General features: G+C 60.4%; 82 protein-coding genes, 1 other RNA gene and 2 pseudogenes. 38 read left to right on the top strand and 47 right to left on the bottom strand.

The window, feature by feature from the left end:
* Positions 1-80: 80 nt before the first annotated feature.
* Both C9383_RS16770 and C9383_RS16765 read right to left on the bottom strand, forming a co-directional pair.
* On the bottom strand, positions 81-719 hold the full coding sequence (locus tag C9383_RS16770; RefSeq protein WP_015886425.1) for a peroxiredoxin: 639 nt from the start codon (positions 717-719) through the stop codon (positions 81-83).
* A 273-nt stretch (positions 720-992) separates the two neighbouring features.
* Positions 993-2,351, bottom strand: a complete 1,359-nt coding sequence (locus C9383_RS16765; protein ID WP_060753548.1) for an OprD family porin — start codon at positions 2,349-2,351, stop codon at positions 993-995.
* Positions 2,352-2,721: 370 nt separating this feature from the next.
* Between C9383_RS16765 and tauA the strand changes: the two are divergent.
* Positions 2,722-2,921 (top strand): annotated as a pseudogene (gene tauA / locus C9383_RS28420) (taurine ABC transporter substrate-binding protein); the annotation flags it as partial.
* A gap of 255 nt (positions 2,922-3,176) precedes the next feature.
* Here the strand turns inward: tauA and argA are convergent.
* Positions 3,177-4,478 (bottom strand): amino-acid N-acetyltransferase, encoded by a 1,302-nt coding sequence (gene argA, locus C9383_RS16760; protein WP_060753549.1) that lies wholly within the window; start codon positions 4,476-4,478, stop codon positions 3,177-3,179.
* Positions 4,479-4,613: 135 nt separating this feature from the next.
* On the bottom strand, positions 4,614-5,762 hold the full coding sequence (gene argE, locus C9383_RS16755; protein WP_090368093.1) for an acetylornithine deacetylase: 1,149 nt from the start codon (positions 5,760-5,762) through the stop codon (positions 4,614-4,616).
* Between the two features lie 158 nt (positions 5,763-5,920).
* On the opposite strand from argE, the gene C9383_RS16750 reads away from it, so the two are divergent.
* Positions 5,921-7,288, top strand: coding sequence for a CYTH domain-containing protein (locus tag C9383_RS16750; RefSeq protein WP_090368091.1), 1,368 nt, complete (start codon positions 5,921-5,923; stop codon positions 7,286-7,288).
* 92 nt (positions 7,289-7,380) lie between these two features.
* Here C9383_RS16750 and C9383_RS16745 read toward each other — a convergent pair whose 3' ends face one another.
* Positions 7,381-7,851: an Lrp/AsnC family transcriptional regulator gene (locus C9383_RS16745; RefSeq protein WP_060753552.1), complete on the bottom strand. Its 471-nt coding sequence runs from the start codon at positions 7,849-7,851 to the stop codon at positions 7,381-7,383.
* Positions 7,852-7,978: 127 nt separating this feature from the next.
* On the opposite strand from C9383_RS16745, the gene C9383_RS16740 reads away from it, so the two are divergent.
* The 6 genes from C9383_RS16740 (at position 7,979) to C9383_RS16715 (ending at position 13,232) form a co-directional block, all read left to right on the top strand.
* Entirely contained in the window at positions 7,979-8,317 is a 339-nt protein-coding gene (locus C9383_RS16740; protein ID WP_090368089.1) for a hypothetical protein, read from the top strand.
* An 84-nt stretch (positions 8,318-8,401) separates the two neighbouring features.
* Positions 8,402-10,090 (top strand): GspE/PulE family protein, encoded by a 1,689-nt coding sequence (locus C9383_RS16735; RefSeq protein WP_090368087.1) that lies wholly within the window; start codon positions 8,402-8,404, stop codon positions 10,088-10,090.
* 77 nt (positions 10,091-10,167) lie between these two features.
* The gene (locus C9383_RS16730) at positions 10,168-11,088 is read left to right on the top strand and encodes an SPFH domain-containing protein (RefSeq protein ID WP_090368085.1); all 921 of its coding nucleotides are present in this window, start codon (positions 10,168-10,170) and stop codon (positions 11,086-11,088) included.
* A 10-nt stretch (positions 11,089-11,098) separates the two neighbouring features.
* Complete coding sequence (locus tag C9383_RS16725; protein ID WP_060753556.1) at positions 11,099-11,545, top strand: NfeD family protein; 447 nt, start codon at positions 11,099-11,101, stop codon at positions 11,543-11,545.
* Between the two features lie 69 nt (positions 11,546-11,614).
* Positions 11,615-11,929: a DUF2388 domain-containing protein gene (locus C9383_RS16720; protein WP_060753557.1), complete on the top strand. Its 315-nt coding sequence runs from the start codon at positions 11,615-11,617 to the stop codon at positions 11,927-11,929.
* A gap of 163 nt (positions 11,930-12,092) precedes the next feature.
* A complete protein-coding gene (locus C9383_RS16715) occupies positions 12,093-13,232 on the top strand; it encodes a DegT/DnrJ/EryC1/StrS family aminotransferase (RefSeq protein ID WP_090368081.1) in 1,140 nt (379 codons plus the stop codon).
* A gap of 42 nt (positions 13,233-13,274) precedes the next feature.
* Here the strand turns inward: C9383_RS16715 and gcvH are convergent, their stop codons facing one another.
* From gcvH to C9383_RS16675, 8 genes are all read right to left on the bottom strand, one after another.
* On the bottom strand, positions 13,275-13,658 hold the full coding sequence (gene gcvH, locus C9383_RS16710; RefSeq protein WP_060753559.1) for a glycine cleavage system protein GcvH: 384 nt from the start codon (positions 13,656-13,658) through the stop codon (positions 13,275-13,277).
* Between the two features lie 53 nt (positions 13,659-13,711).
* Entirely contained in the window at positions 13,712-14,794 is a 1,083-nt protein-coding gene (gcvT, locus tag C9383_RS16705; protein ID WP_090368079.1) for a glycine cleavage system aminomethyltransferase GcvT, read from the bottom strand.
* A 157-nt stretch (positions 14,795-14,951) separates the two neighbouring features.
* A complete protein-coding gene (locus C9383_RS16700; RefSeq protein ID WP_090368077.1) occupies positions 14,952-16,568 on the bottom strand; it encodes an ABC transporter permease in 1,617 nt (538 codons plus the stop codon).
* 90 nt (positions 16,569-16,658) lie between these two features.
* Positions 16,659-17,663 carry an extracellular solute-binding protein gene (locus C9383_RS16695; protein WP_090368075.1) on the bottom strand — a complete coding sequence of 335 codons (1,005 nt, stop codon included), beginning with the start codon at positions 17,661-17,663 and terminating at the stop codon, positions 16,659-16,661.
* A 95-nt stretch (positions 17,664-17,758) separates the two neighbouring features.
* Positions 17,759-18,976, bottom strand: coding sequence for a 2-octaprenyl-3-methyl-6-methoxy-1,4-benzoquinol hydroxylase (locus C9383_RS16690; RefSeq protein WP_162843548.1), 1,218 nt, complete (start codon positions 18,974-18,976; stop codon positions 17,759-17,761).
* Between the two features lie 61 nt (positions 18,977-19,037).
* Complete coding sequence (gene ubiH / locus C9383_RS16685) at positions 19,038-20,225, bottom strand: 2-octaprenyl-6-methoxyphenyl hydroxylase (protein ID WP_060753564.1); 1,188 nt, start codon at positions 20,223-20,225, stop codon at positions 19,038-19,040.
* On the bottom strand, positions 20,222-21,544 hold the full coding sequence (gene pepP / locus C9383_RS16680; protein WP_060753565.1) for a Xaa-Pro aminopeptidase: 1,323 nt from the start codon (positions 21,542-21,544) through the stop codon (positions 20,222-20,224). The genes ubiH and pepP overlap by 4 nt, the downstream gene beginning before the upstream one ends.
* A gap of 20 nt (positions 21,545-21,564) precedes the next feature.
* Complete coding sequence (locus C9383_RS16675; protein ID WP_060753566.1) at positions 21,565-22,122, bottom strand: YecA/YgfB family protein; 558 nt, start codon at positions 22,120-22,122, stop codon at positions 21,565-21,567.
* Between the two features lie 138 nt (positions 22,123-22,260).
* On the opposite strand from C9383_RS16675, the gene C9383_RS16670 reads away from it, so the two are divergent.
* The 4 genes from C9383_RS16670 (at position 22,261) to C9383_RS16655 (ending at position 23,681) form a co-directional block, all read left to right on the top strand.
* Positions 22,261-22,470, top strand: a complete 210-nt coding sequence (locus C9383_RS16670; RefSeq protein WP_003177365.1) for a TIGR02449 family protein — start codon at positions 22,261-22,263, stop codon at positions 22,468-22,470.
* Positions 22,467-22,784, top strand: coding sequence for a cell division protein ZapA (locus C9383_RS16665; protein ID WP_003176812.1), 318 nt, complete (start codon positions 22,467-22,469; stop codon positions 22,782-22,784). Before C9383_RS16670 ends, C9383_RS16665 begins: the two co-directional genes overlap by 4 nt.
* Positions 22,785-22,814: 30 nt before the next feature.
* Positions 22,815-22,993, top strand: a non-coding RNA gene (gene ssrS, locus C9383_RS16660) — 6S RNA.
* A 58-nt stretch (positions 22,994-23,051) separates the two neighbouring features.
* Entirely contained in the window at positions 23,052-23,681 is a 630-nt protein-coding gene (locus C9383_RS16655; RefSeq protein ID WP_090368072.1) for a 5-formyltetrahydrofolate cyclo-ligase, read from the top strand.
* 9 nt (positions 23,682-23,690) lie between these two features.
* Here the strand turns inward: C9383_RS16655 and C9383_RS28195 are convergent, their stop codons facing one another.
* Positions 23,691-23,834: a hypothetical protein gene (locus C9383_RS28195; RefSeq protein ID WP_090368070.1), complete on the bottom strand. Its 144-nt coding sequence runs from the start codon at positions 23,832-23,834 to the stop codon at positions 23,691-23,693.
* 195 nt (positions 23,835-24,029) lie between these two features.
* Between C9383_RS28195 and C9383_RS16650 the strand changes: the two genes are divergently transcribed.
* The 4 genes from C9383_RS16650 (at position 24,030) to C9383_RS16635 (ending at position 29,346) form a co-directional block, all read left to right on the top strand.
* Positions 24,030-24,479 (top strand): EVE domain-containing protein, encoded by a 450-nt coding sequence (locus C9383_RS16650; protein WP_090368068.1) that lies wholly within the window; start codon positions 24,030-24,032, stop codon positions 24,477-24,479.
* A gap of 69 nt (positions 24,480-24,548) precedes the next feature.
* A complete protein-coding gene (locus C9383_RS16645; protein ID WP_090368066.1) occupies positions 24,549-25,514 on the top strand; it encodes an HlyD family secretion protein in 966 nt (321 codons plus the stop codon).
* Positions 25,511-28,228: a ribosome-associated ATPase/putative transporter RbbA gene (gene rbbA, locus C9383_RS16640; protein ID WP_090368064.1), complete on the top strand. Its 2,718-nt coding sequence runs from the start codon at positions 25,511-25,513 to the stop codon at positions 28,226-28,228. The genes C9383_RS16645 and rbbA overlap by 4 nt, the downstream gene beginning before the upstream one ends.
* Positions 28,228-29,346 (top strand): ABC transporter permease, encoded by a 1,119-nt coding sequence (locus C9383_RS16635; RefSeq protein ID WP_090368062.1) that lies wholly within the window; start codon positions 28,228-28,230, stop codon positions 29,344-29,346. Before rbbA ends, C9383_RS16635 begins: the two co-directional genes overlap by 1 nt.
* Before the next feature lie 90 nt (positions 29,347-29,436).
* Here C9383_RS16635 and C9383_RS16630 read toward each other — a convergent pair whose 3' ends face one another.
* Positions 29,437-29,844: a flagellar basal body-associated protein FliL gene (locus C9383_RS16630; RefSeq protein WP_090368060.1), complete on the bottom strand. Its 408-nt coding sequence runs from the start codon at positions 29,842-29,844 to the stop codon at positions 29,437-29,439.
* 150 nt (positions 29,845-29,994) lie between these two features.
* Here C9383_RS16630 and C9383_RS16625 point away from each other — a divergent pair, with 150 nt between their 5' ends.
* Together C9383_RS16625 and glpT are read left to right on the top strand one after the other, a co-directional pair.
* Positions 29,995-30,972, top strand: a complete 978-nt coding sequence (locus tag C9383_RS16625; RefSeq protein WP_090368058.1) for an NADPH:quinone oxidoreductase family protein — start codon at positions 29,995-29,997, stop codon at positions 30,970-30,972.
* A 294-nt stretch (positions 30,973-31,266) separates the two neighbouring features.
* Positions 31,267-32,616: a glycerol-3-phosphate transporter gene (glpT, locus tag C9383_RS16620; protein ID WP_060753574.1), complete on the top strand. Its 1,350-nt coding sequence runs from the start codon at positions 31,267-31,269 to the stop codon at positions 32,614-32,616.
* On the opposite strand, the gene C9383_RS16615 is transcribed toward glpT, so the two are convergent.
* Positions 32,602-33,258: a gamma-glutamylcyclotransferase gene (locus C9383_RS16615; protein ID WP_060753575.1), complete on the bottom strand. Its 657-nt coding sequence runs from the start codon at positions 33,256-33,258 to the stop codon at positions 32,602-32,604. The two genes, glpT and C9383_RS16615, sit on opposite strands and share 15 nt — an antisense overlap.
* 27 nt (positions 33,259-33,285) lie before the next feature.
* Positions 33,286-35,670 carry a TonB-dependent receptor plug domain-containing protein gene (locus tag C9383_RS16610; protein WP_090368056.1) on the bottom strand — a complete coding sequence of 795 codons (2,385 nt, stop codon included), beginning with the start codon at positions 35,668-35,670 and terminating at the stop codon, positions 33,286-33,288.
* 284 nt (positions 35,671-35,954) lie between these two features.
* Between C9383_RS16610 and C9383_RS16605 the strand changes: the two genes are divergently transcribed.
* Entirely contained in the window at positions 35,955-36,419 is a 465-nt protein-coding gene (locus C9383_RS16605; protein ID WP_211322902.1) for a sn-glycerol-3-phosphate transporter, read from the top strand.
* Here the strand turns inward: C9383_RS16605 and C9383_RS16600 are convergent.
* The 6 genes from C9383_RS16600 to C9383_RS16575 form a co-directional block, all read right to left on the bottom strand.
* Entirely contained in the window at positions 36,416-37,384 is a 969-nt protein-coding gene (locus tag C9383_RS16600; protein ID WP_060753578.1) for a CDP-6-deoxy-delta-3,4-glucoseen reductase, read from the bottom strand. The two genes, C9383_RS16605 and C9383_RS16600, sit on opposite strands and share 4 nt — an antisense overlap.
* Entirely contained in the window at positions 37,384-38,850 is a 1,467-nt protein-coding gene (gene ubiD / locus C9383_RS16595; RefSeq protein ID WP_090368053.1) for a 4-hydroxy-3-polyprenylbenzoate decarboxylase, read from the bottom strand. Before ubiD ends, C9383_RS16600 begins: the two co-directional genes overlap by 1 nt.
* Positions 38,851-38,909: 59 nt before the next feature.
* Entirely contained in the window at positions 38,910-40,898 is a 1,989-nt protein-coding gene (locus tag C9383_RS16590) for an acyltransferase family protein (protein WP_090368052.1), read from the bottom strand.
* 154 nt (positions 40,899-41,052) lie between these two features.
* Positions 41,053-42,312, bottom strand: a complete 1,260-nt coding sequence (rho, locus tag C9383_RS16585; protein ID WP_003206716.1) for a transcription termination factor Rho — start codon at positions 42,310-42,312, stop codon at positions 41,053-41,055.
* A gap of 234 nt (positions 42,313-42,546) precedes the next feature.
* Complete coding sequence (trxA, locus tag C9383_RS16580) at positions 42,547-42,876, bottom strand: thioredoxin TrxA (RefSeq protein ID WP_060753581.1); 330 nt, start codon at positions 42,874-42,876, stop codon at positions 42,547-42,549.
* A gap of 121 nt (positions 42,877-42,997) precedes the next feature.
* A complete protein-coding gene (locus C9383_RS16575) occupies positions 42,998-43,693 on the bottom strand; it encodes a FadR/GntR family transcriptional regulator (RefSeq protein WP_090368050.1) in 696 nt (231 codons plus the stop codon).
* A gap of 254 nt (positions 43,694-43,947) precedes the next feature.
* Between C9383_RS16575 and C9383_RS16570 the strand changes: the two genes are divergently transcribed.
* The 4 genes from C9383_RS16570 to C9383_RS16555 are packed head-to-tail and all read left to right on the top strand — an operon-like array spanning position 43,948 to position 46,787.
* A complete protein-coding gene (locus C9383_RS16570; RefSeq protein WP_060753583.1) occupies positions 43,948-44,733 on the top strand; it encodes a transporter substrate-binding domain-containing protein in 786 nt (261 codons plus the stop codon).
* A gap of 14 nt (positions 44,734-44,747) precedes the next feature.
* Positions 44,748-45,416: an amino acid ABC transporter permease gene (locus C9383_RS16565; protein ID WP_058426445.1), complete on the top strand. Its 669-nt coding sequence runs from the start codon at positions 44,748-44,750 to the stop codon at positions 45,414-45,416.
* Entirely contained in the window at positions 45,413-46,063 is a 651-nt protein-coding gene (locus C9383_RS16560) for an amino acid ABC transporter permease (protein WP_060753584.1), read from the top strand. The genes C9383_RS16565 and C9383_RS16560 overlap by 4 nt, the downstream gene beginning before the upstream one ends.
* Positions 46,050-46,787: an amino acid ABC transporter ATP-binding protein gene (locus C9383_RS16555; protein ID WP_090368048.1), complete on the top strand. Its 738-nt coding sequence runs from the start codon at positions 46,050-46,052 to the stop codon at positions 46,785-46,787. Before C9383_RS16560 ends, C9383_RS16555 begins: the two co-directional genes overlap by 14 nt.
* Here C9383_RS16555 and C9383_RS16550 read toward each other — a convergent pair.
* The 4 genes from C9383_RS16550 to C9383_RS16535 all read right to left on the bottom strand — a co-directional run bounded on the left by C9383_RS16550 (position 46,759) and on the right by C9383_RS16535 (position 51,262).
* Positions 46,759-47,292 carry a DUF1120 domain-containing protein gene (locus tag C9383_RS16550; RefSeq protein WP_090368047.1) on the bottom strand — a complete coding sequence of 178 codons (534 nt, stop codon included), beginning with the start codon at positions 47,290-47,292 and terminating at the stop codon, positions 46,759-46,761. The two genes, C9383_RS16555 and C9383_RS16550, sit on opposite strands and share 29 nt — an antisense overlap.
* On the bottom strand, positions 47,282-49,777 hold the full coding sequence (locus tag C9383_RS16545; RefSeq protein ID WP_090368044.1) for a fimbria/pilus outer membrane usher protein: 2,496 nt from the start codon (positions 49,775-49,777) through the stop codon (positions 47,282-47,284). The genes C9383_RS16550 and C9383_RS16545 overlap by 11 nt, the downstream gene beginning before the upstream one ends.
* A gap of 3 nt (positions 49,778-49,780) precedes the next feature.
* Positions 49,781-50,467 carry a fimbria/pilus chaperone family protein gene (locus C9383_RS16540; RefSeq protein ID WP_268876218.1) on the bottom strand — a complete coding sequence of 229 codons (687 nt, stop codon included), beginning with the start codon at positions 50,465-50,467 and terminating at the stop codon, positions 49,781-49,783.
* Positions 50,468-50,605: 138 nt separating this feature from the next.
* Entirely contained in the window at positions 50,606-51,262 is a 657-nt protein-coding gene (locus tag C9383_RS16535; RefSeq protein WP_060753589.1) for a DUF1120 domain-containing protein, read from the bottom strand.
* A 444-nt stretch (positions 51,263-51,706) separates the two neighbouring features.
* On the opposite strand from C9383_RS16535, the gene ppx reads away from it, so the two are divergent.
* Complete coding sequence (gene ppx / locus C9383_RS16530) at positions 51,707-53,209, top strand: exopolyphosphatase (protein ID WP_090368040.1); 1,503 nt, start codon at positions 51,707-51,709, stop codon at positions 53,207-53,209.
* Positions 53,210-53,450: 241 nt separating this feature from the next.
* Here ppx and ppk1 read toward each other — a convergent pair whose 3' ends face one another.
* Positions 53,451-55,673 (bottom strand): polyphosphate kinase 1, encoded by a 2,223-nt coding sequence (ppk1, locus tag C9383_RS16525; RefSeq protein WP_090368038.1) that lies wholly within the window; start codon positions 55,671-55,673, stop codon positions 53,451-53,453.
* An 18-nt stretch (positions 55,674-55,691) separates the two neighbouring features.
* The gene (hemB, locus tag C9383_RS16520) at positions 55,692-56,705 is read right to left on the bottom strand and encodes a porphobilinogen synthase (RefSeq protein WP_090368036.1); all 1,014 of its coding nucleotides are present in this window, start codon (positions 56,703-56,705) and stop codon (positions 55,692-55,694) included.
* A gap of 209 nt (positions 56,706-56,914) precedes the next feature.
* On the opposite strand from hemB, the gene C9383_RS16515 reads away from it, so the two are divergent.
* On the top strand, positions 56,915-57,550 hold the full coding sequence (locus C9383_RS16515; RefSeq protein WP_090368034.1) for a DedA family protein: 636 nt from the start codon (positions 56,915-56,917) through the stop codon (positions 57,548-57,550).
* Here C9383_RS16515 and C9383_RS16510 read toward each other — a convergent pair.
* Positions 57,531-58,766 carry a sterol desaturase family protein gene (locus C9383_RS16510; protein WP_060753594.1) on the bottom strand — a complete coding sequence of 412 codons (1,236 nt, stop codon included), beginning with the start codon at positions 58,764-58,766 and terminating at the stop codon, positions 57,531-57,533. The genes C9383_RS16515 and C9383_RS16510 overlap by 20 nt on opposite strands.
* A 116-nt stretch (positions 58,767-58,882) precedes the next feature.
* On the opposite strand from C9383_RS16510, the gene elbB reads away from it, so the two are divergent.
* Positions 58,883-59,557, top strand: coding sequence for an isoprenoid biosynthesis glyoxalase ElbB (gene elbB, locus C9383_RS16505; RefSeq protein WP_060753595.1), 675 nt, complete (start codon positions 58,883-58,885; stop codon positions 59,555-59,557).
* 124 nt (positions 59,558-59,681) lie between these two features.
* On the opposite strand, the gene C9383_RS16500 is transcribed toward elbB, so the two are convergent.
* The 4 genes from C9383_RS16500 to C9383_RS16485 all read right to left on the bottom strand — a co-directional run bounded on the left by C9383_RS16500 (position 59,682) and on the right by C9383_RS16485 (position 64,902).
* The gene (locus tag C9383_RS16500; protein ID WP_090368032.1) at positions 59,682-61,580 is read right to left on the bottom strand and encodes an FTR1 family protein; all 1,899 of its coding nucleotides are present in this window, start codon (positions 61,578-61,580) and stop codon (positions 59,682-59,684) included.
* Between the two features lie 154 nt (positions 61,581-61,734).
* A complete protein-coding gene (locus tag C9383_RS16495; protein WP_060753597.1) occupies positions 61,735-62,367 on the bottom strand; it encodes a LysE family transporter in 633 nt (210 codons plus the stop codon).
* Between the two features lie 70 nt (positions 62,368-62,437).
* Complete coding sequence (locus C9383_RS16490; RefSeq protein WP_090368030.1) at positions 62,438-62,992, bottom strand: mechanosensitive ion channel family protein; 555 nt, start codon at positions 62,990-62,992, stop codon at positions 62,438-62,440.
* Positions 62,992-64,902 carry an ATP-binding cassette domain-containing protein gene (locus tag C9383_RS16485; protein ID WP_090368028.1) on the bottom strand — a complete coding sequence of 637 codons (1,911 nt, stop codon included), beginning with the start codon at positions 64,900-64,902 and terminating at the stop codon, positions 62,992-62,994. Before C9383_RS16485 ends, C9383_RS16490 begins: the two co-directional genes overlap by 1 nt.
* A gap of 50 nt (positions 64,903-64,952) precedes the next feature.
* Between C9383_RS16485 and C9383_RS16480 the strand changes: the two genes are divergently transcribed.
* Positions 64,953-65,417, top strand: coding sequence for a TIGR02444 family protein (locus tag C9383_RS16480; protein WP_090368026.1), 465 nt, complete (start codon positions 64,953-64,955; stop codon positions 65,415-65,417).
* Here C9383_RS16480 and C9383_RS16475 read toward each other — a convergent pair.
* Positions 65,414-66,583, bottom strand: coding sequence for an AlgP family protein (locus C9383_RS16475; RefSeq protein WP_090368024.1), 1,170 nt, complete (start codon positions 66,581-66,583; stop codon positions 65,414-65,416). The genes C9383_RS16480 and C9383_RS16475 overlap by 4 nt on opposite strands.
* A 192-nt stretch (positions 66,584-66,775) precedes the next feature.
* Here C9383_RS16475 and C9383_RS16470 point away from each other — a divergent pair, with 192 nt between their 5' ends.
* Positions 66,776-67,453, top strand: a complete 678-nt coding sequence (locus tag C9383_RS16470; RefSeq protein ID WP_090368022.1) for an FKBP-type peptidyl-prolyl cis-trans isomerase — start codon at positions 66,776-66,778, stop codon at positions 67,451-67,453.
* 53 nt (positions 67,454-67,506) lie between these two features.
* On the opposite strand, the gene C9383_RS16465 is transcribed toward C9383_RS16470, so the two are convergent.
* The 7 genes from C9383_RS16465 to C9383_RS16435 form a co-directional block, all read right to left on the bottom strand.
* Complete coding sequence (locus C9383_RS16465; protein ID WP_060753603.1) at positions 67,507-67,965, bottom strand: Rsd/AlgQ family anti-sigma factor; 459 nt, start codon at positions 67,963-67,965, stop codon at positions 67,507-67,509.
* Positions 67,966-68,173: 208 nt separating this feature from the next.
* Positions 68,174-68,695 (bottom strand): disulfide bond formation protein B, encoded by a 522-nt coding sequence (locus C9383_RS16460; RefSeq protein WP_090368020.1) that lies wholly within the window; start codon positions 68,693-68,695, stop codon positions 68,174-68,176.
* 235 nt (positions 68,696-68,930) lie between these two features.
* Entirely contained in the window at positions 68,931-70,172 is a 1,242-nt protein-coding gene (locus C9383_RS16455; protein WP_090368018.1) for a heme biosynthesis protein HemY, read from the bottom strand.
* A gap of 5 nt (positions 70,173-70,177) precedes the next feature.
* Positions 70,178-71,290, bottom strand: coding sequence for a uroporphyrinogen-III C-methyltransferase (locus C9383_RS16450; protein ID WP_090368016.1), 1,113 nt, complete (start codon positions 71,288-71,290; stop codon positions 70,178-70,180).
* A gap of 18 nt (positions 71,291-71,308) precedes the next feature.
* The gene (locus C9383_RS16445) at positions 71,309-72,067 is read right to left on the bottom strand and encodes a uroporphyrinogen-III synthase (protein WP_090368014.1); all 759 of its coding nucleotides are present in this window, start codon (positions 72,065-72,067) and stop codon (positions 71,309-71,311) included.
* On the bottom strand, positions 72,064-73,005 hold the full coding sequence (hemC, locus tag C9383_RS16440) for a hydroxymethylbilane synthase (RefSeq protein ID WP_060753608.1): 942 nt from the start codon (positions 73,003-73,005) through the stop codon (positions 72,064-72,066). The genes C9383_RS16445 and hemC overlap by 4 nt, the downstream gene beginning before the upstream one ends.
* A gap of 138 nt (positions 73,006-73,143) precedes the next feature.
* Entirely contained in the window at positions 73,144-73,890 is a 747-nt protein-coding gene (locus C9383_RS16435) for a LytR/AlgR family response regulator transcription factor (protein ID WP_060753609.1), read from the bottom strand.
* A 503-nt stretch (positions 73,891-74,393) separates the two neighbouring features.
* Between C9383_RS16435 and argH the strand changes: the two genes are divergently transcribed.
* Positions 74,394-75,788: an argininosuccinate lyase gene (gene argH, locus C9383_RS16430; RefSeq protein WP_034110688.1), complete on the top strand. Its 1,395-nt coding sequence runs from the start codon at positions 74,394-74,396 to the stop codon at positions 75,786-75,788.
* Between the two features lie 58 nt (positions 75,789-75,846).
* Here argH and C9383_RS16425 read toward each other — a convergent pair whose 3' ends face one another.
* Positions 75,847-76,506 carry a glutathione S-transferase family protein gene (locus tag C9383_RS16425; protein ID WP_090368011.1) on the bottom strand — a complete coding sequence of 220 codons (660 nt, stop codon included), beginning with the start codon at positions 76,504-76,506 and terminating at the stop codon, positions 75,847-75,849.
* A 126-nt stretch (positions 76,507-76,632) separates the two neighbouring features.
* Between C9383_RS16425 and C9383_RS16420 the strand changes: the two genes are divergently transcribed.
* From C9383_RS16420 to C9383_RS16410, 3 genes are all read left to right on the top strand, one after another.
* A complete protein-coding gene (locus C9383_RS16420; protein WP_060753611.1) occupies positions 76,633-76,917 on the top strand; it encodes a hypothetical protein in 285 nt (94 codons plus the stop codon).
* A gap of 152 nt (positions 76,918-77,069) precedes the next feature.
* Entirely contained in the window at positions 77,070-77,321 is a 252-nt protein-coding gene (locus C9383_RS16415) for a TIGR02647 family protein (RefSeq protein ID WP_060753612.1), read from the top strand.
* Positions 77,322-77,490: 169 nt separating this feature from the next.
* Entirely contained in the window at positions 77,491-80,331 is a 2,841-nt protein-coding gene (locus tag C9383_RS16410) for a class I adenylate cyclase (protein ID WP_090368009.1), read from the top strand.
* Here C9383_RS16410 and rnk read toward each other — a convergent pair.
* The 3 genes from rnk to cyaY all read right to left on the bottom strand — a co-directional run bounded on the left by rnk (position 80,328) and on the right by cyaY (position 81,425).
* Positions 80,328-80,741 carry a nucleoside diphosphate kinase regulator gene (rnk, locus tag C9383_RS16405; protein ID WP_060753614.1) on the bottom strand — a complete coding sequence of 138 codons (414 nt, stop codon included), beginning with the start codon at positions 80,739-80,741 and terminating at the stop codon, positions 80,328-80,330. The two genes, C9383_RS16410 and rnk, sit on opposite strands and share 4 nt — an antisense overlap.
* Positions 80,742-80,871: 130 nt before the next feature.
* The gene (locus tag C9383_RS16400; protein ID WP_081086974.1) at positions 80,872-81,090 is read right to left on the bottom strand and encodes a DUF1289 domain-containing protein; all 219 of its coding nucleotides are present in this window, start codon (positions 81,088-81,090) and stop codon (positions 80,872-80,874) included.
* Between the two features lie 2 nt (positions 81,091-81,092).
* Complete coding sequence (cyaY, locus tag C9383_RS16395) at positions 81,093-81,425, bottom strand: iron donor protein CyaY (protein WP_060753615.1); 333 nt, start codon at positions 81,423-81,425, stop codon at positions 81,093-81,095.
* 238 nt (positions 81,426-81,663) lie between these two features.
* Between cyaY and lptM the strand changes: the two genes are divergently transcribed.
* The 6 genes from lptM to C9383_RS16365 are packed head-to-tail and all read left to right on the top strand — an operon-like array spanning position 81,664 to position 86,249.
* Entirely contained in the window at positions 81,664-81,834 is a 171-nt protein-coding gene (lptM, locus tag C9383_RS16390; RefSeq protein WP_078739734.1) for an LPS translocon maturation chaperone LptM, read from the top strand.
* 9 nt (positions 81,835-81,843) lie between these two features.
* Positions 81,844-83,091, top strand: coding sequence for a diaminopimelate decarboxylase (lysA, locus tag C9383_RS16385; protein WP_090368007.1), 1,248 nt, complete (start codon positions 81,844-81,846; stop codon positions 83,089-83,091).
* A 3-nt stretch (positions 83,092-83,094) separates the two neighbouring features.
* A complete protein-coding gene (gene dapF / locus C9383_RS16380; protein ID WP_090368005.1) occupies positions 83,095-83,925 on the top strand; it encodes a diaminopimelate epimerase in 831 nt (276 codons plus the stop codon).
* Positions 83,926-83,938: 13 nt separating this feature from the next.
* Entirely contained in the window at positions 83,939-84,655 is a 717-nt protein-coding gene (locus tag C9383_RS16375) for a DUF484 family protein (RefSeq protein ID WP_060753618.1), read from the top strand.
* Positions 84,656-84,657: 2 nt separating this feature from the next.
* Entirely contained in the window at positions 84,658-85,557 is a 900-nt protein-coding gene (xerC, locus tag C9383_RS16370) for a tyrosine recombinase XerC (protein ID WP_060753619.1), read from the top strand.
* On the top strand, positions 85,554-86,249 hold the full coding sequence (locus C9383_RS16365; protein WP_090368003.1) for an HAD family hydrolase: 696 nt from the start codon (positions 85,554-85,556) through the stop codon (positions 86,247-86,249). Before xerC ends, C9383_RS16365 begins: the two co-directional genes overlap by 4 nt.
* A gap of 163 nt (positions 86,250-86,412) precedes the next feature.
* On the opposite strand, the pseudogene C9383_RS28685 reads toward C9383_RS16365, so the two are convergent.
* Positions 86,413-86,578 (bottom strand): annotated as a pseudogene (locus C9383_RS28685) (IS481 family transposase); the annotation flags it as partial.

Below are 86,578 nucleotides of genomic sequence, written 5' to 3'. Positions count from 1 at the left end.
CGATGGGGGTGTGTCAGTAGTGGATGTATTGACTGACACACCCCCATCGGGAGCAAGCCCCCTCCCACATAGGTCCTGTGTTAACGGTTGGGTTGCGGGGTCAACCGCAGGTATGGCTTCACCGCCCGGTAGCCTTTTGGAAAGCGCTTCTTGATTTCCTCTTCATCCTTGAGCGACGGCACGATCACCACTTCGTCACCGTCCTGCCAGTTGGCGGGGGTGGCGACCTTGTGGTTGTCGGTCAACTGCAACGAGTCGATGACCCGCAGGATTTCGTGGAAGTTGCGACCGGTGCTGGCCGGGTAGGTAATCGTCAGGCGAATCTTCTTGTTCGGGTCGATGACGAACAGGGAACGCACGGTGAGGGTGTCACTGGCATTCGGATGGATCAGGTCGTAGAGGTCCGACACCTTGCGATCGGCGTCGGCCAGGATCGGGAAGTTGACGACCGTGTTCTGGGTTTCGTTGATGTCTTCGATCCACTTGTGGTGCGAGTCCACCGGGTCGACCGACAGGGCAATCGCCTTGACGCCGCGCTGGGCAAATTCGTCCTTGAGCTTGGCGGTGAAACCCAGCTCGGTGGTGCACACCGGCGTGAAGTCCGCCGGGTGGGAAAACAGCACACCCCAGCTATCGCCCAGCCACTCATGGAAACGAATCTTGCCGGCGCTGGAATCCTGTTCGAAGTCGGGGGCGATGTCGCCCAGTCTTAGGCTCATGGTGTGGCTCCTGGTGAATGCTTATGGAGCCTACTGTGCATGGGTTGGAGATTATTTAAAAAGAATAAATATCGATTTATCTAGACGATAAAAGAATATTAAAAATCTGTTCATTGGACTTGGCGACGGGCGAGGATCAACATCGGTTTCAAGGTTCGAGAAGGCCTTGAGACGCTGTACAAAGAGGGGTTTCGGGAAGGGCTTGCGGGGGTTGAGCCCGACTTGAAAGCAAGACACCTTGCCCGGCATTGCGCCGGGCAAGGCTTTAAGCACTTACAACAGTGGAATCGAGTAGCTGACGATCAGACGGTTTTCGTCCTGGGAACGGGTGTTCGCCAGGTCGGTACGCCACATCGCGTTTTTCCAGGCAACGCCCAGGTTTTTCAGTGGGCCTTCCGGGATTACGTAGGCAACGGTGATGTCGCGTTCCCACTCGGATTGACCGGTCAGCTCGGCACGCGAGGCAGTAACGGTGTCGATATTGCTACCCTTGAGGTAGACAACACCGGCGGTCAGGCCAGGTACGCCAACCTTGGCGAAGTCGTAAGCGTAGCGAGCTTGCCAGGTACGCTCGCCGGCACGGGCGAACTTCTGGATTTGCATGTCAGTGGTGATGTAGGCCGACGAACCGTCGCCCTGGTTCAACCAAGGGAAGTCGCTGCTGCCATTGCTGACTTGGTAACCACCACCGAAGGTGTGACCGGCAACGGTGTACAGGAACAGGCCGCTGTACAGGTTGTTATCGACCTTGCCTTTACCCGAGGCAAAACCTTGGTAGTTACCGCTGGAATAGTAAGCGGCGGTATCACCGTTTTTACCATCGTCAGTGCTGTGGAAATAACGCAGGTCAGACTTCAAGACGCCCGGGCCGATTGCCCAGTTGTGGGTCAGACCCAGGAAGTGCTGCTTGTAGAAGTCTTCAAGATTGCCGTAGTAGTACTGGGCAGTCAGGTCCTTGGTCAGCTTGTAGTCGCCACCGGCGTAGTAGAACTTGTTGCTGAATCTGCCGGCATTGTAGTTGGAGCTGGCGTTGGCACCGCCGATCGACAGGTTTTCGTTGTTGCTGGAGTTACGGCCCTTGGCTTTTTCTACCTGACCGGCAACCAAGGTCAGATCCTTGATGTCGTTGGTAGTGATCTGGCCACCTTGGAAGGTTTGCGGCAGCAGACGGCCATCGTTGGTCACGATAACTGGCAGCTTAGGCTGCAGAGTGCCGAGTTTCAGTTCGGTTTGGGAGACCTTCACCTTGCCGGTCACGCCCAGGCTGGCGTAATCGTTGACAGCCTTGTTGCCGTCGCTCGGGAAGACGGTGCCGCCGGAAGCAGTGCCGGAGTAGTTGCCGTGGTTATCGCGGCTGGAATCCAGACGCACGCCGTACAGGCCAATGGCGTCAACACCGAACTGAACGGTACCTTGGGTGTAACCCGAGATGAAACGCAGGTCGAAGCCTTGGCCCCATTCAGCGTTCTTGCTGCGGCTGCTCGCTGTAGGAGCGCCATCGCGGTTGTCAGTGTTGATGTAGAAGTTACGCAGACCCAGAGTGGCCTTGCTGTCTTCGATGAAACCGGCGGAGTGTGCCTGTTGTGCAATTGCAGCCACAGCCACGGCCAACGCCAATGTTGACTTCTTCATGTACCGCTCCTCTCATTTCTAATTTTTGTATTTCTAAGGTCTCGGGTCTGACGCCCGTGATCCACAGATGCGCGATTAGCGCCAGATAGTGACTACCAAGTCAATCGTAACCTGATATGTCTACTACCTTCGTCTAATCGCAGTTAATTTGGTCCCTGCAGGGTAATGAGTTTTTCATACACCCAAAAAGAATTATTTCATTCTTTTTCATACGATTCAGGAATAAGCCTGGCCGATGAGCGAGATGGTCAGCGTAGACCAATCGCTCCAAAAGCTAATACCTGAAAAGTCTTTACCAGCCTTTCTTTAGATCGATTAGTGCGGCCGTACCTTTGCATACGTCACCCACGATCAAAAAGGCGACGCCATCATGGCCAAAGGCACATCCTCCCGTCAATTTGTTACAGTTTTTGTGTCACTAATAATTTCTTTTGCTGTCAAAGCGCCCCGCCCCATGAGCAGTTGATGGCGCCCGCCCCTCGCAGAGGCGCGGCTTCACGCAATCTATCGAATGTGATGTTTATCGTATCGGCGCAGATCAATGCTTCTGAAGTGCTAGTGATGCGCAACGACGAAAGCCGCTGGGGTGGCAAGGCATAAGGGAGGGGCAGGTCTAATGCCTGTCAGTTAAGCGATAGAGCAGACGATGGATAACCTGTGGGAGGGGCGGTGCGACGATTCGACTTGCTCCCGATAGGCCGAGCAGCGGCCTCAAAAATGGGCCTGCTACGCAGTCCATCGGGAGCAAGCCCCCTCCCACAATGACCGCGTTAAGCCTTAACTGACTGGCATTAGGGGCAGTGCCCTCCCTCCTTAATTGAGGGCCTAGAGCGCTTTCTCGAAAATCTTCGAATTACGCTGGTAGTTGTACAGCGACGCCCGCGCCGACGGCAGGCGATCCACGCTGCTCGGCACAAAGCCGCGCTCGCGGAACCAGTGAGCGGTGCGGGTGGTGAGAACAAACAGCGTCTTCAGCCCCTGCGCCCGGGCACGGGTTTGGATGCGTTCGAGCAACACGTCACCCCGCGCACCGTGACGGTACTCCGGGTTCACCGCCAGACACGCCAGTTCACCGGCATCCGAATCCGCGATCGGGTACAGCGCCGCGCAGGCGATGATCATGCCTTCACGCTCGACCACGCTGAACTGTTCGATCTCACGCTCCAGCACTTCACGCGAGCGGCGCACCAGAATGCCCTGCTCTTCCAACGGGCTGATCAGGTCGAGCAAGCCGCCGACGTCTTCAATCGCCGCCTCGCGCACCTGTTCGAATTGTTCCTGGGCCACCAGCGTACCGCCGCCGTCGCGGGTGAACAGCTCCGTGAGCAGAGCGCCGTCTTCGGCGTAACTGACGATGTGACTGCGCCCTACTCCACCGCGGCAAGCCTCGGCAGCGGCATCGAGCAATTCGGCCTGATAGTTGTTCGCGCCCAGGCGTTGCAAATGCGCCGGTACTTGCTGCGGGCGCAGTTCGCGCACCAGCCGGCCATTTTCATCGATCAGGCCCATGTCGGCGCCGAACAGCAACAGCTTGTCGGCACCCAGGTCGATGGCGGCGCGGGTGGCGACGTCTTCGCAGGCCAGGTTGAAGATCTCACCGGTGGGCGAGTAGCCCAAGGGCGACAACAGCACAATGGAGCGCTCGTCCAACAGACGGTTGATGCCCTTGCGATCGACCCGGCGCACTTCGCCGGTGTGGTGGTAATCCACGCCTTCGAGCACGCCGATAGGGCGGGCAGTCACCAGGTTGCCACTGGCGACACGCAGGCGCGAACCCTGCATCGGTGAAGAGGCCATGTCCATGGACAGGCGCGCCTCGATGGCGATACGCAGGTGGCCAACGGCGTCGATCACGCACTCCAGCGTCGCGGCATCAGTGATGCGCAAGCCTTCGTGGTAGGCCGGGGTCAGGCCGCGGGCCGCAAGGCGCGTTTCGATCTGAGGGCGCGAACCGTGTACCAGCACCAGCCGCACACCCAGGCTGTGCAGCAGCACCAGGTCATGGACGATATTGCCGAAGTTCGGATGTTCCACACCATCGCCAGGCAGCATGACCACAAAGGTGCAGTCGCGGTGGGCGTTGATGTAGGGCGAAGCGTGACGAAGCCAATTGACGTATTCGGGCATAAAACCTGGGCCTGTAATAAGTAGCAGCCAAACAAGGATGAATCGTGAAAGCGCACAGCGGGCTGATGGTTATCGTCGGAACAGGCTTGGCGACACGCTCGCTCTCCTTCTATGTACGAATGGGCAGGGGGTAAATTATGCGGGTTTCAGGCAGTAATGCTCGATCAGCTCCCGCAATAGACGCACTGTAGGCGTCAAGCGTGACATTTCGAGGTACTCGCCCGGTTGATGGGCGCAGGCGATGTCGCCAGGGCCCAGCACCAGGGTTTCACAACCAATTCGCTGAAGATAAGGCGCTTCGGTGCCGAACGCTACTGCTTCGGCACGATGGCCGGTCAATCGCTGCGCGACCCGGACCAGTTCGGCATCTTCCGGCTGCTCGAACGGGGGGACTTCGGGGAACAACGGCGCGTAGTCGATCTTGACCTGATGGCGCTCGGCCACGGGTTGCAGCTTTTGTCGGATCGCATCACGCAGCACCTGGGGGTCCATGCCCGGCAGGGGCCGCAGGTCGAACTCCAGGGAACATTGGCCGCAGATGCGATTGGGGTTGTCGCCACCATGGATACAACCGAAATTCAGGGTCGGCTGGGGCACGCTGAATTGCGGGTTGCGGTACTCACGCTGCCAGGCCAGGCGCAGGCCGCGCAGTTCGCCAATGGCGTCATGCATGGCTTCAAGGGCGCTATGGCCCAGGCTCGGGTCCGAGGAGTGGCCGCTTTGGCCAAGGATATCGATGCGTTCCATCATTACGCCTTTGTGCAGGCGGATCGGCTTGAGGCCGGTGGGCTCACCAATCACCGCCGCACGCCCCAACGGGCGGCCCGCTTCGGCCAGCGCGCGGGCGCCGGACATCGAGCTTTCTTCGTCACAGGTCGCCAGGATGAGCAACGGTTGCTTGAACGGTTGATCCAGCAGCGGCAATACGGCTTCGATTGCCAGCGCAAAAAAGCCTTTCATGTCACAGCTGCCCAGTCCTACCCAACGGCCATCGACTTCCGTCAGCTTCAACGGATCGGTCTTCCACAAGGCCGCGTCATAAGGAACGGTGTCGCTATGCCCCGCCAGCACCAGGCCACCCGGGCCGCTGCCGAAACTGGCGAGCAGGTTGAATTTACCGGGGCTGACTTGCTGGATGTCGATGGCAAAACCCAGGTCGCCCAGCCAGCCGGCGAGCAGATCGATCACCGGGCGGTTGGTCTGGTCGAGAGACGCTTGGGTGCAACTGACCGACGGTGCGGCAATCAGCGCAGCGAATTGCTCTTTCAGGGTAGGTAACGGCATACGCGGTCTCTCAACTTCCCGGATGAGCCCCACTATAGAGCCATCTGCACAACACAATAAACCGTTGCGGCGCGTTGCCGGGCGCAGTCCTGTACACTGCACGGCCTTGGCAGCCACTCTTTTCCCCGGCTGCGCTCCCGATCCTGGATGTTCCGGCCATGCAAAAAGAAACCGAAATCAAGCTCCGCGTCAGCCGCGAGACCCTCGCCGCGCTGCGTGAGCACCCGCTCCTGAAAAAACGCAACAAAAGTGGCTGGGAACGCCGTGAGTTGATGAATCAGTACTTCGACACCCCAGAGCGTGACCTGGCCCAGGCCAAAGTCGCCCTGCGCCTGCGCAAGGACGGTGACGATATCATCCAGACCCTCAAGACCCGTGGCCAGAGTGTCGCCGGCTTGTCGGAACGTAACGAATACAACTGGGACTTGCCCAAAGCCAAGCTCGACGTGAAGAAACTCGACGGCGAGTGCTGGCCCGAGCAACTGGCCGCGTTGGACAAAAAGACCCTCAAGCCGATCTTCACCACCGACTTTGTCCGCGAACGCGCTGAAATCGCCTGGGGCCGCGGTAAAGCCAAGGTGGTCATCGAGGCCGCCCTGGACCTGGGGCATGTTGTCGTCGGCAAGCAGAAAGAAGAAATCTGCGAGCTGGAACTGGAATTGCGCGAAGGCGAGCCGGCCGCCCTGCTGGAACTGGCCGCCGAACTGGCCGCAACCCTGGCGCTGATGCCCTGCGATATCAGCAAGGCCGAGCGCGGCTACCGCCTGTACGACGCCGGCAGCTATTCGCTGAGCCTGCCGGCGCCGCAGATTCACGCCGAAATGCCGTTGGACGACGCCTTCGCCGCCATCCTGTGGCATCTGCTGGGCAGCAGCCAGCGCCTGGCGGAGCAGTACCGCTTCAATGGCCACTGGCGGCTGTTGCAGGACTGGGTCGACAACCTCGGCGAATTGCGCGCCCTGGTCGGCAGCCTCGGCCAGGCTGCACCGCGTCAATCCACCAGCGAGCTGCGCAGCGCATTGGATGCATTGCTGGAAGACTGGCGCCCGCTGGTACAGGCCGGTGACGATGATGAAGACATCCGCAAAGCTGCGCCGGAACAATTCATCGAAGAATTGGAAGACGTGCGCTGGGGCCTGTTCTCGCTGAACGCTTCCCGCTGGCTGCTGGCCCGCACCTGGACCACCGACCGCAATGTGCGGGGCAACCGACAGGGCGCCGCGCAGATCACCAACTGGCTGCCACGCCTGCTGGCCGAAGATGCTGTCACCCTGCAACTGCCACGCTACCAGCAACAACCGGAAGACCTGGCCGAGCAACTGCCGCGCCTCGAACGCATCCAGGCCTGGCTGCATCATGCGCGTCAGGTGGTGGATATTCCGGAACTGGACCGCCTGTACGGCGAGCTGAACAAGTTGGTGCAACTGGCCAACCAGCCGATCACCGATGAATCCCTGGATGCGCGTATGCATCAGGCGATTGCGGTGTATCAGAATCGCGCCTGGAAAACCTTGCTGCGCCTGTAAGGGCGCTTTCGCGAGCAAGCCCGCTTCCACATTGGCATGTATTCACACATCAAAATGTGGAAAGGGGCTTGCTCCCAATGAGGTGCGCCTTGTCAGCGCAACACTGGCAGGCTGGTGGTGGATTTGATCTCCGACAACGCCACAATCGAATTGACCTCCTGAATACCCGGCACCATTGAGAGTTTCTCGAAGAAAAACCGCTCATACGCCTCGATATCCGACGTCACGATGCGCAGCAGGAAATCCACCGCCCCCATCAGCACATAACACTCCAACACTTCCGAAAACCCGCGAATCGCCTCGGTGAACTCGGTGAAGTTGGAACGACCGTGGGCGTTGAGTTTGACCTCGGCAAAGATCTGCGTGTTGAGGCCGATCTTCTTGCGATCCAGCAAGGTGACCTGACCACGAATCACCCCCTCCTCCTTGAGCCGTTGAATGCGCCGCCAGCAAGGTGACTGGGACAGGCCCACCTGTTCGGCGATCTGCGCACTGGACAACGAAGCATCCTCTTGCAGCAAGGCCAGGATACGGCGGTCGTACGCGTCCAATTCACTGTGCATAAAAATACTCATTTTGGAGAATGGATTGAATTGACCCATTCAATAAATCGTTATTTGCGCTCATTTTAGATAAGAAATCTCCGCTGACGAATGTAAAAATTTCTCCAACCTGATTTGGAGATTTCCCATGCACGCCGTCGAAGCCACCCAACCTGCCGCCCGCGTCGATGCCTGGGCCGTCAACAGCGCCCATTGCCAGGCGCATTACCGCATCATTGCCGAGGCTGAGCCCGATGTGTTGTGCCGTGTGCTCAACTATTTCGCTTTGCAATGCCTGACGCCACGGCAGGTACACCTGGACCGCGAGGACGACCTGTTGAGCCTCGATATCGTGATGGATGGTTTGAGCTGGCACCGTGCCCAAGTGATCGGCGAAAAGATTCGAAACCTGATCAGCGTGTGCTCGCTGGACCTATGGCCGGCTGATTCTGCGCAGCCTCCAGCGCGACTGGCGGCCGCTCAGTAAAGGCATGAAATACACGCGGGCAGAAGGATGTTCAGGGGCTGGCTAGCCTGGGGTTGACCTCCACTGCCCCCAGGAAAATCCACCATGCCCGTCGATCAACGATTGGAACTTCACCCGATGCTGCCGGCGTTGATCGACGCCGGGCTGATCACATCCGACGTTGCGCAGCGCTTGGCGAGGGTACCGGCCGACAACACCCAGCACCCACTTGAATGTATCGCCGCCCAGGGCCCCTGCCTGGAAACCCTGACCCAATGGCTGGCCCGCCAGGCCGGGCAGCCCTATTGGCGTATCGACCCGCTGAAGATCGACGTGGCGGCGGTCGTGCCATTGATGTCCCACGCCTTCGCACTACGCCACACCATACTCGCGGTGGCCGTCGACGCGCAGACCGTCACCGTCGCCAGCGCACAGCCCTATGTCACCGGTTGGGAGGCCGGGTTGGCGCAAGTACTCAAGCGCTCGATCAAACGCGTAGTCGCCAACCCCCAGGATATTCAGCGCTGCATCGCCGAGTTCTACCGGCTGGCCAGGTCGGTCAGCGGCGCAGATCAGAAGGCGGCGGCGCCCGGTAACTTCGAGCTGCTCAACCTGAGTGGCGGCGACGAGGAGCCGGATGCCAACGATGCGCATATCGTCAACATCGTCGACTGGCTGCTGCAGTACGCCTTCGGCCAACGGGCCAGCGATATCCATATCGAACCCTGCCGCGACCAGAGCCGCGTGCGTTTTCGCATCGACGGGTTATTGCACGACGTCTACCAGTTCCCGCCGCAGGTCACCATGGCAGTGGTCAGCCGCTTGAAAAGCCTGGGCCGGATGAATGTGGCAGAAAAACGCAAACCCCAGGACGGTCGGGTCAAAACCAAGAGCCCGACGGGCGCGGAAGTGGAACTGCGCCTCTCCACCCTGCCGACGGCCTTTGGCGAAAAGCTGGTGATGCGGATTTTCGACCCGCAGGTATTGCTCAAGGATTTTGATCAATTGGGCTTGTCGCCCGCAGATCAGCAGCGCTGGCACGCGATGACCGGCCAAGCCAACGGCATCATTCTAGTCACCGGCCCTACCGGCTCGGGCAAGACCAGCACGCTTTACGCCACGCTCAAGCAACTGGCGACCCGCGAGGTCAACCTGTGCACGGTAGAGGACCCGATCGAGATGGTCGAACCCGCCTTCAACCAGATGCAGGTGCAGCACAACATCGGCCTGACCTTCGCCAGCGGCATACGCGCACTGCTGCGTCAGGACCCGGATATCATCATGATCGGCGAAATTCGCGACCAGGAAACCGCAGAAATGGCGATCCAGGCCGCGCTCACCGGGCACCTGGTGCTGTCGACCCTGCACACCAACGATGCCCCCAGCGCCATCAGCCGCCTGCAGGAACTGGGAATTGCTCATTATTTGATCAAAGCTACGCTGATAGGAGTGATGGCGCAGCGTTTGGTGCGCCTCTTGTGCCCTCACTGCAAGCAAAGGGTAAATGCACCGGAAACTGCCCACGAGGCGGTCGGATGCGTGGAGTGTCGCGACAGCGGATATCGAGGCCGAGCCGGGCTCTACGAAATCATGCTGATGGACGAACCGCTCAAGGCATTGATCACGCCCGGTGCCGACGTGCAGGCGTTGCGCCGGGCGGCTGTCGAGCGAGGCATGTGCAGCCTGCGCATGGCCGGCCTGGAGAAAGTGAATGCCGGCCTGACCACACTGGCGGAAGTGTTACGGGTCACGCCTGGGGATTCAGAAACAAATCCTTTGATTGTGCAGCCGTGAAACCGTCCTTATCCGTGACCAGATCGTTACAATCGGTCGAACATCGTTTTACTGACACCTTCAGATAGGGAATCGCCATGCAGATCGGAACCGTACTGCTTTTGTTCGTGGGGTTGGCCGTCGCCATCCTGTTCATGGGTTTTAAAGTGGTGCCCCAGGGCTACCAGTGGACAGTCGAGCGTTTCGGCCGCTACACCAACACCCTCAAACCCGGCCTCAACATAATTATCCCGGTCATGGACCGCATCGGTCGCAAGATCAACGTGATGGAAAGCGTGCTGGATATTCCCCCTCAGGAAGTGATCACCGCCGACAACGCCACCGTGCAGATCGACGCCGTGTGCTTCTTCCAGGTGGTCAACACCGCCCAGGCGGCCTACGAGGTCAACAACCTCGAACACGCCATCCGCAACCTGCTGCAAACCAATATTCGTACCGTGCTCGGCTCCATGGAGCTGGATGCCATGTTGAGCCAGCGTGACGGCATCAACGAAAAACTGCTGCGCACCGTCGATGAAGCGACGGCACCCTGGGGCATCAAGATCACCCGCATCGAGATCAAGGACATCAGCCCACCTGCCGACCTGATGGCCGCCATGTCGGGCCAGATGAAGGCCGAGCGGATCAAGCGTGCGCAAATCCTGGAGGCTGAGGGCCTGCGGGCATCGGCGATCCTGACTGCCGAAGGCAAGAAGCAGGCGCAGATCCTTGAGGCCGAGGGTAGCCGTCAGGCGGCGTTCCTGGAGTCCGAAGCCCGTGAGCGTCAGGCCGAAGCGGAAGCCCGTGCGACCCAGGTGGTTTCGCAGGCTATCGCGTCGGGCGACGTGCAGGCGGTGAACTACTTCGTCGCGCAAAAATACATCGATGCGCTGGGCAAGCTGGCTTCGGCCAACAACAGCAAGGTGATCCTGATGCCGCTGGAGGCCAGCCAAGTGATCGGCGCCGTCGGTGGCATCGGCGAAATCGTCAAGGCCACCTTCGACAACAAGAAAGGCTGAGGCACTCGTCATGTGGGATTTCCTGCAGCATCTGTCGTTCTGGGATTGGCTGGCACTGGGTACGGTGTTGTTGATCCTCGAGGTCTTCGGCGCCGGTGGTTACCTGCTGTGGATGGGCATCGCGGCGGCGGCCGTGGGCGTGATCAAGTTCCTGATCCCGCCGCTCGGGCTGGAATGGCAACTGCTGCTGTTCGCCGTGTTGTCGATCCTGACGGCCGTGTACTGGTGGAAACGCCAGCGCAGCAGCGCCAAGGTCAGCGATCAGCCGGGGCTGAACATGCGTGGTTCGGAGTTGATCGGTCGCACATTTGTGGTGCACCAGGCCATCGTCGATGGCCGGGGCAAGATAAAAGTCGGCGATGGGGTGTGGATGGTGACCGGGCCGGACAGCGCCGTAGGCGCTCAAGTACGCGTTACCGCGCAGAACGGGGCAGTTTTGCAAGTCGAAACTGTTTAGTCAGTGATGGAACTCGGTTGGGTTAACTACAATCAAATCGTTCAGATAACCCACCCGGAGTCACCCATCATGCGTCTTAAATATGCTGTCGCAACCCTTGCCGTGCTTTCTCTTCCTGTCGGCTCAGCCATGGCCGACAGCTTCTGGCGTAACGTCATCTCATCGGGTGCTACCACCGGCTCGACCTACCTGACTTTCAAAGACCACAAGATGGTCGTTGCCGCGCAAGACGACGCCGGCAGCTTCGTTGCCAGCGATGGTGGTATTCGCGGGCCGTACCTGGAAGCCGCCATGCAGAAAGTCCGCGCCGACAACCCTGGCCTGAAGGCCACCGACATGGAACTGGCTAACGCCATCCTGGCGAAAAACGCCGTTACCGAGTAATAGCACTCGCTGAAAAAATGCCGCTTTATGAAGCGGCATTTTTTTGCCCGTACCATGACGATTCATTCACGTGTGACAGCCTATATTCAGTCAAACCGTGCAACCATGCGGTATTGATACGTCTATTATTCATCGTTTACCTGAAACGGATGCCTTCTTCGCCATGAGCCAACAGCCTTTTCTGCCGTTCTCCAAACCTACCATTGATGAAACCACCATCGCGGCAGTCGGCGATGTACTGCGCTCCGGCTGGATCACCAGCGGGCCGAAGGTGCAGGCATTCGAGGCTCAGCTATCGGAGTACTTTGGTGGCCGCCCGGTGCGCACTTTCAACTCGGGCACCTGCACCATGGAGATCGCCTTGCGCATCGCCGGTATCGGTGCCGGGGACGAAGTCATCACCACTCCGATCTCCTGGGTCGCTACAGCCAACGTGATCCTGGAAGTGGGCGCCAAGCCGGTGTTCGCCGATATCGACCCGGTCACCCGCAATATCGACCTGGCTCAGGTAGAAGCTGCAATTACCCCGCGCACCAAGGCAATCATCCCGGTGTTCCTGGCGGGCCTGCCCCTGGACATGCCAATGCTTTATGCGCTGGCCAACAAGTACAACCTGCGCATCATCGAAGACGCCGCTCAGGCGTTGGGTTCCAGCTGGGACGGCGAACGTATCGGCGCTACCGGTGACTTCGTGTCGTTCAGCTTCCAGGCCAACAAAAACATCACCTCTTCTGAAGGCGGTTGCCTGGTGTTGAACAACGCCGAGGAAGCGCGCCTGGCAGAAAAATATCGCCTGCAGGGCGTGACGCGTACAGGTTTCGATGGCCTGGACGTCGACGTGCTGGGCGGCAAGTTCAACATGACCGACATCGCCGCCGCCATTGGCCTGGGGCAGTTCGCTCATATCGAAAAGATCACCGCCCATCGCCAGAACCTGGCACGACACTACTTCAAATGCTTCGGCAGCGATTTTGAAGAGAAATACGGCGCGCAGTTGCCACCTGCGGATTTCGAAAACAGCAATTGGCATCTGTTCCAACTCGTGCTGCCTGAGCGCCAGGACGGCCTGCCGGCACGTGCGACATTCATGGAGCAGATGCAGGCCCACGGCGTCGGCATTGGCTATCACTATCCACCGATCCACCTGCTGAGCCTATATCGGGCACAGGGGTTCAAGGAAGGCATGTTCCCGGTAGCCGAGCGTGTTGGACGTTTGATCGTGTCGTTGCCGATGTTCACGGCGATGACAGAGGCGGATGTCGAGCGGTCTGTAGCTGCTGTAAAAGCGGTATTGCAGCGCTGAAAACCGTCGCTGGAGCCGGGTTGCCCGGCTCCAGCGGCAGCATCACTCGCCGATGGCGGCCTTGTAGCCGGCGGCATCCAGCAGTTTTTCCAGGTCAGCCGGGTTGCTTGGCTTGAGCTTGAAGATCCACGCGCCGTAAGGATCTGAGTTCAGCAATTCAGGGCTGGCACTCAGCTCTTCGTTGACAGCAATCACTTCGCCAGCAATCGGCGAGTAGATATCCGAAGCCGCTTTCACCGACTCAACCACCCCCGCCTGGGCCTCTGCGGCAAACACGTTGCCGACTTCCGTCAGCTCAACGAACACCACATCACCCAGCGCTTCCTGAGCATGGTCGGAGATCCCGACGGTCACCGTGCCGTCAGCTTCCAGACGGGCCCATTCGTGGCTTTCGGCAAAACGCAGTTCGGCAGGGATATCGCTCATAGTCTGTGTCCTCAAGAAGAAATGTCAGCGGCCTTCGGCCTGCCGGAAATAGGTTAGATCAAGGTTTTGCCATGGCGCACGAAGGTCGGCTTGACCACTCGAACCGGGTACCACTTGCCGCGGATTTCCACTTCGGCCCGATCGGCGGTGGCCGTCGGTACACGCGCCAAGGCAATGGATTTACTCAGCGTAGGAGAGAAACTACCACTGGTGATCTCTCCTTCGCCAACATTGGCGATACGAACCACTTGATGAGCGCGCAAAACCCCGCGTTCCTCCAGCACCAGCCCGACCAATTTGAACTGCACACCTGCGGCTTTTTCCGCCTCCAGTGCCGCGCGGCCGATGAAATTGCGCTCGACAGGCTCCCAGGCAATGCTCCACGCCATATTGGCCGCGAGCGGTGAAACGTCCTGGTGAATATCCTGGCCATACAGGTTCATACCGGCTTCCAGGCGCAACGTATCGCGGGCGCCAAGGCCGATCGGTGAAATGCCGGCGCCGACCAGGTCGTTGAAAAAGCCCGGAGCCTGATCGGCAGGCAGGACAATCTCCAGGCCGTCTTCGCCGGTATAACCCGTGCGGGCAATAAACCAGTCGCCGTCGGCCTGGCCCTCAAAGGGCTTGAGCTGGTGGATCAGGTTGCTGCGGGACTGGGTCACCAGTTCGGCGATTTTGTGCCGGGCATGCGGGCCTTGGATAGCCAGCATGGCCAACTCGGACCGCTCTTGCAGCTGCACCGAAAAATGCCCCAACTGCGCCTGCATCCACGCCATGTCCTGGTCGCGGGTGGCGGCATTGACCACCAGCCGGTAACCGGTTTCGGTGCGGTAGACGATCATGTCGTCGACCACCCCGCCCTGCTCGTTGAGCATGGCGCTGTACAACGCACGGCCGCAGCCGTGCAAACGATCCACATCATTGGCCAGTAAATACTGAAGCCACTCCTTGGCCTGACGGCCTGTGACATCGATCACGGTCATATGGGATACATCGAACACCCCGCAGTCGCGTCGCACCTGGTGGTGTTCTTCAACTTGCGAACCGTAATGCAGAGGCATATCCCAACCGCCAAAATCGACCATTTTCGCGCCGAGGGCGAGATGCAGGTCATACAGAGGCGTACGCTGTCCCATGGGTTTCTCCTTCCGGGCTTGGCGAAGGTGCGCGGAGCAGCTATTCGCGCCTGAACGCCTTGAATTACAAGGCCCGCAGCCACGTCCAGCGACCCGCTCCGAAAGACGAAGCGCACCGAATGCCGCGCATTGTAGCCGCAAGCCGGAGTACTGACACCTAACCGATTTGCCTCGCAGACCTGCGGATCAGCCCAATCACCGGCAAAAGGCCAACCAGTACCAGCGTCAGTGCCGGCAAGGAGGCCCGTGCCCATTCGCCCTCGCTGGTCATTTCAAAGATGCGCACCGCCAAGGTATCCCAGCCGAACGGGCGCATCAGCAAGGTAGCGGGCATTTCCTTGAGGACATCCACGAACACCAGCAGTGCTGCGCTCAACGCCCCGGGCAGCAATAACGGCAGATACACTTTGAAAAACAGTCGCGGGCCACCGACGCCAAGACTGCGCGACGCTTCCGGCAACGATGGGCGTATTCGCGCCAAGCTGCTTTCCAACGGCCCGTAGGCCACCGCCAGGAATCGCACCAGATACGCCAACACCAACGCCGACAAACTACCCAGCAACAGCGGCTTGCCCGCGCCACCCAACCAGCCTGACAGCGGCACCACCAGCTCGCGGTCCAGATAACTGAACGCGAGCATGATCGACACCGCCAGTACCGAGCCCGGCAAGGCATAGCCGACATTGGCCAGACTGATGCCGGAGCGAATCGTTCGTGTCGGTGCCAGACGGTTGGCGAAGGCCAGGATCAACGCCACGCTGACCGTTATCAGCGCCGCAATGCCCCCCAGGTAGAGCGTGTGAACAATCAGCCCGGCGTAGCGCTCATCCAGGTCGAACCGGCCTCGCTGCCAGAACCAGGCAATCAGTTGCAGCATCGGAATCACAAACGCGCAGGCGAACACCAGCATGCACCAGCCGCTGGCCGCCAGAGCCTTGAACCCGTGCAGCTGATACAGCGCCTTGCCCCGCGGCCGCTCGTTGCTCGGTCGACTCGCGCCACGGGCGCGCCGTTCGCCGTAGAGCACCAACATGACGACCAGCAACAACAAGCTGGCAAGCTGTGCCGCGCTGGACAGGCTGAAAAATCCGTACCAGGTCTTGTAGATCGCGGTGGTGAAGGTATCGAAATTGAACACCGATACCGCGCCAAAATCCGCCAGGGTCTCCATCAGGGCCAAGGCGACGCCGGCGCCAATCGCCGGCCTGGCCATGGGCAACGCCACGCGCCAGAACGCTTGCCACGGCGACTGCCCCAACACGCGCGCGGCCTCCATCAAGCCTTTGCCTTGGGCGAGAAACGCGGTGCGCGCCAGCAGGTAGACATACGGGTAAAACACCAGCACCAGCACGATAATCACACCACTGGTGGAACGCACCCGTGGTAGGCGCAAGCCCGCGCCGAACCACTCACGCAACAGCGTTTGCACCGGGCCTGCGAAGTCCAGCAGGCCGACAAACACAAAGGCCAGCACGTAGGCGGGAATCGCAAAGGGCAGCATCAGCGCCCAGTCGAGCCAGCGGCGTCCGGGGAATTCACACAGGCTGGTCAACCACGCCAGGCTGACACCCAGCAGCGTCACGCCAACACCCACGCCCAGCACCAAGGTCAAGGTATTGCCCAGCAGGCGTGGCATCTGGGTTTCCCAGAGGTGAGACCAGATCTGCGGGTCGATGCTTTGCCAGGACAACAGCAGCACGCTCAGCGGTAGCAGCACCAGCGCCGCTACGGTGAAGACCGGCAGGTACCAGCGGCGTTGGGCGGGGTGGGCCAAAATCAGTGCTCAGTCAATAAATTGCATGCCATCACCGCAGTCCGATGTGGGAGGGGGCACCCCCTCTCACATTTGCAACTGCGGTGCCGTTCAGTTCCAGCCGGCGCGATCCATCAACCGAATGGCCTCGGCCTGACGCTTGCCCGCCACTTCAACCGGCAGGGTGTCCGCCACGAATTTGCCCCAGGTCGCCACTTCGGCCGAAGGTGGCACCGCCGGGTTGGCTGGGAACTCCTGGTTCACATCCGCAAAGATCTGCTGAGCTTCGGGCGTGGTCATCCATTCCACCAGCGCCTTGGCCGCTTCCGGGTGAGGTGCGTGCCGGGTCAGGCCGATGCCCGACAAGTTCACATGCACGCCACGGTCGCCCTGGTTCGGCCAGAACAGTTTCACCGCCAGGTTCGGGTTCTGCTTATGCAGGCGGCCGTAGTAGTAGGTGTTGACGATACCCACGTCGCACTGCCCGGCGTTGATGGCTTCGAGCACGGCAATGTCATCGGAGAACACGTCGGTGGACAGGTTGTTGACCCAGCCCTTGACGATTTCTTCGGTCTTGGCCGCGCCATGGGTTTCGATCAACGTGGCGGTCAGCGACTGGTTATAGACCTTCTTCGCCGTGCGCAGGCACAGGCGGCCTTCCCACTGTTTGTCGGCCAGGGCTTCGTAGGTGGTGAGGTCGCCCGGTTTTACCCGGTCGGTGGAATAGGCGATGGTCCGCGCGCGCAGGCTCAAGCCGGTCCAGGTGTGCTTGGACGAGCGGTATTGCAGGGGAATGTTCTTATCGATCACCGGGGAAGTGAACGGTTGCAGGATGCCCATTTGCTCAGCCTGCCAGAGGTTGCCGGCATCGACGGTGAGCAGCAGGTCGGCGGTGGCATTTTCACCTTCGGCCTTGATGCGCTGCATCAACGGAGCTTCCTTGTCGGTGATGAACTTCACCTGCACACCGGTCTTCTGGGTGTAGGCGTCGAACACCGGCTTGATCAGTTCGTCGATGCGCGAGGAGTAGACCACGACTTCGTCGGCGGCCTGCACGGTGGTGCTGCCGATGAGGGTGAGTGCCAGGGCAGTCAGGAGGCGCTTGGGTGCCAACATGGGTGCGGTCTCTCATTTGCAAAAAGAGGGCAAATGATAAGGACTCACATTTGGTAGCGCTCAGCGGAGGCGTTACCAGATGTTGCACATCGGCCTCAGGGCCTGGCCAGCTCCGGCAGATCTCCGCTCAATCCCAAAGCCTGGCGCACAAACACCGCCTTGGCCTCAGGCATCTGATCGACCATTTTCAAGCCGGCATTACGCAGCCAGCGCAACGGCAACTGGTCGGCCTGGAACAACCGCTCAAACCCTTCCATCGCCGCCATCAGCGCGAGGTTATGCGGCATACGCCGACGCTCGTAACGACTCAGTACCTTCACGTCCGCCAGACGCTCACCACGCTCGGCGGCCGACAGCAAGACTTCGGCCAGCACCGCTGCATCGAGAAACCCCAGGTTCACGCCCTGCCCCGCCAGCGGGTGGATCACATGGGCCGCGTCGCCGATCAATGCCAGGCCTTCGGCTACGTAGCGCTTGGCATGACGCTGGCGCAACGGCACGCAGACCCGTGGGTCGGCGCTGACCACCGTGCCGAGACGCCCTTCAAAGGCACGCTCCAGCTCACGGCAGAAGCCTTCATCATCCAGCGCCATCAGGCGTTCAGACTCAGCCGGAGTAGTCGACCAGACGATCGAACACCAATCCTCCTGCCCATCACGCACCAAGGGCAGGAATGCCAGCGGCCCGGTATCGGTAAATCGCTGCCACGCCGTGCGTTGGTGCGATTGGCTGCTGCGCACGCTAGTGACGATGGCGTTATGCAGGTAATCCCATTCACGGGTCGGCGTGCCGGTCAGGCGGCGCACGGCAGAGTTGGCGCCATCGGCGGCGATCACCAGCGGCGCACGCAACGTGCGGCCGTCGGCCAGGGTCAGCAGCCAGTCATCGCCGGAGCGGCGCATCTGTTCCAGGCGCGCATTGGCCAACAGGCCCAGGTCGCAGTCATGCAGCCGGTCGAGCAAGGCATCCTGAACCACGCGGTTCTCGACGATATGCCCCAGTACGTCAGCGTGCACGCTGGCCGCCGAAAAGTGGATCTGCCCCGTACCGCTGCCATCCCACACCTGCATCTCGCCGTAGGGGCTGGCACGCCGTTCGACGATGCCTTCCCACACGCCAAGTCGCTCGAGAATGCGCTGGCTGGCGGCCGACAAGGCGCTCACGCGAGGCTCGAAGGCCGCCTCAAGGTCGAACGGCTTGACACTCAGCGGGCTGCCGTCGAGCAACAGCACCTGCAGGCCACTACCCTGCAACGCCAGCGCGAGCGCGCTTCCGACCATTCCGGCCCCGACAATCAGCACATCTGCGCGCATGTCCATGCTTTAAGCCTTGTCTCGTGTGCGGCACAGGCCGCGAATAAAGGAGTGGACTGGTTCAAACATCGGGACGCGTGCCCAGCCCCATGGCCTGGCGGGCGAACCAGCGTTTGGCCGGTGGCAGTAGATCCAGCCCCAGCAGCCCGAGGTTGCGGCCCAAGGCCACTACCGGTTGTGCGCTGCCAAACAAACGCGTGACCTGGTCGGAGAAGCCCACGGTCAGGTTCTGGTCCAGGCGCTGGCGCTCGCGATAGCGCTGCAGGGTCGCCAGGTCACCCGGTATCGCCGGCCCGGCCAACAACGCCTCGGCCAGGGCACTGGCATCGCGCAGGGACAGGTTGAACCCTTGCCCGGCGATCGGGTGCAGGCTGTGGGCGGCATTACCGAGGATGACCAGGTGCGAACGTACCTGCTCTTCGGCCTCCACCAACGTCAACGGGTACAGGTGACGGGCACCGACTTGCTTGAGGGTGCCCAGGCGATAGCCGAACACGCCCTGCAGCTCGCTCAGGAAACTGCGCTCGTCGAGGTTGGCCAAGCGCTGGGCGTCCATGCCAAGCCGCGTCCAGACCAGTGCGCAACGGTTGTCCGGCAACGGCAGCAGGGCCATCGGGCCTTCATCGGTGAAGCGTTCGAAGGCCTCGCCGTTGTGAGCTTCGCTCGGCGTGATATTGGCGATCAAGGCGCTCTGGTTGTAGGGGCGGGTTTTGACCCCGATGCCCAGTTGCTCGCGCAAACCGGAGCGACCACCGTCGGCCAGCACCGCCAGGTCGCATTCCAGCACGGTCTCATCGTTAAGCGTCAGGCGATAGCCGTCGGGCAGCGGCTCCAGGCGGGTCACTTCCGCCGGGCAGCGCCAGCTGATCACGTCTTTGTCCAGACCTTGCCACAGGCATTGGCCGAGCCAGGCGTTTTCCACCACGTAACCCAGGGCAGGCACGCCCTCCTCCAAGGCGGACAACCGCGCGGTGGAGAAACGGCCACGATCCGACACATGAATCTGCTTGATCGGCTCGGCGCGACGGGAGATTTGCTGCCACAGGCCCAGGCGCTGATAAATCTGCCGGGCACCAAACGACAGCGCCGATGAACGCGCGTCATAGCTGGGTTGGTAAGTGTCACCGGGGGCGAACGGCTCGATCAGCACGATCTTCCAGCCCCGTGCCTTGGCCCCGGCCTGCAGGGCCAGCGCCAGGCTGGCACCTACCAGGCCGCCACCGATAATCGCCAGGTTGACGCGGCTCATCGGGCAGCCGCCATCAACGCTTCGATGTCAGCGACGGTCTTGGGCACGCCGCCGGTCAGGATTTCACAGCCTTGCTTGGTCACTACCACGTCGTCCTCGATGCGTACGCCAATGCCACGCCACTTCTTTGCCACGTTCTGGTTGTCCGGCGCGATATAAATCCCCGGCTCCACGGTCAATGCCATGCCGACTTCCAGCACACGCCATTCACCGCCCACCCTGTATTCGCCCACATCGTGCACATCCATGCCCAGCCAATGGCCGGCGCGATGCATGTAGAACGCGCGGTAGGCCTCGCTGGCGATCAGTTCATCGACATCGCCCTGTAACAACCCCAGGTCCACCAGCCCCGTAGTGATGACGCGCACCGTCGCCTCATGGGCCTGGTTCCAATGCTTGTTCGGCGCGATCTCGGCAAAGGCGGCTTCCTGGGAGGCCAGCACAATTTCGTAGATCGCCTTTTGCTCGGGCGAAAACTTGCCATTGACCGGCCAGGTACGGGTGATGTCACTGGCATAGCAGTCGATTTCGCAACCGGCGTCGATCAGCACCAGGTCACCGTCCTTGAGCAGTGCGTCATTGCGCTGGTAATGCAGGATGCAGCTGTTGCGCCCGGCGGCGACGATGGAGCCATAGGCCGGCATCTTGGCACCGCCCTTGCGGAACTCGTAATCCAGCTCGGCTTCCAGGCTGAACTCATACAAGCCGGCGCGACTGGCCTGCATCGCCTTCACGTGGGCCGCACAGGAGATACGTGCAGCCTCACGCATCACCTTCACTTCTGCCGCCGATTTATACAGGCGCATGTCGTGCAGCAGATGATCCAGGGCAACAAATTCGTTCGGCGGCTGCGCGCCCAGGTGCGCTTTGGAGCGGATCACGTTGATCCACTCCATCAGGTGCCGGTCGAACTCGGCGTTGCTGCCCATGGCCGAATACACCCGGTCGCGGCCTTCGATCAGGCCGGGCAGGATGTCGTCGATATCGGTGATGGGAAAGGCGTCGTCGGCGCCAAAGTCACGCACTGCGCCTTCGGTGCCGGCGCGCAGGCCGTCCCACAATTCGCGTTCGGCATTGCGCTCGCGGCAGAACAGCACGTACTCGCCGTGCAGGCGACCGGGCATCAGCACAATCACCGCTTCAGGCTCGGGGAAGCCGCTCAGGTACTGGAAGTCGCTGTCCTGGCGGTATATGTGTTCGACATCACGGTTGCGGATCGCCACGGCGGCGGCCGGCAGGATCGCGATGCTGTTGGGTTCCATCTGCGCCATCAGCGCCTTGCGGCGCCGGGCGTATTCCGCTCTGGGGATATGAATCATGGGCAGATGGGCGTCCTTTCTTAATGCAGCGAAGGCTTGGGGGCAGCCGGCTCAGCGGACTTGCGGGTCTCGGTGAACAGTAGCAGCGGAGCGACGCGCAGGTATTCCATCACTTCCATGTAGTCGCTTTCACCGTCTTCGGACTCTTCCAGGGCGTCTTGTACCTGGGAGATGGCTGCCAGGTCCTGCAGCACTTCCTTGGCGTCGGTGCTCAACTCCAGGCCGGCGGCGTTGACGCCAAAACCGTGGAGGAAGCCCTGGCACCATTGGCCCAGCGCTGCAGCGCGCTCGGTGAGTGGCGCGTCGTCGGTCGGCAGCAGCAGCACCACGGTGACATCGTCTCCCGTCAGCTCGCCCTTGACCATTTCCTGCAGGCCGATCAGCGCGTTGCGCACGTTATCTTCTGGCTCTTTCTCCAGCAGCTCGGCCACATCGGCCAGCCAATTGTCCGCGTCAAAGCCGACACCTGTGCAGCTGCGGCCCACCAGTACACCGTGCAGTTCGGCAGGCGAGCAAGGATGACCGCTGGTGCTCAGCAGTTTGGAAAAAGCATCATACGGGGAGTTTTGAATAGGCATGGTGAGCTAGGCGCCAGACGGCGCAATGTCTAGAATGAAGCGCTGTATCCTAGCACCGGCAGACGTACCAAGACTATCGAGGGCGTCAGATCGTTTATCCTGAAGTTGCCATTCATCAGACAAATCCAGTGGAACCCAATGGAAGACACCGACCTGCAAGCGCTGATGGCCAGACTCGAACTGCTAATTGATCGGGTCGAGCAACTTAAGAGTCAAAACGGACTCCTATTAGCTCAGGAAAAGACCTGGCGCGAGGAACGCGCTCACCTCATTGAAAAAAACGAAATCGCCCGGCGTAAGGTCGAATCGATGATTTCGCGCCTGAAGGCCCTGGAGCAAGACTCATGAGTTCAAGCAATAGCGTAACCGTGCAGATCCTCGATAAAGAATATTCGATCATTTGCCCCCAGGAAGAGCGCAATAACCTGGTGAGCGCCGCCCGTTACCTGGATGGCAAGATGCGTGAGATCCGCAGCAGCGGCAAAGTGATCGGTGCCGACCGTATCGCGGTGATGGCCGCGCTGAATATTACCCACGACTTGCTGCATAAGCAGGAACGGCCTGACGTACAGGCCAGCGGGTCGACGCGTGAGCAGGTGCGTGACCTGCTGGAACGCGTTGATCTGGTGCTTTCCAGCGATTCGGACGCACCCAAGGGCTGATTGACGCCTCGGTTTAAGGTATACTCGCCCCACTCCCTGGCGTGTTTGCCAGTCGGCGATGTCCCTGAGCCGATTCGCACTACCCTGGAAGTTGCACGTTGGGCTGGTGTGCATGTCCGCTAGACGGAAAGCCTTAAAGCCTACTGCTTCTTCCACCTTGAACTTTCGGGTTCAAGGGCTAAGTCGACAGCGGCTCTGTCGGGGAGCCTGAATTCCCAAACTCAATGCCAGTCTCAGGACTGGCATTGTTTTATGAGCCGAAAAACCATGACCGAACCTGCGCCGCTTTCCCGTCCGCAACTTCGACGCATGTTGCGCAAGGCCCGCCGCGAGCTATCGCCGAGTGAGCAGCGCAAGGCCGCCCATGGCTTGTATCAGCAACTGGCACAGCATCCGCTGTTTCGCCGGGCCAGGCATATCTCCTTGTATCTACCGACAGACGGCGAAATCGATCCGCGCTTGCTCTTGCGCGCCGCTCAGCGTCGGGGCAAGGCCACCTATCTACCGGTACTCAGCGCCTGGCCACGGACCAAAATGGTGTTCCAGCGTGTGCGACCTGGGGATAAGTTGTCGCCCAATCGCTTTCGCATTCTTGAACCGCAAGTGAATGCCAACCGCCAACGCCAGGTCTGGGCGCTGGATCTGGTGCTGTTACCGCTGGTGGGGTTCGATGATGTGGGCGGGCGCCTGGGCATGGGCGGTGGGTTTTATGATCGCAGCCTGGCTTACCTGTCGCGCCGTCAGAGCTGGCGCAAGCCGACGCTATTGGGGCTGGCCCACGAATGTCAGAAAGTCGATCGCCTGGCGCAGGCAAGCTGGGATGTGCCGCTGGCGGGCACCGTCACCGATAGGCAGTGGTATGTCGCGCAAGCGCCGCTGCAAACAGCGACGCCTTGAAAGGGAGGGTTAACGCTTGAACGGTTGCTGCTGAGCCAATTCAATCGGCGCATCGGTCTTGTTCGACCACAGGCTCTGGGCATATCCCGTGGTCACGACGCCCAGACCAAACAAAATAACCAAAATCCATAGTAAATCCGGTTTACGTTGCATCGATTGCCCCCCTTCAGGCACCTCGTACACGATGACAACAACGTTCCAAAGTAGTCCGTTGCAGCTGCGTCAAGCTTTAAAAGGCGGCATTCTGCGGTAACGTGAACCAACACGCAAACCTTGACGCCAACCGACTGTCGGTTTGTCATGGAATTGCCTGACAACTTGCCCAATGCCTTTTTCAGGAGCCTAAAAATGGCCTATTGGCTGATGAAATCCGAGCCCGATGAACTCTCCATCAACGGCCTGGAAAAGCTCGGCGAAGCCCGCTGGGACGGGGTGCGCAACTATCAGGCGCGAAACTTCCTACGAGCCATGGCCGTGGGCGATGAGTTTTTCTTCTACCACTCCAGTTGCCCCGAGCCGGGCATTGCCGGCATCGGCAAAATCATCGAAGCGGCGTATCCGGACCCGACAGCACTGGAACCTGAAAGCCACTATTTCGACGCCAAGGCCAGCGCGGAAAAAAATCCGTGGAGCGCCATCAACGTCGCTCACGTGAAAACCTTTCCCAAAGTACTGAGCCTCGGCTACCTGAAACAGCAAGCGGCTCTTGCCGAACTGCCATTGGTGCAAAAAGGCAGCCGCCTTTCAGTGATGGCCGTCACGCCTGAGCAATGGGCCGCCGTGATCAATCTGCTTTAACTGACCGGCATCAAGTCCTCGCCAGGGCACACCGGTCACACTAGGACGTTAATGCCGCAGGATGCAGCCATGTCAACGAACCACACTCTGTCGCGCCTGTTTGCCAGCGCACTGATAGCCCTGCTGATCGGTGCCGGTGGCTTCGGTTACTGGCGCTCCACCCAGGACCGCTTGCCCGCCGGCTTGAGCATGGGCAACGGTCGCCTGGAATCCACCGAAGTGCAGATCGCCGCCAAGATCCCCGGACGCCTGGCCGAAGTGCGGGTGGATGAAGGCGACAAAGTGCTCAAAGGCCAACTCCTGGCGCGCATGGACACCCGCACCCTTGAAGCCCAACGCGCCCAGGCCGAAGCCGAAGTACTGCGCGCCAAGGAAAACTTCGCGGCCGCCGAGGCCAACGTGCAATTGCGCCAAAGCGAGCAACTGCTGGCCAACCAGGAACTCAAGCGTACCCAGGAGCTGTACAAGCGGGGCTTCGCCAGCAGCCAGTTGATCGACCAACAGCAGGCGCGCCAAAACACCGGCAATGCTGCCGTGATTGCCGCACAAGCCCAGGTCAACTCAGTGAAGGCCGCCATCGGCGCCGCCGAGGCCCAAGTCGCCCAGCTCACCAGCGAGATTGACGACAGCAGCCTGCGCGCGCCGATCGACGGGATTATTCAGCTCCGCCTGGCCGAACCTGGCGAAGTGCTTGGCGCGGGTGGACGCGTGTTGCTGCTGATCGATCCGAATGATCAGTACATGAACCTGTACCTGCCCGCCTCCGTCACCGGGCGCCTGACCGTCGGCAGTGACGCACGCATCGTGCTCGACGCCCTCCCTCAGCAACCGCTGCCGGCAACCATCAGCTTTGTTGCCGCCAAATCCCAGTTCACCCCCAAAGAGGTGGAAACCCGTGACGAACGCCAGAAGCTGGTGTTTCGCGTCAAATTGCGCCTGACCCAACCCAGTGCCGTGCCCCAAGCCAAACCAGGCATGCCCGGTGCCGGCTATGTGCGCACCGCTGACATCGCCTGGCCGGCCAATCTGCAATGACCGGCCTGGCGCTGCATGCCACGGGGATCAACCACCGCTACGGCAAGCAACCGGCACTGGTCAACATCGCCTTCAGCCTGCCCGCCGGCACCCGCTGCGGGTTGATCGGCCCGGATGGTGCCGGCAAATCGAGCTTGCTGGGGTTGATCGCCGGAGTCAAAAAGCTCCAGGAAGGCCAACTGGAAGTACTCGGCGGCTCCATCGAAGACCGCCGCCACCGTAACAGCCTGTACCCGCGCATCGCCTTCATGCCCCAGGGCTTGGGCGGCAACCTGTACCCCGAGCTGTCCATCAAGGAAAACATCCGCTTCTTCGCCACGCTGTTCGGCCTGTCGCAAGCCGATTGCGAACAGCGCATGCACAACCTGCTGCTGGCCACCGACCTCGCACGCTTCGCCGAGCGCCCCGCCGGTAAACTCTCCGGCGGCATGAAACAAAAGCTCGGCCTGTGTTGCGCGCTGATCCATGACCCGGACGTGTTGATCCTCGACGAGCCCACGACGGGCGTCGACCCACTGTCACGCCGACGCTTCTGGGAACTGGTTGAAACCGTGCGTAGCCAACGCCCACAGCTGACACTGCTGGTGGCCACGGCCTACATGGAGGAAGCCGAGCAGTTCGAACACTGCCTGATGCTTGATCGCGGCAAGCTGATTGCGGACGGCCTGAGCCGCGAGCTGGCCGCCGCCACGCCCAGCGGCAAACTGGACGATGCCTTCACTCACTTCCAGGGTGACAGCGCCCACGACAACCAGCCGCTGGTGATTCCATCGCGTGCAGGCGACAACGCCGCCATCGCCATCGAAGCCCACGACCTGACCCTGCGCTTCGGCGACTTCACTGCCGTCGATAAAGTCAGTTTCGCCATCGGTCGTGGCGAAATTTTTGGCTTCCTCGGCTCCAACGGCTGCGGCAAGACCACCACCATGAAAGTGCTCACCGGGCTGATGCCGGCCACCGAAGGCAGCGCGACGCTGCTGGGCAACCCGGTGAACGCCAAGGACCTGGCGACCCGCAAGCGCGTGGGGTTCATGTCGCAAAGCTTCTCGCTGTACGGCGAACTCAGCGTGCGGCAAAACCTGGTGCTTCATGCGCAATTGTTCGACTTGCCCAAGGCCGACAGCGGCCCGCGCATTGATGAACTGATCCAGCGCTTCGACCTGGGGGATGTGGCCGAGCAACCTTCCGGCGAATTACCCCTCGGCCTGCGCCAGCGTCTGTCGCTGGCCGTGGCGGTGCTGCATCGCCCTGAAGTGCTGATCCTCGATGAACCGACCTCGGGCGTCGACCCGGCCGCCCGGGATGACTTCTGGCGGCTGCTGATCGAGCTGTCCCGGGAGCAGGGCGTGACGATCTTCCTGTCCACTCACTTCATGAACGAAGCCCAGCGCTGCGACCGTATTTCCCTGATGCACGCGGGTAAAGTGCTGGCCTGTGACACACCCCAGGCACTGCAACAGCAGTTCCACGGCGACACCCTCGAAGCAGCCTTCGTCACCTGCCTGGAGCAGGCCCAAGGTGGGCCGGAACCCACGGCGCCCAGCGCCACCGTCAGCGAAGCCGGCGCGCCGCCCGTCAGCAAGCGCGGTTTCAGCCTGGCCCGGCTGTTGGCCGTGGCCAGCCGCGAAGGCAAGGAGTTGCTGCGCGACAAAGTGCGCATGGCCTTCGCCCTGCTCGGGGCGATGTTCATGATGGTGATCTTCGGCTACGGTATTTCCCTAGACGTGGAAAACCTCGCCTTCGCCGTCTATGACCAGGATCAGAGCCCACAAAGCCGCGCCTACCTGGAAGCCTTTCGCAGCTCGCGCTACTTCGCCGAACAAGCGCCGATTCACGACGCCAACGAACTGCACCGGCGCCTGCAACGCTCGCAAATCAAACTGGCCCTGGAGATCCCACCCGGTTTTGGCCGCGACCTCTATGCCGGGCGTCAGCCCACGGTGGCCGCCTGGCTCGACGGCGGCATGCCGTTTCGTGCGGAAACCAGCCGCAACTATGTAGAGGCGGTGCACCTGGGCAATCTCCAACAGTTGGCCGAACTGAGCAGCCTGCCCCGTGGCAACCAGGCCGCGGCCAAGCTGGAAACGCGCTTTCGCTATAACCAGGACGTGGTCAGCGTCAATGCCATCGGCCCGGGAGTAATGGCACTGATTCTGGCGTTTATCCCGGCCATGCTCACGGCCCTGGGCATTGTGCGCGAGAAAGAACTGGGCTCGATCACCAACTTCTATGCCACGCCCCTGACGCGCCTGGAGTTCCTGCTGGGCAAGCAGGCACCGTACCTGGCCGTCAGCCTGGTCAACCTGGCGCTGCTGGTGGCGATGAACCGCTGGCTGTTCGGCGTGCCCTTCAAGGGCAGCGGTGCGGCCCTGGCATTCGGCGGTTTGTTGTATGTGCTGGCCACCACCAGCATGGGTCTGCTGATTTCTGCGTTCACCCGCACCCAGATCGCGGCGATCCTCGGCACCATGATTATCACCAGCCTGCCGACCATCCAGTTTTCCGGGCTGATCGTGCCGCGTTCGTCCCTGGAAGGCGCGGCCGCGTTGATGGGCGCGCTGTTCCCGGCGGGACACTTCCTGGACATCGCCGTAGGCACTTTCACCAAGGCCCTGGACCTGCGCCAGTTGTGGCCGCAATGCCTGGCGCTGTTCGGGTTTTTCGTCGGGTTCACCGGGTTGAGTCTGATCATGCTCAAGAAGCAGGAGGCCTGATGCACAGGTTCGCGCATATCCTGCGCCTGGGGATCAAGGAACTGACCAGCCTGCGCCACGACAGCGTGCTGCTGTTGTTTCTGTTCTACGCCTTCACGGTGGCCATCTACATGCCCGCCGCCGGTTCGGTGATCGGTGTGCATAACGCCAGCGTGGCCATTGTCGATGAGGACCACAGCGCGCTCTCGCGGCAGATGGCCGAAGCGTTGCAGCCGCCCGAGTTTCAGCCGCCTGTGCCGTTGGCCTACGATCAGTTGGACAAGGTCATGGATAGCGGCGCGTACACCTTCGTGATCAATGTGCCGGCCAACTTCCAGTCGGACCTGTTGGCGGGTCGCCAACCGGACATCCAAGTGAACGTCGATGCCACGGCGATGAGCCAGGCATTCATGGGCGCAGGCTATATCGGCAGGATTTTCCAGCGTGAACTGCAGCGCTACAGCGACCAGGCCAATGCCGCCGGCAAGGCACCGGCGCAGTTGACCACGCGCGCATTATTCAACACCAACCTGGAGGGGGGCTGGTTCCTGGCGGTGATCCAGATCGTCAACAACATCACCATCCTCGCCATCGTATTGACCGGCACCGCGCTGCTACGTGAGCGCGAACACGGCACCCTCGACCATTTGCTGGTGCTGCCACTGACCGCTCTGGAAATCATGCTGGCGAAAATCTGGAGCAACATGCTGGTGGTGGTGCTGTGTACCTGGCTGTCCGTGGAATGGGTGGTCAAGGGCCTGCTCGGCGTGCCGCTGGCCGGTTCCCTGAGCCTGTTCCTGCTGGTCACGGCGCTGTATCTGTTTGCCAGCACCGCCCTGGGGATTTTCCTCGCCACCCTCGCCCGCTCGACGCCTCAGTTCGGCTTGCTGGCGATCCCGGTGATCATCCCGATGCTGCTGCTCTCCGGTGGCAGCACGCCGCTGGACAGCATGCCCGAATGGTTGCAGTGGGTGATGCAGGGCTCGCCGTCAACGCACTTTGTGAGCCTCAGTGCGGCGATCCTGTTCAGGGATGCCGGCGTGAGCGTGGTGTGGCCGGACCTGTTGGCACTGGCGGGAATCGGGCTGGTGTTCTTTGCGGTGGCGTTGGCCAGGTTTCGTAAAAGCCTGGCTTCCTGAGGCGCCTGTACCGCCGTCATCGCGGGCAAGCCCCCTCCCACACCCGATCAAATGTGGGAGGGGGCTTGCTCCCGATAGTCGCGCAGCGACTTACTGGATGATCAGGTTGTTGAACAACAGGTCTTCCACCATCGGCTTACCGGTTTCGTCATTCATGACTTGCTGGGTCTGCTTCAAGGCTTCCTGGCGCAGTTTCTCTTTCCCTTCGACCGTGCTCATGGCCTCAGTGGTCTGCTGGGTGAACAGCGCCACCAATTGGTTACGAATCAATGCATCGTTGGCTTTGACCGCAGCAGCGGCTTCAGGCCCGGTCACACGCAGGGCAATGTCGGCCTTGAATACCTTGAGTTTCGCCGTGCCGTCCAGGCCGTAGTTACCCACGAACGGCGGCGTCAGGCTGATATAGCTGACCTTCGGCGCCTCGCCTTCTTTGGCTTCTTCGGCCTGGGCCGCCATCGGCAAGGTCAGGGCCAGCATCAACAGAATCCACGCTTTCACAGTTCAATCCTCACATTCGGTTGCCCGGTAGCATAACGCTAGCAAGGCTGAGCACAAGCTTATGGCGGCTTATCAGGCCCGGGCATGCTCGTTGACCCATCGGCGTACCCTCCTACACTTATCGGCCACGACGCCAAAAGGAATAGTCCGATGAAAGCTGTGCTGTGCAAAGCCTTCGGCCCCGCCGAAACCCTGGTGCTGGAAGAGATCGAGAGCCCGGCGCTCAAGAAGAACGAAGTCCTGCTGGACGTGCACGCTGCCGGGGTGAACTTTCCGGACACCTTGATCATCGAGGGTAAATATCAGTTCAAGCCGCCCTTCCCATTCTCTCCGGGTGGCGAGGCGGCAGGCGTCATCAGTGCGGTCGGTGAAAACGTCAGCCACTTGAAAGTCGGTGACCGGGTCATGGCGCTGACGGGCTGGGGCAGCTTTGCCGAGCAGGTCGCTGTGCCGGGCTATAACGTGCTGCCGATTCCACCGAGTATGGATTTCAACACCGCCGCCGCATTCAGTATGACCTACGGCACCTCGATGCACGCCCTGAAACAACGCGCCCACCTGCAACCCGGTGAAACCCTGCTGGTGCTCGGTGCCTCCGGTGGCGTGGGCCTGGCGGCCGTGGAGATCGGCAAGGCCATGGGCGCCCGCGTGATCGCCGCCGCCAGCAGCGCCGATAAACTGGCCGTGGCCAAGGCCGCCGGCGCCGATGAGCTGATCAACTACAGCGAGGCGAGCCTCAAGGAAGAAATCAAACGCCTGACCAACGGTAACGGCGTCGATGTGATTTACGACCCGGTGGGCGGCGATCTGTTTGATCAGGCCATTCGCTCGATTGCCTGGAACGGCCGCCTGCTGGTGGTGGGTTTTGCCAGTGGGCGCATTCCCGAACTGCCGGTGAACCTGGCCCTGCTCAAGGGCGCGGCCGTGGTCGGGGTGTTCTGGGGCTCGTTCGCCCAGCGCCAGCCACAGGACAATGCGGCGAACTTCCAGCAATTGTTCACCTGGTATGGCGAGGGCAAGTTGAAGCCGTTGGTGTCGCAGGTGTACCCACTTGAGCAGGCAGCTCAGGCGATCAATGATCTAGGGCAGCGCAAGGCAGTGGGCAAAGTGGTCGTCCAAACCCGCTAATCAACTTGAAATGCGGGCAAATGTGGGAGGGGCTTGCTTCCGATAGCAGGGTGTCAGTCACTGTATTTATTGACTGACCCACCGTTATCGGGGGCAAGCCCCCTCCCACATTCTGATCTGCATTATTTCTAAGAAGCAGATTACGACCCACGCTTGTCTATTTGCGACATGTTCGTAAGAGAACATGCAATCGCTCCGTTTTCCTGTGTTTGCAGATCAGAGGCGATGCTATTTTCGGTAACGAAACTGTAACATTCGCATCCGCAGTCAAAACAAGAAATTTGGAGCTCTTGAATGTTTGCTTTCTTTCGTCCTGCCGCACACCAGGCACCCCTGCCTGAAGAAAAAATAGACAGTACCTACCGACGGCTGCGCTGGCAGATCTTCGCCGGTATTTTCTTCGGTTACGCCGGGTACTACCTGCTGCGTAAAAACTTCTCGCTGGCCATGCCCTACCTGATCGACGAGGGTTACACCCGTGGCGAACTGGGCCTGGCGATGTCGGCGATCGCGATTGCCTACGGTCTGTCCAAGTTCCTGATGGGCCTGGTGTCCGACCGCTCCAACCCCCGCTACTTCCTGACCTTCGGCCTGCTGGTCTCAGCGGGGGTGATGTTCATTTTCGGTTTCGCACCTTGGGCAACGTCCAGCGTGACCATGATGTTCATCTTGTTGTTCATCAACGGCTGGGCCCAGGGCATGGGCTGGCCACCCAGTGGGCGGACCATGGTGCACTGGTGGTCGCAGAAAGAACGCGGCGGCGTGGTGTCGGTATGGAACGTGGCGCACAACGTCGGCGGCGGCCTGATCGGCCCGCTGTTCCTGCTGGGCATGGCCTGGTTCAATGACTGGCACGCGGCGTTCTACGTCCCGGCCACCGTGGCATTGCTGGTGGCGGCCTTTGCCTTCATTACCATGCGCGACACGCCGCAATCGGTGGGCCTGCCACCGATCGAGCAATACAAGAACGATTACCCGGAAGGCTACAGCGCCAGCCACGAAGAAGAGTTCAGCGCCAAGGAAATCTTCGTCAAATACGTGCTGCGCAACAAAATGCTGTGGTACATCGCCTTCGCCAACGTGTTTGTCTACCTGCTGCGCTACGGCGTATTGGACTGGGCACCGACGTACCTCAAGGAAGCCAAGCACTTCGACGTGGACAAAACCTCGTGGGCATACTTCTTCTACGAGTGGGCCGGTATTCCCGGTACGCTGCTGTGCGGCTGGATGTCGGACAAGATCTTCCGTGGCAATCGTGGCCTGACCGGCGTGGTGTTCATGGCACTGGTGACCGTGGCGACCCTGGTTTACTGGCTCAACCCAGCGGGCAATCCGACCATCGACATGATCGCGCTGTTTTCCATCGGTTTCCTGATCTACGGCCCGGTCATGCTGATCGGCCTGCAGGCGCTCGAACTGGCGCCGAAGAAAGCCGCGGGAACCGCTGCGGGTTTCACCGGGCTGTTCGGTTACCTGGGGGGCTCGGTGGCGGCGAGCGCGGCCATGGGCTACACCGTCGACCATTTCGGCTGGAACGGTGGGTTTGTGTTGTTGGTAGGCGCGTGCCTGCTGGCCATTGCGTTCCTGGTTCCTACGCTGTGGCATACCAACAGCGTCAGCGAAGCGCGATCAGCTACCGCTTGAGCAATCCTTGGTACAACGCTTGAGCCGCGCCTCCAGATTCTTATCTGGCATGGCGTGGCTACGCAGGGCGTTCACGGTCTGCTCGACATAATCGCGAGTGGTGCCGTAACGCCCGCAAGCGCTTTGCAGCACATGATTGAGTACGATATCCGGCAAGTTTCCGGCATAGCTGGGCAAATGCCGCTCCAACACAAACCCCAGCGCCTGCACCTGATTGCCATCTTCCAGGCGGCAACTGAGCCAGTGCGGCCGGTACGAGGGGTAAGGCATTTCGCGCTGCCATAAGGCGTACAACGACGCTTCCAATTGGTCTTCCGGCAAACGGTAGGCAAACCCGCTGCAGGAACCCCCGCGATCCAGACCAAACACCAACCCCGGCAATTCCGGCGTGCCACGGTGCTCGTGAGACCACAGGTACAGGCCGCGGTGATAACCGTGGACCCGCGCCCGCACTCGCTCGGTCGACGAACATTCAGGACGCCAGATCAGCGAACCATAAGCAAATAGCCAGACCGGCCCTCCCTTATGCCGAGCCATAGTGGCCTGCATGGAGCTCATCAATTGTTCGTGAGTCAGTTGCGGCCCCAGATCGAGCCGCGGAGGGTAAGCCAATTGCAAAAGATCGGTTTCAATGGCGGTCATGGCGAAAAACAGTGCGCCCCCTGTGTATTACCAGTTGTAAGCAACTTTACCGTAATAAAACGCGCCGCTGTAACCGTACGGCGAAAAAGTGCTGTAGGCGAGATTGCCGCCGCTGCTGGCGTACGCGTTGACCTTCTCCGGGTATTTGTCGGTGATGTTGTCGCCGCCCAGGGTGAAGGTCCAGTTCTTCAACTTGTAGTCCGCCGAAAGGTCGAGCACCCAGGCGGCCTTGAAGGTCTGGTCGTTGACCTTGTCCGCCTGGTAACTGGTGAACTCGCCATAGCGCACCAGGTTGCTGTGCAGTGCCCAGTTGCCATAGGTGAAATCGTTACCCAGGCTCAACTTGTGCTGCGGTGTGGTATCGCCGAGCAAACCGATGCGCTCACGACGATCGACCCGCACCAGGTTGGCTCCCAGGCTGTCCAGGATCGCCGGGTTGGCTTTCACATCAGTAACCTGGGTGTGGTTGTAGTTGTAGCCGACGGTGCTGTTCCAACGGATGCCGTTATCGAACAGGTAGCGATAGTTGGCCACCAGGTCGACGCCGTCGGTGCTGGTGTCAGTGGCATTGGTGAAGTAACGGGCGCTGGTGTAGTTGATGTTACCGACACCGTTGGCTTGCAGGTACGCGATGGTCGCCGGGTTCAGGTTGAGGTTGGAGGACAGACTGATGCGGTCGCGGATATCGATGCGGTAGACGTCGAGCGTCACGGTCAGGTCATCGGTCGGCTCCAGCACCAGGCCGAGACTGTAGTTGCGCGATTTCTCGGGCTTCAGGTCTTCAGCACCGAGCAAGCGGGCGACTTGACTGCTGGCCGGAAAGGTGCCGGCCTCCTGGACAGTGCTGCCGATCAGTTGCGACGAGGTGTAGGCAAAGTTCTGTTGGGCCAGGGACGGCGCGCGGAAACCGTTGGAAACGCTGCCGCGCAAGGCCACTTGCGGGGTGAAGTCATAGCGGGCCGACAGCGAACCGCTGACGTTGGAGCCGAAATCGCTGTAATCCTCATGCCGCACGGCGGCCGAGGCGCTGAGTTTTTCGGTGAAATTGGTTTCCAGGTCCAGGTATTGCGCCCAGTTATGACGAGAGGTGCTGCCGGCGTCGGCATCGCGGAACCCACCTAAGCCCGAACTGCCGGTCTGATAGTAGGACGCCGGCTCGCCCGCTTCGATTTGATAACCCTGGCGCAGGTATTCGCCACCCAAGGCCACCGACACAGGATAGGGCAAGAACCCCACGTCGAACTCACGCGACAGGTCCAGGCTGACTTGGCGCTGGTCATTGCTCAGGGTGCCGTTGTTGAATTTGCGCGGCGTGGTCAGGCCAAGGGAGGTGTTGATGGTTTCGGTCCCCAACTCGTATTGGTTCTTGCCGTAATTGGCCGACAGGTCGTAATGCCAGTCATAGGCCAGCAAGCCGCGCAAGCCCACGACCAGTGAGGTGTCTTCCAGGTTGCCTTTGATCAACGGCAGGTAGCCATTAGGGTTGAGCGCCGCAATGTTGTTGGACGCATTGCTCGCCCGGTAAAACGCAGCCGTCTCGCCGCGCCGCTTGCTGTAGCCGCCAAAGCTATAGAGTTCGGCCGCATCGCTGAACGCATATTCGCCGTTGAACTGGAACTTGCCTTCATCCGTGGCCGGTTCGCCCTGGCGGAACACTCGTTGGCCATAGGTCGTGGAGCCTACGCTGGCGGGGCGAAAATCGTTGCCGGCGCGGTTGGTGTAATCGTTGTCGGCCCCTTCGCCCGAGAGATTGATAAAGCCGTTATCGCCCAGCGCCAGCCCGGTGTTGCCGCTGAGGTTGCGCTGGATGCCATCACCTTTTTTGTATTGGCCGAACTTGCTGGAGATCGAGCCGCCGTGGTCGGCGTGCTTGAGGATTACGTTGATCACCCCGGCAATCGCATCCGAGCCGTAACGGGCGGACGCGCCATCGCGCAGCACTTCGATATGGTCTACCGCCGACAGCGGGATCGCATTCAAATCCGCCGGCGCAGAACCACGCCCCACGGCACCGCCGAGATTGACGAAAGCGCTGGTATGCCGCCGTTTTCCGTTGACCAGCACTAGGACTTGATCCGGCGACAGGCCGCGTAACTGTGCCGGGCGCACCAGTTCGGCACCGTCCACCAGGCTCGGACGGGGGAAGTTGATCGATGGAATCAACCGTGCGAGTACCGCGCCCAACTCATCGGAGCCGGTGCTGCGCAGGGCTTCACCGGAAATCACATCGACAGGCGACAGCGATGCGCTGGCGGTGCGCTCTTGGGCGCGGGTGCCGGTGACGATCACGGTATCGAGTTTCGGTGCCTCAGCGGCGGCTTCGGCCGCGTGGACTGGATTAAATCCCACAGCGGTCAGCAAATTGGCCGACAAAAGTGCTGTGTACAACCTGTACGTCTTGTAGCTCCCCATACCGCTCCCCTTGGAATCTACTCGGAACTTCAATGCTCTGAGTTCTGACGATCGATCCGGCTGGCGGGCGGTGGCGGTCATTTATTGGTTATTGGCAGAAAGTCGGTAGTCCGTTGCTTATAGCTTAATAAGATATTTCTTACTTAAAAAATACCGAAATTGCATAAGCATAGGCGACCTGATTGTCAGCTCAGGTTCAGGCCACGCAGGACGCCAACCGTCAAACTGTAGGCGTTCAGCGACCCACCCTAGCCGCCCCTTCAAACGACTACCGAGGTCGAATCATGAAATATCTTATTACCGGTCTGCTGCTATTGGCGCCGGCTGCCACAACGCTGGCCAGCGAAGACGAAAAAGGTTTCTGGTACGCACAGACCAGCCTGTACACCCGGCATTTTTCACCGGATCCACAGCACAATAACCATCAGGATCTGATCAACCTGGAGCGTAACAAAGCGTCAGGGCGGGTGTATGGCGCAGCGACGTTTCGTAACTCGTTCAGTCAGCGCTCTTACTATGTCTACGCCGGCAAGCGCTACGATATTGCTCAATCACCGCTCTACGTGAAGGTGACAGCGGGCGCACTCCAGGGTTATCGCGGCCAATACCGCGATAAAATACCGCTCAACCGATTCGGCGTGGCCCCGGCGATCATCCCCTCAGTGGGCGTGCATGTCGGCCCGCTGGCCAGTGAGTTCGTGCTGCTGGGTTTCAATGCCGCAATGCTCACGGCCGGCGCGCGTTTTTAAGGGCGAGGTGCGTAGGCAAATACGTCGGCACGCATCTGGTGTGCATCCATGCCGGCCTCGACCAGCGCATCCAAAGTGCCATAGATCATGGCCGGAGAGCCGCTGGCGTAGACATGAACGGCCTTGAGGTCGGCAATGTCTTCACACACGGCTTCATGCAACAACCCGCAACGCCCTTCCCAGCCGCACAGATCGCTGACCACTTTGTGCAGGAACAGGTTGGGCAGTTGCTGCCACTGTGGCCAGTGTTCGATTTCGTAGAAGTCTTCGGGTCGGCGCACGCCCCAATAGAGATGTACCGGGTGCTTGAAGCCAGAGGCGCGGCAATGCTCGATCAGGCTGTGCATCTGCGCCATGCCGGTACCGGCGGCGATCAACACCAGCGGCCCGTCGGGCAACTCGGCCAGGTGAGTGTCACCAAATGGCAGTTCGACGCGAGCCATCTGGTTACGCTGCAACTGGTCCAGCAGGTTGCGGGCACTGTCTTCGCGCGCCAGTACATGCAGCTCCAGATCACGCCCGGCGTGGGGCGCTGAAGCCAGGGAGAATGCCGATTTCTCGCCGTTCTCCCGCTCGATCATCAGGTACTGGCCGGCGTGGTAACGCACCGCCTTACCGGCCGGCGCACGCAGGCGTACACGCCATACATCGCCGCCCACCTCCACGCACTCGCTCAGCTGGCACGACAATTTGCGCAATGGCAACTCTCCCGGCGCCAGCACGCCATCCCACAACACAATGCAATCTTCCAGCGGTTCTGCGATGCACGTGTAGAACTCACCGTGATCACGCACCTCACCGGCCTGCCGCACGCGGCCCTCCACCAACAGCGCCGCACACACATGGCACACGCCATTGCGACAGGCCTGAGGGCACTCATAGCCGAGGCGGCGCGCGCCTTCGAGGATTCGCTCGCCAGGGACCAACTCCAGCACGGCGCCGGAAGGTTGCAGGGTTACACGCATCAATCTATTCCCAATTCTTTCCAGATCGCATCGACACGGGCAGTGACGGCCTCATCCTTGACGATTACTCGGCCCCACTCGCGGGTGGTCTCACCCGGCCGTTTGTGGGTGGCATCCAGCCCCATCTTCGAGCCCAGGCCCGATACCGGCGAGGCGAAGTCGAGATAGTCGATCGGCGTGTTGTCGATCATCACCGTGTCGCGCTTGGGGTCCATGCGCGTGGTGATGGCCCAGATCACGTCGTTCCAGTCGCGGGCATTGATGTCGTCGTCGGTGACGATAACGAACTTGGTGTACATGAACTGTCGTAAAAACGACCATACACCCAGCATTACCCGCTTGGCATGCCCTGGGTATGACTTCTTCATGGTCACAACGGCCATGCGGTACGAACAACCTTCCGGCGGTAGGTAGAAGTCGGTGATCTCCGGGAATTGCTTTTGCAGGATCGGGACGAACACTTCGTTCAATGCCACGCCGAGAATGGCCGGCTCATCCGGCGGACGGCCGGTGTAGGTGCTGTGGTAGATCGGCTTGATCCGGTGAGTGATGCGCTCCACGGTGAACACCGGGAAGCTGTCGACTTCATTGTAATAACCGGTGTGGTCGCCGTAGGGGCCTTCATCGGCCATCTCGCCTGGATGAATCACGCCTTCAAGGATGATTTCCGCGGTGGCTGGTACTTGCAGGTCATTGCCACGGCACTTCACCAGTTCGGTACGGTTACCGCGCAGCAGGCCGGCGAACGCATATTCGGACAGGCTGTCAGGCACCGGGGTCACAGCGCCCAGGATGGTGGCCGGGTCAGCGCCGAGGGCCACGGAAACAGGGAACGGTTTACCCGGGTGTTTTTCGCACCATTCACGGTAATCCAGGGCGCCGCCACGATGGCTCAGCCAGCGCATGATGACCTTGTTACGGCCGATCACTTGCTGACGGTAGATGCCGAGGTTCTGACGCTCCTTGTTCGGGCCTTTGGTGACGGTCAGGCCCCAGGTGATCAGGGGGCCGACATCGCCGGGCCAGCAGGTCTGCACCGGGAGCATGGCCAGGTCGACATCGTCGCCTTCGATGACCACTTCCTGGCAGACCGCGTCCTTGACCACTTTGGGGGCCATGGCGATGATCTTGCGGAAGATCGGCAGCTTCGACCAGGCATCTTTCAAGCCCTTCGGCGGCTCGGGCTCCTTGAGGAAGGCCAGCAGCTTGCCGATCTCGCGCAACTCGCTGACCGACTCGGCACCCATGCCAAAGGCCACGCGCTCGGGCGTGCCGAACAGGTTGCCGAGCACCGGGATATCAAACCCGGTCGGGTTCTCGAACAGCAGCGCCGGGCCCTTGTTACGCAAGGTGCGGTCGCAAATCTCAGTCATTTCCAGCACCGGCGAAATCGGCATCTGGATACGTTTCAACTCTCCGCGCTGCTCAAGTTGCTGCACGAAATCCCGAAGATCCTTGAATTTCATTAACCATGCCACCCGTAAAATAGGCGTACATCCTACCTGCTCTGAGGGCGGCTGGCAGCTTATTGCACGCCATTATCCGTCACGGCAGAAGCGTGCGACGCGTTGAACAAGGGTTCGAGGAACGCCTCGACAAACCGCGCGCCCACATCCGAGAGGTGATTGTCGTCGGTGTACAAGGAATGTCCCTCAAGTTCGACGCCGCACCATCCCCCGGCGTCGCACAGCCTGGAGGCCGGGTCCAGCAACATGACGCCGGAGTCCGCCTTGGCAAGCTGCTCGAACACATCATAGATATAGGCTTGACGCTGGAGGTGATCCGCGACGGGCATGCCTTCTCTATCCGTCGGTCGCCCCAGCATTGCCAGGCGACTCAGACGATAAGGCGCGCTGAAGGGCAGCAGCGGCACCTCTTTGACCAACCACACGCGATGGCCGCCGGCGCGCAGCCGCTGGACTTGTGCACGCACAGCAGCGGCAAAAAGCTGCTCGGCGACAGCACGGTCATACTTGCCGGTCGCCGGGTCGTGAATCGAGGCGCCGGTATCACCGGAGTGTTCGCCATAAACATAGAGGCTCCAGCGCGCGGCCAGAACCACGTCGCTGAACGTCCCCTGCTCCAGCACTTCGGCGACGCGCTGATTGAACGCCTGGCATCCCGGTGTGCTTTCCTTGCGGTAGAACGGCGTACAACCTGAATACCCGGCCTGGGTAATGCTCAAGCCGTACCTGCTTGCGCCATCCTTGAGTGCGGGAATCAAGGCCGAAGCATGACTGTCGCCCCAAACCAGAACACGGCTGGTGGAGTCCGGGCCAAAATGACATAGCTCTCGATGATCGTTTTTCTTGTCATCCGACAGGCAATTCATCAGTTTAGGGCTCCAGACCCGCGCCTGGGCGAACTGCAACGCCTGCGGCGATAGCCGCCAAGGCGCGCCGTCCGTCCAGGTCATGCTTTTGCCGACAAGCCCCAGGCCGACCAACCCGATAACCGCCGCAACCAGAATTGAGCGCCGCCCCGCCAACAGCCGCTTCTCACGAAACGGCGCCTCGACGAAACGCCAGGACATGTAACCCAAGACCATGCTCAAACCCAGCAATCCGCCAAGTTCCCATGCCGCCAGGCCGTCAAGGCTGGCGTATTTGCCATAGACCAGCACGGGCCAGTGCCACAGGTACCACGAGTAGGAAATCAGCCCTATACCCACCATCACCCGGCTGCCCAGCAATTGCCCGACCAGTGTGACTTGCTGGCCGTTGGCCCAGATCAGCCCGACCACGCCCAATACCGGCAACAGCGCGGCAGCCCCCGGAAAATCAGTGGTGGCGTCATAACCGAACACCGCCACCAGGATCAGGGCCAGGCTGGCAAGACTGATACCTTGAGCCAATATTGGGCTTGCTCGATATGCCCGCAGCGGCATCACCGCCAGCAGGGATCCGGCCAGCAGCTCCCAGGCCCGCATGGGCAGCAGGTAAAAAGCTTTTTCTGGATAACGGGGCAGTGTCCAGACACAGGCGGCAAAGGACGCCAGCGCCAGGACCAACAAAGCCATGCGCCAGCGCTTTACCTGACTCGAGAGCAGCGTCAGTAACAGCGGAAAAACAATGTAGAACTGTTCTTCAACCGACAGCGACCACGTATGCAGCATGGGCTTCATATCGGACGCTACATCGAAGTAGCCATCCTGGCGCATGAAAAACAGGTTTGAGATGAAAATTACCTGGTTGTGAATCGAACGCCCCAGTTCCTCGTAGTCCTTGGGCGCCAGCAGGAACCAGCCCACAACCACTGCCGTCAGCATCATCACGCACAGCGCCGGCAGGATACGTCGGGCGCGCCGGGCCCAAAAATCCACAAAGCTGAAACGCCCGGCTTCACGCTCGCGCCAAATGATCGTAGTGATCAGATAACCGGAAATCACAAAGAAAACATCAACGCCGACAAAGCCGCCAGTGAAGCCCGGCACGCCGAAATGAAACAGCACGACCGCAAGCACTGCGATGGCACGTAACCCGTCAATGTCTCGTCGATAAGCAAGGGTGGTCATAAATCAGTGAGCCAGTCAGGTAAAAAGTACAAAGATTAACAATGAAAGAGATTTTTTTGTTTCTTAACTGACACGTTCACGATGAAAAGCTCCCTTTCTCGATAAAAAAAAGGCGCCCCTGGGGGCGCCATTCTTTCAGACCTGAAACGTCGTATTACTTACGCTTCATCGACAAGAAGAACTCGTCGTTGGTCTTGGTGGTTTTCAGCTTGTCGACCAGGAACTCGATGGCGGCGACTTCGTCCATCGGGTGCAGCAACTTGCGCAGAATCCACATGCGTTGCAGTTCGTCGTCGGCGGTCAGCAACTCTTCACGGCGGGTGCCGGAACGGTTGATGTTGATCGCCGGGAACACACGTTTCTCGGCAATACGACGGTCCAGGGGCAGTTCCATGTTGCCGGTACCCTTGAACTCTTCGTAGATCACTTCGTCCATCTTCGAGCCGGTTTCAACCAGCGCGGTGGCGATAATGGTCAGCGAGCCGCCTTCTTCGATGTTCCGCGCAGCGCCGAAGAAACGTTTCGGTTTTTCCAGGGCGTGGGCATCGACACCACCGGTCAATACTTTGCCGGAGCTTGGAATCACGGTGTTGTAGGCACGGGCCAGACGGGTGATGGAGTCGAGCAGGATCACCACGTCTTTCTTGTGTTCAACCAGGCGCTTGGCCTTCTCGATCACCATTTCGGCAACCTGCACGTGGCGGGTTGGCGGCTCATCGAACGTCGAGGCGACCACTTCGCCGCGCACGGTGCGCTGCATTTCAGTCACTTCTTCCGGACGCTCATCGATCAACAGCACGATCAGGTGAACTTCAGGATTGTTACGTGCGATGTTCGCTGCAATGTTCTGCAGCATGATGGTCTTACCGGCCTTCGGCGGTGCGACGATCAGACCACGCTGGCCTTTGCCGATCGGGGCGCACAGGTCGATTACACGACCGGTCAAGTCTTCGGTGGAGCCGTTACCGGCCTCCATCTTCATGCGCACAGTCGGGAACAGCGGGGTCAGGTTCTCGAAGAGAATCTTGTTTTTCGCGTTCTCGGGACGATCGAAGTTGATCGTGTCGACCTTGAGCAGGGCGAAATAACGCTCGCCTTCCTTCGGAGGACGGATCTTGCCAACGATGGTGTCACCGGTACGCAAGTTGAAGCGACGGATCTGGCTCGGCGAGACGTAAATATCGTCTGGGCCGGCGAGATAGGAAGCGTCTGCAGAGCGGAGGAAGCCGAAGCCGTCCTGGAGAATCTCCAGCACGCCATCACCGGAGATTTCCTCGCCGCTTTTCGCGTGCTTTTTCAGCAGGGAGAAAATCACGTCCTGCTTGCGCGAACGGGCCATATTTTCTATGCCCATCTGTTCGGCCAATTCGAGCAGTTCGGTAATCGGCTTTTGCTTGAGTTCAGTCAGATTCATATAGGAATGACGTAATCATTTATGGAGGGGGGAAATTAAGCTTTTGGCTTAATGAGGCCGCGCCGCAGAGAAGGCGACAGGATCGCGTACTAATCGAAAAGGAATGCGTCGGCGACGGCTTGCAGGGGGCAGTGGAGAAACCAGTGCGGGGCCGAATGTACCACCTGAGTTTCGGAGCGTCTAGCCCTGTTTAACGAAAAAGCCCCGCGATTTGCGGGGCTTTTTTCACGACGCTTAGATGTTCGCGTCGAGGAAAGCCTGCAACTGGGACTTCGACAGCGCGCCCACTTTAGTAGCCGCAACCTCACCGTCCTTGAACAGCATCAGGGTCGGGATACCACGTACGCCATGCTTGGCCGGGGTTTCCTGGTTGTCGTCGATGTTCAGCTTGGCAATGGTCAACTTGCCTTCGTAAGTGGTTGCAATGTCGTCCAGGACCGGAGCGATCATTTTGCAAGGGCCGCACCATTCAGCCCAGTAGTCAACCAGCACCGGGCCTTGAGCCTTGAGTACTTCGGCCTCAAAGGTCGCGTCGGTGACGTGCTTGATAAGATCGTTGCTCATGGATGTCTCCGGATTGTAAGCAAAAAAAACGTTGCCCATCATAGCCGCCCTTCCCCCGTTCAGGAAGCCGCCTCTGATTGAGTCTTCCTATGACGGCGCATGAGTTTGGGTATAGCCCAACTCACGGCGCTACCGGGGTGACGAAGGCGATACCGGTACGCAACGCCGCGTTGCGCACGTGCTCCTGCATGCTTTTCTGCGCCGCCGCACTGGCGCGCCGCGCCAGGGCACGCAGGATCCTGCGGTGCTCCTGCCAGGTTTCCATGGCACGCTCCGGCCGGATGAACGGTAGTTTCTGGCTTTCCAGGAACACGTCGGCGCTGGCGCTCAGGATGCTCACCATCGCCTGGTTACCACTGGCCAGCAAGATGCGTTGATGGAATTCGAAGTCCAGCCGGGCGGCGGCTTCAAAGTCTCCCGACTTGAGCACCTTGCGCATCGCCTCAAGGTTATCTTCCAACGTGTCCAGTTCATCAATCGTCAACATGACCGCCGCCAACCCCGCGGCAAACCCTTCAAGGGCATAGCGCAATTGGAAGATATCCAACGGCGTGGCCTGGGCGGCGAAGGGCCAGGCAAACCCCGGGGTCTCCTGTACCTCTTGAACGAACACGCCTTTACCTGGCTGCACACTGACCACGCCCAAGGCACTCAAGGATGACAACGCCTCACGCAACGAGGCTCGGCTCACGCCCAACTGCACCGCCAGGTCGCGTTGGGACGGCAGCGCATCACCGGCGGCGAAGCCCTGCTCCTTGATCAGTTTGCGGATGGCCTGCAGGGCCGCTTCCGGTACGGCTTGGGCGATGGAATTCATAGAAGACTCAAGGTTCCAGAGAGCTGAGCGGCTAGTTGTAAAGCTATTCGCAGCCCTCGGCAAGCCACGCCCCAAAGGGGCTCGCGCGGTTTTGGCAGCGCTCGAAAAGGGTGCGAAACGCCAGCCGACTGTTCAGACCAGTAAGACCACAAGACTCAACAAACTCCAGCGTTCCAGAGCATTGGCAGTGTCATGGCATGGGCCGTGCAATAGCTCCAGACAGAACATTCCCCCGTCTCTTCCGGAGAGTTGCCATGACCAAGCGCTACAGCGCCCTGCTCACTGCCTTGTTTGCCAGCCTGATGCTGGGCCAGGCACCCGCCCAGGCCAACGGTCTGGACGATATCGTTGCCCGCGGCACCCTCAAGGTCGCCGTACCCCAGGATTTCCCCCCCTTCGGCTCGGTTGGTCCCGATATGAAGCCTCGCGGCTTGGACATTGATACCGCCAAGCTGGTGGCCGACCAGCTCAAGGTCAAGCTGGAGCTGACCCCGGTCAACAGCACCAACCGCATCCCGTTTCTCACCACCGGCAAGGTCGACCTGGTGATTTCCAGCCTGGGCAAGAACCCCGAGCGAGAAAAAGTCATCGATTTCTCCAAGGCCTACGCGCCGTTCTACCTGGCCGTGTTCGGCCCGCCTGACGCGCCCATCAGCACCACCGACGACCTCAAGGGCAAGACCATCAGCGTGACCCGCGGCGCCATTGAAGACATCGAGCTGACCGCCGTGGCGCCCAAGGAAGCCACCATCAAACGCTTCGAAGACAACAACTCGACCATCGCTGCTTACCTTGCCGGCCAGGTCGATCTGATCGCCAGCGGCAACGTGGTGATGGTGGCAATCAGCGAGCGCAACCCGAAACGCGTACCAGCGCTGAAGGTGAAACTCAAGGACTCGCCGGTGTATGTGGGGGTGAACAAAAACGAGCCGGCCCTGCTGGAGAAGGTCAATCAGATTCTGGTCGCGGCCAAGGCTGACGGCAGCCTGGAAAAGAACGCGATGCAATGGCTCAAAGAGCCGTTGCCTGCCGATCTCTGAAGCGGAGCTGATCCATGGCCTATCAATTCGACTTTGTGCCGGTGCTGGCCAATACCGATCTGCTGTTGCGTGGCGCCTTGTTCACCCTTGAGCTGACAGCCATCGGCGCAATCCTGGGGGTGGCCCTGGGCACAGTCGGTGCCGTGGTGCGGGCGTGGAAGATTCAGCCATTTGCCTGGCTGTTCGGTGTGTATGTCGAGTTGATCCGCAACACGCCGTTCCTGGTGCAGTTGTTTTTCATCTTTTTCGGCCTGCCGTCCCTGGGGCTGAAAATCACCGAGTGGCAAGCCGCCGTGCTGGCAATGGTGATCAACCTGGGCGCTTACTCAACCGAGATCATCCGCGCCGGTATCCAGGCCATTCCTCGCGGGCAACTGGAAGCCGCCGCCGCGCTGGCAATGACGCGCTTCGAAGCGTTTCGCCACGTGGTATTGCTGCCGGCGCTGGGCAAAGTCTGGCCGGCCCTGAGCAGCCAGATCATTATCGTGATGCTCGGTTCGGCGGTGTGTTCGCAGATCGCCACGGAGGAACTCAGCTTTGCCGCCAACTTTATCCAGTCGCGCAACTTCCGAGCCTTTGAAACCTATGCCCTGACCACCTTGGTCTACCTGTGCATGGCACTGATGATTCGTCAGTTGCTCAACTGGATCGGTCGCCGATTTGTGATGAGGAACAGCCGATGAGTGACTTTTCCTTCTGGGATATCGTGCGCAACCTGGCCACCGGTCTGCAGTGGACCTTGATATTGTCGCTGGTGGCATTCATCGGCGGCGGCGTGATCGGCCTGCTGGTCATGACGATGCGTATCAGCCGCAAGGCCTTCCCGCGCAATGTCGCCCGTACCTACATCGAACTGTTTCAGGGCACGCCGCTGCTGATGCAGCTGTTCCTGGTGTTTTTCGGCATCGCCCTGCTCGGAGTGGATATCTCACCGTGGTTGGCGGCGGCGATTGCCCTGACCCTGTTCACCAGCGCCTACCTCGCTGAAATCTGGCGCGGCTGCGTCGACTCCATCGCCCATGGGCAGTGGGAAGCGTCGGCCAGCCTGGCGCTGAATCCGCTTGAACAACTGCGCTACGTGATTCTGCCCCAGGCCCTGCGCATTGCAGTGGCCCCCACCGTGGGTTTCTCGGTGCAAGTGGTCAAAGGCACCGCCGTGACTTCGATCATCGGCTTCACCGAATTGACCAAGACCGGCGGCATGCTCGCCAACGCCACCTTCGAGCCCTTCATGGTCTATGGCCTGGTGGCCCTTGGTTACTTTTTGCTCTGCTACCCCTTGTCCCTCAGTGCGCGCTACCTGGAAAGGAGACTGCATGCCTCTGCTTAGAATTTCCGCCCTGCATAAGTATTACGGCGACCATCATGTACTCAAGGGCATCGACCTGACGGTGGATGAAGGCCAAGTGGTAGCCATCATCGGCCGCAGCGGCTCGGGTAAATCCACCCTGCTGCGCACCCTCAATGGTCTGGAGTCCATTAACGATGGCGTGATCGAAGTCGATGGCGAGTACCTGGACGCCGCCCGCGCCGACCTGCGCAGCCTGCGACAGAAAGTCGGCATGGTGTTTCAGCAATTCAACCTGTTCCCGCACCTGACGGTCGGTGAGAATGTGATGCTGGCCCCCCAGGTGGTGCAGAAAGTGCCCAAGGCCAAGGCGGCACAACTGGCCCGCCAGATGCTGGAGCGGGTCGGCCTTGGGGAAAAATTCGACGCATTCCCCGATCGCCTCTCTGGCGGCCAACAACAGCGAGTAGCGATTGCCCGTGCCCTGGCCATGTCGCCCAAAGTGTTGCTGTGTGATGAGATCACCTCGGCCCTCGACCCGGAGCTGGTCAATGAAGTACTCAGCGTCGTGCGCCAACTGGCCAAGGACGGCATGACCTTGATCATGGTGACCCACGAAATGCGCTTTGCCCGGGAAGTCGGCGACAAGCTGGTGTTCATGCACCAGGGCAAGGTGCATGAAGTGGGCGATCCCAAGTTGTTGTTTGCCAACCCGCAAACCCCGGAGTTCGCCAATTTCATCGGTTCAGTGGAACAGCCGGACTGACCAGTTCGAAATTGCCCTGGCTTTCCAGTACCGTCTGATAGCGCACCTCAAAGGCATCGGCAGGCAGGTCAGTGTCGACATCGACCTGGGCCGTCAGCCTTTTGCCCAATGCTCGTGCCATCAGGACCTGGCCCGGTAACAACTGCCCGCGAGAGGCCTCACCGGGCAGGTGTGCCAGCCCCCAATCGACGGCGCGCCCGTCCATCAGGGCATGCTTGAGACTCAGCCGCAGGCGCCCCTGTTGCCCGAACCGGAAACCTCGCCCATCTGCCGCGCCAGTGAATCGCAACGCGATGGCCGAAGGCTCTGCACACAGCACGCTCAAGTGCAGCGTGCGCGAACCGAGCGTCACCGTCGGGCTTTCGCGCAACGCCTCGCGATGAACAACGCCATAGTCGATGCGCGACTGGCTCAGCGAGAGCCGACAGTTTTCTGCCCGAACGCCCTGGGCCACCGATACCGTGCAGAACAGTGCAAGCCCCATGCATTTCAGCTTAACGGCCATGGCACACCGCCGAGGCTGTCTCGTAGAACTTGTCATTGTCGGGCTGGGCATTTACGGCAAGGTCCAACACACACGAGGAAGAGTCCGACAAGGAAACTCGCAAATCTTGCGCATCGTTAAGGTCGTTCAGGAAAATCATGCCCTCTCCCACCACACTGGTCAGAAAACGATTGTGCTTGTCGAAGACCGCAGCACCCTGGGGCAGAGGTCGACCTTGTGAGTCACTGGCAGTCAGCAGGACGCGGCGCACTTTGACCACCTCGAACGCCACGGTATTGACCGACCCTCGCCCGGCCGCGAGCACCTGGGTGCCGTTCTTCAAGTCAACACGCTTGGGCAAGGACCGGGTCTGAACTTCAAGACGGCTGCTGGTGTACGCGGGCAAGCCAGGGATCACCGCCTGCCCTTTGAAATCGGTCCACACCGGCCCCTGCGGGGTGTCGATTCTTGCAGCGCCGATGTCACCCACCGAGGCGATCCCAAACGTGTCCTGCACGGTGTAAGGCGAGAATGTCAGCCCGCCGGCGTGGGCCACGACGCCCCCTTGCAACTGCCCTGTATAGCTACTGCCCTGGGCATCTCGGCTGACCCCCAGGCCAAGTCGGGTATAACGGGGCGTCAGGTCCACCTGGCCACGAACCGACTGCTCCCGATTACTGAGGTCACGCTCGGTGCCCACCTCGTAACGCACGTAGTCATTGATCCGCTCACTGAACGCAGTGCCGGCACGGGCCTGATTCCCACGTCGGCTGACGTAACTGTTTACACGGCGCTCGCCACCCAGGGGCATGCTGACCTGCAGTCGCACGGACAAGTCATTGTCCAGGTCACGCTCACGGCGGCGGTCATCGCGCCCGGCGTCATGGCGGGACTGAGAGCCACCCACCTGTGAATCAGCGACCAATGCCACATCGGCGTAGCGGAACGACTTGTTCCAGGCAGCAAACACATGCTCGGCGGTTTGCCCGTCAAATTGAGCACTGCGGGTATAGCCCAGGGAGAACACTCCCAACGTAGGTTCAACCCAGCTCACACCCGCCGTGTACTGATGCTTGAAGCGCGACCCCAGCTCATCGGCCGTGGTTCGGCGGCCCGCTTCAACGACCTCGCGGTAACCCCGGGTCTGCTGGGTCGAACTGAGGTTGAGATCAACGTTGGCGGCCACCGGGCTGCTTACGGTGACGCTGCTGCGCGAGCCGGATACCGCGTTGCGACTGTCCCGGGACAGGTTATGACGTGCCCCGACGGAAACCCGCTGGAAAAATACACTGCTCAGCGTACCGCCGGCCGCCCCGTATTCAGCGGTGCCCAACACACCGAACCCGGCTGACGAATCGCGCCCCAAACCCCAAGTGCCACTGCCCATGGCGACGACGGGCGATGGCGCCTCATCCAGCGTGTTATCCCGTATCTTGCCGAGGGAAAAATAGTAACCGGGCGCAGCCGGGGCAGCTCCCGCGAAAGAGGCCGCGGGCACCACGAAGTTGCGCTTGGCGCCACGCACATCGATGACGCTGACCTCCAGGTCGCTGGTACCGTTGAGCAGAGGCAAGCCCGTAAGCCTGAAAGGCCCTTCAGGCACCAGCGTGCTGTGGATCAAGACGCCCGACTGACGCACCTCAATTCGCGATTGGCTTTGAGCCAGCCCCTCCACCACGGCGTTGTTGCTGCCTGCCGGCGCTCGCGACTGGCCATCAGGAGAAAACTGCACACCCGATAACTGGATACCGCCAAACAGCGGATTATTCGTGGAAATCTGGCCGGCCTGGAAAGTCGACTGCAGTGCAGCGATGTCCCGCTGAGCGTAAGCATAGAGATGCTCGGTTCGGGCGTTCCCGTTGTCGGATACATAGAATTGACGACTGCGAACAATCCAATCGCCCAAGTTGAAACCTGCCTCGGTATAGGCCGAAACGAATCGGCTCGGCCCGCTGCGCGAGCGGCTGTCAAACCCCTGCACGTCATAGTTGAACAACGCCGCGGCGCCACCTCGGGAAAAGTCTGCGGCCTCCCATTGCGGCTCACGCAGTGATTGAGTGGGTACCACCAGCGCCACTTCATTGCTGCCGGGCCGAAGCCGCACCATCGTCGTCGGGAAGGCGCCAAGGAAATCATGGCAGGCCGCACTCGAGGCGCCGCCTTCACGGACAAGACCGGCGGGCTTCACCAGGCCGGCTTTATCCAGCAAGCCCGGGGTAAAACACAGCTGCCCTTGTGCGTCGAACTGCGCATCCACCAACCCAAGCGGGTTTCCATTGATCCGCAATCCCACCACATGCACACCTTCGCGAAAACGCGCGGCACTGCGAAAGTAGTCGGAAACCTTCGGATCAATACCGTGCGTGGTCAGCGCCGCCAAGTCGAAACCTTCCCCCAGCTCCAGTGCGGGGACGAGGCCGGGCAAGCTCCATAGCGTCGCAACCCCCACAAACAGGCTGGGTCGCCTGGGCCATAACGATGCGACAAGTCTGTTACTCGATGTCATGGGTCAATCAACCCCACTGACATTGATAAGGGCCCGATAGCTGTCCGCCGAAAACCCATAGACCGTGGCCGGTTGAATCTCGACCTCAGTCAAGCCCTCCAGCCCGCCGTCAACCCTCACCGTCAGGGTTTCACCCGGCAAAATGTAGGTCCGTGGCAAAGTAGCCGCAGACCTTCGTGGCAGTAATTGCACCTCCGGCGCAAGGCGCACCACATAAAGGCTGTCGTTGTGAACGGTGAGGCGCTCCCCCGCCTGTACCCACTTCAGCAGTTCCCAAGGAGTTTGATGTACCGGCAGGTCTCGCGGATGCAGGATCAGCGGTAAATTCTGCCGCAGGGTGATACCAATGGTCGCACCACCCGCCGCACGTGCCTGGGGAATCCCCTCGAAGGTCACTCGCTTCAGCCGCTGGGCCTGGAGTGGCGCCTCAAGGGTACTGATGAAACGCACCAACTGAGTCTCACCGGCCTCCACACGCGTAATGGGCGGTGTAACAATCAATAGCGGCTCAGGATCTTCCGGTATGTTTTCAATGACCGAATGCAGCAGCGCCGGCAGCGCATCGGTATTTTTTATATTGATCGTGGCTTCGCCCTGCGCTTCATAAAGCACAACCACTGTAGTTTCCGGCAACATACCGTCCGCAGTTGCAACACCCACAAAACAAAAGAAAGACCCTGGATATAACAACCACGAACTTAGTATTACTGAAAGTCTGGGCACTCAGTACGCTCCACGACAGGGAAGTGACAATTGATAAACTGAAATCCACTTAGAAACAGCCGACAAGAAACGAGTCAGTTTCCTGATCGGCTGTATTCCAGTCGCTTAGATGTAGCTCAGTTCAAGTGTCGCGCGCCCATCCAGGGTAATGTCGCGACTCAGGTCCAGATCCTGGCCTTTATTGATCACCGCCCTGACAGCGATAGTCCCGGTCAGTTGTGCGACCGGAGCGGGAACGGCAGTGACGCCGGATCGCCAGGAGTATTGGGTAGGCGACTGCGCGACTTTTCCGTCACTGTTCTGCCAGGCACCGGCGCCGATACGCATGATGGGGTTGAGCACAACGGCCGAAGCCCTGAGGTCCTTCAGGGTGACGGCAAAACCGCCGGTCTTGCGGCCAGACACAAGGCCCAGGCCAAAGTTATGCGTCTCGGTATAGCCCGCGCCAAGCGCATTCAGGATGCCAGGCACCTTGCTGCCGGCCTGCAGGTCGACAAATTTCAGCCCGAACTTGGCGGGCGTGGTACCGCAACTGACGGTCAGCGGGGTAGTCCTTTCCGCAAGCGGATTGAATGCCGTCGGGAGCAGTTGACCCGAAGGAATTTCGCCGTAGTTGATAATGCCTCCGCCGGTCATGCTGAGGTTACACGCCGCCGGTTTGATCGTACCCCTGACGATCAGCTCGGCAGTGGTGGAAGCCTGTGCATTGAGGGTTGCGGCCAGGCAAGCGATACCAAGAGTCAATCCAACAATTTTTTTCATATTCAACCTGTCACAAAAAGTTATCAGGTGTATTTATTTTTCTTTACAAGACAAGCCATAAATAAATAACACCACGGCAAAATTGCCGAGTGACAGTCTGTCCGCTTGGTAGTTGACTAAAGAATAAGACGGCACCTCAATTATTGTGGGAGCGGTAAAAAGAAACTGTCAGCGTGGCAACCTCCAACGGTAGGTTCAACTAACATAAGGAATAAAAACTGCACGCTTGGATTGTAGGCAAAATCATAATCAGACTTAAAACCTACACTAGTTAAATATCCTACGCCGCCCCAGAAGCACTTCTACAAAAGCCTGGAAAGACAACCTACATTTCCTACAAAAAAGTCTCACATACAGCCTCAGAGAAATTCCCGAAGCACAACGCGTTGGCGCCAGCGGTCGATCGTGGCACGATGGCAAGGTTATCGACCGAGACCCCAAACCATGCCGCAATCCCAAGCCAAGAATCTGTCCCTGATCGCCGCCATCGACCTGGGCTCCAACAGCTTTCACATGGTCGTGGCCAAGGCCCAGAACGGCGAAATCCGCATCCTTGAGCGGCTCGGCGAAAAAGTACAGCTGGCTGCCGGGATCGACGACGAGCGTCAACTCAATGAAGAATCCATGCAGCGCGGGCTCGACTGCCTCAAGCGCTTTGCCCAACTGATCAACGGAATGCCCCCGGGCTCCGTACGGATCGTGGGCACCAACGCATTGCGCGAAGCGCGTAACCGCAACGACTTCATCCATCGCGCCGAAGAAATCCTCGGGCACCCGGTAGAAGTCATCTCCGGCCGTGAAGAAGCCCGCCTGATCTACCTCGGCGTTTCCCACACCCTGGCCGACACTCCGGGCAAACGCCTGGTGGCGGACATCGGCGGCGGCAGTACCGAGTTCATCATCGGCCAGCGCTTCGAACCACTGCTGCGTGAAAGCCTGCAGATGGGTTGCGTCAGTTACACCCAGCGTTATTTCAAGGACGGCAAGATCACCCCGGCGCGCTACGCCCAGGCCTACACGGCGGCACGGTTGGAGATCATGAGCATCGAGCACGCCCTGCACCGCCTGACCTGGGATGAGGCCATCGGCTCGTCCGGCACCATCCGCGCCATCGGCCTGGCCTTGAAAGCCGGCGGCCATGGCACCGGCGAGGTCAACGCCGAAGGGCTGGCGTGGCTCAAGCGCAAATTGTTCAAGCTGGGCGATGCCGAGAAAATCGACTTCGATGGCATCAAGCCCGACCGTCGCACCATCTTCCCGGCCGGCCTTGCGATTCTCGAAGCGATCTTCGACGCCCTCGAACTGCAACGCATGGACCACTGCGATGGCGCCCTGCGCGAAGGCGTGCTCTATGACCTGTTGGGGCGCCATCACCATGAGGACGTGCGTGAGCGTACCCTCAGCTCGCTGATGGAGCGCTACCACGTCGACCTGGAACAAGCGATTCGCGTGGAGCGCAAGGCTTTGCATGCGTTCGACCAGGTGGCCGCGGATTGGGACCTGGAAGACGGCGTATGGCGCGAGTTGCTCGGCTGGGCCGCCAAGGTGCATGAAGTGGGCCTGGACATCGCCCACTATCATTACCACAAGCACGGCGCCTACCTGATCGAGCACTCCGACCTCGCAGGCTTCTCGCGGGAAGACCAGCAGATGCTCGCCCTCCTGGTGCGCGGCCACCGCCGCAATATTCCCAAGGACAAGTTTGCCGAATTCGGCGACGACGGCATCAAGCTGATACGCCTGTGTGCGCTGCTGCGCTTTGCGATCCTGTTCCACCACATCCGTGGCACCCAGGAAATGCCTCAAGTGACCCTGAGGGCCAACGGCGACAGCCTCGACGTGGTATTCCCCAAAGGCTGGCTGGATGAAAACCAGTTGACCCAGGCGGATTTCGCCCAGGAAGCGGAGTGGCTGACGCGGGTAGGATTCAGCCTGAACGTGCGCTGACCCAAAGAACAAAACAAATTGTGGGAGGGGGCAAGCCCTAATGCCGGTCAGTTAAAGATTAACGCGGTCACTGTGGGAGGGGCGGTGCGACGATTCGACTTGCCCCCGATAGGCCGCGCAGCGGCCTCAAAAATGGGCCTGCTACGCAGGCCATCGGGAGCAAGCCCCCTCCCACAATTTATCCATCGTCCGCTTTATCGCTTAACTGACAGGCATTAGGGCAAGCCCCCTCCCACACTTTTTAGTTCACGGTGAGAATCGGGCTACCCAATTTCTCCAGCAACGTCGCCTGCGCACTGCGCGGGTTCTGGTTGCCGGTTGGCGTGTTGCGCACGTAGCGGCCGTCCGATTGCAGGCTCCAGCTATGCGTGTTGTCGGTGAGGTAGCTTTCCAGCTCCTTCTTGACCCGCATGATCAGCTTCTTGCCTTCCACCGGGAAGCACGTCTCTACACGCTTATCGAGGTTGCGCTCCATCCAGTCGGCGCTGGAGAGGAACATCTGCTCTTCGCCTCCGTTGAGGAAGTAGAAGACCCGCGTGTGCTCCAGGAAACGACCGATGATCGAGCGCACATGGATGTTATGCGACACCCCCATAATGCCTGGGCGCAGGCAGCACATGCCACGCACCACCAGGTCGATGCGCACACCGGACTGGCTGGCCTTGTAGAGCGCGCGGATGATTTTCGGATCGGTCAGCGAGTTGAACTTGGCGATGATGTGCGCCGGCTTGCCGTCGAGGGCGAACTGGGTCTCGCGGGCAATCATGTCGAGCATGCCCTTCTTGAGCGTAAACGGCGCATGCAGCAGCTTCTTCATGCGCAGGGTCTTGCCCATGCCGATCAACTGGCTGAACAATTTGCCAACGTCTTCACACAACGCATCGTCGGAGGTCAGCAGGCTGTAGTCGGTATAGAGCTTCGCGTTGCCGGCGTGGTAGTTACCGGTACCCAAGTGGGCATAACGGACGATCTCGCCGGCTTCGCGGCGCAGGATCAGCATCATCTTGGCGTGGGTCTTGAAACCGACCACACCGTAGATCACCACCGCACCCGCCGCTTGCAGGCGGCTGGCCAGTTGCAGGTTGGACTCTTCGTCAAAGCGTGCACGCAGTTCGATCACCGCGGTGACTTCCTTGCCGTTACGCGCAGCGTCGACCAATGCATCCACGATTTCCGAGTTGGCGCCGGAACGGTACAGCGTCTGGCGCACAGCGAGCACATGCGGGTCCTTGGCAGCCTGGCGCAGCAGGTCGACCACCGGGGTGAAGGACTCGAACGGGTGCAGCAGCAGGATGTCCTGCTTGCTCACGACGTTGAAGATGTTCTCGCTGTTTTGCAGCAGTTTCGGGATCTGCGGGGTGAACGGCGTGTATTGCAGCTCCGGGTGGCTGTCCAGGCCGGTGATGCTGAACAGGCGCGTCAGGTTCACAGGGCCATTGACCTGATACAGCTCGGTCTCGCCCAGGTTGAACTGCTTGAGCAAATAGTCCGACAGGTGTTTCGGGCAGGTATCGGCCACTTCCAGGCGCACCGCATCGCCGTAGCGCCGCGAGAACAGCTCACCGCGCAGGGCACGGGCCAAGTCTTCGACGTCTTCGGAATCCAGCGCCAGGTCGGCGTTACGGGTCAGGCGGAACTGGTAGCAGCCCTTGACCTTCATGCCCTGGAACAGGTCATCGGCGTGTGCATGGATCATCGACGACAGGAATACATAGTTGTCGCCAGCCCCACCGACCTCTTCCGGTACCTTGATGATCCGTGGCAGCAAGCGCGGCGCCGGGATAATCGCCAGGCCCGAGTCGCGACCGAAGGCGTCGATGCCTTCGAGTTCCACGATGAAGTTCAGGCTTTTGTTCACCAGCAACGGGAACGGGTGCGTCGGGTCGAGGCCAATCGGGGTGATGATCGGTGAAATCTCGTCGCGGAAGTAGCGGCGCACCCAGGTCTTGATCTTGGTGGTCCAGTGACGACGACGGATAAAACGGACCTGATGCTTCTCCAGTTCCGGCAACAGGATGTCATTGAGGATCGCGTACTGGCGATCCACTTGGCCGTGAACCAGCTCGCTGATGCGGGCCAGGGCCTGATGCGGCTGCAGGCCATCGGCACCGGCTTGCTCGCGGGCGAAAGTGATCTGTTTCTTGAGGCCGGCGACACGGATCTCGAAGAACTCGTCCAGGTTGCTGGAGAAGATCAGCAGGAACTTGAGCCGCTCCAGCAGCGGGTAGGACTCATCCAGCGCCTGCTCCAGCACGCGGATGTTGAATTGCAGTTGCGACAGCTCGCGGTGGATGTACAGGCTGCTGTCATCCAGGTTGGTCACGACGGGAACCGGGGCCGGCACAGGTGGCTCAGTCGCCACGGCAGGCGGTGCCGGCTCCAGCTCCGGCGGGGTCTCGGTGACTTGTTCAACCACCGGGTGAGCGTCTTTTACGGCAACTTCTGTAAGTCCTTCGGTATTCATCGAGTGTTCCTGTGAGGGCTATTGTTGCTCTCTAAGCAATTGGGCAGCGCGGGCGGCGAAGTAGGTCAGAATGCCATCGGCGCCGGCACGTTTAAAGGCTGTCAGGGATTCGAGGATCACCCCTTCACTCAACCAACCATTCTGGATCGCGGCCATGTGCATGGCGTATTCACCGCTGACCTGATAGACAAAGGTCGGCACCTTGAATTCCTCTTTGACCCGGTAAAGGATGTCCAGGTAAGGCATCCCTGGCTTGACCATGACCATGTCGGCGCCTTCGGCCAGGTCGGCCGCCACTTCGTGCAGGGCTTCATGGCTGTTGGCCGGGTCCATCTGGTACGAAGCCTTGTTGGCCTTGCCCAGGTTCAGCGCCGAACCCACCGCATCGCGGAATGGGCCGTAATAGGCACTGGCGTACTTGGCCGAATAGGCCATGATCCGCACATTGACGTGGCCGGCCAGTTCCAGGGCTTCGCGAATCGCCTGGATGCGGCCATCCATCATGTCCGAGGGCGCAACGACCTGGGCACCTGCCGCAGCGTGGGACAGCGCCTGTTTGACCAGCGCATCGACAGTGATGTCGTTCTGAACATAGCCGTCTTCGTCAAGAATGCCATCCTGCCCGTGGATGGTGAACGGGTCCAGGGCCACGTCGGTGATCACCCCTAACTCCGGGAACCGTTCACGCAGGGCGCGGGTAGCGCGCTGGGCGATCCCGTCGGGGTTCCAGGCTTGCGCAGCATCCAGCGACTTGAGTTCAGGTGGGGTCACGGGGAACAGCGCCAACGCCGGGATCCCCAATTCAACCCAACCGGCCGCTTCTTCAAGCAGCAAATCAATGGTCAAGCGCTCCACACCCGGCATCGAGGCCACCGTTTCCCGGCGATTTTCCCCGTCCAGCACAAAGACCGGCAAGATCAGATCATTCGTAGTCAGTACATTTTCACGCACCAGACGGCGGGAAAAATCATCACGACGATTGCGACGCAGACGGGTGGCGGGAAACAGGCGATGGGCAGGGGTAAAGCTCACGACAGACTCCTGAGCCCGCGTTTACGGGCGAGCGTTGCAGTTATAAGCGGCCATTATGACGAAGGAATGACAGTTGTGCTTATCGATGCGACCTGTAGTCGCATTCGTCGTTTATGTAGGATTTGTTCACTTCGTGACACATCTCGATACTTTCATGAATGTTCGCGAAGGCGTAGGCTGCGCGTTCATTTCGCCAGCATCCCCAGACCATGCTTCAACAATTTCTGCATGACTTCGGCTACTTTGCGCTCTTCCTGGGCACCTTTTTCGAAGGCGAGACCATTCTGGTCCTCGCAGGCTTCCTGGCTTTCCGTGGCTACATGGATATCAACCTGGTGGTCGTCGTTGCCTTTTTCGGCAGCTACGCCGGTGACCAGCTTTGGTACTACATGGGCCGCAAACACGGTCGCAAGCTGCTGGCGCGCAAACCGCGCTGGCAATTGATGGGCGACAAGGCCCTGGAACATATCCGCAAACATCCGGATATCTGGGTGCTGAGTTTCCGCTTTGTCTACGGGTTGCGCACGGTAATGCCCGTGGCGATTGGCCTTTCCGGCTACCCGCCATTGCGCTACCTGATCCTCAACGGTATTGGCGCCGCTGTGTGGGCGGTGGCCCTGGGCGCTGCGGCGTACCACTTCGGCGCAGTGCTGGAAGGCATGCTGGGGAGCATCAAGAAGTACGAGCTGTGGGTATTGGGCGCATTGCTGGTACTGGGCTTCGGCCTGTGGCTGCGTCGTCGGATCAAAAACGCCCGCATCGCCCGCGAGGCCTGTGCCGAGGCCAAGGCCCGGCTGGCAGCCGAGCCGGTTCCTGTCGCCCCCCCTAAGACACCAGTCGAGTAACCTGGCTTCTGCAGCAGTAGAGGCCAATCACGCTGAGCAGGCTGTAGCTCACCAAGCCCAGCCAGCCCAGATGGCTGGCCGGCCATAGCCCGACCAGCGGCGCCAGCCATACCAGCGGCACATTCAACACCAGCCGCAAGAGTTCGGCCTTCAGCGCCCACGGGCGATTCTCCAGGGCCACGCCCAAGGTAAACAGCCCCAGCGCCATGGCACTCCAGCCCAGTATCAACGCGGCCGTGGGCAACCCCTCGCCGAAATTCATCAAATAACTGCCAAACCCGACATACGCGGCAAATTGCAGGGCGATATAGACCTGCTGTCGCGTATCCAACGGCACTTCGAATTTGCGGAACTGGCTCAGGTCATGCTTGGCCATTGGATACTTGGCCTTTACATCCGCCGGGCGCCAGCCGGTGCGCATGAACCAGATGCGCAGCTTGTCCCACCAGCGCTCGGTGCGCCGCGCATCGTTCCACAGCTGTGCATAAAACTGCAGGTTGGCCCAGAGCGGGTTCCAACTGGCCAGGGGCGTGGTGACGCCAAAGATCACCGGCTCGTTATCGTCCTCTTCCTGGAACGAGCCGAACAGCCGGTCCCAAATAATGAACACGCCGCCGTAATTGCGATCCATGTAGAGCGCGTTCTGTGCATGGTGGGCGCGGTGATTGGAGGGTGTCACGAAGAACCACTCGAACCAGCCGAGCTTGGGCACATGCCGGGTGTGCACCCAGAATTGGTACAGCAGGTTGAGCGACGCCACACTGATAAACACCACCAGCGGCACGCCGAGCACGGCCAGGGGCAGATAGAAGATCCAGCTCAACAGAAAGCCGGTGCTGGTCTGACGCAGTGCGGTGGTGAGGTTGTAGTCCTCGCTTTGATGGTGAACCGAGTGCGCGGCCCACAGGATATTGCGCTCATGCCCCATGCGATGGAGCCAGTAGTAACAGAAGTCGTAGAACACGAAGGCGAACACCCAGGTCCACACGCTGTGGGCCGACAGTTCGATCAACGCCAGGTGCTTGAGAGCGAAGGCGTACGTCAACAGCCCCACGCCTTTGGTCAAAAGCCCCGTGGTGGTCGATAACACGCCGGTGCTGAGACTGTTGATGGCGTCCGCCACCCGATAGTTGCGTGCGCCACGCCAGCGGTCGGCGAGCAGCTCGATCACGATCAAGGCGATGAAAAACGGTACCGCGTAAGGCACGAAGTCCATGGGCTAGTCCGATGTATTTTTGTTACATCAAGGTTAGGTGTAGCGGCAGGAGATCCCATTGGCAACAGGTGACAAATTAGTAGACATTTAACGCCACGAAATAGGGAGAAGTACTCATGAGCAAAAAGATTGCAGTGATCCTTTCGGGCTGTGGCGTATACGACGGCGCAGAGATCCACGAAAGCGTGATCACCCTGCTGCGCCTCGATCAGCGTGGCGCCCAGGTTCAATGCTTTGCCCCGGATGTCGCGCAATTGCATGTGATCAACCACCTCACCGGCGCGGAAATGCCCGAGTCGCGCAATGTGCTGGTGGAGTCGGCGCGCATCGCCCGTGGTGAAGTGAAGGACATTCGCGAAGCGAGCGTCGACGACTTTGACGCGCTGATCGTGCCCGGCGGATTTGGCGCGGCAAAAAACCTGTCGAACTTTGCGGTGGAAGGAGCCGGTTGCAGTGTCAACCCGCAACTGCTGGCATTGGCGGAAGCTTTTGCAGAGGCCGGCAAACCCGTGGGGCTGATCTGCATCGCCCCTGCCCTGGCCGCAAAAATCTACGGCCCTGGCGTAACCTGCACCATCGGTAACTGTCCCGACACCGCAGCGGCACTGGACAAGATGGGCGCCACCCACCAGGAATGCGCGGTGGAAGATATCGTTGAGGACAAGGCCCGCAAGCTGGTGAGCACGCCGGCCTATATGCTTGGCAAACGCATCAGCGAGGTCGCTTCAGGCATCAACAAGCTCGTGGATCGCGTCTTGGAACTGACCCACGAGAACGAACACCCCTTGTAGTGAGCGGGCTTGCCCCGCGCTGGGCGGCATAGCCGCCCTAATCCAGCCATCGCGGTGACTCAGCTAAAACGCGGTGGCTGGGTTTGGGGCGGCTTCGCCCCCCAGCGCGGGGCAAGCCCGCTCACTACAAGGTGACGGCTCGGCGTTTTTCGGCCAGGCGACTACGGCCATACAGCACCATAATCGCCAGAATCGCCACCGCCTGTGCACTCAGCGAATACGCATCGGCATGAATGCCCAGCCAGTCGAAGTCAAAAAACGCCACCGGCCGCGTGCCGAAGATACCGGCTTCCTGCAAAGCCTTCACACCGTGCCCGGCGAATACCACCGACAGTGCGCACAACAGCGCCGCGTTGATGCCGAAAAACAGCGCCAATGGCAGTTTCGCCGAGCCGCGCAAGATCACCCAGGCCAGGCCCACCAGCAGCACCAGCGCCGTGGCGCCACCGGCCAACACGGCGTTGTGCCCTGCCGGGCCGGCTTGCAGCCACAGGGTTTCGTAGAACAGGATCACTTCGAACAGCTCACGATAGACCGAGAAGAACGCCAGCACGGCAAACCCAAACCGCCCACCGCCGCCCACCAGGCTACTCTTGATGTAATCCTGCCAGGCTGCCGCGTGGCGGCGGTCATGCATCCACACGCCCAGCCACAACACCATCACACTGGCGAACAATGCGGTGCAGCCCTCAAGCAATTCGCGCTGGGCGCCGCTCACGTCAATCACATACGCCGCCAATGCCCAGGTGCCCAGCCCGGCCAACAGCGCCAGGCCCCAACCTACGTTGACACTGCGCACTGCCGATTGCTGGCCGGTGTTACGCAGGAAGGCGAGGATCGCCGCCAGTACCAGGATCGCCTCCAGACCTTCGCGCAGCAGGATCAGCAAGCCCGAGATGTAACTCAGAGACCAGCTCAGGCCATCACCGCCCAACAGACCGGCAGACTCGGTGAGTTTGCCCTTGGCCACATCCAGGCGCTGCTGCACCTGCTCGATCGGCAAACCATCCTGCAGAGACTGTCGATAGGCCATCAACGCCTTCTCGGTGTCCTTGCGTACGTTGGCGTCGACGTTATCCAGGGAGCTTTCCACCAGCTCGAAGCCCTCCAGGTAAGCCGCTACCGACAGGTCATACGCCTGCTCGTGGTCACCGTTGCGGAACGCGATGAGGCTCTTGTCCAGGGTGGCGGCGGTGTAGTCGAGCAACTGCGCCGGACCACGCTTGACCTGCGGCGGTTGCGCGCGCTGGGCACGGAAGGTGGCGGCGACCGTCGGGCCGTCTGCTGCCAGCACTTCATTGGGGGTCTGGCGAGCGAGGTCGGCAAGGTTGAACGCTTGCTCGCTTTTGGCGGCAGCCGGGTCGGCGGTGAAACCCGCGATGTAGGTGGCCAGGTCCCAGCGTTGACGGTCGTCCAATTGGTCGGCAAAGGACGGCATGTCAGTGCCCTCAACGCCCAGGCCGAGGGTGTTGTAGATCGCGTAGAGGCTCAGGCGGTCCAGGCGCGTGGCATCGCGCAGGTTGGCGGGTGGCGGGGTCATGCCGGTGCTGGCCGGGCCGTCACCGGCGCCGGCAGTGCCGTGGCACACCGAGCAATGCTGGGCATAGAGCGGTGCGCCGCGAGTCGGGTCGGGAGTGATGGCCGGTGCCTGGCTGACTTCATAAGCCACCGCTAGTTTTGCCCCCAATTGACGGGCTTGATGGGCAACAGCCACACCGTCTTCATGAGCGGTAACTGCCGCCAGCAATTCATCGACGCCTTTGATCAGCTCTGCACGCTCAGGCCGTTCCGGCAACTGGGCGACCAAACCTTGCAGTACCCCCAGGAACTCCACCTGTTCCTGGTATTCCGACTCGTCAACCACCTTGCCGGCTTCCACCGTCGGCGGGTAGTCAGCGCCAATATAGTCCAGCAAATGCAGGGCTTGTGGGGCGCCCTCGGCTGTCGCAGCCAGCAGATTGAAGCTGCACGACATCAGCGCCGGCAACAGCAGGCAGGCGAGAAAACGAAAGGGGGCAATCATGAATGAATCTCAAAGCTAAACACGAAGTAACACATTGTTGTGCTTTAGAGGGTTTGACTCAAGGCGTAAGTGAATTGATGTGTGCAGGCTAGGGCTTTTTGAAGCCAGATGGGAGGGAATTGCCCCCTCTCACCTTTCTAATGAATTTCGTCAGTTACGCGGTTGCGCGATGCAGGCTGGCCAGGAAACCCGCCGCCCCCACGAACAACCCGGCAAACGTACGATTCATGCGTTTTTGCTGCTTCGGCGTACGCAACAGGCGCAGGACTTTCGAGGCCAACCCCGTGTAGCCCGCCATCACGATCATGTCGACACTGATCATCGTCGCGCCCAGGATCAGGTACTGGATCAGCAACGGCGCCTGCGGGTTCACGAACTGTGGCAGCACCGCCAGCATGAACACCAGCGCCTTGGGGTTGCTGGCGTTAACCAGGAACCCACGGAACATCATCGCCACCGGCTTGCCGATCGGGCGCCCCGCCGCATCATCGGTCATGTCCATGGGCAAGGCGCGCCATTGCTTGATCGCCAGGTACACCAGGTACGCCACACCAAACCATTTGATGGCGTAGAACGCCGTGGAAGACGCCGCCAGAATCGCGCCGAGGCCACCCGCGACCACGGCGATCTGCATTGCCAGGCCAATCTGCAGGCCCAGGGCGTTCCAGTAGCCGCGCAAAAAGCCATATTGCAGGCCACTGGACATCGAGGCGATGGCACCTGCGCCAGGCGAAAGGGAGATGATCCAACTGGCCAGGAAAAAGGCCAGCCATGTATCGAGAGCCATTATCCACCTCGTTGCAAATTCGTCGTAAGCGCTAAGCTAACTCCGACCACCGAAGCCTGGCTATCAATTTTTATGCAGGTGTGTTCCAGCGTCGCACCGAGCGCTGGAAGAACAAGCTGTTGGGCACCTGCACCGTTGCGCAGTGAGTACCGGCTTCCTCCAACTCGACCAGCGTGGTGTAGAGCAGGTTGATCGCCACGACACGCCCCTTCACGCCTGGCTTGTCGAGGGTGTCTATCAGTTCGACGATGTCACCCAGACGGAAGGGCCCGACGGTAAAAATCAAAATCGCGCACAACAGGTTGGACAGCACCGACCACATGGCAAAAAACGCCACGGCAGCGACCGCGACAAAACCCGACAGCGCCGTCCACAGCACCGTGGCGGAGACACCCAGGCGCTCCAACACGAAGATCAGCGCACTGCCCATGATCAGCCAGCGCAAACCACCGCGCAGGGGCATCAGCAGTTGCGGAGGGAATGGGTAGCGCTCACCCAGGCGGGTGAGCCCTTTGGCTACAAAGCGTTGCGCAAGGTAGCCGGCCAACAGGATCAGCAGGATTTGCACGCCAATCCACACCGGCTCGACCCACTGCGCCGGCAACGGCAATTGCAGCGCCTCCATCAGGACAGCGCCTCCAACTCCGCTTGCAAGGTTTCCAGCAGTTCGAGAGCCTCCATCCAGGCTTCCTCCAACTGCCCTTCACGCACCTTGAGCTTGGCCTGTTCGGCCAGCAGGTCGCGCAGTTCGTGCTTGCGTGCGGCTTCGTACACGGCGCTGTCGCCCAGGCTGGCCTCGATCTTGGCCAGACGCTCGTGCACCTTGCCCAGTTCAGCTTCCAGCTTGTCGGCTTCACGCTTGTGCGGCGCCAACTGTTGGCGCAGCGCGGCGGCAGCCTGGCGCTGGGCCTTCTTATCAGTCTTGTCCGGGTTGACCGGCGTGTTGCTGACCGGTGCGTTGCGCAGGCGGTAGTCCGTCAGCCAGCGTGCGTAGTCATCCAGGTCGCCGTCGAACTCTTCAACCTTGCCGTCAGCCACCAGCAGGAAGTTGTCGGTCGTGCTCTTGAGCAAGTGGCGGTCGTGAGACACCACCAATACCGCGCCACTGAACTCCTGCAGGGCCATGGTCAGTGCCTGGCGCATTTCGAGGTCCAGGTGGTTGGTGGGTTCGTCGAGCAGCAACAGGTTGGGCCGATCCCAGGCAATCAACGCCAGGGCCAGGCGGGCTTTTTCGCCGCCGGAGAAGTTCAGCACCGGCTCGTCGATGCGCGCACCGCGGAAGTCGAAACCACCCAGGAAGTCGCGCAAGGTCTGCTCGCGCTCGGTTGGCGCCAGGCGTTGCAGGTGCAGCAAAGGGCTGGCCTTGGCGTCGAGCGAATCCAGTTGATGCTGGGCGAAGTAACCCACCACGGTGTTCTCGCCACGGGTCAAACGACCCGCCAAAGGCGACAGCTCCCCGGACAGGTTCTTGATCAGCGTCGACTTGCCCGCACCGTTGGGGCCGAGCAAACCAATGCGCGCACCGGGCGTGAGCTGCAGCTTGACCTTCTCCAGGATGGTTTTGTCGCCATAACCCAGGCGGGCATCCGAGAGGTCCAGCAGCGGGCTCGAGATCTTGGCCGACTCGCGGAACACAAAATCGAACGGCGAATCGACGTGGGCCGCCGACAGCTCTTCCATGCGCTCCAGGGCTTTGATTCGGCTCTGGGCCTGACGAGCCTTGGTGGCCTGGGCCTTGAACCTTGCGATATAGCTTTCCATGTGCGCACGCTGCGCCTGCTGCTTCTCGTAGGCCTGTTGCTGCTGGGCCAGACGCTCGGCACGCGCACGCTCGAACGCGGTGTAGCCGCCACGATAGAGGGTGATTTTCTTCTGCTCGACATGGGCGATGTTATCGACCACGGCGTCGAGGAAATCCCGATCGTGGGAAATCAGCAACAAGGTGCCCTGATAGCTCTTGAGGAAGTCTTCCAGCCACAGAATCGCATCGAGGTCCAAGTGGTTGGTCGGCTCATCGAGCAGCAACAGATCCGAGGGGCACATCAGCGCCTGGGCCAGGTTCAGGCGCATGCGCCAGCCACCGGAGAAGTCGGCGACCGGACGGTCCATCTGTTCGTTGGTAAAACCGAGGCCGGCGAGCATCTTGCGGGCGCGGGCGTCGGCGGTGTAGCCGTCGGCGCTGTCGAGTTCCGAGTGCAGGCGGGCCTGGGCGGCGCCGTCCTGGGCTTTCTCGGCCTCGGCCAGGTCGTTTTGCACCTGGCGCAGACGCAGGTCGCCATCGAGCACGTAGTCGATCGCGATGCGGTCCAGCGTGTCGATCTCCTGGCGCATATGGGCGATACGCCAGTCTGCCGGCAGCAGGCAGTCCCCGGAATCCGGGGTCAGCTCACCCAGCAACAAGGCGAACAACGTGGATTTTCCGGCGCCGTTGGCGCCGATCAGGCCGGCTTTGTGACCGGCGTGCAGGGTCAGCTCGGCGTCTTCGAGAAGACGTTGCGGGCCACGCTGTAATGTTAGGCTTTGAAGTCGGATCATAATGGCGGCGGAGTCTACCAGCTTCGTTGGCCGCTGGCTTGGGTGTGAATATGTGTGCTGACCTGTGGAGCTTTGCCCTCTCGACTTACGCCCGCCCGGGCGTCGAGGCCGCTTGCCTGCGCCTGCAGGAACGGGGAGCGAATGTGTGCCTGTTGCTCTGCGGAGCATGGCTGGAACAGCGCGGCGTGGCAGTGCGCACCGAACGAATTCAGGCCCTGAAACACATCGCCGAACCTTGGCAGACGCAGGTAGTTGAGCCGTTGCGGCAGGTGCGTGTGCAATGGCGTGCGTTATCGCAGCAGGATGAGTCGTTGGCGTCGTTACGCGAGCGGGTCAAAGCCCTGGAGCTGGAGGCGGAACACGAGTTGCTGGCGCGACTGGAAGCTGTGTCACAAGAGTGGCCGACAGAGGCGCAGGCAAATCACCAGCCGTGGCTGGAAAGACTGGCGGCTGAGGCTGCCGCCAACCTTGACCACGACGCGCAGCGCCTGCGCGCCGTGATCACCAACACTTAGGAAGCGCTGGTTGGAGTGGTGCTGGGTGCTGCCGGTGCAGGGGTGCTGCTGGCCGGAGCAGATGGTGCGGTAGACGCTACCGGAGCAGCGGCAGGTGCTGCTGGCTTGGCCGGGGCTGGTTTAGCGGCAGCAGGTTTGGCAGCTGGCTTGGCAGCTGGCTTGGCCGCTGGTTTTGCAACAGCAGGTTTGGCAGTTGGCTTGGCGGCTGGTTTTGCAGCAGCGGTTTTGGCAGCTGGCTTAGCGGCTGGTTTTGCAGCGGTGGTTTTAGCAGCTGGCTTGGCAGCTGGTTTCGCTGCAACGGTTTTAGCAGCTGGCTTGGCGGCTGGTTTCGTAGCAGCGGTTTTGGCAGCTGGCTTGGCGGCTGGTTTCGCTGCAACGGTTTTAGCAGCTGGCTTGGCGGCTGGTTTTGCAGCAGCGGTTTTGGCAGCTGGCTTGGCGGCTGGTTTTGCAGCAGCGGTTTTGGCAGCTGGCTTGGCGGCTGGTTTCGCAGCAGCGGTTTTAGCAGCTGGCTTGGCGGCTGATTTCGCAGCAGCGGTTTTAGCAGCAGGCTTGGCGGCTGGTTTTGCAGCAGCAGTTTTGGCAACTGGCTTGGCGGCTGGTTTTGCAGCAGCAGTTTTGGCAACTGGCTTGGCGGCTGGTTTTGCAGCAGCAGTTTTGGCAGCTGGCTTGGCGGCTGGTTTTGCAGCAGCAGTTTTGGCAGCTGGCTTGGCGGCTGGTTTCGCAGCAGCGGTTTTAGCAACTGGCTTGGCTACCGCTTTTGCAGGGGTACGAGAGCCCAGTACTTTAGCGACGGCTTCCTTCACACGCCCCACGCCCTGTGCCAACTTCAGGCTTTCCTGAGCATCTTTTTTGAGTTGGGAAATGTAGGTACGGGTTTCAGCTTGGCGATCCTTGAGGGCGTCGAGCAAGTCCTCAAGTTCTTTGACAGCCTCTTTAGCTTTGGCTTGAGCCTTGGCCTTGCCGGCAGTAGCGGCGTCTTGCAGTTTGGTGCGGGATTTGTGCAGTTTTTCTTGCGCTTTACCGCGTTGTTTTTCCAGTTTGGCGAGCAGCTTTTCTGCATCGGCCAAGGCTTGGGAACACGCGCTTTCAAGATGTTCGAGCAGGCTGCCCGAAAGTTGTTGGAGCAAGTGCAACGGGGTATTTACAGGCTTCTGTTTGGCCGACATGGTTTACCTCCTGGCTGACGTGGGTGCGGCTCATACTAGCCCTCTGCTCTTACCGCCGCTAGGGCATGTTGACAGTATCATTTGCCTCGCGTTGCAACGTGAGAAAATTCTTATCGATATAACGAAAAACCACGGCACTTTTTACCGACTCACACTGGCATAATCCGTCGCACTTTCGCCGGGAGAATGCCCATGTCGCGTTACCTTTTTCTAGTGCTTGGCTTGGGGATTTGCGTGGCCAACGCGAACGAGCAATCCGCCTCCAAAACCACCGCGCCCGACCCGCACGACCTCGCATACAGCCTGGGTGCGAGCCTCGGCGAACGACTGCGCCAGGAAGTCCCGGACCTGCAGATCCAGGCGCTCGTCGACGGCCTCAAGCAGGCTTATCAAGGCAAGCCGCTGGCGCTGGATAACACGCGTATCGAACAGATCCTCGCCCAGCATGAGGCACAGAGCGAATCCAACGCCCAAGCTCCGCAGAGCGAAAAAGCCCTCGCCGCCGAACAGCAATTCCTGGCCCAGGAAAAATCAGTCAAGGGCGTGCGCGAATTGGCGGATGGCATCCTGCTCACCGAGTTGATGCCAGGCACGGGCAACAAGCCGTCAGCGACTGATGAGGTGCAGGTGAAATATGTAGGGCGGTTGCCCGACGGGACGGTTTTCGATCAGAGCACGCAACCGCAGTGGTTCCGCCTGGACAGCGTGATCAGCGGCTGGCGTTCAGCGTTACAACAGATGCCGGTAGGCGCGAAATGGCGTCTGGTCATTCCATCTGCACAGGCCTATGGCGCAGACGGCGCGGGCGAGTTGATACCGCCGTATACACCGTTGGTATTCGAGATCGAACTGCTGGGTACGCGCCACTGACCCAATAAAAAACGGTGCGCCATGCGCACCGTTTTTTGTACGGCGATCAAGGGTCAAGCCTGAGTAACAGGTTCTTCCTTGTGAGCGTTGTGCAGCACTTCGATCAAGCAGTCTTCCAGCTCGAAACGCTCATGCAACAGCGCGCCCAGTTCTTTGAATTTTTCCGCAACACATTGTCCTGCATCGCACAGGTCAGTGAACGCCAGCAGTTTCTCAGTGATGGCATCGATCCGCGGGTAGATCGTCTCGGCCAGTTCCAGCCCACGCTGATCGTCAAAGGCTTGCGCCTCCTCGGTCAGTTGCTCGTAGACACCAAAATGGCCGGCAGACACATAGTCCACCAACACACCACAGAAGTCCTGCAACGGTTCGCGGTTCTCAGCCAGAGCTTCGGGCTTGGCACCGAGAGCATCAAAGGCCCGAACCAGTTCGTGACGTGCCTTCAGCCAGCTATCGATCAGCTTGTGCACCCCACCCCAGCGTTCCTGAGCATTCTGACAACTTTCCAGCATGATGATCTCTCTTCCCTATAGGGGCGCTGCTGCCTTGTGCCCGCGCAACACTCAAGGATAAAGCAGCAGCCGGACAAGGCCGCGTCCGATAAACAGATTTGATAACGCGTGCGGGCCAGATTATGCCCGCATGACTATGGCTTCAAGGTACGCAGGAGAGAAAGTTCATACAAGTGTTTAATCCTATCCTACAACTTGAACCTCATATTCATGGCAGTGCAATGCGCAAACGTTGGCTGAACAACAGCCGCGAAAACTGCATGATTCCCAAAATAAGCATCGCTAAAAAGAACAACAGACTCCATTCGGGCAGGCTCAGGTCGAACAGCGTCCAGTTGATCTCGACGCAGTCGACGGTGCCGTTGAAGACCGACCGTACCGCCTGCCAAAAGGAAAGGTTTTCAATCATGTACTGGAGGCTCGGCCAACAATCTTGAATCTGGTCCGATGCCGCGTTCTGCAGTAATACCTGACGCACTGCGGTGATGGCGCCGAAGCATGCGCACGCCATGCTCGCCAGCCCGTACAGGTAGAGGCCCGGCCGCGCTGGGTTATGAAGGGCCGCGATCAGGTTGATCAGCGAATAGGCAGCGAGAAACAGCCGCTGTACCTGGCACAGGAAGCAAGGCTGTAACAGCGCGCCGTATTCCAGGTAGAAAGACGCGCCCAACGTCAGCCCACCAACCATGAACGCCAGGAAAAACATAGAGCGTAAGGGGGCCAAAGACATTGTTTATCCGTACCACGAAAGATAGGTCGCTACGGTAGAGGAAAGGCCCGACCCCTTTCAATACGCGCTAGAGCAGACAATTCCGCGAAACCGTAGAGACATCCCGCCAGAGCCGGGAGGAAACTCCGCAATTGCACGTAGGAATTGAAGAGCAGGACATTTACAACAAGGGTTTGTGCAAAGTTCAGGGCTGGCTGTCAGATAGCTCCGCACCAACCCTTCCCCCTTTTCGACCTCAAACCCGCGCGGGCACGGGTAATGGAGCGGCCAACAGACGGTTGTCGAGCAACCCCAGGCCCTCCTGGAACAGTTGGTTGCTGCGCTCGGTATCACCCAATTGGGCCAGCAGGCGGGCCAGCTCGGCGCAAGCCTCTGGGTTGCGCTGTACCTGCAGGCTGCTCTCCAGGTAATCCCGCGCTTTGCCCCACAAACTATTTTGCAGGCATAGGCGACCCAACGTCAGAAGCAGGCTGGCGTCACCCGAATGATCCTTGAGCCAGCTTTCGGCAAACTTGAGCTGACGGGCCGGGTCGCTGCCGCGCAACAACCCATAAAGCCGCATGAGATGACTGTCGTAGCCGCGCTTGATCGCACCGCGCAGCACTTCTTCGGCCTTGGCATCAGCGCCCAGTCGACGCAGTTGGTCGGCGTAGGCCAACACCAGTTGCGGCTCCTGGCGCTGGGCGGAAGTCAGTTGCTCCCAGGCCCGTTCAAGCGACTGCAAGCCGGCTTCGCCATGCTCTTCACGCTGGGCCGCCACGCCCAGGTTTTCACCCCAGGCGCGACGCTCCAATTCAGCCAGCTCGCTGGCAGGAAGCACCTTGTCCTTGCGCAGCTCCGGTAACAAGCGAATGACCGACGCCCAATCACCTCGCTGCTGATGCAGGCGCTGCAACTGGCGCAATACCTGAGCGTTATGCGGGTGGCGCTCGTGCATGGCCTGCAGAGTGACCAGGGCGCCGTCGGTATCGCCACGGTCCATCTGCAATTGCGCATGGCTCAAGGCAATGGCCAGTTCCGCCTGGGGCTGGCGCTCCAAAGCGCGTTCCAACAAACCGTCGGACTCTTCGTAACGCCCCTGCTCATTGGCCGCACGTGCTGCGCCAAGGTAATACAGCAAGGGTTGACGCTCCGCCTCGGCGGCGCGATGCAGATGGCGCTCGGCGCTGGCCCAGCGGCCCTCGGCAAGGTCCATCTGGCCCTGCTCGATCGCAATCTGTACCCGACGACTGCGATTGCGCCGCGACCATGGGTTGACCACCCCCCCGGAGGTGGTGATCAGGCTCAATAAAACGCGGGCCAGGTAGATCGCCAGGCCAATGGCACACACCGCCACCAACGTGGCCCACAAGCTCGACTCGTAATGCAGCACATGGGGATAGGTAATCAGCACGTAGCCGGTGTGTTTCGAAATGCCCACTGCCAATGCCAGAGCGATTGCAATCGCCAGCACCAGGACCACATAGAAACGTTTCATCGGCTCTACTCCTGGGTCGCCGGCGTGCCCGCCGATGCTTTGGCTTCATCGGCAGACAGGTGACGACGCTCAAGATACGCCTGCACTGCCGCGAGACTTGCCGCCAGGTCCGGCGTCACCACCGAAACTGCCTTGGGCTCCAGTTCAGCGATACGCGCCAGCATCGCTTTGCTCTGCGGGTTGTCCTGGTTGAAGTTGTCCTGCAGCACGCTGCGCGCCTCAGCCAGAGAGCGGCTGTACACCGCCGCCTCACCGTTGAGCGCCGCCCATTGGGCTTGCTCCAGAGCCAGGCTCAGGGCCAGGCGTACCTGGTTCAAGCCCTGGCCGGCCAGCAGTGGGCGAATATTATCGTCGGGGTTGAAGTCGATGCGGAAGTAGCGGGAAATCTGCTCCCACCATTCGCTCAAGCGGTTGTCTGTATCGGTGGTCGGACGCCCTTGGGAGGCAGGCTCGGTGAGCTGGTATTCAGGTGCGACAGCCGCCAGTTGCACAATCTGGTCACGCAGCGCGGCCAATTGCAAGTACAGCCCGGTGCGGTCCGGCTGCTCGGTGCTACGCAGCGCGGCAAGGCTCTTGGCCAACTGCTCGCGGGCGGCGAAGGAGCCGGGATCGCTCTGTTCGCGAATAATTTCGTCGGCGCCCTGGACCAGCGACTGAGCGCTGTTGATGTCCTGCAGGGCGGACAAACGCAAACTGGCCAGACGAATCAGGTGCTCGGCCTCGGCCAGACGCCAATCCTTGCGGCTGGCGCCCAGCACCGTTTCCAGGCGCTGGCTCAAACGTTGCTGGTCGCCCTGCAACTGGGCCACCAGGCGGCGGCGCTCCTCCAGCTCGTCAGCACTGGGCAACTGCGCCAGCCGCGCCGTCAGCTGTTGCTGGCTCTGCTTGAAGGATTGGGATTGGTCGTCGAGGCTTTGCACTTGGCTCAACTGCTGCTGGTTACTGGCCTGCAGGCTGCGCACCTGCCAGATTCCCCAGCCGCCGGCGGCAACACCTGCGGCGCCCAGCAGCAGGGCGAGGATCGCCAGGCCATTGCCACGGCGTGGTTCGGTGACCGGTGCAACCGGCGCATCGAGCGCGGGCTGAGCTTCATCTTTAGGCAAGGCTGTTTCGCTCACGTATCCGTCCTTTGCGTATCAGAGAGTGGGAACGGGATAGCTCCGTAACGCCACTAACAAAGCCGCGGCACTCGCACCGCGACAATCCACAACTTTTTCTGCGCCCGCAGCCCGCGCCATCTCAAAGACTCGCGGGCTGGGCACGAACAATGGCAGCCGTGCCACCTGTGGCCAGTCCGGCCCGGCCAGGGCTTGCAGGTGCAGCAAACCCTGCCCACTGCTGACCACCACGCCGTTCAAGCGTTCCAACTGGATGCGTTGCATCAGCACCCCAGTGTCATAAGCCGGCAAGAAACGGCGATACAACTCCAGATAGTCGACACTAGCACCTTGTTCGCGCAAACGCTCAGCCAGCAGCTCTCGGCCGCCCTCACCCCGCAGGATCAATACACGGGCGCCTGGGCCTGCGATAGCCTCACGCAGGGTCGGCAATGCAAGCAAGGCCTCGCTGTCGTCGCCGGTTTGCGGATATTGAACGTTGAGGCCGTGATCGGCCAGTACCTGTGCGGTGGCCGCGCCGACACTGAACCAGGACAGTTGCGGCCAGACTCGATCCAACTGCTGCAAGGCCAGGCGTGCGGCAGGCTTGCTCACCACAATCACCGCACAATAGCGGCCCAGGCCACTAAACACAGCTTGTTGCTCAGCCGTGACCGGCAAAGCTTCGATATCCAGCAAGGGCAGGCTGCTGCTGAAAATGCCGGCCTCGGACAATGACGCCGCCAGCGCCATCGACTCTTCGGCTGGCCGCGTCAGCAGCACACGCCACTGGGTCACTGCGGACCCGCCTCACCGTAGACCTTTTGCAGAATGGCGCCAGCACCCTTGGCCAACAGTTCCTCAGCCACCTGGATGCCCAAGGCTGTGGCGTCACGCTGTGGCCCACGCACTTGAGCGGTGAGCAACGTGCCGCCGTCCGGGTCGCCTACCAAGCCACGCAGCCAAAGGTTTTCACCTTCAAGCACGGCATAACAGGCAATCGGCACCTGGCACCCCCCGTTAAGGTGCTTGTTCAGGGCGCGCTCGGCGGTGACACGGACTTCAGTATCCGGATGATCAAGGGGCTTGAGCAGGGCGTGAATTTCACTGTCGGCGGTACGGCATTCGATGCCCACGGCGCCCTGCCCGCCTGCGGGCAAGCTGTCTTCGACGCTGATCGGCGAAGTGATGCGGTCTTCGAAGCCCAGGCGGATCAAACCAGCGGACGCGAGAATGATCGCGTCGTACTCTCCGGCGTCCAGCTTGGCCAGGCGGGTATTGACATTGCCACGCAGGAAGCGGATCTGCAGGTCCGGGCGACGGGTGAGCAACTGCGCCTGGCGACGCAGACTGGAGGTGCCGACGATACTGCCCAACGGCAGTTCGTCCAGAGACTTGTAGGTATTGGAAACAAACGCATCACGCGGGTCTTCGCGTTCGCAGATGCAATACAGGCCCAGGCCTTCGGGGAAGTCCATGGGCACGTCTTTCATCGAGTGCACGGCGATATCGGCTTCGTTTTCCAGCAGTGCGGTTTCCAGTTCCTTGACGAACAAACCCTTGCCGCCGATCTTCGACAGGGGCGAATCCAGCAGTTTGTCGCCGCGACTGACCATGGGCACCAGGGTCACCTTGAGACCCGGATGGGCCTGTTCAAGACGTGCTTTGACGTATTCGGCCTGCCACAAGGCCAAGGCGCTTTTACGGGTGGCGATGCGGATTTCGCGAGAGGACATGGATCAATCCGTACTGAATAGATACGGCAGATAATAACAGCTCAGGCAGACACGCTTTGATTTGAATCAGCAAGTGCGGGGCCTCCCTGGCCGCATCGCACCGGGATCGGGGCTGAAAACCTCGCCGCAGCCTTTGGGCTAAAGCTGCTGCATCATCTTGCGCACACCCGCGACATGGCGTCGGCTGACGATCAGGGCATCACCGTTAAGCCCTTTCAAAAACAGCTGAAAGTGCCCAAGGGGGGTGCGCTGCAGGCGCTCTATTCGCTCACGGGCCACCAACGCGTTGCGATGGATACGCACGAAGCGGTCGCCGAACTCATCCTCGAGGGCCTTGAGGGGCTCATCAAGCAACACCTCGCCCGCCTCGTGCCGCAGGGTCACGTATTTGTGGTCGGCAATAAAGTAGACCACCTGGTCCAAGGGGATCAGCTCGATACCCTTGCGGGTGCGCGCACTGATATGGCTGCGCGGCCCGTTGCCACTTTGGGCGGCGGGCAGCGTCAGGGCACCGAGTTGGACGCGGTTTGGGCGCTCGGCCTTTTTCAGGGCCTTGAGCAAGGCTTCGCCAGTCACCGGCTTGACCAGGAAGCTGACGCCACTGGCCTCAAGCGTGGGTGCGGCGAACTCTTCGTGAGCGGCGCACAACACCACTGCGGGTGGCGACTCTCGCTCGCTCAAGCGAGCCGCGACTTGCAGGCCATCCAGGCCTGGCATGCGGATATCGAGCAACACCACATCCGGCTTGAGGCTGTCGATCAGCGTCAACGCCTCCTCGCCGTTGGTGGCGCTCGGTTCAAGGACTGTATAACCCTCGAGTTCACTGACCAAACGGCTCAGTCGCTCGCGGGCTTGGGGTTCGTCATCAACGATCAGGACATTCATATTGCGCTGGATTCCTGCGTGAGTCTCGCACAAGGATAGCGTAGACAGGTGCGGTGACTTGCGTCACAGCGATCCACGCTAAGACTAGCGCGAGCGGCAAAAAGTGCCCCAAGAGTGGCACCCATATTTACCCGGACCTGTTCAATTGCGCCCAAGACCGCCTGCCTCAGGGCATCGTCGTAGGGTTTACTGATACACAATCCGAATACCCCCCTTTTCTAATGGATAGTCAGGGCTTCGACCGCATCACCCGACTTTGGTGCATTCACGCTCTATCAGTGCAACTGTAGACGCTCACTGAGACCACATTGCTCAATCGTCAAATATCGTTTCAATAAACATCTGGCTCCAGTCTCTTCCCGGACGCGTTCGGCGGCAAGGCACTTAGCCACCCTTTGTACAAATAAAAATGCCGACCACCCGCAGCACCGCCTCCCCAGGCAACCCTGTTATTATCGCCGGTAAACCTCCATGCCTCTTTTAAGCAGATCACGAGCGAATCCATGAGCACCGACAAGACCAACCAGTCCTGGGGCGGCCGCTTCAGTGAACCCGTCGACGCCTTCGTCGCCCGCTTCACCGCCTCCGTCACCTTCGACCAGCGCCTGTACCGCCACGACATCATGGGCTCGATCGCCCACGCAACGATGCTGGCCAAGGTGGGCGTGCTGACCGACGCCGAGCGCGACAGCATCATCGACGGCCTGACCACCATTCGCGGTGAGATCGAAGCCGGTACGTTCGACTGGCGCGTCGACCTGGAAGACGTGCACATGAATATCGAAGCGCGCCTCACCGATCGCATCGGTGTGACCGGCAAGAAGCTGCATACCGGTCGCAGCCGTAACGACCAGGTGGCCACCGATATCCGCCTGTGGCTGCGCGACGAAATCGACCTGATCCTGTCCGAGATCACCCGCCTGCAAAAAGGTTTGCTGGAGCAGGCCGAGCGCGAATCGGACACCATCATGCCCGGCTTCACCCATCTGCAGACTGCACAGCCTGTAACCTTCGGCCACCACCTGCTGGCCTGGTTCGAAATGCTCAGCCGCGACTATGAGCGCCTGGTGGATTGCCGCAAACGTGCCAACCGCATGCCGCTGGGCAGCGCCGCGCTGGCCGGTACCACTTACCCGATCGATCGTGAGTACACCGCACAACTGCTGGGTTTTGACGCCGTTGGCGGCAACTCCCTGGACGGCGTGTCGGACCGTGACTTCGCCATCGAATTCTGCGCCGCAGCCAGCATCGCGATGATGCACCTGTCGCGCTTTTCCGAAGAGCTGGTGCTGTGGACCAGCGCGCAATTCCAATTCATCGACCTGCCAGACCGCTTCTGCACCGGCAGCTCGATCATGCCGCAAAAGAAAAACCCCGATGTGCCCGAGCTGGTGCGCGGCAAAAGCGGTCGCGTATTCGGCGCACTGATGGGCCTGCTGACCCTGATGAAAGGCCAGCCGCTGGCCTACAACAAGGACAACCAGGAAGACAAGGAGCCGCTGTTCGACGCCGCCGATACCCTGCGCGACTCGCTGCGCGCCTTTGCCGACATGATCCCGGCGATCAAGCCCAAGCACGCAATCATGCGTGAAGCGGCCCTGCGTGGGTTCTCCACCGCGACCGACCTGGCGGACTACCTGGTGCGCCGTGGCCTGCCGTTCCGTGACTGCCATGAAATCGTCGGGCATGCCGTCAAATACGGCGTGGATACCGGCAAGGACCTGGCGGAAATGAGCCTGGAAGAGCTGCGCCAGTTCAGCGACCAGATCGAGCAGGACGTGTTTGCCGTGCTGACCCTGGAAGGCTCGGTCAACGCCCGCAACCACGTGGGCGGCACTGCGCCGGCGCAGGTCAAGGCAGCCGTCGCGCGCGGCCAGGCCCTGCTCGCCAGCCGCTGATGCATGCTTGTGGGAGGGGGCTTGCTCCCTCCCACATTTTGAACAGCACCAATGCTGACTATTTCTTGGCAGCGATCATCGCCAAAAATGCCGGCATCGCCGCTTCCCTGTCCGCCGCCACCTTCTGGGCATTAGGCATGGCGTGCAGTCGCTCCAGCAGCGCCTTGGCCTGCGCCAGACCTTCCAGAAAATCCAGCCCGAACAGCCTTTCGCCCACCGCGCAGGCAAGGTTCACGCTGTACATGAAATAGAGGTCGGCAATCGTAAAACTCTCACCCGCCACATACGGTGCAAACTTACCGTGACGCCCCAACGATGCGATCCCCAACAGCAAATCAGCCTTGGATTTCTCCTTGATTGCGTCCGGTACCGGCATACCGAAAAATGCCTCGGCAAAGCACGCGCGGGCCGGTAACTCGATATACAGTTCAATTTCCCGGCACAGCGCCAACACCTGGGCGCGTTGAAACGGATCGCCCGGCAACAGGGCAGGGCCTTCCTGGGTTTGCTCGATGTATTCAAGGATCACGCTGGTCTCATTGATGAAACCCTGCTTCACGCCCAGCACCGGTACTTTGCCACGCGGGCTTACCGCCAGTGCCTCTGGAGTCTGGCTTGGGAAAAACAGCACTTCCTCAAACGGCAGCCCTTTCTCCATCAGCGCCAGCTTGACCATGTTGTAGTAGTTACTGACCGAAAAACCGTAAAGCTTGAGCATTGCGCGTGCCTCCATGCCATGTGTGGGGTTGGCTGCAAGCGTTATAGCCTCCCGAACCCGACCTTGCCAGCAGCATCACTTGCCTGAATGGGCGTAGACTGGCGTCCTTTCCTTGAGGAGCCTGCCATGAGCGAGCCGACCGATATCGACAACGACGAAGAAGAGTTCACCGAGAGCACGCTGACCCAGGCGATTGAAAACCAGATCGAGAGCGACAACCCGCCTGCCGCCAAGGCCACCTTCAACAAGCTGACGCTGGTGGGTTACGAGCGCGAAGACATTCTGAATCTCATGGCCCATGTATTGGCTGTCGAAATCGACAAGATGCTCGAAGAAGACCGCGCATTCGATACCCAATGGTACGAAACCGCGCTGCGTGCATTGCCCGACCTGCCTCCGGAAAACGCCTGAATTCAGGGATATGGGTGGCAGGGAAGCCCGCTTCCTCGCCACAAACTTGCGCCATATCAAGACCCAGGAGTTTGTGACTGGACAGCCCGGCAAAGTGCGTTCACCTTATGTCCTGCTAGCCTCTAATAAATTCTAGAAAGTCTGGAGTCCTTATGTCGTATACCCCTGAGTTGGTTGCCGAACTGGAAATCCTTGCACTCTTCAACCTGGACAGCTCCCAGGAAGGTCTTAAAGTCCACCAGACCGCTGCCCCCACTGCCATCGCCGCTGCCAGGCGCCTGTTTGAAAAAGAGCTGATCACCCAACCCGACGGCGGCTACCTGACAAGCCTCGGTCGGGATGCAGCCGAGCACGCCCAAGGCCTGCTGACAATTCTGAGCACCACGAAAAAAGAAGCCGCCTGAGACCTGATACCGCCCACGGAGTCCGCTGGCTGCGGATTCCGAGGGCATTGCTGTGTAATAGTGAAAATTCTGGCGCCAAAAAGCCTTTTCCCCTCTAAACCTCCTACCCTTCTGACTGTAAACTCCTACACGGCCGCCCATGTCGGGCTCTTCGAGCCAACGCCGCGAAATGACCCGCACCCACGAAATCCGCCCCGATCTGGATGAAGGCATCGACCGCAAGGTGCTGGCCCAGTTGCGCGCACGCTTCATGACCCTGAACGAGGGCCGCATGGCCCGCGCCGTCGAAGGGCTGACACCACGCCAGCAGAGCGTCTTGGCTATGTTGCCGCTGTTTTTCCACGTCAATCACCCGCTGTTGCCTGGCTACGTGTCCGGCAGCACCCCGGCCGGCCTGTCCAACTTCGAACCCGACGCCCAAGCCCTCAATGAAGCCCAACGCCTGACTCGCTCGTTCTCCTACAAGCCACGCCCGGTCAATCAGCCCAGGCCGATCCACGGCCTGTTCCTGATGGGCAGCCTCGGCACCTTGGCCCAGGCGGATCAAAGCGATATGGACGTGTGGGTGTGCCACGCCCCGGACCTCAACGACAACGAACTGGCCGAGCTACGTAAAAAGTGCCAGCTACTGGAAGCCTGGGCCCTGACCATGGGCACCGAGGCGCACTTCTTCCTGATCGAACCGACGCGCTTTGTCCTGGGTGAGCGTGATACGCAGCTCAGCTCCGACGACTGCGGGACCACCCAGCATTACCTGCTGCTGGATGAGTTCTACCGCACCGCCATCTGGCTGGCCGGGCGCACGCCGATCTGGTGGCTGGTGCCGGTGTATGAAGAAACCCGCTATGCCGAGTTCACCCATGCGCTGATTTCCAAACGTTTTATCCGCGCCGACGAAACCCTCGATTTGGGCCACCTGGCGTACATTCCTCCAGGCGAGTTCATTGGCGCCGGCCTCTGGCAACTGTTCAAGGGCATCGAGTCGCCCTACAAGTCGGTGCTCAAGTTGCTGCTGACCGAGGTCTACGCCAGCGAACACCCGAACGTGCAGTGCCTGAGCCTGCGCTTCAAACGGGCGGTGTTCGCCAACCAGTTGGACCTGGATGAGTTGGACCCGTACATCGTGGTCTATCGGCGGATCGAGGAATACCTCAAGGCCCGCAACGAGCCGGAGCGCCTTGAGCTGGTGCGGCGCGCGCTGTACTTGAAGGTCAACCGCAAACTCAGCGCCGGCCAGCGCACCACCAGTTGGCAACGCCTGCTGCTGGAACGGCTGGCCCACGAGTGGGGCTGGGACCCGCGTCAGTTGACCCTGCTGGACAGCCGCAGCCAGTGGAAAGTGCGCCAGGTCGCGCTGGAACGCCGGGCGTTGGTCAATGAGCTCAATTACAGCTACCGCTTCCTGACCCAGTTCGCCCGCACCGAGAAGACCGTCAGCCCGATCAACCGGCGTGACCTCAATGTGCTGGGTCGACGCTTATATGCTGCTTTTGAACGCAAGGCCGGCAAGGTCGAGTTCATCAACCCCGGCATCGCACCGGACCTGGCCGAAGACACCCTGACCCTGGTGCAATCGCCCAATCGTAAAGAGCCCGGCCGGCACTACTGGGGCCTGTATAACGGTAACCTTACGGCTCTGGAATGGGAGCACTTCGCGCCGATCAAGCGCAGCCGCGACCTGCTGGAAATGCTCACCTGGTGCCATCGCAACGGCGTGATCGACAGCAGCACGCGCCTGGCGCTGCACCCGGGCACCAGTGACATGACGGAGTTCGAGCTGTTCAACCTGCTGGGCAGCCTGCAGCAGACCATCGCCCTGCCCTTGGTCGGCGTCGATGAAGAGCGCCTGCTGCGTTCGGCGGTTCCGGAAGAAGTGTTATTGCTGATCAATGTCGGCGTTGACCCGCTCAAACATCACCGCGACCTGAACATCCTGATGACCACCGAGCGCACCGACTCGCTCAGCTATGCCGGTGTACGCGACAACCTCGTGCTGACCCTGGATCAGGTCACGCTCAATAGCTGGAACGAGGTGATGGTCAGCCGTTACGACGGCCCCCACGCGCTGCTCGAATGCTTGCGTGACTACCTTAACCAACTGCCACCGAATCACTTGCCCAGGTTGCGGGTACGCTGCTTCTGCCACAACCGTGCGCAGTTCATTGCCCAGCGCGTCGAAGAAATCTTTGATACCGCACAAAACCTGCTGATCGGCCAAGGCAATCACCGCTACCTGCTCCAGGTGCAGCAGCATTATCACGTGATGGAACTGGTGCCGGGCCAGGCCAACCATGTGTCGCTGCCAACCCAGGACGCACTGATCGCCTACCTCAGCGAAGAACTCGCCAGCTACAGCCCGCTGCACCTGGACGCCATGGCCCTGGAAGACCACGACTTGGCGTTACTGCTGCCCATGGGCCTGGCCGATTGCGTACAGGTGTTCTACCGGGTCAATGAAGGCCATGCCGAGTTGTACGTACTGGATGAGTTCAATGCGCTCTGGCAGCAACGCCTGCCCTTTCATGACGAACAGAGCCTGTTGGCACCGTTGCAACGTTTCCTTCAATCGATCATCTATCGCCGCGAAGCCCTGTCGTCCCTGGACACGCAACAACCGCTGGGCGAAGTGCGAACCCTGTATTACCAGCTATTGCCGTCCGGCAGTACCCGTGCACGCGGCATCGAACCTCGGCCGGCACCTTCGACCCCGGCCGACAAAGCGTTTTATGAGGTGCAGGCGATTATCGGCAAAGCCGCTCACGGCCGAGTGGGCATCACGCTGTACTGCAATCAGCGCGAGTTTTCCGAACTGGAATTTGGCGACCAACTGTTTGCCGTGGTCGCCCAGGAGATCGTCGGGCAACGCCGCGAAGCCGAGCGCTACCGCTGCTACATCACCGACCTGGACCTCTCGGGCCTGCTCGGTGATGTGCAAAGCCCGAGCAACCTGTATCTGCGCTACAAGGCCGAGCTCGAACTCTCGCTCAACAAGGCGCTGAACCAGGTTTAGAGAGGAAAGGCGCCGCCATCCTTGGGCTGGCCTTCAACGCTGAGCAACTCCAGCTTGAGGGTCTTGCCGCCCGGTGCCGGCCAGTCGATGTGCTGGCCTATCTGCAGGCCGAGCAACGCGCTGCCCACCGGTGCCAGGATCGAGATTTTGCCTTCATCGGCGTTCGCGTGTTTCGGGTAGACCAGGGTCAGGTGGTAGTCCTTGCCGCTGCCTTGCTCGCGACAATGCACGCTGGAGTTCATGGTCACGACACCCGCAGGCACTTCATCGTGACCAACCACGTCTTCGGCGCGGTCGAGTTCGGCTTGCAACGCTTCGACGCCGGGAGACTCGTCGCCCAAGCGGTCGATCAATTGCTCCAGGCGCTGCACGTCAAGACGGGTGAGGATGATGGACGGTGCGGTGGTCATGATTCAGGCAGACTCCTTTTTTCTGCACAAAAAAGCAAAACCCCGCCAAAAAAGGCGGGGTTCTCGCGGACCTCGATGAGTTGAGGTGTATCTGGACACTACCACAGCGTCACAAATAAACAAGACGGCCTCAGACGCGCGCCCTGCGCTGCTCGGCTTCGGCACAAATCACCCGGCGCCGGGAATCGTCGGCAGAGCGCCATTCACGGATGTCTTCCACGTGACGAAAGCAGCCAAGGCAGACTTTCTGCTCATCCAGTCGACACAAACTGATACAAGGTGACGGCACCGCCGGGCTGACATTACTGAACAGTGGCTTTGGCGGGCGTGCAGGTGCGGGCTGGGTCACCGTCAGATCTCGTCGAAGTCCAGCTCGACGCCGGTGTAGTCGTTGACCAGGCGCGTGAGCATCTCGCTCAGCAGCTCTTCACTCTTGTCGCACTGCCATTTGCCGCTTTCTTCGTCGTAGTCGAAATGTACACCACCAGAACGCGCCGCCAGCCAGAGCTGACGCAGCGGCTCCTGACGACTGAAGATCAGCTGCTGGCCGCTCTCGAACTTGACCGTCAGCACGCCAGCCGAATTTTCCAGATCCACGTCCAGGCCGCTGTCGTCGAAAATATCTTCCAGCGCCTGCTGGGTCGAATCCACCAAGTCGTGAAAACGGGCTTCGGTCAAACTCATTGTGGCAACCTCAAAAGTGTCTGGTTCTGCTCAAGCGCCGCACCATACGGGCGAGCTTCGCCGATTGCAAAGGATACCGATTTCAACACGATTGGCGGCGTGAAATATCCTCAAGCAGCGTAGTACGCTTCCCGGCCGTCTCGGCAAACCCCCGCCGGACGGGTATTTCAGCGCATAGGCAAGCTGGCGGGTGGTCGGTATACTCGGGCGCAATTAATGCATATTCAAGGATTTCGCCATGAAGCGCCTGATCTCTTCCCTTGCTGCGCTCGTCGCGGTCGCTTGCCTCGTTAGTGCCTGTGGTCAAAAAGGCCCGCTGTACCTGCCGGATGACAGCAAAGACCCGAACGACCAGGCGCAATCGTCGCAAAAGCCATCCAAAGCGCATAAGCACGACACCTACGAATAAGGGAACTCCATGGACGCTTTTAACTACCGGGACGGCGAGCTGTTCGCGGAAGGCGTGGCGTTGTCCGCGATTGCCGAGCGCTTTGGCACCCCGACCTATGTGTACTCCCGTGCGCATATCGAAGCCCAATACCGCAGCTTTACCGACGCGCTGGAAGGCACACCAAGCCTGGTGTGCTACGCGGTCAAGGCCAATTCCAACCTGGGTGTACTGAATGTCCTGGCGCGCCTGGGCGCCGGTTTCGACATCGTCTCCCGTGGCGAGCTGGAACGCGTGCTGGCAGCCGGTGGCAAAGCGGACAAGATCGTGTTTTCCGGTGTCGGCAAAACCCGCGAAGACATGCGCCGTGCGCTGGAAGTCGGCGTGCATTGCTTCAACGTCGAATCCACCGACGAGCTTGAGCGCCTGCAAGTGGTCGCCGCCGAGATGGGCGTTCGTGCGCCGATCTCCCTGCGCGTCAACCCGGACGTCGATGCCGGCACCCACCCGTACATTTCCACCGGTCTCAAAGAGAACAAGTTCGGCATCGCCATTGCCGACGCCGAAGACGTGTACATCCGCGCCGCTCAACTGCCCAACCTGGAAGTGCTGGGTGTTGACTGCCACATCGGCTCGCAACTGACCACGCTGCCACCGTTCCTGGATGCCCTCGACCGCCTGCTGGCACTGGTCGACCGCCTCGGCGAATGTGGTATCTACCTGCACCACATCGACCTCGGTGGTGGTGTGGGCGTGCGTTATCGCGACGAAGAGCCGCCGCTGGTGGCCGACTACATCAAGGCAGCACTCCAGCGCATCGAGGGCCGCGGCCTGACGCTGATGTTCGAGCCGGGCCGCTACATCGTTGCCAATGCCGGCGTGCTGCTGACCCAGGTCGAGTACCTCAAGCACACCGAGCACAAGGATTTCGCCATCGTCGACGCGGCGATGAACGACCTGATCCGCCCGGCGCTGTACCAGGCCTGGATGAACGTCACCGCTGTAACACCGCGCGAAGGTGTTGCACGCGCCTACGACATCGTCGGCCCGATCTGCGAGACCGGCGACTTCCTGGCCAAGGATCGTCAGTTGGCCCTGGAAGAAGGCGACCTGCTGGCCGTACATTCGGCGGGTGCCTATGGGTTTGTCATGAGTTCCAACTACAACACCCGCGGCCGTACCGCCGAGGTGCTGGTGGACGGTGATCAAGCGTTCGAAGTGCGTCGCCGCGAGACGGTAGCCGAGTTGTATGCTGGCGAAAGCCTGCTGCCGGAGTAAGCCATGCTGCTGCGTTTTACCAAGATGCACGGGCTGGGCAATGACTTCATGGTCCTCGACCTGGTCAGCCAGCACGCGCACATCCAGCCCAAACACGCCAAACAGTGGGGCGACCGTCACACCGGCATTGGCTTCGACCAGCTGCTGATCGTCGAGGCGCCAAGCAACCCGGAGGTGGATTTCCGTTATCGGATATTCAACTCCGACGGTTCCGAAGTGGAACAGTGCGGCAACGGTGCACGTTGCTTTGCGCGCTTCGTGCTGGACAAACGCCTGACCGCCAAACGCCAGATTCGCGTCGAGACCAAGGGCGGCGTGATTGAACTGGATGTCCGCAACGACGGCCAGATCAGCGTCAACATGGGCGAGCCCCGCCTGGTGCCGGCAGACATTCCGTTCCAGGCTACCGAGCAGGCCGCAAGCTACGCGCTGGAGGTTGACGGCAAGAACGTCGACATCGCTGCCGTCTCCATGGGCAACCCGCATGCCGTGCTGCGGGTCAATGACATCAACAACGCTCCTGTGCATGAATTGGGGCCGAAAATCGAACATCACCCGCGCTTTCCGGCACGGGTCAATGTGGGCTTCCTGCAGGTGATCGACCGTTCCCGCGCGCAATTGCGTGTATGGGAACGCGGCGCCGGCGAAACCCAGGCTTGCGGTACCGGTGCTTGCGCCGCTGCCGTGGCCGCGATCAGCCAGGGGTGGATGGATTCGCCGTTGCTGATCGACCTGCCCGGCGGACGCTTGTCCATCGAATGGGCAGGCCCTGGCCACCCGGTGATGATGACCGGGCCGGCCTCGCGCGTATACGAAGGACAGGTCCGTCTATGAGTGAGCCAAACCAATGACCGATAAGCCTCAAGTACCCGCACAAGCATCCCCAACCGACAGTCTGGAGGCCGCTGCCGTCGCGGCGTACCTTGAGGCTCATCCGGACTTTTTCGTCGATCACGAAGAACTGCTGCCGGCCCTGCGCATTCCTCACCGGCGCGGCGACACCGTTTCGCTGGTTGAGCGCCAGATGAACATCCTGCGCGAGCGCAATATCGAAATGCGCCATCGGCTCTCCCATCTGATGGACGTGGCTCGCGACAATGACCGCCTGTTCGACAAGACACGCCGCCTGATCCTGACCCTGATGGACGCCAACAGCCTGGAAGAAACGGTGATCGCCGTGGAAGACAGCCTGCGCCAGGACTTCCAGGTCCCGTTTGTCAGCCTGATCCTGTTCAGCGACAACCCGATGCCGGTGGGTCGCTGGGTCAGCGGTGGCGAGGCACAGACCGCTATCGGTGGCCTGCTGTCCGAAGGCAAGACCATCAGCGGCACCTTGCGCGAACACGAGCTGGACTTCCTGTTTGGTGCCGAACAACGCAAGCAGATCGGCTCCACCGCCGTGGTCGCCCTCAGCCACCAGGGCCTGCATGGCGTATTGGCCATCGCCAGTCGGGATCCTGCGCACTACAAGAGCTCGGTGGGCACGTTGTTCCTGACCTACATCGCCGAAGTGCTTGGCCGCGTATTACCGCGCTTCACCAGCACCTTGCGCGCGGTGCGCTAGCCATGGAACGGCAACTGGACGCTTATTGCGCTCACCTGCGCAACGAGCGCCAGGTGTCGCCCCATACCCTGCAAGCCTATCGGCGGGACCTGGACAAGGTCCTGGCACACTGTAAAAAACAGCAGATCACCAGCTGGAAAGCCCTGGATATCCAGAGCCTGCGCAGCCTGATCGCCCGCCTGCACCAGGCCGGCCAATCTTCGCGCAGCCTGTCACGCCTGCTATCAGCGGTGCGTGGCCTGTATCACTTTCTGAACCGCGAGGGTCTGTGCGACCACGACCCGGCCAATGGCCTCTCTCCGCCGAAGGGCGAACGACGCCTGCCGAAGACGCTGGATACCGATCGCGCCCTGCAATTGCTCGATGGCGCCGTTGAAGACGACTTCCTCGCCCATCGCGACCAGGCGATCCTTGAGCTGTTCTACTCCTCTGGCCTGCGGCTATCGGAACTGACCGGCCTGAACCTTGACCAACTGGACCTGGCCGACGGCCTGGTGCAAGTGCTCGGCAAGGGCAGCAAGACCCGCGTGCTGCCGGTGGGCCGCAAAGCCCGAGAAGCGTTGCAACTGTGGCTGCCGCTGCGCGCCCTGGCCAACCCGGTGGACGATGCCGTGTTTATCAGCCAACAGGGCCGGCGCCTCGGACCACGGGCAATCCAACTGCGGGTCAAGGCGGCCGGAGAGCGAGAATTGGGGCAGAACCTGCACCCACACATGCTGCGCCACTCCTTTGCCAGCCATCTGCTCGAATCCTCCCAGGACCTGCGTGCGGTACAGGAGCTGCTCGGCCACTCCGATATCAAGACCACGCAGATCTACACTCACCTCGATTTCCAACACCTGGCAACGGTATACGACAGCGCCCATCCTCGGGCCAAACGCATCAAGGGCGGCGACTCATGAGTATCAAGCTGATCACTTTCGACCTGGACGACACCCTGTGGGACAACGTCCCCGTCATTATCAGTGCCGAAGCGTCGATGCGCGAATGGCTGGCGACCCATGCCGCCAAGGTCGGCGACCTGCCGCTTGAGCATTTCGCCAGCCTGCGCCAGCAAGTGCTGAAGCGCCATCCCGAGTTGAAGCATCGCATCAGCATCCTGCGTCACCGGATACTGCTGCACGCATTTGAAGAGGCCGGCTATCCACCGCCTGAAGCCGCACAGATGGCGGACATATGCTTCGAAACCTTCATCCATGCGCGTCATCAACTCACCCCTTTTCCCGAGGCCGAGCCCATGCTTCAAGCCTTGCGCCAGCACTTCCTGCTGGGGGTGATCACCAATGGCAATGCCGATGTGCAACGTGTGGGGCTGGCGGACTACTTTCACTTCGCCCTGCGCGCTGAAGATATCGGCATTGCCAAGCCGGATGCGCGACTGTTTCAAGAGGCGTTGCAACGGGGAGGCGTGGAGGCCGACCAGGCGGTGCATATTGGCGATCATCCGGGGGATGACATCGCTGGGGCGCAGCAGGCGGGCCTTCGGGCGGTGTGGTTCAACCCGACGGGCAAGGCGTGGGAAGCGGACAAGCGTCCGGACGCGGAGATTCGCAGCCTGACCGAGTTACCGCCACTGCTCGCCAGCTGGCAATAACTTGTAGTGAGCGGGCTTGCCCCGCGCTGGGGGGCGAAGCCGCCCCAACAAGGACATCGCGGTATTTCAGAAAGACCGAGGCGCCTGGGTTTAGGGCGGCTTTGCCCCCCAGCGCGGGTGTAGAACCGTAGACATCGTTTACATCTGAAACCGGGGACATCGTTTACACATTTGAAGCTTGGACGCGAGTCATTCCCCGTCCAAGCCTCCCCAAGGGATAGTCACACAGGTAAAGATCCCAGGCATCATCTTCAGTCTCTTTCAGCCCTATTCGCTCTCCAGCTAGCGCTTCGCTAACAAATACCAGCTTGCCCTTCCACATTATCGAA

The sequence above is a fragment of the Pseudomonas palleroniana genome (assembly GCF_003031675.1).
Classification (GTDB): domain Bacteria; phylum Pseudomonadota; class Gammaproteobacteria; order Pseudomonadales; family Pseudomonadaceae; genus Aquipseudomonas; species Aquipseudomonas palleroniana.
The sequence above is the reverse complement of the archived record's forward strand: the minus strand, read 5'-3'. Positions and strand labels throughout refer to the sequence as shown.

Bases quoted from the DNA above. Each gene is read 5' to 3' on its own strand.
- C9383_RS16500 (WP_090368032.1), bottom strand. From the start codon at position 61,580: ATGATTGCCCCCTTTCGTTTTCTCGCCTGCCTGCTGTTGCCGGCGCTG.
- C9383_RS16560 (WP_060753584.1), top strand. From the start codon at position 45,413: ATGAGTGACTTTTCCTTCTGGGATATCGTGCGCAACCTGGCCACCGGT.
- C9383_RS16645 (WP_090368066.1), top strand. From the start codon at position 24,549: ATGTCAACGAACCACACTCTGTCGCGCCTGTTTGCCAGCGCACTGATA.
- C9383_RS16600 (WP_060753578.1), bottom strand. From the start codon at position 37,384: ATGCGTGTAACCCTGCAACCTTCCGGCGCCGTGCTGGAGTTGGTCCCT.
- C9383_RS16690 (WP_162843548.1), bottom strand. From the start codon at position 18,976: ATGCGCGCAGATGTGCTGATTGTCGGGGCCGGAATGGTCGGAAGCGCG.
- C9383_RS16650 (WP_090368068.1), top strand. From the start codon at position 24,030: ATGGCCTATTGGCTGATGAAATCCGAGCCCGATGAACTCTCCATCAAC.
- C9383_RS16715 (WP_090368081.1), top strand. From the start codon at position 12,093: ATGAGCCAACAGCCTTTTCTGCCGTTCTCCAAACCTACCATTGATGAA.
- rho (WP_003206716.1), bottom strand. From the start codon at position 42,312: ATGAATCTGACTGAACTCAAGCAAAAGCCGATTACCGAACTGCTCGAA.
- C9383_RS16735 (WP_090368087.1), top strand. From the start codon at position 8,402: ATGCCCGTCGATCAACGATTGGAACTTCACCCGATGCTGCCGGCGTTG.
- C9383_RS16625 (WP_090368058.1), top strand. From the start codon at position 29,995: ATGAAAGCTGTGCTGTGCAAAGCCTTCGGCCCCGCCGAAACCCTGGTG.
- C9383_RS16510 (WP_060753594.1), bottom strand. From the start codon at position 58,766: ATGGACTTCGTGCCTTACGCGGTACCGTTTTTCATCGCCTTGATCGTG.
- C9383_RS16670 (WP_003177365.1), top strand. From the start codon at position 22,261: ATGGAAGACACCGACCTGCAAGCGCTGATGGCCAGACTCGAACTGCTA.
- C9383_RS16695 (WP_090368075.1), bottom strand. From the start codon at position 17,663: ATGTTGGCACCCAAGCGCCTCCTGACTGCCCTGGCACTCACCCTCATC.
- C9383_RS16455 (WP_090368018.1), bottom strand. From the start codon at position 70,172: ATGAAACGTTTCTATGTGGTCCTGGTGCTGGCGATTGCAATCGCTCTG.
- C9383_RS16410 (WP_090368009.1), top strand. From the start codon at position 77,491: ATGACCCGCACCCACGAAATCCGCCCCGATCTGGATGAAGGCATCGAC.
- C9383_RS16545 (WP_090368044.1), bottom strand. From the start codon at position 49,777: ATGACATCGAGTAACAGACTTGTCGCATCGTTATGGCCCAGGCGACCC.
- trxA (WP_060753581.1), bottom strand. From the start codon at position 42,876: ATGAGCAACGATCTTATCAAGCACGTCACCGACGCGACCTTTGAGGCC.
- C9383_RS16480 (WP_090368026.1), top strand. From the start codon at position 64,953: ATGTGTGCTGACCTGTGGAGCTTTGCCCTCTCGACTTACGCCCGCCCG.
- C9383_RS16770 (WP_015886425.1), bottom strand. From the start codon at position 719: ATGAGCCTAAGACTGGGCGACATCGCCCCCGACTTCGAACAGGATTCC.
- pepP (WP_060753565.1), bottom strand. From the start codon at position 21,544: ATGATTCATATCCCCAGAGCGGAATACGCCCGGCGCCGCAAGGCGCTG.
- C9383_RS16535 (WP_060753589.1), bottom strand. From the start codon at position 51,262: ATGAAAAAAATTGTTGGATTGACTCTTGGTATCGCTTGCCTGGCCGCA.
- elbB (WP_060753595.1), top strand. From the start codon at position 58,883: ATGAGCAAAAAGATTGCAGTGATCCTTTCGGGCTGTGGCGTATACGAC.
- ppk1 (WP_090368038.1), bottom strand. From the start codon at position 55,673: ATGAATACCGAAGGACTTACAGAAGTTGCCGTAAAAGACGCTCACCCG.
- glpT (WP_060753574.1), top strand. From the start codon at position 31,267: ATGTTTGCTTTCTTTCGTCCTGCCGCACACCAGGCACCCCTGCCTGAA.
- cyaY (WP_060753615.1), bottom strand. From the start codon at position 81,425: ATGAGTTTGACCGAAGCCCGTTTTCACGACTTGGTGGATTCGACCCAG.
- C9383_RS16605 (WP_211322902.1), top strand. From the start codon at position 35,955: ATGAAATATCTTATTACCGGTCTGCTGCTATTGGCGCCGGCTGCCACA.
- C9383_RS16420 (WP_060753611.1), top strand. From the start codon at position 76,633: ATGAGCGAGCCGACCGATATCGACAACGACGAAGAAGAGTTCACCGAG.
- C9383_RS16485 (WP_090368028.1), bottom strand. From the start codon at position 64,902: ATGATCCGACTTCAAAGCCTAACATTACAGCGTGGCCCGCAACGTCTT.
- ubiH (WP_060753564.1), bottom strand. From the start codon at position 20,225: ATGAGCCGCGTCAACCTGGCGATTATCGGTGGCGGCCTGGTAGGTGCC.
- hemC (WP_060753608.1), bottom strand. From the start codon at position 73,005: ATGTCCTCTCGCGAAATCCGCATCGCCACCCGTAAAAGCGCCTTGGCC.
- gcvT (WP_090368079.1), bottom strand. From the start codon at position 14,794: ATGGGACAGCGTACGCCTCTGTATGACCTGCATCTCGCCCTCGGCGCG.
- C9383_RS16425 (WP_090368011.1), bottom strand. From the start codon at position 76,506: ATGCTCAAGCTTTACGGTTTTTCGGTCAGTAACTACTACAACATGGTC.
- lysA (WP_090368007.1), top strand. From the start codon at position 81,844: ATGGACGCTTTTAACTACCGGGACGGCGAGCTGTTCGCGGAAGGCGTG.
- C9383_RS16570 (WP_060753583.1), top strand. From the start codon at position 43,948: ATGACCAAGCGCTACAGCGCCCTGCTCACTGCCTTGTTTGCCAGCCTG.
- C9383_RS16740 (WP_090368089.1), top strand. From the start codon at position 7,979: ATGCACGCCGTCGAAGCCACCCAACCTGCCGCCCGCGTCGATGCCTGG.
- argH (WP_034110688.1), top strand. From the start codon at position 74,394: ATGAGCACCGACAAGACCAACCAGTCCTGGGGCGGCCGCTTCAGTGAA.
- C9383_RS16435 (WP_060753609.1), bottom strand. From the start codon at position 73,890: ATGAATGTCCTGATCGTTGATGACGAACCCCAAGCCCGCGAGCGACTG.
- C9383_RS16575 (WP_090368050.1), bottom strand. From the start codon at position 43,693: ATGAATTCCATCGCCCAAGCCGTACCGGAAGCGGCCCTGCAGGCCATC.
- C9383_RS16655 (WP_090368072.1), top strand. From the start codon at position 23,052: ATGACCGAACCTGCGCCGCTTTCCCGTCCGCAACTTCGACGCATGTTG.
- C9383_RS16465 (WP_060753603.1), bottom strand. From the start codon at position 67,965: ATGCTGGAAAGTTGTCAGAATGCTCAGGAACGCTGGGGTGGGGTGCAC.
- argE (WP_090368093.1), bottom strand. From the start codon at position 5,762: ATGCCGTTACCTACCCTGAAAGAGCAATTCGCTGCGCTGATTGCCGCA.
- C9383_RS16515 (WP_090368034.1), top strand. From the start codon at position 56,915: ATGCTTCAACAATTTCTGCATGACTTCGGCTACTTTGCGCTCTTCCTG.
- lptM (WP_078739734.1), top strand. From the start codon at position 81,664: ATGAAGCGCCTGATCTCTTCCCTTGCTGCGCTCGTCGCGGTCGCTTGC.
- xerC (WP_060753619.1), top strand. From the start codon at position 84,658: ATGGAACGGCAACTGGACGCTTATTGCGCTCACCTGCGCAACGAGCGC.
- C9383_RS16730 (WP_090368085.1), top strand. From the start codon at position 10,168: ATGCAGATCGGAACCGTACTGCTTTTGTTCGTGGGGTTGGCCGTCGCC.
- C9383_RS16615 (WP_060753575.1), bottom strand. From the start codon at position 33,258: ATGACCGCCATTGAAACCGATCTTTTGCAATTGGCTTACCCTCCGCGG.
- C9383_RS16745 (WP_060753552.1), bottom strand. From the start codon at position 7,851: ATGCACAGTGAATTGGACGCGTACGACCGCCGTATCCTGGCCTTGCTG.
- C9383_RS16565 (WP_058426445.1), top strand. From the start codon at position 44,748: ATGGCCTATCAATTCGACTTTGTGCCGGTGCTGGCCAATACCGATCTG.
- rnk (WP_060753614.1), bottom strand. From the start codon at position 80,741: ATGACCACCGCACCGTCCATCATCCTCACCCGTCTTGACGTGCAGCGC.
- C9383_RS16555 (WP_090368048.1), top strand. From the start codon at position 46,050: ATGCCTCTGCTTAGAATTTCCGCCCTGCATAAGTATTACGGCGACCAT.
- C9383_RS16490 (WP_090368030.1), bottom strand. From the start codon at position 62,992: ATGGAGGCGCTGCAATTGCCGTTGCCGGCGCAGTGGGTCGAGCCGGTG.
- C9383_RS16765 (WP_060753548.1), bottom strand. From the start codon at position 2,351: ATGAAGAAGTCAACATTGGCGTTGGCCGTGGCTGTGGCTGCAATTGCA.
- ppx (WP_090368040.1), top strand. From the start codon at position 51,707: ATGCCGCAATCCCAAGCCAAGAATCTGTCCCTGATCGCCGCCATCGAC.
- C9383_RS16675 (WP_060753566.1), bottom strand. From the start codon at position 22,122: ATGCCTATTCAAAACTCCCCGTATGATGCTTTTTCCAAACTGCTGAGC.
- dapF (WP_090368005.1), top strand. From the start codon at position 83,095: ATGCTGCTGCGTTTTACCAAGATGCACGGGCTGGGCAATGACTTCATG.
- C9383_RS16375 (WP_060753618.1), top strand. From the start codon at position 83,939: ATGACCGATAAGCCTCAAGTACCCGCACAAGCATCCCCAACCGACAGT.
- C9383_RS16495 (WP_060753597.1), bottom strand. From the start codon at position 62,367: ATGGCTCTCGATACATGGCTGGCCTTTTTCCTGGCCAGTTGGATCATC.
- rbbA (WP_090368064.1), top strand. From the start codon at position 25,511: ATGACCGGCCTGGCGCTGCATGCCACGGGGATCAACCACCGCTACGGC.
- ubiD (WP_090368053.1), bottom strand. From the start codon at position 38,850: ATGAAATTCAAGGATCTTCGGGATTTCGTGCAGCAACTTGAGCAGCGC.
- C9383_RS16750 (WP_090368091.1), top strand. From the start codon at position 5,921: ATGCAAAAAGAAACCGAAATCAAGCTCCGCGTCAGCCGCGAGACCCTC.
- C9383_RS16415 (WP_060753612.1), top strand. From the start codon at position 77,070: ATGTCGTATACCCCTGAGTTGGTTGCCGAACTGGAAATCCTTGCACTC.
- C9383_RS16550 (WP_090368047.1), bottom strand. From the start codon at position 47,292: ATGGCCGTTAAGCTGAAATGCATGGGGCTTGCACTGTTCTGCACGGTA.
- C9383_RS16470 (WP_090368022.1), top strand. From the start codon at position 66,776: ATGTCGCGTTACCTTTTTCTAGTGCTTGGCTTGGGGATTTGCGTGGCC.
- C9383_RS16365 (WP_090368003.1), top strand. From the start codon at position 85,554: ATGAGTATCAAGCTGATCACTTTCGACCTGGACGACACCCTGTGGGAC.
- C9383_RS16720 (WP_060753557.1), top strand. From the start codon at position 11,615: ATGCGTCTTAAATATGCTGTCGCAACCCTTGCCGTGCTTTCTCTTCCT.
- C9383_RS28195 (WP_090368070.1), bottom strand. From the start codon at position 23,834: ATGCAACGTAAACCGGATTTACTATGGATTTTGGTTATTTTGTTTGGT.
- gcvH (WP_060753559.1), bottom strand. From the start codon at position 13,658: ATGAGCGATATCCCTGCCGAACTGCGTTTTGCCGAAAGCCACGAATGG.
- C9383_RS16725 (WP_060753556.1), top strand. From the start codon at position 11,099: ATGTGGGATTTCCTGCAGCATCTGTCGTTCTGGGATTGGCTGGCACTG.
- C9383_RS16460 (WP_090368020.1), bottom strand. From the start codon at position 68,695: ATGTCTTTGGCCCCCTTACGCTCTATGTTTTTCCTGGCGTTCATGGTT.
- C9383_RS16590 (WP_090368052.1), bottom strand. From the start codon at position 40,898: ATGACCACCCTTGCTTATCGACGAGACATTGACGGGTTACGTGCCATC.
- C9383_RS16665 (WP_003176812.1), top strand. From the start codon at position 22,467: ATGAGTTCAAGCAATAGCGTAACCGTGCAGATCCTCGATAAAGAATAT.
- C9383_RS16635 (WP_090368062.1), top strand. From the start codon at position 28,228: ATGCACAGGTTCGCGCATATCCTGCGCCTGGGGATCAAGGAACTGACC.
- C9383_RS16475 (WP_090368024.1), bottom strand. From the start codon at position 66,583: ATGTCGGCCAAACAGAAGCCTGTAAATACCCCGTTGCACTTGCTCCAA.
- argA (WP_060753549.1), bottom strand. From the start codon at position 4,478: ATGCCCGAATACGTCAATTGGCTTCGTCACGCTTCGCCCTACATCAAC.
- C9383_RS16610 (WP_090368056.1), bottom strand. From the start codon at position 35,670: ATGGGGAGCTACAAGACGTACAGGTTGTACACAGCACTTTTGTCGGCC.